The sequence below is a fragment of the Streptomyces sp. SD15 genome, assembly GCF_054462255.1.
Window position 1 is genome coordinate 170621 of the sequence record NZ_JBTLMO010000006.1, and the last position, 99055, is coordinate 269675.

87 protein-coding genes (1 of these 87 only partly in view) are annotated in these 99055 nt (G+C 70.5%); 59 read left to right on the forward strand and 28 right to left on the reverse strand.

From position 1 onward, the window contains the following. A protein-coding gene (locus tag ACX28W_RS08550) for a TetR/AcrR family transcriptional regulator (protein ID WP_458998141.1) crosses the window boundary here: on the reverse strand, window positions 1-99 show its 5' portion. 531 nt of this gene lie to the left of the window's left edge; only the first 99 of its 630 coding nucleotides appear in the window; its start codon is at window positions 97-99; the stop codon falls past the left edge of the window. Window positions 100-302: 203 nt separating this feature from the next. Between ACX28W_RS08550 and ACX28W_RS08555 the strand changes: the two genes are divergently transcribed. The 3 genes from ACX28W_RS08555 (at window position 303) to ACX28W_RS08565 (ending at window position 2576) form a co-directional block, all read left to right on the forward strand. Beyond that, window positions 303-863: an SAV_6107 family HEPN domain-containing protein gene (locus tag ACX28W_RS08555; RefSeq protein WP_458998142.1), complete on the forward strand. Its 561-nt coding sequence runs from the start codon at window positions 303-305 to the stop codon at window positions 861-863. Window positions 864-1129: 266 nt separating this feature from the next. Then, complete coding sequence (locus ACX28W_RS08560; protein ID WP_458998143.1) at window positions 1130-1900, forward strand: methyltransferase; 771 nt, start codon at window positions 1130-1132, stop codon at window positions 1898-1900. A gap of 277 nt (window positions 1901-2177) precedes the next feature. Next, a complete protein-coding gene (locus ACX28W_RS08565) occupies window positions 2178-2576 on the forward strand; it encodes a DUF3040 domain-containing protein (protein ID WP_458998144.1) in 399 nt (132 codons plus the stop codon). 288 nt (window positions 2577-2864) lie between these two features. On the opposite strand, the gene ACX28W_RS08570 is transcribed toward ACX28W_RS08565, so the two are convergent. From ACX28W_RS08570 to ACX28W_RS08585, 4 genes are all read right to left on the reverse strand, one after another. Then, a complete protein-coding gene (locus ACX28W_RS08570; RefSeq protein ID WP_458998145.1) occupies window positions 2865-5273 on the reverse strand; it encodes a transglutaminase TgpA family protein in 2409 nt (802 codons plus the stop codon). Continuing rightward, window positions 5270-6631 carry a DUF58 domain-containing protein gene (locus ACX28W_RS08575; RefSeq protein WP_458998146.1) on the reverse strand — a complete coding sequence of 454 codons (1362 nt, stop codon included), beginning with the start codon at window positions 6629-6631 and terminating at the stop codon, window positions 5270-5272. The genes ACX28W_RS08570 and ACX28W_RS08575 overlap by 4 nt, the downstream gene beginning before the upstream one ends. Next, window positions 6631-7668, reverse strand: a complete 1038-nt coding sequence (locus tag ACX28W_RS08580) for an AAA family ATPase (protein WP_458998147.1) — start codon at window positions 7666-7668, stop codon at window positions 6631-6633. The genes ACX28W_RS08575 and ACX28W_RS08580 overlap by 1 nt, the downstream gene beginning before the upstream one ends. Window positions 7669-7930: 262 nt before the next feature. Beyond that, the gene (locus tag ACX28W_RS08585) at window positions 7931-8494 is read right to left on the reverse strand and encodes a beta-class carbonic anhydrase (protein ID WP_458998148.1); all 564 of its coding nucleotides are present in this window, start codon (window positions 8492-8494) and stop codon (window positions 7931-7933) included. 436 nt (window positions 8495-8930) lie between these two features. On the opposite strand from ACX28W_RS08585, the gene rsmH reads away from it, so the two are divergent. The 16 genes from rsmH (at window position 8931) to ACX28W_RS08665 (ending at window position 27466) form a co-directional block, all read left to right on the forward strand. After that, on the forward strand, window positions 8931-9887 hold the full coding sequence (gene rsmH / locus ACX28W_RS08590; RefSeq protein ID WP_458998149.1) for a 16S rRNA (cytosine(1402)-N(4))-methyltransferase RsmH: 957 nt from the start codon (window positions 8931-8933) through the stop codon (window positions 9885-9887). A gap of 512 nt (window positions 9888-10399) precedes the next feature. Continuing rightward, window positions 10400-10987, forward strand: coding sequence for a hypothetical protein (locus tag ACX28W_RS08595; RefSeq protein WP_458998150.1), 588 nt, complete (start codon window positions 10400-10402; stop codon window positions 10985-10987). Between the two features lie 5 nt (window positions 10988-10992). Then, a complete protein-coding gene (locus tag ACX28W_RS08600; RefSeq protein WP_458998228.1) occupies window positions 10993-12948 on the forward strand; it encodes a peptidoglycan D,D-transpeptidase FtsI family protein in 1956 nt (651 codons plus the stop codon). A gap of 71 nt (window positions 12949-13019) precedes the next feature. Further along, window positions 13020-14675: a UDP-N-acetylmuramoyl-L-alanyl-D-glutamate--2,6-diaminopimelate ligase gene (locus ACX28W_RS08605; RefSeq protein WP_458998151.1), complete on the forward strand. Its 1656-nt coding sequence runs from the start codon at window positions 13020-13022 to the stop codon at window positions 14673-14675. 4 nt (window positions 14676-14679) lie between these two features. Continuing rightward, window positions 14680-16101 (forward strand): UDP-N-acetylmuramoyl-tripeptide--D-alanyl-D-alanine ligase, encoded by a 1422-nt coding sequence (locus ACX28W_RS08610; protein WP_458998152.1) that lies wholly within the window; start codon window positions 14680-14682, stop codon window positions 16099-16101. Further along, window positions 16098-17171, forward strand: coding sequence for a phospho-N-acetylmuramoyl-pentapeptide-transferase (mraY, locus tag ACX28W_RS08615; protein WP_362066862.1), 1074 nt, complete (start codon window positions 16098-16100; stop codon window positions 17169-17171). The genes ACX28W_RS08610 and mraY overlap by 4 nt, the downstream gene beginning before the upstream one ends. After that, window positions 17153-18580: a UDP-N-acetylmuramoyl-L-alanine--D-glutamate ligase gene (murD, locus tag ACX28W_RS08620; protein ID WP_458998153.1), complete on the forward strand. Its 1428-nt coding sequence runs from the start codon at window positions 17153-17155 to the stop codon at window positions 18578-18580. The genes mraY and murD overlap by 19 nt, the downstream gene beginning before the upstream one ends. Window positions 18581-18722: 142 nt before the next feature. Then, window positions 18723-20084 (forward strand): putative lipid II flippase FtsW, encoded by a 1362-nt coding sequence (gene ftsW / locus ACX28W_RS08625; RefSeq protein WP_458998154.1) that lies wholly within the window; start codon window positions 18723-18725, stop codon window positions 20082-20084. 6 nt (window positions 20085-20090) lie between these two features. Further along, entirely contained in the window at window positions 20091-21185 is a 1095-nt protein-coding gene (gene murG / locus ACX28W_RS08630; protein ID WP_458998155.1) for an undecaprenyldiphospho-muramoylpentapeptide beta-N-acetylglucosaminyltransferase, read from the forward strand. 142 nt (window positions 21186-21327) lie between these two features. Continuing rightward, window positions 21328-22125, forward strand: coding sequence for a cell division protein FtsQ/DivIB (locus tag ACX28W_RS08635; RefSeq protein ID WP_458998156.1), 798 nt, complete (start codon window positions 21328-21330; stop codon window positions 22123-22125). Between the two features lie 276 nt (window positions 22126-22401). Continuing rightward, entirely contained in the window at window positions 22402-23592 is a 1191-nt protein-coding gene (gene ftsZ, locus ACX28W_RS08640) for a cell division protein FtsZ (RefSeq protein ID WP_362066851.1), read from the forward strand. Next, window positions 23589-24326 carry a peptidoglycan editing factor PgeF gene (pgeF, locus tag ACX28W_RS08645; RefSeq protein ID WP_458998157.1) on the forward strand — a complete coding sequence of 246 codons (738 nt, stop codon included), beginning with the start codon at window positions 23589-23591 and terminating at the stop codon, window positions 24324-24326. The genes ftsZ and pgeF overlap by 4 nt, the downstream gene beginning before the upstream one ends. Before the next feature lie 6 nt (window positions 24327-24332). Further along, window positions 24333-25052 (forward strand): YggS family pyridoxal phosphate-dependent enzyme, encoded by a 720-nt coding sequence (locus tag ACX28W_RS08650; RefSeq protein ID WP_458998158.1) that lies wholly within the window; start codon window positions 24333-24335, stop codon window positions 25050-25052. A 129-nt stretch (window positions 25053-25181) separates the two neighbouring features. Beyond that, window positions 25182-25823 (forward strand): cell division protein SepF, encoded by a 642-nt coding sequence (locus ACX28W_RS08655; RefSeq protein ID WP_458998159.1) that lies wholly within the window; start codon window positions 25182-25184, stop codon window positions 25821-25823. Between the two features lie 52 nt (window positions 25824-25875). Beyond that, window positions 25876-26160, forward strand: a complete 285-nt coding sequence (locus ACX28W_RS08660; RefSeq protein ID WP_149513177.1) for a YggT family protein — start codon at window positions 25876-25878, stop codon at window positions 26158-26160. A 46-nt stretch (window positions 26161-26206) separates the two neighbouring features. Continuing rightward, entirely contained in the window at window positions 26207-27466 is a 1260-nt protein-coding gene (locus ACX28W_RS08665) for a DivIVA domain-containing protein (protein ID WP_458998160.1), read from the forward strand. Window positions 27467-27970: 504 nt separating this feature from the next. Here the strand turns inward: ACX28W_RS08665 and ileS are convergent. Continuing rightward, window positions 27971-31114, reverse strand: coding sequence for an isoleucine--tRNA ligase (gene ileS, locus ACX28W_RS08670; RefSeq protein ID WP_458998161.1), 3144 nt, complete (start codon window positions 31112-31114; stop codon window positions 27971-27973). Between the two features lie 587 nt (window positions 31115-31701). Here ileS and ACX28W_RS08675 point away from each other — a divergent pair. From ACX28W_RS08675 to ACX28W_RS08695, 5 genes are all read left to right on the forward strand, one after another. Continuing rightward, window positions 31702-32772 carry a TraR/DksA C4-type zinc finger protein gene (locus ACX28W_RS08675; RefSeq protein ID WP_458998162.1) on the forward strand — a complete coding sequence of 357 codons (1071 nt, stop codon included), beginning with the start codon at window positions 31702-31704 and terminating at the stop codon, window positions 32770-32772. 94 nt (window positions 32773-32866) lie between these two features. Then, on the forward strand, window positions 32867-33526 hold the full coding sequence (gene lspA, locus ACX28W_RS08680; RefSeq protein WP_458998163.1) for a signal peptidase II: 660 nt from the start codon (window positions 32867-32869) through the stop codon (window positions 33524-33526). Between the two features lie 71 nt (window positions 33527-33597). Then, window positions 33598-34542 carry an RluA family pseudouridine synthase gene (locus tag ACX28W_RS08685; RefSeq protein ID WP_458998164.1) on the forward strand — a complete coding sequence of 315 codons (945 nt, stop codon included), beginning with the start codon at window positions 33598-33600 and terminating at the stop codon, window positions 34540-34542. Next, a complete protein-coding gene (locus ACX28W_RS08690) occupies window positions 34539-35006 on the forward strand; it encodes a GNAT family N-acetyltransferase (RefSeq protein ID WP_458998165.1) in 468 nt (155 codons plus the stop codon). Before ACX28W_RS08685 ends, ACX28W_RS08690 begins: the two co-directional genes overlap by 4 nt. Window positions 35007-35112: 106 nt before the next feature. Beyond that, window positions 35113-36699, forward strand: coding sequence for a Na+/H+ antiporter (locus ACX28W_RS08695; protein WP_458998166.1), 1587 nt, complete (start codon window positions 35113-35115; stop codon window positions 36697-36699). Window positions 36700-37059: 360 nt separating this feature from the next. On the opposite strand, the gene ACX28W_RS08700 is transcribed toward ACX28W_RS08695, so the two are convergent. Both ACX28W_RS08700 and ACX28W_RS08705 read right to left on the reverse strand, forming a co-directional pair. Further along, on the reverse strand, window positions 37060-38286 hold the full coding sequence (locus ACX28W_RS08700) for an acyltransferase family protein (protein WP_458998167.1): 1227 nt from the start codon (window positions 38284-38286) through the stop codon (window positions 37060-37062). A 180-nt stretch (window positions 38287-38466) separates the two neighbouring features. Then, window positions 38467-39615 (reverse strand): mechanosensitive ion channel family protein, encoded by a 1149-nt coding sequence (locus ACX28W_RS08705; protein ID WP_458998229.1) that lies wholly within the window; start codon window positions 39613-39615, stop codon window positions 38467-38469. Window positions 39616-39698: 83 nt separating this feature from the next. Here ACX28W_RS08705 and ACX28W_RS08710 point away from each other — a divergent pair, with 83 nt between their 5' ends. After that, window positions 39699-40268: a dienelactone hydrolase family protein gene (locus tag ACX28W_RS08710; RefSeq protein ID WP_458998168.1), complete on the forward strand. Its 570-nt coding sequence runs from the start codon at window positions 39699-39701 to the stop codon at window positions 40266-40268. 14 nt (window positions 40269-40282) lie between these two features. On the opposite strand, the gene ACX28W_RS08715 is transcribed toward ACX28W_RS08710, so the two are convergent. The 4 genes from ACX28W_RS08715 to ACX28W_RS08730 form a co-directional block, all read right to left on the reverse strand. Continuing rightward, window positions 40283-41950: an alkaline phosphatase D family protein gene (locus tag ACX28W_RS08715; protein WP_458998169.1), complete on the reverse strand. Its 1668-nt coding sequence runs from the start codon at window positions 41948-41950 to the stop codon at window positions 40283-40285. Between the two features lie 263 nt (window positions 41951-42213). Beyond that, a complete protein-coding gene (locus tag ACX28W_RS08720) occupies window positions 42214-43026 on the reverse strand; it encodes a DsbA family protein (RefSeq protein WP_458998170.1) in 813 nt (270 codons plus the stop codon). A gap of 90 nt (window positions 43027-43116) precedes the next feature. Continuing rightward, on the reverse strand, window positions 43117-43809 hold the full coding sequence (locus tag ACX28W_RS08725; RefSeq protein WP_458998171.1) for a hypothetical protein: 693 nt from the start codon (window positions 43807-43809) through the stop codon (window positions 43117-43119). Window positions 43810-43876: 67 nt separating this feature from the next. Beyond that, a complete protein-coding gene (locus ACX28W_RS08730) occupies window positions 43877-45220 on the reverse strand; it encodes a DUF2252 domain-containing protein (RefSeq protein ID WP_458998172.1) in 1344 nt (447 codons plus the stop codon). Between the two features lie 234 nt (window positions 45221-45454). On the opposite strand from ACX28W_RS08730, the gene dnaE reads away from it, so the two are divergent. After that, complete coding sequence (dnaE, locus tag ACX28W_RS08735; protein WP_458998173.1) at window positions 45455-48997, forward strand: DNA polymerase III subunit alpha; 3543 nt, start codon at window positions 45455-45457, stop codon at window positions 48995-48997. 91 nt (window positions 48998-49088) lie between these two features. Here the strand turns inward: dnaE and ACX28W_RS08740 are convergent, their stop codons facing one another. Continuing rightward, entirely contained in the window at window positions 49089-49268 is a 180-nt protein-coding gene (locus ACX28W_RS08740) for a hypothetical protein (protein ID WP_458998174.1), read from the reverse strand. A 229-nt stretch (window positions 49269-49497) separates the two neighbouring features. Between ACX28W_RS08740 and ACX28W_RS08745 the strand changes: the two genes are divergently transcribed. The 4 genes from ACX28W_RS08745 (at window position 49498) to ACX28W_RS08760 (ending at window position 53492) form a co-directional block, all read left to right on the forward strand. Further along, window positions 49498-50715: an NYN domain-containing protein gene (locus tag ACX28W_RS08745; RefSeq protein ID WP_458998175.1), complete on the forward strand. Its 1218-nt coding sequence runs from the start codon at window positions 49498-49500 to the stop codon at window positions 50713-50715. A gap of 189 nt (window positions 50716-50904) precedes the next feature. After that, window positions 50905-51876: an ABC transporter ATP-binding protein gene (locus ACX28W_RS08750; RefSeq protein ID WP_458998230.1), complete on the forward strand. Its 972-nt coding sequence runs from the start codon at window positions 50905-50907 to the stop codon at window positions 51874-51876. A 103-nt stretch (window positions 51877-51979) separates the two neighbouring features. Further along, entirely contained in the window at window positions 51980-52801 is an 822-nt protein-coding gene (locus ACX28W_RS08755; RefSeq protein ID WP_458998176.1) for an ABC transporter permease, read from the forward strand. A 34-nt stretch (window positions 52802-52835) separates the two neighbouring features. Further along, the gene (locus tag ACX28W_RS08760; protein WP_458998177.1) at window positions 52836-53492 is read left to right on the forward strand and encodes an AAA family ATPase; all 657 of its coding nucleotides are present in this window, start codon (window positions 52836-52838) and stop codon (window positions 53490-53492) included. A gap of 325 nt (window positions 53493-53817) precedes the next feature. On the opposite strand, the gene ybaK is transcribed toward ACX28W_RS08760, so the two are convergent. The 4 genes from ybaK to ACX28W_RS08780 all read right to left on the reverse strand — a co-directional run bounded on the left by ybaK (window position 53818) and on the right by ACX28W_RS08780 (window position 57850). Beyond that, window positions 53818-54318, reverse strand: coding sequence for a Cys-tRNA(Pro) deacylase (gene ybaK / locus ACX28W_RS08765; protein WP_458998178.1), 501 nt, complete (start codon window positions 54316-54318; stop codon window positions 53818-53820). A gap of 17 nt (window positions 54319-54335) precedes the next feature. Further along, window positions 54336-55076, reverse strand: a complete 741-nt coding sequence (locus ACX28W_RS08770) for an LON peptidase substrate-binding domain-containing protein (protein WP_458998179.1) — start codon at window positions 55074-55076, stop codon at window positions 54336-54338. Window positions 55077-55087: 11 nt separating this feature from the next. Then, complete coding sequence (locus ACX28W_RS08775) at window positions 55088-56107, reverse strand: hypothetical protein (RefSeq protein WP_458998180.1); 1020 nt, start codon at window positions 56105-56107, stop codon at window positions 55088-55090. A gap of 162 nt (window positions 56108-56269) precedes the next feature. Further along, a complete protein-coding gene (locus ACX28W_RS08780; protein ID WP_458998181.1) occupies window positions 56270-57850 on the reverse strand; it encodes an oxidoreductase in 1581 nt (526 codons plus the stop codon). 173 nt (window positions 57851-58023) lie between these two features. Between ACX28W_RS08780 and hisD the strand changes: the two genes are divergently transcribed. From hisD to ACX28W_RS08830, 10 genes are all read left to right on the forward strand, one after another. Further along, window positions 58024-59346 (forward strand): histidinol dehydrogenase, encoded by a 1323-nt coding sequence (hisD, locus tag ACX28W_RS08785; protein ID WP_458998182.1) that lies wholly within the window; start codon window positions 58024-58026, stop codon window positions 59344-59346. Beyond that, window positions 59343-60461 carry a histidinol-phosphate transaminase gene (locus ACX28W_RS08790; protein ID WP_458998183.1) on the forward strand — a complete coding sequence of 373 codons (1119 nt, stop codon included), beginning with the start codon at window positions 59343-59345 and terminating at the stop codon, window positions 60459-60461. Before hisD ends, ACX28W_RS08790 begins: the two co-directional genes overlap by 4 nt. Continuing rightward, window positions 60458-61060, forward strand: coding sequence for an imidazoleglycerol-phosphate dehydratase HisB (hisB, locus tag ACX28W_RS08795; RefSeq protein ID WP_458998184.1), 603 nt, complete (start codon window positions 60458-60460; stop codon window positions 61058-61060). Before ACX28W_RS08790 ends, hisB begins: the two co-directional genes overlap by 4 nt. Next, entirely contained in the window at window positions 61057-61221 is a 165-nt protein-coding gene (locus tag ACX28W_RS08800) for a hypothetical protein (protein ID WP_362066789.1), read from the forward strand. Before hisB ends, ACX28W_RS08800 begins: the two co-directional genes overlap by 4 nt. Next, window positions 61212-61859: an imidazole glycerol phosphate synthase subunit HisH gene (gene hisH, locus ACX28W_RS08805; protein WP_458998185.1), complete on the forward strand. Its 648-nt coding sequence runs from the start codon at window positions 61212-61214 to the stop codon at window positions 61857-61859. Before ACX28W_RS08800 ends, hisH begins: the two co-directional genes overlap by 10 nt. Then, window positions 61856-62581 (forward strand): bifunctional 1-(5-phosphoribosyl)-5-((5-phosphoribosylamino)methylideneamino)imidazole-4-carboxamide isomerase/phosphoribosylanthranilate isomerase PriA, encoded by a 726-nt coding sequence (gene priA / locus ACX28W_RS08810; RefSeq protein ID WP_458998186.1) that lies wholly within the window; start codon window positions 61856-61858, stop codon window positions 62579-62581. The genes hisH and priA overlap by 4 nt, the downstream gene beginning before the upstream one ends. Next, window positions 62578-62976, forward strand: a complete 399-nt coding sequence (locus tag ACX28W_RS08815) for a RidA family protein (protein ID WP_458998187.1) — start codon at window positions 62578-62580, stop codon at window positions 62974-62976. Before priA ends, ACX28W_RS08815 begins: the two co-directional genes overlap by 4 nt. Beyond that, complete coding sequence (gene hisF / locus ACX28W_RS08820; protein ID WP_458998188.1) at window positions 62973-63728, forward strand: imidazole glycerol phosphate synthase subunit HisF; 756 nt, start codon at window positions 62973-62975, stop codon at window positions 63726-63728. The genes ACX28W_RS08815 and hisF overlap by 4 nt, the downstream gene beginning before the upstream one ends. Window positions 63729-63847: 119 nt before the next feature. After that, on the forward strand, window positions 63848-64435 hold the full coding sequence (locus ACX28W_RS08825) for a helix-turn-helix domain-containing protein (RefSeq protein ID WP_458998189.1): 588 nt from the start codon (window positions 63848-63850) through the stop codon (window positions 64433-64435). Between the two features lie 13 nt (window positions 64436-64448). Further along, window positions 64449-65726 carry an MFS transporter gene (locus ACX28W_RS08830; RefSeq protein WP_458998190.1) on the forward strand — a complete coding sequence of 426 codons (1278 nt, stop codon included), beginning with the start codon at window positions 64449-64451 and terminating at the stop codon, window positions 65724-65726. A 9-nt stretch (window positions 65727-65735) separates the two neighbouring features. On the opposite strand, the gene ACX28W_RS08835 is transcribed toward ACX28W_RS08830, so the two are convergent. Beyond that, window positions 65736-66371: a TIGR03085 family metal-binding protein gene (locus tag ACX28W_RS08835; RefSeq protein WP_458998191.1), complete on the reverse strand. Its 636-nt coding sequence runs from the start codon at window positions 66369-66371 to the stop codon at window positions 65736-65738. A gap of 118 nt (window positions 66372-66489) precedes the next feature. Here ACX28W_RS08835 and hisI point away from each other — a divergent pair, with 118 nt between their 5' ends. The 11 genes from hisI to lgt all read left to right on the forward strand — a co-directional run bounded on the left by hisI (window position 66490) and on the right by lgt (window position 76192). Then, on the forward strand, window positions 66490-66891 hold the full coding sequence (gene hisI / locus ACX28W_RS08840; RefSeq protein ID WP_362066772.1) for a phosphoribosyl-AMP cyclohydrolase: 402 nt from the start codon (window positions 66490-66492) through the stop codon (window positions 66889-66891). An 11-nt stretch (window positions 66892-66902) separates the two neighbouring features. Continuing rightward, window positions 66903-68381 (forward strand): anthranilate synthase component I, encoded by a 1479-nt coding sequence (locus ACX28W_RS08845; protein WP_458998192.1) that lies wholly within the window; start codon window positions 66903-66905, stop codon window positions 68379-68381. 244 nt (window positions 68382-68625) lie between these two features. Then, entirely contained in the window at window positions 68626-69279 is a 654-nt protein-coding gene (locus tag ACX28W_RS08850) for a TIGR02234 family membrane protein (protein ID WP_458998193.1), read from the forward strand. Between the two features lie 160 nt (window positions 69280-69439). Then, a complete protein-coding gene (locus ACX28W_RS08855; protein WP_458998194.1) occupies window positions 69440-69691 on the forward strand; it encodes an HGxxPAAW family protein in 252 nt (83 codons plus the stop codon). Between the two features lie 133 nt (window positions 69692-69824). Next, window positions 69825-70322 carry a DUF2752 domain-containing protein gene (locus ACX28W_RS08860; RefSeq protein ID WP_458998195.1) on the forward strand — a complete coding sequence of 166 codons (498 nt, stop codon included), beginning with the start codon at window positions 69825-69827 and terminating at the stop codon, window positions 70320-70322. A gap of 166 nt (window positions 70323-70488) precedes the next feature. Then, window positions 70489-71298 carry an indole-3-glycerol phosphate synthase TrpC gene (gene trpC, locus ACX28W_RS08865; protein WP_458998196.1) on the forward strand — a complete coding sequence of 270 codons (810 nt, stop codon included), beginning with the start codon at window positions 70489-70491 and terminating at the stop codon, window positions 71296-71298. 154 nt (window positions 71299-71452) lie between these two features. Then, the gene (trpM, locus tag ACX28W_RS08870; RefSeq protein ID WP_458998231.1) at window positions 71453-71683 is read left to right on the forward strand and encodes a tryptophan biosynthesis modulator TrpM; all 231 of its coding nucleotides are present in this window, start codon (window positions 71453-71455) and stop codon (window positions 71681-71683) included. A 313-nt stretch (window positions 71684-71996) separates the two neighbouring features. Then, window positions 71997-73289 carry a tryptophan synthase subunit beta gene (gene trpB / locus ACX28W_RS08875; protein WP_458998197.1) on the forward strand — a complete coding sequence of 431 codons (1293 nt, stop codon included), beginning with the start codon at window positions 71997-71999 and terminating at the stop codon, window positions 73287-73289. Beyond that, on the forward strand, window positions 73286-74101 hold the full coding sequence (trpA, locus tag ACX28W_RS08880) for a tryptophan synthase subunit alpha (protein ID WP_458998198.1): 816 nt from the start codon (window positions 73286-73288) through the stop codon (window positions 74099-74101). The genes trpB and trpA overlap by 4 nt, the downstream gene beginning before the upstream one ends. Before the next feature lie 118 nt (window positions 74102-74219). Continuing rightward, window positions 74220-74993, forward strand: a complete 774-nt coding sequence (locus ACX28W_RS08885; protein ID WP_458998199.1) for a DsbA family protein — start codon at window positions 74220-74222, stop codon at window positions 74991-74993. Window positions 74994-75187: 194 nt separating this feature from the next. Then, entirely contained in the window at window positions 75188-76192 is a 1005-nt protein-coding gene (gene lgt / locus ACX28W_RS08890) for a prolipoprotein diacylglyceryl transferase (RefSeq protein WP_458998200.1), read from the forward strand. A 98-nt stretch (window positions 76193-76290) separates the two neighbouring features. On the opposite strand, the gene ACX28W_RS08895 is transcribed toward lgt, so the two are convergent. The 7 genes from ACX28W_RS08895 to ACX28W_RS08925 are packed head-to-tail and all read right to left on the reverse strand — an operon-like array spanning window position 76291 to window position 84209. Beyond that, window positions 76291-77139: an HpcH/HpaI aldolase/citrate lyase family protein gene (locus ACX28W_RS08895; RefSeq protein WP_458998201.1), complete on the reverse strand. Its 849-nt coding sequence runs from the start codon at window positions 77137-77139 to the stop codon at window positions 76291-76293. Further along, window positions 77136-78359 carry a CaiB/BaiF CoA transferase family protein gene (locus ACX28W_RS08900; RefSeq protein WP_458998202.1) on the reverse strand — a complete coding sequence of 408 codons (1224 nt, stop codon included), beginning with the start codon at window positions 78357-78359 and terminating at the stop codon, window positions 77136-77138. Before ACX28W_RS08900 ends, ACX28W_RS08895 begins: the two co-directional genes overlap by 4 nt. Next, entirely contained in the window at window positions 78356-79267 is a 912-nt protein-coding gene (gene rbsK / locus ACX28W_RS08905) for a ribokinase (RefSeq protein WP_458998203.1), read from the reverse strand. The genes ACX28W_RS08900 and rbsK overlap by 4 nt, the downstream gene beginning before the upstream one ends. Then, on the reverse strand, window positions 79264-80634 hold the full coding sequence (locus ACX28W_RS08910) for an ADP-ribosylglycohydrolase family protein (protein WP_458998204.1): 1371 nt from the start codon (window positions 80632-80634) through the stop codon (window positions 79264-79266). Before ACX28W_RS08910 ends, rbsK begins: the two co-directional genes overlap by 4 nt. Continuing rightward, window positions 80622-81791, reverse strand: coding sequence for an ADP-ribosylglycohydrolase family protein (locus tag ACX28W_RS08915; RefSeq protein ID WP_458998205.1), 1170 nt, complete (start codon window positions 81789-81791; stop codon window positions 80622-80624). Before ACX28W_RS08915 ends, ACX28W_RS08910 begins: the two co-directional genes overlap by 13 nt. A 7-nt stretch (window positions 81792-81798) precedes the next feature. Then, on the reverse strand, window positions 81799-83046 hold the full coding sequence (locus tag ACX28W_RS08920; protein WP_458998206.1) for an ADP-ribosylglycohydrolase family protein: 1248 nt from the start codon (window positions 83044-83046) through the stop codon (window positions 81799-81801). Beyond that, on the reverse strand, window positions 83043-84209 hold the full coding sequence (locus tag ACX28W_RS08925; RefSeq protein ID WP_458998207.1) for an ADP-ribosylglycohydrolase family protein: 1167 nt from the start codon (window positions 84207-84209) through the stop codon (window positions 83043-83045). The genes ACX28W_RS08920 and ACX28W_RS08925 overlap by 4 nt, the downstream gene beginning before the upstream one ends. Window positions 84210-84457: 248 nt before the next feature. Here ACX28W_RS08925 and ACX28W_RS08930 point away from each other — a divergent pair, with 248 nt between their 5' ends. The 3 genes from ACX28W_RS08930 to ACX28W_RS08940 all read left to right on the forward strand — a co-directional run bounded on the left by ACX28W_RS08930 (window position 84458) and on the right by ACX28W_RS08940 (window position 91601). Beyond that, on the forward strand, window positions 84458-85189 hold the full coding sequence (locus ACX28W_RS08930) for a VIT1/CCC1 transporter family protein (protein WP_458998208.1): 732 nt from the start codon (window positions 84458-84460) through the stop codon (window positions 85187-85189). A 366-nt stretch (window positions 85190-85555) separates the two neighbouring features. Next, window positions 85556-90148 carry a glutamate synthase large subunit gene (gene gltB, locus ACX28W_RS08935; protein WP_458998209.1) on the forward strand — a complete coding sequence of 1531 codons (4593 nt, stop codon included), beginning with the start codon at window positions 85556-85558 and terminating at the stop codon, window positions 90146-90148. After that, window positions 90141-91601 (forward strand): glutamate synthase subunit beta, encoded by a 1461-nt coding sequence (locus ACX28W_RS08940; protein WP_458998210.1) that lies wholly within the window; start codon window positions 90141-90143, stop codon window positions 91599-91601. Before gltB ends, ACX28W_RS08940 begins: the two co-directional genes overlap by 8 nt. A 193-nt stretch (window positions 91602-91794) precedes the next feature. Here the strand turns inward: ACX28W_RS08940 and ACX28W_RS08945 are convergent, their stop codons facing one another. Next, the gene (locus tag ACX28W_RS08945; RefSeq protein ID WP_458998211.1) at window positions 91795-92646 is read right to left on the reverse strand and encodes a chitosanase; all 852 of its coding nucleotides are present in this window, start codon (window positions 92644-92646) and stop codon (window positions 91795-91797) included. Between the two features lie 209 nt (window positions 92647-92855). On the opposite strand from ACX28W_RS08945, the gene ACX28W_RS08950 reads away from it, so the two are divergent. Both ACX28W_RS08950 and ACX28W_RS08955 read left to right on the forward strand, forming a co-directional pair. After that, a complete protein-coding gene (locus ACX28W_RS08950) occupies window positions 92856-93575 on the forward strand; it encodes a vWA domain-containing protein (RefSeq protein WP_458998212.1) in 720 nt (239 codons plus the stop codon). Beyond that, window positions 93572-94141 (forward strand): HutD/Ves family protein, encoded by a 570-nt coding sequence (locus tag ACX28W_RS08955; RefSeq protein WP_458998213.1) that lies wholly within the window; start codon window positions 93572-93574, stop codon window positions 94139-94141. Before ACX28W_RS08950 ends, ACX28W_RS08955 begins: the two co-directional genes overlap by 4 nt. Here ACX28W_RS08955 and ACX28W_RS08960 read toward each other — a convergent pair. Both ACX28W_RS08960 and ACX28W_RS08965 read right to left on the reverse strand, forming a co-directional pair. Beyond that, window positions 94107-95096 (reverse strand): acyl-CoA dehydrogenase family protein, encoded by a 990-nt coding sequence (locus ACX28W_RS08960; protein ID WP_458998214.1) that lies wholly within the window; start codon window positions 95094-95096, stop codon window positions 94107-94109. The two genes, ACX28W_RS08955 and ACX28W_RS08960, sit on opposite strands and share 35 nt — an antisense overlap. Beyond that, window positions 95096-96241, reverse strand: a complete 1146-nt coding sequence (locus tag ACX28W_RS08965) for an acyl-CoA dehydrogenase family protein (RefSeq protein WP_458998215.1) — start codon at window positions 96239-96241, stop codon at window positions 95096-95098. The genes ACX28W_RS08960 and ACX28W_RS08965 overlap by 1 nt, the downstream gene beginning before the upstream one ends. A gap of 60 nt (window positions 96242-96301) precedes the next feature. Between ACX28W_RS08965 and ACX28W_RS08970 the strand changes: the two genes are divergently transcribed. The 3 genes from ACX28W_RS08970 to ACX28W_RS08980 are packed head-to-tail and all read left to right on the forward strand — an operon-like array spanning window position 96302 to window position 98920. Continuing rightward, a complete protein-coding gene (locus ACX28W_RS08970; protein ID WP_458998216.1) occupies window positions 96302-97093 on the forward strand; it encodes an SDR family oxidoreductase in 792 nt (263 codons plus the stop codon). Between the two features lie 25 nt (window positions 97094-97118). Next, on the forward strand, window positions 97119-97730 hold the full coding sequence (locus tag ACX28W_RS08975) for a TetR/AcrR family transcriptional regulator (RefSeq protein WP_458998217.1): 612 nt from the start codon (window positions 97119-97121) through the stop codon (window positions 97728-97730). A gap of 32 nt (window positions 97731-97762) precedes the next feature. Next, window positions 97763-98920 (forward strand): acetyl-CoA C-acetyltransferase, encoded by a 1158-nt coding sequence (locus ACX28W_RS08980; protein WP_458998218.1) that lies wholly within the window; start codon window positions 97763-97765, stop codon window positions 98918-98920. Window positions 98921-99055 lie beyond the last annotated feature (135 nt).

Here is a 99055-nt window from a genome sequence, read left to right on the forward strand (position 1 = left end):
ACCTTGCTCCGCGATGAGGGTGACCGCCGCCTCGTAGAGCTTCTGCCGGGTCGCTTCGCGGCGGCTGCCGCCGACTGCCGTGGTCTTGCTGCTTTCCATGGCCCCGATTGTCACAGGAACGCTCGCACCAGTGGTCACAGGCTCAGCTACGGGAAACCATTTTTGAGCTGACTGGTCAGTTCAAGGCCTACCCGAACCTGTGATCGAAGCAAAAGCCCAGGTCAGAACGGATTGTCAGTGGCATACCGCACGATGGGCACATACGGCCACAGTGCCGTCACACAGACGACAGGAGGTTCGTCATGGCCACCTCTTCCGCAGCCGCCGCCCAACGGCGTCGCGCCACCGGCCCTGCCCCCTCACTGAACGGCCCGGCGAGCGATGTGCACCCCGTGCTCCGCCGGGCCACGGCTCCGCCCGCCGCCCTCGACCTGCTCGCCCAGGCCCGCGCCGGACTCGACGAGGCGACCACCCTCGAAACCCCCAACGAGCGGTACGCGACGGCGCACTTGGCCGCCCTGCGCACCGCAGCCGCCGTCCTCGCCGCGCGGGGACGCCCGGAGCCCACGCCCCGACGCCGAGCCCGCATCCGCAGCGCCTGGGAAGTGCTACCCGAAATCGCGCCCGAACTCGCCGAGTGGAGCGCTTTGTTCGCCTCCGGAGCCACCCGCCGTGCCCGTGCCGAGGCGGGCATCCGGGGCGCCGCAGGCAGCCGCGACGCCGACGACCTGATACGCGACGTGGCGATGTTCCTGCGTCTCGTCGAGCGGATGCTGGTGCTGCAGCCCGTGCTGCCCCAGCCCCGCCCGGACACGGCCCCGGAAGTCCCGGACGCGGATCAGGAGATACCGGACGCGGGCTGAGCGGCACCGCGGCCGCGGACCGCCGTACCGCTGACCATGCGCCGACCATCTGCCCGTCATCCGTCATCCGTCATCCGCCGACCGCCTGCCCGCCGTCTGCTCATCACCTGCTCACCAGCCGCTCATCACCCGATCCGCCGCGTGAGACGGGGGATCGGGTACGACTGCGGAGGCAATAGGGTGGAGGCGCCTGAAGCCTCCCACCGGGAGGCCCCCCGATCGCTCCGCCGTGCAAGAGGCGGTGCCGCGCCGAGGAGTCAACTGCCGTGTCGGACCCGATGCGCCCCCGCGCTTCTCTCCGTACCGCCGTGGTCTGGGAGGTCCTCAAGGACGCCCTCGACCGCCGGGTCAAGGCCACGGGGCGGGAGTCCCTGGACGTCCTCGACACCGGGGGCGGCAGTGGAAACTTCGCGGTGCCCGTGGCCCGCCTCGGCCACCGGGTCACCGTCGTCGACCCCAGCCCGAACGCGTTGTTCGCGCTGGAGCGCCGGGCCGCCGAGGCCGGTGTCGCCGACCGCGTGAACGGCGTCCAGGGTGATGCGCACGGCCTCTTCGACGTCGTCGAGCGCGGCGGCTACGACGTGGTGCTGTGCCACGGAGTCCTCGAGTACGTGGACGACCCGGCCGACGGTGTGCGCAACGTGGTGGACGCGCTGCGCCCCGAGGGTGTCCTCAGCCTCCTCGCCGCCGGTCTGGGCGGAGCCGTGCTGGCCCGCGCCCTCGCCGGGCACTTCAAGGAAGCCAAGCACGCACTCGACGACCCGGACGGACGCTGGGGTGAGGGTGATCCCGTGCCCCGCCGCTTCACCGCGGAACAGCTCACGGCACTCGTCGAGGGCGCGGGCCTGCGGGTCGGCGCCGTGCACGGCGTACGGATCTTCGCGGACCTGGTCCCCGGCGTCCTCGTCGACACCGAGCCGGGGGCCCTGGAAGCCCTGCTGAAGCTGGAGGAGGCGGCCGCCGAACTGGCCACGTTCCACTCCGTGGCCACGCAGCTTCATGTGCTCGGTGAGACGCGGGGGGCCGACGGGAGCTGAGCCGTCTCCCGTGGTGCGCCCCCTGATCAGGGGCGGGACGGCAGATGGAGTACGCCACAGGCCCCCCGATCGGGCGCTCGGCGCCGTATGATCGAGGGAGACCGTCCGGCATGACGGACCGTCCTCTGGGGAATGCACGCCTCAGTGGATCGGGGCGGCCATGGCGGGTCCCGGTTGGCGAATTGGCGCAGAGGGGCGGGTTTCACGGGGGCGATTCCCTGCCTATCCTTAAGGGGACCCCCGGTCGCCCCGGCGACTGCACGATGAGGAGGACGCCGTGCCGCTCTCGGAGCACGAGCAGCGAATGCTCGAGCAGATGGAGCGAGCGCTGTACGCCGAAGATCCCAAGTTCGCGACAGCGCTTGAGGGAAGCGGGCTGCGTACGTACACCCGGCGACGGGTCTACCAGGCGGTCGCGGGTTTTCTGGTGGGTATCGCGCTCCTCATGGCCGGAATGGTCGCCCAGCAGATCTGGGTGAGCGTGGTGGGTTTTCTCGTCATGCTGGGCTGCGCGGTGCTAGCCGTCACCGGATGGCGCAAGGCTCCCAAGCCGGGTGAACAGCCGGCCACGCCCGGTGCATCCGGCGCACCTGCCGCGCGCCGACAGCGCCGCTCCATGATGGACCGCATCGAGGAACGCTGGCAGCGCCGCCGAGACGAACAGGGCGGGCACTAGCCTCCGGGCACCCATAGCCCAAAGACATCGCGTGAGGGGGTGTCCACCGACAGAGTGGACACCCCCTCACGCACGCCCTGAAGCAGTCGCGCCGAAGTGGTGAGCTTGCGTGCCGCCAACGGCGAAGAGGTACCTGCCCGATCGCGCCGAGCTCTTCGCTCAGCCGCAAGCTCGGGGAGGGCGCGCACAGCAGTCCCGGGCAGCAGCCCAGGGCAGCAGTGTCGGCGCATCCGTGTGGGCCTGCATCCCGGCCGACCGGGATACAGGCCCACACCACGGGCACCGACGTCAGCCGCTCTGCCCCGAAGGCCGCCCGGAAGGACGCCGCCGCAGCAGGGACTCCCTGCGGGCAGCCAGGCGAGCCGTCAGGGTCGCCCAGCGGTCCGACGCCGTCCAGGCCACTCTGACGGCTGAGCGGGGAGCGAGGAGCGCGCGGAGGCGGGCGGCGCGGCTCGCCGGCGCGCGGAGGGCGTCCGCGACACGGTGGGCGTCTTCCGTGAGACCTGCCGTCGGGCGGGGATGCGGAGCGTAGAGCACTTGCTCCACCGCCGCGGCCATCCGGTGCACCGCCCCCGACGCCTCCGCATCGAGGAGCCCGAGCCGCACGATCCGTGCGGCGGCTTTGCGCGGCGTCTGGGACTCGTCCGGCACGATCCCGTAGTCCCACGCCGTATCGGTCACTTCCAGCCAGGCCGCCAGTGTGTACGCCGCCGAGTCCGCCTCACTTCGGCCGTGCGCACCGAGCCGCACGGACCGGACCCGTATTCGCCACAGCATCGGCAGCAACGGCACCGCCAGCACCACGAGTCCCGCCAGAGCCAGCCCCAGGATCTGGAACCACGGTGTGCCGTCGTCCTTGGAGCCCACCGTGGCCAGCGCGGACTCGCTCGCGCACGCGTCTGGCTCCTGCCCTTGAGCCTTGCAGTCGTCGCCGGCCGACGGTGCGGTGGAGGGCACCGCGGACGTCGATGTCGACGGCCTCGGCACGGTCGGCGCGTCGAGGCCGGGGGTTTCCGTCTGGGTGTACTCGGGCACCGAGCCCCGGTTCGGGGTCGGCTCGAAGCGGGTCCAGCCCACCCCCTCGAAGTACAGCTCGGGCCAGGCGTGCGCGTCCCGCAGCATCACGGACATCGAACCGTCCGCCTGCGGAGAGCCGGGCGTGAATCCCACCGCGACCCGGGCCGGTATCCCCAGCGTGCGGGCCATCGCGGCCATGGCGAAGGAGAAGTGGACGCAGAAGCCCTCCCTGTCCTTCAGGAAGCGCGCGATCGCGGCCGAACCGCTGCCGACCTGCACTTGGGTGTCATAGGTGAATCCACCGGTCACGGCGAAGAAGTCCTGGAGTTTGACCGCCTGCTCGTAGCGATTGGCCGAGCCTTCGGTGACCTCCCGCGCGGTCTCCGCCACCAACGACGGCAGCGACTCGGGCACCTTCGTGAACTCGCGCTTCAGGTCTGCCGACGGCTCCGGCGCGTTCGCGAGCTGTTCCGCGGTCGGCTGGACGATCAGGCTCGTCACGCCGTACCGCACGCCGCGCGTGTTCTGGCCGTGGTCACCGACCAGCGTGCGCCCCACCGGCTCGTACCGCCAACTGCCCTCGATGCTCACCCGGCTCGCGGGATAGGGCATCGGCAGCCAGTCCTGCGCATACCAGTCCGCAGCCGAGATTCTGGTCTGGATCTCACTGCGCTGGACGTCGGCCCCGAGGCCGATCGGCGGCGGAAGTCTGTCCGGCACGTCCTCGATGTGCCGCTGGGCCGGCTTCCACGCCGTGCCGTCGAACTCGTCCAGCGACACGATCCGCAGATACATGTCCTGGGTGTCGTCGGTGTTGGTGCGGTAGGACATGACCTGGCGGTCCTCGTCCACGTTCAGACTGTCGCGGAGCGAGACCAGCGGGTTCACCGCGGAGATCGTGCCGCCGCCCCCGGAGCCCGAGCCGACGCCCGTGCCCGCGCCGTCCAGCAGGCCGCCGTCGAGTGCGGGCAGACCGAGCGGCACCACCAGGGCGACGCCCAGGGCGACCGCGCCGATGCGCCGTCCCGTGCGGACGGGCGCGACCGCCCCCGCCGCGGGATCCTGCTGCCCCTGCGCGTGGGGCGCGCCACCGAAGACGCGGCCCCATTGCGACAGCCGGTCGCGGCCCTCCGCCAGGAGGAGCGTCAGATAACCGGCCGCCGCGAGCAGGAAGCAGAGCCAAGCGGCGCCGCCGTCCGACAGTCCCGCGGCGACCGAGTACAGCGCGAGCAGCGGGAGTCCCGCGGGGGCCGCACTGCGGAACGTCACCGCGAGCGCGTCCACCGCTAGCCCGATCACCAGGACACCGCCGACCAGCATCAGCCGGATGCCGTCGGACAGCGGTGCCGGTATGGCGAACCGCCCGACGTCGTCCGTGCCGGCCTGCAGCAGCACCCCGAACTGGTTGAACACCTCGGGCCCCGGGATGATCCCGAGGACGGCCTGTTGCCTGGCGAAGACCAGCGTCAACAGCAGCAGCGTCACCAGTGCCTGCACCGCCACGGTCAGCGGTCGGGCCAGCGGAACCCGCCGGGTCAGCGCGCCCACACCGGACTGCACCGCCAGCAGGAAAGCCGCCTGGAAGACCCAGGTCACCGGGTCGACCAGCGGCAGCAGCGCGCACGCCGCCGTCAGCGTGGCCGCCGCCGAGCACAGCGTCAGTCGCGCGCGCCCGCTCATGAGCCTCCACCCCCTGCTGTACTCCCCGTCGACGCGACGTCCGTGCGCTGCCGGTCCGCCTGCCGCCACAGGTCGGCGAGCCCCGCCCCCCGTGGCACCATCACGGCGGTCCAGCCCGCCTCGCGCAGCATGCGCAGTCGATCCTCGCTCTTGTCCAACGGGCCGGGGACGTCGGTCGGTTCCCGCACCCATGTCTCGCTGTCCAGCAGGAAGGCGACGGCTCCGCCGCTGCGCTGACGCATCTTGGCGAGCACCGTCGCCTGCTCCTCGTCCAGGTCACCGAGAAAGGCGATCAGCAGCCCCTCGTTCCCACCGCGCAGCACGTCGTACGCGCGCGAGAGTCCGGTGCCGTCCGAGTGGTCGATGACCGCGAGCGTGTCCATCATCAGCCCGGCCGCGTCCGCCGACTGCTGGCTCGCGCCCGCGAATCCGTCGGCCCCCTCGCCGGGCACCGAACTGCCGTCGTCCGTCAACAGCCTTACTGAAAAGCCCCGCTCGAGCATGTGCACCAGCGCCGACGCCGTGCCCGAGACGGCCCACTCGAAGGCCGAGTCCGGGCCCGCGCCGGCGTAGGCGAGGCCCCGGGTGTCGAGCAGCACCGTGCAGCGGGAGCGCTGTGGCTGCTCCTCGCGACGGACCATCAGCTCGCCGTAGCGCGCGGTCAGGCGCCAGTGCACCCGGCGCAGATCGTCGCCGTAGCGATACCCGCGCGGGATGATGTCGTCCTCGCCGGCCAGCGCGAGCGAGCGCTGCCGCCCGTCGCCGTACCCCTTCGCCTCGCCGCTCAGCCGCACCGGCGGCAGCGGTTCCACGCGCGGGACGACCGTCAGGGTGTCGTACGTCGAGAAGGAACGGGTCAGCTCGCACATTCCGAAGGGGTCCGTGAGCCGCAGCTGCAGCGGCCCCAGCGGATACCGGCCGCGCAGGTCCGAGCGCACCCGGTAGGACACCTCTCGACGGCCGCCCGCCTCCACCCGGTCCAGGACGAACCGGGGTCGCGGGCCGAGCACGTACGGCACCCGGTCCTGGAGCATCAGCAGTCCGGTGGGCAGCCGTGAGACGTTGTCCATCCGGAGATGGACCCGGGCTTCGGAACCGGCGGGCACGCGCGCGGGAGAGAGCCTGCGGCTGCCCGCGACCCGGTAGCGGGTGCGGTACAGCACGGTTGTGCAGACCAGCGGCAGTACGGCGAGCAGCAGCCCGACCCGGAGCAGATCGCTCTGCCCCAGGACATACGCGCATATCGCCGCCGCGACTCCGGCGGCCAGGAAGGAGCGTCCGCGCGTGGTGAGACCGGCGAGCGCGGTGCGCAACCCGCCCTTGTCCTCCTCGGCGTCGCTCGTCCCCCCGGACGTCATCACAGCCTCCGGGGCGGCTGCTGGCCGTACGTGGGCGCCCCGCGGCCCATCGTGAAGCCGGCCTGCTGCTGGGGCGCCGCAGGCAGGGGGGTGCGCTGCAGGATCTCCTCGACGACCTGCTCGGCCGTACGACGGTTCAACTGCGCCTGGGCCGTGGGGAGCAGACGGTGGGCCAGGACCGCCACGGCGAGTGCCTGGATGTCGTCCGGCAGCGCGTACTCCCGGCCGCTGAGCGCCGCGGAGGCCTTGGCCGCGCGCAGCAGGTGCAGCGTGGCACGCGGCGAGGCGCCGAGTCTGAGGTCGGGGTGGGTGCGGGTGGCGGCGACCAGATCCACCGCGTACCGCCGAACCGTGTCCGCGACGTGGACCGTGCGGACGGCGTCGATCAGCTTCACGATCTCGTGCGCGTGCGCCACCGGCTGGAGGTCGTCCAGCGGGGAGACCCCGCCGTGGATGTCCAGCATCTGCAATTCGGCGTCCGCACTGGGGTAGCCGATGGAGACGCGGGCCATGAAGCGGTCGCGCTGGGCCTCCGGCAGCGGGTACGTGCCCTCCATCTCGACCGGGTTCTGCGTGGCCACCACCATGAAGGGGCTGGGCAGTTCGTAGGTCTGACCGTCGATGGTGACCTGGCGCTCCTCCATCGACTCCAGGAGCGCGGACTGCGTCTTGGGCGAGGCGCGGTTGATCTCGTCGCCGATCACGATCTGCGCGAAGATCGCACCCGGCTTGAACTCGAAGTCCCGGCGCTGCTGGTCCCAGATGGACACCCCGGTGATGTCCGAGGGCAGCAAGTCGGGCGTGAACTGAATACGCCGCACTGAGCAGTCGATGGACCGCGCCAGCGCCTTGGCGAGCATGGTCTTGCCGACGCCCGGCACATCCTCGATCAGAAGATGCCCCTCGGCCAGCAGCACGGTCAGCGAAAGCCGTACGACCTCAGGCTTGCCTTCGATCACTCCTTCCACCGAACTGCGGACACGCTCCACAGTGGCGGTCAGATCTGTAAGGCTCGCTCGATCGTCATAGGTCGTCACCCGGCCCTCCTCGGCCCTTTCTCGGGCCGACGCCCTGTGCGGACCGGCCCACCCCGAAACACGGACACCACTCGGGAAAAGTTCCCCGTGACGCCACACCCGCATTCTTGTTGCCGTTACCGGTTCGTGTCATCCGCCTGTGGATAACTGGCTGCGATATGTCAGGTCTTACGGCCTTTTGGGAGCCGGAAGGTCGGGGTTTTTCGTGAAGAGAGAGTGCCACGAGGGCCCCGGGGAGTCCCCGCGGGGGCCCGCGGAGCGGTCAGGCGGGGTCGATCTCGCGCAGCAGACCCGTCGTCACGTCGAAGACGAAGCCGCGCACGTCGTCCGTGTGCAGAAGGAACGGGGAGGTGCGCACGCGCTGCATCGACTGCCGTACGTCCTGTTCGACGTCCCGGAAGGCTTCGACCGCCCAGGCGGGACGCTGGCCGACCTCCATCTCCAGGTCGTGCCGGAAGTCCTCGGTGAGCGACTCCAGGCCGCACCCGGTGTGGTGGATGAGCACGACACTGCGGGTGCCGAGCGCGCGCTGGCTGATGGTGAGGGAGCGGATCACGTCGTCGGTGACGACGCCGCCCGCGTTGCGGATGGTGTGGCAGTCGCCCAGCTCCAGGCCGAGCGCGGCGTGCAGGTCGAGCCGGGCGTCCATGCACGCGACCACCGCCACGTGCAGCACGGGACGGGCATCCATCCCGGGGTCGGCGAACGCGGCGGCGTACTGATGGTTCGCGTCGACGAGGCGGTCGGTCACCGTGCCGCCGGGGGATCTGCCGTTGGTGGTTATGGCGCCTTCGGGCTCTGTGGGAACGGATGCAGAAGTCGTCATACCTATGACGGTACTGGTCACGCTCGAAGGAGTCCTGCTGTGAGAGTGGACAAAGAACATCATCGCGTCTTGTTGTGAGGTAACCCACACGGGCAGTGCGAGGGTATCCATATGGCTGATTTTTGCTGACCCAGGGCTTCGTCCAGGGGTTCGTCGAGGTGTGGTCCGCGACGCGCATGCCGATTGATTGACCCCGAGACACGGTGGACTAAAGTGACGCGAAGCGGGAGGTGAGACTCTCCCTGCTGGACAGTTTTCCCCCGGAGACCCGGCGATTTTCCGGCGTCTTCCCCGCGTGCGCGGCGCGTACGTACGGCTCGGCCTCCTCCCGCTCCCGGTCGGCTGACGCCACTCACCCGGCGCCAGCAGGCCTCCCCTTCTCGAGCGGGTGGGGACCCGGTGGTGCGTACGGCCGCGCCGGACCTGAGAGGGCCCCTTGAGCCAGAGTCGACACGTCCCGGTGATGCTCCAGCGGTGCCTGGACATGTTGGCCCCGGCCCTCACCGAGCCGGGAGCCGTCGTCGTCGACTGCACCCTCGGGCTCGGCGGCCACAGCGAGGCGCTCCTCGCCCGGTTCCCCGAAGCCCGTCTTGTGGCCCTCGACCGCGACAAGGAAGCGCTGCGCCTCTCCGGAGAACGGCTCGCTCCCTTCGGTGACCGCGCCACCCTTGTGCACGCCGTTTACGACGAACTGCCCGACGTACTCGACCGCTTGGGCCTCCCCCGCGTCCAAGGTGTCCTGTTCGACCTCGGCGTCTCCTCCATGCAACTCGACGAGGCGGACCGCGGGTTCGCGTACGCGCAGGACGCCCCGCTCGACATGCGCATGGACCAGACCACCGGCATCAGCGCGGCCGAGGTGCTGAACACCTACCCGCCGGGCGAACTGGTGCGGATCCTGCGGGCGTACGGCGAGGAGAAGCAGGCCAAGCGGATCGTCTCCGCCATCGTGCGCGAACGCGCGAAGGAGCCCTTCAGTAACAGCGCGCGGCTCGTCGAGTTGATCCGCGACTCTCTGCCGCAGGCCGCCAAGCGCACCGGCGGCAACCCCGCCAAGCGCACCTTCCAGGCGCTGCGCATCGAGGTCAACGGCGAGCTCACCGTCCTGGAGCGGGCGATTCCCGCGGCCGTGAAGGCGCTCGCCGTCGGGGGCCGGATCGCGGTCCTCTCGTACCACTCGCTCGAGGACCGGTTGGTCAAGCAGGTGTTCGCGGCCGGCGCCGCCACCACCGCTCCGCCCGGACTGCCGGTCGTGCCCGAGCGCTACCAGCCCCGGCTCAAGCTGCTCACCCGCGGTGCCGAACTTCCCACGGAGGAAGAGGTCGCCGAGAACCGGCGAGCGGCTCCCGCGCGGCTGCGCGGGGCGCAGCGCATCCGAGAGGACGCCGTGTGAGGCGCGGGGAGGGGGGCAGCGAGTGAGTCGGAAATCCCAACTCGCGCGGGCCGAGGGTCGAGGTTCCCCACCGCGGACGGGCCGCGGGTCGAGGTTCCAAACTGGTCGAGGTTCCAAACTCGGACGGGCCGAGGGTCGAGGTTCCAAACTCGATCGAGGTTGTGGGGTGAGGGTTCAAGCTTCCGCAATGTTGCGGGTTGGGGATCTGGACTCACGCGCGGGTCCACGTGGGGGATCCGGACTCGCGGAGGGGTCCGGACGGGGAACCCGGACTTTCCGGACATCGGCGGGTGGGGAATTCAAACCCTCCTGTCGTCGGTCAGTCGGGGAGGCAAACCTGCACAGTGTCGGCGAGTTGGAAAAACAAACCCGCACGGCGACGGTGAATCGGGAAGACAACCCCGCGCGGCAACCGCGAGTCGAGAAGGCAAACTCGCAGCGCGGCAGCGAGTCGGGAAGGCAGACTCACGGCGCGATCGTGAGTCGAGAAGGCAAACCCGCAGGGAGGGCCCGTGAGTAGGAAACCCGAACTCAGGGGCCGAGCCGCCCGGCTCGCCCGCCTCCTCCCCGCCGGCGGTGGCCAAGCCGCCCGCACCCCCTTCGTCCTGCTCGTCGTGCTCCTGCTCGGCGGCGGCCTCATCGGCCTCCTCGTGCTGAACTCCGCGCTCAGCGAGGGCTCCTTCCGCCTGGACGACCTGCAGAAGGACGCCACGAGCCTCACCGACGAGGAACAGGGGCTGCAGCGGGACGTGGACGCCTACTCCGCCCCCGACGCCCTCCAGCGCCGTGCCCGCGAGTTGGGCATGGTTCCGGGCGGCGACCCGGCGTTCCTCAACCCGGACGGCACGGTCAAGGGCGTCCCAGGAGAGGCCACGCAACAGTCCTCCGCGCATAAATCGGTGGTGCGCCCGCCCGAGGTCATCGCCCCCATGCAGGCGGTGAGCCCAGCTCCGACCTCGACGGGGGCGGCCACGAACACCCCCGCCGCGGTCACCCCCACGTCCGCCACGCAGCCCCCCGCCCTCACCCCCGCCCCCAATCGCACACCCCACCTCACCCCCACCCCGTCCGTACAGCCCTCCACAACCCTCGGCAGGTGACGGAAGTGTCCGACAGGGAACCGCCGCGCCGCCGTGTGCCCGGACCCGCCAGGCCCGTACGCCCCGGCAATCAGCGGCGTCCGGGCCCAGGCGCCCGCCCCGTACGCCGGCCGGGCACGCCGCCCCGGCCCGGCGGCCCGCAGGTCCTCAGGCTCGGCAGCCCCCGGCCCCGGCTCCGCATGGTCAGCCTCGCGCTGACGCTGGTGATGATCGCCTTCGTCGTACGGCTGCTCCAGGTGCAGGCCGTGGACGCGAGCACGTACACCGCGAAGGCCGACCAGAACCGGTACGTCGGCCGCACGCTGGCCGCCACCCGCGGTCAGATCACGGACCGTAACGGCGTTGAGCTGGCGTCGAGCGTGGACGCGTACGACATCACAGCCGACCCCACGATGTTCACGCGCACGGCGACGAAGGTGGGCGACGCGCCCGAGCAGGCCGCGGCGCTGCTCGGGCCGATCCTCGGTCAGAGCGTGGACGCGGTCGCCAAGAAGCTGCGGACGAAGAACACCCGCTACACCCTGCTCGCGCACCGCCAGACCCCCCAGGTCTGGAAGCAGATCAAGGACCTGAAGACCACGCTCGCGGCCAAGGCGGGGACCGAAGCGAGCACGGTCAACTTCCTCGCGGGCGTCCTCGCGGTCCCCGCGAGCAAGCGCGTGTATCCGAACGGTGATCTCGCCGCCGGGATACTCGGCTGGGTCAACGCCGAAGGCAAGGGCGGCGGCGGAGTCGAGCAGGAGCTGGACAAGGAGCTCGCAGGCAAGGACGGCAAGATCCGTTACGCCCAGTCCGGCGGCCTCCAGGTGCCGACCGCGGGCTCCACCGAGACGCCCGCCGTGGCCGGCTCGGACGTCGAGCTGACCATCGACCGCGACATCCAGTGGGCCGCCCAGAACGCCATCACCGAGCAGGTGAAGAAGTCCAAGGCGGACCGCGGGTACGTGATCGTGCAGGACTCCAGGACCGGCGAGATCCTCGCCATGGCCAACTCGCCGGGCTTCGACCCCAACGACCTCTCCCAGGCCGACTCGGCGGCCCTCGGCAACGCGGCCATCCAGGACGCGTACGAGCCCGGCTCCACCGCCAAGGTCATGTCGATGGCCGCCGTGCTGGAGGAGAACGCCGCCACGCCCGGGACGCACGTGGTCGTGCCCAACCGGCTGCACCGCGGCGACCGGCTCTTCCAGGACGACATCGACCACCCGACCTGGAACCTGACGCTCAACGGCGTGCTCGCCAAATCCAGCAACATCGGCACCATCCTGGCGGTCGGCCAGCTCGGCAAGACGCAGAAGGAGGCCAACCAGGTCCTCTACTCGTATCTGCGCAAGTTCGGCATCGGCAGCTACACCGGACTCGGCTTCCCCGGTGAGACGAAGGGCATCCTCGCGTCCCCCGACAAGTGGTCGACCTCGCAGCAGTACACGATTCCTTTCGGCCAGGGCGTGTCCATCAACGCGATGCAGGCCGCCTCCGTCTACTCGACGATCGCCAACGGCGGCGTGCGCGTCGAGCCGACACTGGTACGCGGGACGAGGGGACCCGACGGCCGCTTCGCTCCGGCCGCCCAGCCCAAGAAGACCAGGGTGGTGAGTGAGAAGACGGCCAAGACCCTCGCCCAGATGCTGGAGTCCGTCGTGGACGACGAGGAGGGCACCGGCACCAAGGCGCGCATCCCCGGCTACCGGGTCGCGGGCAAGACAGGTACGGCCAACCGCGTGGATCCGGCCACCGGCAAGTACCACGGCTACACATCGTCGTTCGCCGGATTCGCACCCGCGGACAACCCCCGGATCACCGTCTACTGCGCGATCCAGAACGCCACCCAGGGCGGCTATTTCGGCGGCCAGATCTGCGGGCCCATCTACAAGCAGGTCATGGAGTTCGCCCTCAAGACCCTCCAGGTCCCGCCCACGGGGGCCGGGGCCGCGAATCTGCCCGTCACCTTCACGCCCTGATCGGACAGGAAGCACAGCCCTACGCACAGCCGCACGCACCACGCACGCACCAATGGACCAGGAACCAGCTCGTGACAACGATCACCCCGGATTCCGGGAACCACGGCCCGCCACGCCCCTCGCTTCGCTCGGGCGGGGGTGCGCCCGGTACGCTCACCGCCGTGCCACACGCTGATCAGTCCCAAACCACCCAGAAGGGCGTTCCTGTGACATATCCAGGGCCGCCGCGGCCGGCTCAGAACTCCGCCACACCCCTCGCGGAGCTCGCCGATCAGCTGGGTGCCACCGCCCCGGCGTCGACTGCGGAGGTCACGGGCATCACCCACGACTCCCGCGCCGTGCGCCCCGGGGACCTCTACGCCGCGCTGCCCGGAGCCCGCCTGCACGGCGCCGACTTCGTGACCCAGGCGGCCGGTCTCGGCGCGGTCGCCGTGCTGACCGACCCGACCGGCGCCGAACGTGCCGTCGCCACCGGCCTGCCCGTCCTCGTCGTGGACGACCCGCGCGGACGGATGGGCGAGCTGGCGGCCACGATCTACGGTCACCCCGGGCGCGATCTGCTCCAGATCGGCATCACCGGCACGTCCGGCAAGACCACGACGGCCTACCTCGTCGAGGGCGGTCTGAAGACGGTCCGCAGCACCGGGCTGATCGGCACCGTGGAGATGCGCATCGGCGACGAGCGCATCAAGTCGGAGCGCACGACCCCCGAAGCCACCGATCTCCAGGCACTGTTCGCGGTCATGCGCGAGCGGGGTGTCGAGGCGGTCGCGATGGAGGTTTCCAGCCATGCGCTGATGCTCGGCCGGGTCGACGGCTGCGTCTTCGACATTGCTGTCTTCAACAACCTCAGCCCGGAGCACATGGAGTTCCACTCCGACATGGAGGACTACTTCCGGGCCAAGGCACGGCTGTTCACCCGTGAACGCAGCAAACTCGGCGTCATCAACCTCGACGACGAGTACGGACGCCGGCTGGCCAAGGAGGCCGCCGTCCCCGTCATCACCTTCTCCGCCGAGGGCCACCCGGACGCCGACTGGCGTGCCGAGGACGTCGAGGTCGGCCCGATGGACTCGGCCTTCGTCGTGGTCGGCCCCCAGAGCGAGCGGATCACCGCCAGGTCGCCGCTCGCCGGCCCCTTCAACGTGGCGAACACCCTCGCCGCGATCGTCGCCCTCGCCGCCGCCAGGATCGACCCGCAGACCGCCGCCGACGGCATCGCCGCGGTGCCGGGTGTCCCGGGCAGACTGGAGCGCGTGGACGCGGGCCAGCCCTACCTCGCGGTCGTCGACTACGCCCACAAGACGGACGCCGTCGAGTCGGTCCTGCGCGCACTGCGTAAGGTCACCGAGGGCAAGTTGCATGTCGTGCTCGGCTGCGGCGGCGACCGCGACAGGACCAAGCGGATGCCCATGGGCGCGGCGGTGGCCCGCCTCGCCGACACCGCCGTACTGACCTCCGACAACCCCCGCTCCGAAGACCCCCTCGCGATCCTCGCCACGATGCTCGCGGGAGCCGCCGAGGTGCCCGCGTACGAGCGCGGTGAGGTCCAGGTCTTCGAGGACCGGGCCGCCGCCATCGCCGCCGCCGTCGCCCGCGCACGGCCCGGCGACACCGTGCTGGTCGCGGGCAAGGGCCACGAGCAGGGCCAGGACATCGCCGGGGTGGTGCGTCCCTTCGACGACCGCCAAGTGCTTCGCGAAGCTATCCAGAAGACTCAGGGATGAACTTGTGATCGCCCTCTCCCTCGCCGAGATCGCAGCAGTCGTCGGCGGGCAGACGTACGACATACCGGATCCGGCGGTACAGGTCACCGGACCGGTCGTCAGAGACTCCCGCGAGGTGGAGTCCGGCAGCCTCTTCGTCGCCTTCGTCGGCGAACGCGTGGACGGCCACGACTTCGCCCGGGCGGTCGTCGACGCGGGCGCGGTCGCCGTACTGGCCTCCCGGCCCGTCGGCGCCCCCGCGATCGTCGTCGCGGACGTCCAGGCCGCCCTCGGCGCCCTCGCGCGCCACGTCGTCGAGCGGCTCGGCGCGACCCTCGTGGCCCTCACCGGCTCCGCGGGCAAGACCAGCACCAAGGACCTGATCGCTCAGGTGCTGCGGCGCAAGGCGCCGACCGTCTTCACGCCCGGCTCGCTCAACAACGAGATCGGACTGCCGCTCACCGCGCTCAGCGCCACCGAGGAGACCAAGTTCCTCGTGCTGGAGATGGGAGCCCGCGGTATCGGCCACATCAGGTACCTCACGGACCTCACCCCACCCAGAATCGGCCTCGTCCTCAACGTCGGCACCGCCCACATCGGCGAGTTCGGCGGCCGCGAGCAGATCGCGCAAGCGAAGGGCGAACTCGTCGAGGGCCTCCCGGCGGACGGTGCGGCGGTCCTCAACGCCGACGATCCCCTCGTACGCGCCATGGCGTCCCGGACGAAAGCGCGCGTGATCCTCTTCGGAGAGTCCGGCGAAGCGGACGTACGCGCAGAGAACGTGCGTCTCACGGCGGCCGGACAGCCCGCATTCAGGCTTCACACACCCTCCGGGTGCAGCGATGTGACCATGCGCCTGTACGGTGAGCACCACGTGTCGAACGCGCTCGCCGCGGCCGCCGTCGCCCATGAGCTGGGCATGTCCGCAGACGAGATCGCCCTCGCGCTCTCCGAGGCGGGCTCCCTCTCCCGCTGGCGCATGGAGGTCACCGAGCGCCCGGACGGCGTGACGGTCGTCAACGACGCCTACAACGCGAACCCCGAGTCCATGCGAGCCGCCCTGCGCGCGCTCGCGGCGATGGGCAAAGCCTCACAGGCACAGGGGGGAAGGACGTGGGCGGTGCTCGGTCAGATGGCCGAGCTCGGGGACGAGGCGCTCGCCGAGCACGACGCGGTCGGGCGGCTCGCCGTCCGACTCAACGTCAGCAAGCTCGTCGCGGTCGGGGGCAGGGAAGCGTCCTGGCTCCAACTGGGCGCATATAACGAGGGTTCGTGGGGTGAGGAGTCGGTGCACGTGTCCGACGCACAGGCGGCTGTCGACCTGTTGCGCAGCGAGCTGCGCCCGGGGGACGTCGTACTCGTGAAGGCGTCCCGGTCGGTCGGGCTCGAACGGGTGGCGCAGGCGCTGCTCGACGGTGGCGTCGAGGGTGAGGTTGTCGCCCGATGATGAAGCAGATCCTGTTCGCAGGAGTCATTGGTCTCTTCCTGACCCTGATCGGCACTCCGCTGCTGATCAAGCTGCTGGCCCGCAAGGGTTACGGGCAGTACATCCGTGACGACGGCCCGCGCGAGCACCACAGCAAGCGCGGTACGCCGACCATGGGCGGTATCGCCTTCATCCTGGCGACGATCATCGCGTACTTCACGTCCAAGATGATCACTGGTTACGCCCCGACCTTCTCGGGTCTGCTGGTGCTCGGCCTGATGGCGGGCATGGGCCTGGTCGGCTTCCTGGACGACTACATCAAGATCGTCAAGCGGCGCTCGCTCGGTCTGCGGGCCAAGGCGAAGATGGCCGGTCAGCTGATCGTCGGTATCGCCTTCGCGGTCCTCGCGCTGCAGTTCGCGGACAGCCGGGGCCAGACCCCGGCCTCCACCAAGCTCTCCTTCGTCCAGGACTTCGGCTGGACCATCGGCCCGGTGCTCTTCGTCATCTGGGCGCTGTTCATGATCCTCGCCATGTCCAACGGCGTGAACCTCACGGACGGTCTGGACGGTCTGGCCACCGGCGCGGCGACGATGGTCTTCGGCGCCTACACGTTCATCGGCGTCTGGCAGTTCCAGGAGTCCTGCGCCAACACGCAGACCCTGACCAACCCGGCCGCCTGTTACGAGGTGCGAGATCCGCTGGACCTCGCGATCGTCGCCTCCGCCCTGATGGGTTCCTGCTTCGGCTTCCTGTGGTGGAACACCTCGCCGGCCAAGATCTTCATGGGTGACACCGGTTCGCTGGCGCTCGGCGGCGCGCTCGCCGGTCTCGCGATCTGCTCCCGCACGGAGCTCCTGGTCGCGCTCCTCGGCGGTCTCTTCGTCCTGATCACCATGTCGGTCGTCATCCAGGTCGGCTCCTTCCGGCTCACCGGGAAGCGCGTCTTCCGAATGGCGCCACTCCAGCACCACTTCGAACTAAAGGGGTGGTCCGAAGTCCTTGTGGTGGTCCGCTTCTGGATCATCCAGGGCATGTGCGTGATCGTCGGACTGGGTCTCTTCTACGCGGGATGGGCAGCCCAGAAGTGAGCGACTGGCAGGGCAAACACGTCACCGTCGCCGGGCTCGGCGTCTCCGGCATCCCGGCGGCCAAGGTGCTGCACAGCCTCGGCGCGGTCGTCACGGTCGTCAACGACGGCGACGACGAGCGTGCCCGGGCCCAGGCCGCGGAGCTGGAGGCGCTCGGCATCACCGTGCGCCTCGGTGACGGCGCGACCCTGCCCGAGGGCAGCGAACTCATCGTCACCGCGCCCGGCTGGAAGCCGGACAAACCGCTGTTCGCCGCGGCCGCCGCGGCGGGCGTCCCGGTCTGGGGCGACGTCGAGCTGGCCTGGCGGCTGAGGGGACCCGACGCGGCTCCCTGGCTCGCCGTCACCGGCACCAACGGCAAGACCACGACCGTGCAGATGCTCGCCTCCATCCTGAAGGCGGCCGGACTGCGCACGGCAGCCGTCGGCAACATCGGCGTCTCGCTGCTGGACGCCGTGCTGGGCGAGGAGACGTACGACGTCCTGGCGGTGGAGCTGTCCAGCTACCAGCTGCACTGGGCGCCCTCACTGCGCGCCCACTCCGCGACGGTGCTGAACCTGGCGCCCGACCACCTCGACTGGCACGGCTCCATGGAGGCGTACGCCGCCGACAAGGGCCGTATCTACGAAGGGAATCGGGTCGCCTGCGTCTACAACGCGGCCGACAAGGCCACCGAGGACCTGGTGCGCGCGGCGGACGTCGAAGAGGGCTGCCGGGCGGTCGGCTTCACGCTGGGCACGCCCGGACCCTCCCAACTGGGCGTCGTGGAAGGCATCCTGGTCGACCGCGCCTTCGTCGAGAACCGGCAGCAGAGCGCCCAGGAACTGGCGGAGGTGTCGGACGTCAATCCGCCCGCCCCGCACAACATCGCCAACGCCCTTGCGGCGGCGGCCCTGGCGCGCGCCTTCGGGGTGCCCGCCAAGGCCGTACGGGACGGTCTGCGGGCCTTCACGCCGGACGCCCACCGCATCGCGCACGTCGCCGATGTGGACGGCGTCGCGTACGTCGACGACTCCAAGGCGACCAACACGCATGCGACGGAAGCGTCTTTGGCGGCGTACGAGTCGATCGTGTGGATCGCGGGCGGGCTCGCCAAGGGGGCCACCTTCGACGAGCTGGTCGCCAAGTCGGCAAAGCGACTTCGGGGGGCCGTGCTGATCGGCGCGGATCGTGAGCTGATCCGTGAAGCCCTGGCGCGACACGCGCCGGAAGTACCCGTCGTCGACCTCGACCGGACCGACACTGGGGCGATGCTCGCGGCGGTCCAGGAGGCCCAGCGGCTCGCGGAACCAGGGGACACCGTTCTACTGGCGCCGGCCTGCGCTTCCATGGACATGTTCGCCAACTACAACAAGCGCGGTGACGCTTTCGCGGAGGCGGTCCGCGAACTCGGCGCCGCGAGCGCCTGACGGCGGTCTGAGCCGGTCCAGGGCGCCCGGGACCCTTGGGAGGGACGCGTGACGCCATCGTGGTCGGGGCCAAGCCGTCGGCGATCCGCCGGTGGCACGACGCCGGTTGGGCCCTACGTGTGCGCGGACGGCGGAGTGGCTGATGACCAGTAGTCGTACCGGCCGTCCCCCCGTCCAGCGCGCCCCCCGGCGCCCCGTCGGACCACGACCCCCGGGCGACAACCCCGTACGCCGGCTCGGCACGCGTGCCCGCAAGGCCTGGGACCGGCCGCTGACCGCGTACTACCTGATCCTCGGCAGCAGCATGCTGATCGCCGTGCTGGGCCTGGTGATGGTCTACTCGGCCTCGATGATCACGGCGCTGCAGCTGTCGCTGCCGGGGTCGTTCTTCTTCCGCAAACAGTTCCTCGCGGCGATGATCGGGGCCGTGCTGCTCCTGATCGCCATGCGGGTGCCGGTGAAACTGCACCGGGCGCTGGCGTATCCGATCCTGGCCGGCGCGGTCTTCCTGATGATCCTCGTGCAGGTGCCGGGGATAGGGGTGGCGGTCAACGGCAACCAGAACTGGATCTCCCTCGGCGGCTCGTTCCAGATCCAGCCCAGCGAGTTCGGCAAGCTCGCGCTCGTCCTGTGGGGTGCCGACCTGCTCGCCCGCAAAGAGGACAAGGGGATGCTGGCGCAGTGGAAGCACATGCTGGTGCCCCTCGTCCCGGCGGCCTTCATGCTGCTCGGGCTGATCATGCTCGGCGGCGACATGGGCACGGCGATCATCCTCACCGCCATCCTCTTCGGGCTGCTGTGGCTGGCCGGAGCGCCCACGCGGCTGTTCGTGGGCGTGCTGTCCATCGCCGTGACGATCGGCTTCATCCTGATCAAGACCAGCCCCAACCGCATGTCCAGGCTGGCCTGCATCGGCGCCACCGAGCCCGGCCCGAACGACACGTGCTGGCAGGCCGTGCACGGCATCTACGCCCTCGCCTCCGGCGGCCTCTTCGGTTCCGGCCTCGGCGCCAGTGTGGAAAAATGGGGCCAACTACCCGAAGCGCACACCGACTTCATCTTCGCCATCACCGGGGAGGAACTCGGCCTCGCGGGGACGCTGTCGGTGCTCGCCCTCTTCGCGGCTCTAGGCTATGCGGGTATCCGCGTGGCCGGACGCACGGAGGACCCCTTCGTGAGGTATGCCGCGGGAGGCGTGACCACCTGGATCACGGCCCAGGCCGTGATCAACATCGGTGCGGTGCTCGGTCTGCTGCCGATCGCCGGAGTCCCGCTCCCGCTGTTCTCCTACGGGGGTTCCGCCCTGCTGCCGACCATGTTCGCCATCGGGCTCATGCTTGCCTTCGCACGCGATGAGCCCGCTGCGCGGGCGGCGCTGGCGATGCGGCAACCCCGCTTTGGCAGAAAGCGTGCTGCGGTGAGAGGCTCCGCAGGGGCCGCGGGGCCTCGGAGATGGAACACGATGCGACGGCGTGCCGCGGCGCGCTCGTCCGGAGAGCGGTGAATTTCGGTGCATGTCGTACTCGCCGGCGGGGGGACCGCCGGCCACATCGAGCCCGCGCTCGCCCTCGCGGACGCCCTGCGCAGGCAGGACCCGACCGTGGGAATCACGGCCCTGGGCACGGAACGCGGTCTTGAGACCCGACTCGTACCCGAGCGCGGCTACGAACTCGCGCTGATCCCCGCCGTCCCGCTGCCGCGCAAGCCCACACCCGAGCTGATCACCGTCCCGGGGCGGCTGCGCGGCACGATCAAGGCGGCCGAGCAGATCATGGAGCGCACCAAGGCGGACGCGGTCGTCGGCTTCGGCGGCTATGTCGCGCTGCCCGGCTATCTCGCGGCCAAGCGCCTCGGCGTGCCGATCATCATCCACGAGGCCAACGCCCGCCCCGGCCTCGCCAACAAGATCGGTTCGCGGTACGCCGCCCAGGTCGCCGTCTCCACCCCGGACAGCAAGCTGCGCGGCGCCCGCTACATCGGCATCCCGCTGCGCCGCTCCATCGCCACCCTGGACCGGGCCGCCGTACGCCCCGAGGCGCGCGCCGCGTTCGGGCTCGACCCCGCCCTGCCCACCCTGTTGGTGTCGGGCGGCTCGCAGGGTGCCCGGCGCCTCAACGAGGTGGTCCAGCAGGCGGCCCCGTACCTCCAGCGGGCGGGTATCCAGATCCTGCACGCGGTCGGCCCGAAGAACGAACTGCCGCAGGTCCACCAGATGCCGGGAATGCCCCCCTATATCCCGGTACCGTACGTGGACCGGATGGATCTCGCGTACGCGGCGGCCGACATGATGCTCTGCCGTGCGGGCGCGATGACCGTCGCCGAACTCTCCGCCGTCGGGCTCCCCGCCGCCTATGTCCCGCTGCCCATCGGCAACGGCGAACAGCGGCTGAACGCCCAGCCGGTGGTCAAGGCCGGCGGCGGACTGCTGGTCGACGACGCGGAACTGACGCCCGAGTGGGTCCATGGCAACGTCCTGCCCGTGCTCGCCGATCCGCACCGGCTGTACGAGATGTCCCGCGCTGCCAGCGAGTTCGGCCGCCGGGACGCCGACGACCTGCTCGTCGGCATGGTGTACGAGGCGATCGCCTCGCACCGCCGCCAGTAACGCACAGGCGAGTGAGCCGAAGGGGCGCGCCGGTGTCGAGGGGTCGAACGCGCGGAGGCCCGAAGGGCCGAGCACGATCGGCCCGTCGACACCGGCACAAGCGCCCCGGAGGCGAACCGAGCCGCAAAAAAGGGGAGTGCGCGTGGCCGGACCGACGACCGCCGAGCGCGGTACACGGCAGAAGCTGGAGTCCGGCCCGCCCCGGCCGCCCTTTACCGGGCGGCTGCCCCGGCCTCGTACGCTCATCATCCTTTTGATCACCCTGGTGTTGATCGTGACCGGCTCCCTCTGGGCCCTCTACGGCGCGCAGTGGCTGCGGTTGGAGAAGGTGTCGGTCTCCGGGGTGCGGGTCCTGACGGCGCAGCAGGTGCGCGAGGCGGCCGACGCACCGGTCGGATCGCCGCTGATTTCCGTCGACACCGACGCCATCGAGGCGCGATTGCGCCGGAAATTGCCCCGAATTGACGTGGTTGATGTCGTCCGTTCCTGGCCGCACGGAATTGGACTGAAAGTGACCGAGCGAACCCCGGTCCTGATTCTCAAAAACTCCGGAAACGGTGGCAAGTACGTCGAAGTGGACGCCAAGGGCGTGCGATTCGCGACGGTTTCGGTTGCCCCGAAGAACGTGCCCGCTCTGGAATTGACGGTGTCCCGGTCGGCCGGCTCCCTGCGGCGCTTCCCCGCGGACCGGCTGGTGCGCGAGGCGGTGCGGGTCGCCGGGGACATTCCGTCCGCAGTCGCCCGCGACACCCGTACCGTCAAGGTCCGTTCGTACGACTCGATCTCGCTGGAGTTGACGGGTGGCCGCACCGTCGAGTGGGGGAGCGGTGAGAAGGGCCGCGCGAAGGCCAGGACGCTGACCGCTCTCATGAAAGCAGCTCCGGGGGCCCGGCACTTCGACGTGAGCGTTCCCACCGCCCCTGCGTCATCGGGGAGTTGACGCACATCTGCGCAGGCCAGCACCCTGGTTGGGCACTGCTTCGCCTGATCACATAGGGTGAAAAGAAAAACGGGAGGTTCGGCGTGTTCGTTGAACGTGCGCCACTTGTCGACTTAGTGTCCTGTTCGGAAGAGTCCAAGGAACAGACACACTGGTAACCCTAAACTTCAGCGTTAGGGTTCGGGTCGGCGTTCGGACCGTCCCACTTCGGCATCAGTCGTCGGATCGCGAACACGCGAGGCGGCGACACGTAACTCGAGGCGAGAGGCCTTCGACGTGGCAGCACCGCAGAACTACCTCGCAGTCATCAAAGTCATCGGTGTCGGCGGCGGTGGTGTCAATGCCATCAACCGGATGATCGAGGTCGGTCTCAAGGGCGTCGAGTTCATCGCCATCAACACGGACGCGCAAGCTCTGTTGATGAGCGACGCCGACGTCAAGCTCGACGTCGGCCGCGAACTCACTCGCGGACTCGGCGCCGGAGCCAACCCGGCCGTCGGCCGCAAGGCCGCCGAGGACCACCGCGAGGAGATCGAGGAGGTCCTCAAGGGGGCCGACATGGTCTTCGTGACGGCCGGCGAAGGCGGCGGCACCGGCACCGGCGGCGCACCCGTCGTGGCCAACATCGCCCGCTCGCTCGGCGCCCTCACCATCGGCGTGGTCACGCGCCCGTTCACCTTCGAGGGACGGCGCCGCGCCAACCAGGCCGAGGACGGCATCGCGGAGCTCCGCGAAGAGGTCGACACCCTCATCGTCATCCCGAACGACCGGCTGCTGTCCATCTCGGACCGCCAGGTCTCCGTCCTCGACGCCTTCAAGTCGGCCGACCAGGTCCTGCTCTCCGGTGTGCAGGGCATCACCGATCTCATCACCACGCCCGGTCTGATCAACCTCGACTTCGCCGATGTGAAGTCCGTGATGTCCGAGGCGGGTTCGGCGCTCATGGGCATCGGCTCGGCCCGTGGCGACGACCGCGCGGTGGCGGCGGCCGAGATGGCGATCTCCTCGCCGCTCCTCGAAGCCTCCATCGACGGCGCCCGCGGCGTGCTGCTCTCCATCTCCGGCGGCTCCGACCTCGGCCTGTTCGAGATCAACGAGGCCGCCCAGCTGGTCAGTGAGGCCGCGCACCCCGAGGCCAACATCATCTTCGGCGCGGTCATCGACGACGCCCTCGGCGACGAAGTGCGGGTCACCGTCATCGCCGCCGGCTTCGACGGCGGCCAGCCGCCGGCCAAGCGGGACAACATCCTCGGCTCGACCTCGGCCAAGCGCGAGGAGCCCACCCCGGTACGGTCCACCGACAGCCGCCCGTCGTTCGGTTCGCTCGGCAGCGTCACGCCGAAGGAAGCGCCGGAGCCGACCCCGGAGCCGGTGAACGAACTGCCGGTCTCGCCGCCGGTTCCGCCGTCCCGCTCCTACTCGGACAGCGCGGCCGAGGAGCTGGACGTGCCGGACTTCCTGAAGTGATAGGACAGCGCTCCGAAACGAGCACCGCGAGCGGCGCGCACTTCGCCTTCACCGACCGGTGGGGCGGGGTGAGCGCCGTTCCGTACGAGGAGCTCAACCTCGGCGGGGCGGTCGGCGACGACCCCGACGCCGTACGGACCAATCGTGAACTGGCCGCCAAGTCGCTGGGACTCGACCCGGCGCAGGTCGTCTGGATGAAGCAGGTGCACGGGCCGGAGGTGGCGGTGGTCGACGGACCTTGGGGTTCTTCGGAGATTCCGGCCGTCGACGCGATCGTCACCGCGCGGCGGGGGCTCGCCCTCGCCGTCCTCACCGCCGACTGCACGCCGGTGCTGCTCGCCGATCCCGTCGCCGGGATCGCGGCCGCGGCCCACGCGGGACGGCCCGGCATGATCGCCGGGGTCGTCCCCGCCGCCGTGCGGGCCATGGTGGAACTCGGCGCCGTACCCGCCCGGATCGTCGCCCGCACCGGACCCGCGGTCTGCGGCCGGTGCTACGAAGTGCCGGACAGGATGCGCGCCGACGTCGCCGCCGTCGAGCCCGCGGCGTACGCCGAGACCAGTTGGGGCACTCCGGCGGTCGATGTGACCGCCGGTGTGCACGCGCAGTTGGAACGGCTCGGGGTGCGTGACCGGGAGCAGTCGCCGGTGTGCACGCTGGAGTCGGACGACCACTTCTCGTACCGACGGGACCGCACCACCGGGCGGCTCGCGGGCTATGTCTGGCTGGACTGATGGGGCATGACGGACCGTAAGGCTCAACTCGCCGGAAATCTGGCGAAAGTGGAAGAGCGTATCGCCGCGGCGTGCACAGCCGCCGGGCGCAAGCGCGAAGAGGTGACCCTCATCGTGGTCACCAAGACCTACCCGGCGAGTGATGTGCGGCTCCTGTCGGAACTCGGTGTGCGTCATGTCGCCGAGAACCGGGACCAGGACGCGGCACCCAAGGCCGCCGCCTGCTCGGATCTGCCCCTCTCATGGCATTTTGTCGGTCAGTTGCAGACCAACAAGGTGCGGTCTGTGGTCGGTTATGCCGATGTGGTGCAGTCCGTCGACCGTTCCCGGCTCGTCACGGCGCTGTCGAAGGAGGCGGAACGGGTGGAGCGCGAAGTGGGCTGCCTCATCCAGGTCGCGCTGGACGCGGAGGAGAGCGGCCGGGGTGAGCGGGGAGGCGTGGGAGTGGGCGGAATCGAAGAGTTGGCCGACCTGGTCGCACGGTCTCCGGGGCTCCGGCTCGACGGGCTGATGACCGTCGCGCCGCTCGCCGGACCGTTCGCGGGGCGCCAACAGGCGGCGTTCGAGCGGCTGATGGATTTGTCGACTGCTATGCGCCGCACGCATCCGGCTGCGAACATGGTGTCTGCAGGGATGAGTGCGGACCTCGAACAGGCCGTGGCGGCCGGAGCGACACATGTGCGCGTCGGTACGGCGGTGCTCGGAGTCCGACCCAGGCTCGGGTAACGTCGCCAAGAAGTCGGACCACAGCAGAAAATATGGTCATTACCGCCACTGGCGGACATAACGACCTCGTGGATCGCGGGCACTTGGCAAGTCGTCAGCCGATCCACCACAGAGCGGAGGACTCAGAGCATGGCCGGCGCGATGCGCAAGATGGCGGTCTACCTCGGCCTCGTGGAGGACGATGGGTACGACGGCAGGGGGTTCGACCCCGACGACGAGTTCGAGCCCGAGCTCGACCCGGAGCCTGAGCGCGACCGGCGACGGCATGAGCCGCCGCATCAGTCACATCAGGCACACCAGTCCCAACGGGACGAATCGGTACGAGTAGTACAGCCGCCGGCGCAGCGCGATCCGTTGTCGCATTCCGCTTCGCTACCCGCGGAATCCGGACGTCCGGCGCGCATTGCGCCCGTGGCATCCATCACACAAGAACGCGCAAGCCTGGAGAAGAACGCACCGGTGATCATGCCCAAGGTCGTGTCGGAACGAGAGCCGTACCGGATCACCACACTTCACCCCCGGACCTACAACGAGGCCCGTACCATCGGGGAACACTTCCGTGAAGGCACCCCGGTGATCATGAATCTCACGGAGATGGATGACACGGACGCGAAGCGACTTGTCGACTTTGCGGCCGGTTTGGTATTTGGTCTCCACGGCAGCATCGAGCGGGTGACGCAGAAGGTGTTCCTGTTGTCGCCTGCTAACGTCGATGTCACGGCGGAGGACAAGGCCCGCATCGCAGAGGGCGGGTTCTTCAACCAGAGCTGAGACGCAGGACCGGAATCAAGGTACGGAAACAGGGGAGAGGGAAGCACGGATCATGAGCGTGGTCGGGCAGGTTCTCTACGTCGCGCTGATGTGTTTCCTCATCGTGCTGATTTTCCGGTTGGTCATGGACTACGTCTTCCAGTTCGCCCGCTCATGGCAACCCGGCAAGGCGATGGTGGTCGTTCTGGAGGCCACCTACACTGTCACCGATCCACCGCTCAAGCTTCTGCGGCGGTTCATTCCGCCGCTGCGTCTCGGGGGCGTGGCGCTAGACCTGTCCTTCTTCGTACTGATGATCATCGTCTACATCCTGATCTCCGTCGTGAGCCGGCTGTGAACGATACGGTCTTGCCGAATGCCGACGACTACGTTGAGGTGAAGAGATGCCGTTGACCCCCGAGGACGTGCGGAACAAGCAGTTCACGACCGTCCGCCTCCGAGAAGGCTATGACGAGGACGAGGTCGATGCCTTCCTCGACGAGGTCGAAGCCGAACTGACGCGACTGCTCCGCGAGAACGAGGACCTGCGCGCCAAATTGGCGGCGGCCACGCGCGCGGCTGCGCAGAACCAGCAGCAGGGTATGCGCAAGCCCCCCGAGCCGCAGGACCAGCAGCAGCAGGGTCCGCCGCAGGGCATGCGCGGTCCGGGTGCCCCCGTACCCGCCGGCATATCGGGCCCGCCGCAGCAGCAGATGGGTGGCCCTATGGGTGGGCCGCCCCAGCTGCCGAGCGGTGCGCCGCAGCTGCCCGCAGGCCCCAGCGGGCAGGGTCAGGGCCAGGGTGGTCCGCAGGGGCAGGGTCCGATGGGCCAGGGCCCCATGGGCCAGGGGCCGATGGGTCAGGGTCCGATGGGCCAGGGCCCCATGGGTCAGGGTCCGATGGGCCAGGGCCCCGGCCAGCAGATGCAGCAGCAGATGCCGGGCCAGATGCAGCAGCAGATGCAGCAGCAGATGGGTGGCCCGATGGGTGGTCCCATGGGCGGACCCATGGGTGGCCCGATGGGCGGTCACGGCCCGCAGATGGGGCAGCCCGGTCAGGGCCCCGGTGGCGACAGCGCCGCCCGTGTGCTCTCGCTGGCTCAGCAGACCGCCGACCAGGCGATCGCGGAGGCCCGTTCCGAGGCCAACAAGATCGTCGGCGAGGCCCGCAGCCGTGCCGAGGGCCTGGAGCGCGACGCCCGCGCCAAGGCTGACGCGCTGGAGCGGGACGCGCAGGAGAAGCACCGTGTCGCGATGGGTTCCCTGGAGTCCGCGCGCGCCACGCTGGAGCGCAAGGTCGAGGATCTGCGCGGCTTCGAGCGCGAGTACCGTACGCGGCTGAAGTCCTACCTCGAGTCGCAGCTGCGTCAGCTGGAGACCCAGGCCGACGACTCGCTGGCTCCGCCGCGCACCCCGGCCACGGCTTCCCTGCCGTCGCCCTCCGCGCCCTCGATGGCTCCGGCCGGCGCGAGCGCGCCGTCGTACGGCAGCAGCCAGGGCATGGGTGGCGGTCCGGCACCGGCCGCGCCCTCCTACGGTGGGCAGCAGCAGATGTCGCCGGCCATGACTCAGCCGATGGCTCCGGTGCGGCCTCAGGGGCCGTCGCCGATGCAGCAGGCTCCCTCGCCGATGCGTGGGTTCCTCATCGACGAGGACGACAACTGACGGCCTCTAGTACGCCTTAGGCGTCGGCAGCGTTCAGGGCGGAGCCCCCGGAATTCCGGGGGCTCCGCCCTTTTGTGGGGTCTTGTGCGGGTGGGATGGGGGGTGTGTTGCGCCCCCGCCGCCCCTACCCTCCCCCAAGCTCTCGGCTTCGCTCGAGCAGAGGGGGGGACCCCCATCATCCGTTCCTGGGGGCTCCGCCCCCAGACCCCCGCCAGGGGCGCTGCGCCCCTGGACCCCCGCTCGCCCGAAGGGCTCGTCCTCAAACGCCGGACAGGCTGGGTATCCCGGGCCGGGCTGAAGGGTCCCCGCCGGGGCTGGGGACTCTCGGCGTTGGGTCGCGATCTTTCAGCCCGTCCGGCGTTTGAGGACGAGGGCGTTCAGGCCGAAGCGGGGGTCTGGGGGCAGCAGCCCCCAGGAACGCGATGGGACGGCGAAAACCCGGGGCAACGGTGAAGGCCTGGTGGACCGAGGGATCTTGGTGCCACCAGGCCTTCGGATGGGTGGTTACGCCTTGCGGAGGCGGAACGTCAGGGACAGACCCTCGTCCGTGAACGTGGCGCCGTAGGTGTCGTCCGCCTCGCCCTGGGCGAAGTCCGTGGCGAGGACCTCGTCGGCGATGAGGGGGGAGTGCTCGGTCAGGGCCGCGATGACGGCGGGGTCCGTGGACGTCCAGCGCAGGGCGATGCGGTCGGCAACGTCGAGGCCGCTGTTCTTGCGGGCCTCCTGGATCAGGCGGATCGCGTCACGGGCGAGGCCCGCCTGACGCAGTTCCTCCGTGATCTCCAGGTCGAGGGCAACCGTGGCACCGGAGTCGGACGCCACCGACCAGCCCTCGCGCGGGGTCTCCGTGATGATGACCTCGTCGGGGGCGAGGGTGACGGTGCCGCCGTCGACCTCGACGGAGGCCGTGCCCGCGCGCAGGGCGAGGGAGAGGGCCGCGGCGTCCGTCTCGGCGACGGCCTTGGCGACCGCTTGGACGCCCTTGCCGAAGCGCTTGCCGAGCGCGCGGAAGTTCGCCTTGGCCGTGGTGTCGACCAGCGAGCCGCCGACTTCGGAGAGGGAGGCCAGCGAGGAGACGTTCAGCTCTTCCGTGATCTGCGCGTGCAGCTCGCGGTCGAGGGACTCGAAGCCGGAGGCCGCGACCAGCGCGCGGGACAGCGGCTGGCGCGTCTTGACGCCCGACTCCGCGCGGGTGGCGCGGCCGAGCTCCACGAGACGGCGCACCAGCACCATCTGATTCGACAGCTCCGGGTCGATGACGGACAGGTCCGCCTCCGGCCAGGAGGAGAGGTGCACGGATTCGGGGGCTCCGGGCGTCACGGGTACCACCAGGTCCTGCCAGACCCGCTCGGTGATGAACGGGGTCAGCGGGGCCATCAGGCGCGTGACCGTCTCGACGACCTCGTGCAGCGTGCGCAGCGCGGCCTTGTCGCCCTGCCAGAAGCGGCGACGCGAGCGACGCACATACCAGTTGGACAGGTCGTCGACGAACGCCGACAGGAGCTTGCCGGCTCGCTGGGTGTCGTACGACTCCAGCGACTGCGTCACCTGGTCGGTGAGCGCGTGGAGTTCGGAGAGCAGCCAGCGGTCGAGGACCGGGCGGTCGGCCGGGGCCGGATCGGCCTCGCTCGGGGCCCAGTTGGAGGTGCGCGCGTACAGGGCCTGGAAGGCGACCGTGTTCCAGTAGGTGAGGAGGGTCTTGCGCACGACCTCCTGGATCGTGCCGTGGCCGACCCGGCGCGCCGCCCACGGGGAGCCGCCCGCCGCCATGAACCAGCGCACCGCGTCAGCGCCGTGCTGGTCCATCAGCGGGATCGGCTGCAGGATGTTGCCCAGGTGCTTGGACATCTTGCGGCCGTCCTCGGCCAGGATGTGGCCGAGGCAGACGACGTTCTCGTACGACGACTTGTCGAAGACGAGTGTGCCGACGGCCATGAGGGTGTAGAACCAGCCTCGCGTCTGGTCGATGGCCTCGCTGATGAACTGCGCCGGGTAGCGGCTCTCGAAGAGCTCCTTGTTCTTGTACGGGTAGCCCCACTGCGCGAACGGCATCGAACCCGAGTCGTACCAGGCGTCGATGACCTCCGGGACGCGGGTCGCTGTCTGCCCGCAGCCGTCCTGGGGGCACGCGAAGGTGACTTCGTCGATGAACGGGCGGTGCGGGTCCAGGTTCGACTGGTCGGTGCCCGTCAGCTCGGAGAGCTCCGCGCGGGAGCCGACGCAGGTGAGGTGGCCCTCCTCGCAGGTCCACAGCGGGAGCGGGGTGCCCCAGAAGCGGCTGCGGGACAGCGCCCAGTCGACGTTGTTGTTCAGCCAGTCACCGAAGCGGCCGTGCTTGACGGACTCCGGGAACCAGTTGGTCTTCTCGTTCTCCTGGAGGAGGCGGTCCTTGACGGCCGTGGTGCGGATGTACCAGGACGGCTGCGCGTAGTAGAGGAGCGCGGTGTGGCAGCGCCAGCAGTGCGGGTAGCTGTGCTCGTACGGGATGTGCTTGAAGAGCAGACCGCGGTTCTGGAGGTCCTCGGTGAGCTTTTCGTCCGCCTTCTTGAAGAAGACACCGCCCACGAGGGGAACGTCCTTCTCGAAGGTCCCGTTCGTGCGGACGGGGTTCACCACCGGCAGGCCGTATTCGCGGCAGACCTTGAGGTCGTCCTCACCGAAGGCGGGGGACTGGTGGACCAGACCCGTGCCGTCCTCGGTCGTCACGTACTCCGCGTTCACCACGTAGTGGGCTTCCGCGTCCGCTGGGAACTCCACCAGCTCGAACGGACGTTGATACGTCCAGCGCTCCATTTCGGCGCCGGTGAAGGTCTCGCCGGTGGTCTCCCAGCCCTCGCCGAGGGCCTTCTCGACGAGCGGCTCGGCGACGACGAGCTTCTCCTCGCCGTTCGTCGCGACGACGTAGGTGACCTCGGGGTGCGCGGCGACGGCGGTGTTGGACACCAGCGTCCACGGGGTCGTCGTCCACACCAGGAGCGCGGCCTGGCCGGCCAGCGGACCGGAGGTGAGTGGGAAACGGACGTACACGGAGGGGTCGACGATCGTCTCGTAGCCCTGTGCCAGCTCGTGGTCCGACAGGCCGGTCTCGTCCTGCGGGCACCACGGGGCGACGCGGTAGTCCTGGACCAGCAGCCCCTTGTTGAAGATCTCCTTGAGCGACCACCACACGGATTCCACGTACTCGGGGTCCATGGTGCGGTACGCGTCGTCCAGGTCGACCCAGTAGCCCATGCGGTTGGTGAGCTCGGTGAAGGCGTCGGTGTGGCGGGTCACGGACTCGCGGCACTTGGCGTTGAACTCGGCGATGCCGTACGCCTCGATGTCCTGCTTGCCGCTGAAGCCGAGCTCCTTCTCCACCGCCAGCTCCACCGGGAGGCCGTGGCAGTCCCAGCCGGCCTTGCGGGCCACGTGGTAGCCGCGCATGGTGCGGAAGCGGGGGAAGACGTCCTTGAAGACGCGGGCCTCGATGTGGTGGGCGCCCGGCATGCCGTTGGCGGTGGGCGGGCCTTCATAGAACACCCATTCGGGGCGGCCCTCGGACTGCTCGAGGCTCTTGGCAAAGATCTTCTGCTCGCGCCAGAAGTCGAGCACGGCGTGCTCGAGGGCGGGCAGGTCGACCTGGGCGGGCACCTGGCGGTACTGCGTCATCGATCTTCCTCCGGCGGACTTACTGCCTTCCGTCGGAGGGACGAGAGCTTTCTTGCTACGGACGCCGTGTGCGACGCGCTCCCGCGGTACCACCCTCCTTGGCTCCCCGGTGCCCGGTATGCACCCGTGAGCCCCCTCATTGGGGTCGCGATGCCGGTTCTACTGGCCTGGGCTGCTGGGCTCGGGCTTTCTTCCGGCGGCTCCGGGGTGATCTTCGCGTCGCGCTCGCCTCCGGGCTTCCACCGTCCCCGGATCGCTCTTGGCCGCTTACGCCGCTACTCGTCCCCATCCACGCTTCTCGCTGCGCCCAGTGTACGGCGCCGCGCGGACAGCGGCCGACCGGTTTTCCGGGGCGGCCCAGCGGCCCGGAAAGTGACCCGAATGGCGAGGCGCGGGCGTCCGGATCCTGGGACGCCGGGCCTGGCGGATTACCGGGCGGGGAGCTGGGCACAACGCATGCAGGCTTGTCGCGCGGGTCTCACGGGGCGGCGAATCGTTGGTGTGCCCCGTTGCCGTGGGCCAGAAGTCGATTTATCGTCCCAGCACGATTCGCGAGCGAAATCACAATATGTGAAGGGGCCGCGGCCATGGTGGCGAAGAAGACCGCCGTACAGCAGCCGGCGTCCGGCAGATCCACGGGTCCGGCGGCCAAGGATGTGGGCGGGAAGAAGAGCACACAGGGGGCAGCGGCGGCGCGTGGCACCAGGCCGGTCAAGACGACGGCCTTGGCGCCCACCGAAATCGTCACCGAAACGGCCAACGGAGCCGTAGCCAGGAAGGCGGCTGTCAGGAAGGCCGGGGTGAAGAAAACGGCTGCTACGAAGACGGTCATCAAGAAGGCGGCCACCAAAAAGCCGGTCACCAAGCCGGTCCCCAAGAAGACAGCGGCCAGGGAAACGGTCGCCGAGAAGATGGTGGCCGAGAAGGTGGTCGCCGAGAAGACCGTCGGTACGAGGACCGCCGAGGTGAAGCCGACCGCAGAGGAGGCGGGCCGGGCGGCGATCGGTGCGGCGAAGGGCGGCACCACGAAGAAGACCCGCGCGAAGAGCGCGACCAAGAAGGGCACCAGTACGGCCAAGAGGAGCACGGGTACGGCCAAGAAGAGCACGGTCAAGAAGACGGTCGCTTCCGCGGCCGAAGGCGCGGCGCAGGCCGCGAAGACGACGGGAGCCACGACGGTGGTTGCGAAGAAGACTCCTGGCACGGCCACCGCGGCGACGAAGCCCACCGCGGTCCCCAAGTCGCGGATCGCCGCCGCTGACCCCGGCGAGCTGGCGGTGCGCCCCGGTGAGGACCCCTGGACCTCTCAGGAGGTCGCGGAGGCGCGCGCGGAGCTGGAGTCCGAGGCGCTGCGGCTGGGCACCGAGATCTCGTCGTCCGAGCAGGCGATCGTGGGCCTGATGCGCGACTCCGGCGACGGCGCGGGCGACGACCAGGCGGACACCGGCACGAAGAACATCACGCGCGAGCACGAGATGGCTCTCGCCGCCAACGCGCGCGAGATGCTCGAGCAGACCGAGCGCGCGCTCGAGCGTCTCGACGCGGGGACGTACGGACTCTGCGAGAACTGCGGCAACCCCATCGGCAAGGCGCGGATGCAGGCCTTCTCACGCGCCACCCTGTGTGTCGAGTGCAAGCAGAAGCAGGAACGCCGCTGAGACGGGCGCGGGATGGCTCCTGAGCACATGTGTGCCGGGGGGTGTGACGTACCCTCGTCCTCAGTCAGGCACCTAGGTCGAGGGACTCACTTACGTGGCAGAGGCGGAGCGCATCATCGGTACGCCGGATATCCCAGGAGCGGCGGGCGCCGAGCCGGAGCAGTCCGACGGGAACGCGGCGTCGGGCGACCGGTCCGGCCCCGGCGAGTCGGCCCCGGCCGAGCAGTCCGGCGTGGACGGGACGAAGGCCCCGCAGGAGCGGCCGAAGGGGCGGCGCAGGATCGCCGTCCTGTTCTCGGTCGCCGCGCTGGCGTACGCCCTCGACCTCGTCAGCAAGATGATCGTGGTCGCGAAGCTGGAGCACCACGACTCGATCGAGATCATCGGGGACTGGCTGAAGTTCGAGGCGATCCGCAACGCGGGCGCGGCCTTCGGCTTCGGTGAGGCGTTCACGATCATCTTCACGGTGATCGCGGCGGCGGTGATCGTGGTGATCGCGCGGCTCGCCCGCAAGCTCTACAGCCTGCCCTGGGCGATCGCCCTCGGCCTGCTGCTGGGCGGCGCGCTGGGCAATCTGACCGACCGGGTCTTCCGTTCGCCCGGCGTCTTCAAGGGCGCTGTCGTCGACTTCATCGCGCCCAAGCACTTCGCGGTCTTCAACCTGGCCGACTCGGCGATCGTCTGCGGCGGCATCCTGATCGTGCTGCTGTCCTTCCGGGGGCTCGATCCCGACGGGACCGTCCACAAGGACTGAGGCTCGGGGCTGAGGCTCGGGGACCGAGGCTCTGGTAAGGGGCTGTCGGACGCGTCCGGCATACTCGACGAGTGAGCACGATTCCCGAGATCCGAAACCTGCCCGTGCCCGACGGCCTGGAGGGCGAGCGCGTCGACGCCGTCATCTCCCGCATGTTCGGCTTCTCCCGCACGAAGGCCGCCGAGCTTGCCGCGGCGGGGAAGGTCACGGTCGACGGATCGGTGGTCGGCAAGTCCGAGCGGGTGCACGGCGGTGCCTGGCTCGAAGTGGAGATGCCGCAGGCTCCCGCGCCCGTGCAGATCGTCGCCGAGCCCGTCGAGGGCATGGAGATCGTCTATGACGACGACGACTTCGTCGTGATCGTCAAGCCGGTCGGTGTGGCCGCCCACCCGAGCCCCGGCTGGAGCGGACCGACGGTGATCGGCGGGCTCGCTGCGGCCGGGTACCGGATCTCGACCTCGGGTGCCGCCGAGCGCCAGGGCATCGTGCACCGGCTGGACGTCGGCACCTCCGGGCTGATGGCCGTGGCCAAGTCTGAGCGGGCGTACACCTCGCTGAAGCGGCAGTTCAAGGAACGTACGGTCGACAAGCGGTACAACGCGCTGGTCCAGGGACACCCCGACCCGATGAGCGGCACCATCGACGCGCCCATCGGCCGGCATCCGAACCACGACTACAAGTGGGCGGTCACGGCCGAGGGCAAGCCGTCCGTCACGCACTACGACCTGATCGAGGCGTTCCGCGCGGCCTCCCTCCTCGACATCAAGCTGGAGACCGGGCGCACCCACCAGATCCGCGTCCACATGGCGGCTCACCGGCACCCCTGCGTGGGCGACCTGACCTACGGCGCGGACCCGACGATCGCCAAGCGGCTCGGCCTCACCCGGCAGTGGCTGCACGCGGTGCGACTCGGCTTCGAGCACCCCGGGGACGGGCAGTGGGTGGAGTTCGGGAGCGACTACCCCGAGGATCTGCAGCAGGCGCTCGACAAGGTGCGTGAGGAGAGCTACGCGTGAGCGCCACGTACGTGGTGCGGGTGGCCGAGGACGCGGCCGACCGTGAGGCGTGCTTCGCGGTACGCAAGGAGGTCTTCGTCGGCGAACAGGGCGTACCCGAGGACATCGAGTACGACGCGTACGACGACGGGGCCGTACACGTGCTGGCGGTCCGCGCGGACGGGGTGCCGCTCGGCACCGGGCGGCTCCTGGACGGTGAGGAGGCCGCCGCGAAGACCGGCGGTGACCTGACCGTCGGTTCGCTCGGGCGGCTCGCCGTGATGAAGGCGGCGCGCGGGCTCGGTGTCGGTGTCGCCCTCGTGGGCGCCATCGAGGACGCGGCACGCGCGCGTGGGCTGGCGGCGGTGGACCTGCATGCGCAGACGCAGGCGCTGGGGTTCTACGAGCGGCTCGGGTACGTGGCGTACGGCGAGGAATTCCTCGACGCGGGTATCGAGCACCGGGCGATGCGCAAGGCCCTGTAAGAGGGTTTGCCGCGAGGGGCTTGCCGAGGGGGCATTGTCGTAGGCGCGTGGCACGCTGAGGGTCTGGCACTTTCTTGATCGCCTAGACCTCGCCGGAGCGCTGACCGTGGATCAGTTGGCCCTGTTGTTCATGCTGTTGCTCGGGGCCGTGGTGAGTGTCCCGGTGGGGGACCGGCTCGGGCTGCCGGCGCCGGTGCTGATGACGCTCCTCGGGATCGTGCTGGCCATGCTGGCGTTCGTGCCCGACGTGGACATCCCGCCCGAGCTGATCCTGCCCTTGCTGCTGCCGCCGCTGCTGTACGTCTCGGTGCGGCGGACGTCGTGGAGACAGTTCGCCGCCAACAAACGGCCGATCTTCCTGCTGGCCGTGGCGCTGGTGTTCGTCACCACTGTGGCCGTGGCGGTCGTCGCGAACGCGATCGTGCCGGGGCTGCCGATCGCCGCCGCCGTGGCGCTCGGGGCGCTCGTGGCGCCGCCCGACCCGGTCGCCGCGACCGCCGTGGCGGGACAGCTCGGACTGCCGCGCCGGCTGGTTTCGGTTCTCGAGGGCGAGGGGCTGTTCAACGATGTGACGGCCATCGTGCTCTATCACGTCGCGATCGCCGCTGTCGTGAGCGGCACCTTCTCGCCGTGGCGGGCCGGGCTGGACTTCGTGCTGTCCGCCGTCGTCGCGGTCGCCGTCGGGCTGGCGCTCGGCTGGGCCGCGAACAAGCTGATGGACCTGCTCGGTGACGCCACGCTGCAGATCGGGCTGACGCTGCTCGTGCCGTACGCCTCGTACGTCCTGGCCGAAGAACTGCACGGGTCCGGGGTGCTCGCCGTGCTCACCACCGCGCTGTTCCTGGCGGAGTACGCCACCGATGCCGACGACGTTGTGACCCGGCTGGCCGGTGCGAGCGTCTGGGATGTGGTGGACACGCTCGTCACCGGGGTCGCGTTCGGGCTGATCGGGCTCGAGCTGCACCACGCCGTCAGGACGGCGTCGGGGCGGTGGGGCGAGATGCTCGGGTGGGCCGCCGCGATCGTCGCCGTCGTCGTGCTCGTACGGCTGGTGTGGCTGCTGCCGGCGACCTGGCTGGCCCAACGGCTGCACGCCAAGCGGGACTACGACGAGGAGATTCCGGCCTCCTGGCGGGAGACCGTGGTGATGTGGTGGTCGGGGATGCGGGGGGTGGCCTCCGTGGCGTTGGCGCTGGCGATTCCGCTGAAGACGGAGGAAGGGTCGCCGTTTCCGGACCGGGACGAGATCGTCTTCATCGCGTTCGGGGTGATCATGGCGACGCTCGTGCTGCAGGGGCTCACATTGCCGTGGCTGGTCAGGAAGCTCGGGGTGCGGGCCGACATGGATGTCGAGAAGGCGTTCGAGAAGGAGCTGGCGATTCGGGCCGCGAAGGCCGCGAAGCGGAGGCTCAGGGAGATCGAGGAGGTGGAGGAGCTGCCGGAGGAGGTGTCCGAGCAGTTGCTGCGGCGGGCCTTCGACATCGGGGTGCGGATCAGTCCGGATATGGGGGACGAGGAGCGGAGGGAGGCGCATGAGAAGCGGGCTCGGCGGATCAAGCGGATGCGGCGGATTCAGGGGGAGATGATGAGTGCGGCTCGGCATGAGGTGCTGGCGGCGCGGAGTGAGCCGGGGGCGGATCCGGAGATTGTGGATCGGGTGTTGCGGCATTTGGATGTGCGCAGCTTGAGGTGACGTGGTGTTCTCCCGCCCACGCACCGCCCGCTTCTGGCCCGATGACAGGTGCGGGTTGCCTGTGGGGGGAATCGCCGTGGGCGGCTGCAGGGAGAAGGGGGAACTGCAGGGAGTGGGGGCCTGCGGGGAGTGGGGGAACTGTGGGGAGTGGGGGCCTGCGGGGAGTGAGGGGCCTGCGGGGAGCAGGGGGGCAGGGGAGTAGAGGGGCCGTGGGGAGTAGGGGGACTGCGGGGGTGGGGGCGGGCTGTGGTTGGTGGGTGGTGAGCTTGGTGTTTGTGCCGCGGCTTTGCAGCTGTGTCCCGCTGGGGTGTGGCTGCGGGCTTGTGGCGGTGGGGAAGCCGTCCCCTCGGATCATTCCTGTCAGGCCGTGTTTCCCGCGTTGCGCAGGCGGGCGAAGGACGTGTCCAGGCCCTTCTTCAGCATCCGGGCCAGGGGCCGCTCCACGAAGCGGTGGACCAGCCAGCTCAGGACCAGGAAGCCGGCGATCACGGCCACGACCAGCAGTCGGGCGTCCATGGTGTCCCGCAGGCGGTTGATCAGCGTCGTACCGGCCACGTAGTGCATCAGATAGAACGGGTACGTCAGGGCGCCGGCGGTCACGAGCCACTTCCAGCGGATCCGGTCGGTCAGACCGACCGCGATCGCGACCATGACCAGCAGGAACACGGTGAAGATCAGCACGCTGCCCCGCCAGCCGGAGACGTGCTCGACCGTGTCGATGCGGTGCCCCAGCTCCAGCTGGCCCATCAGCCACGCCATGCCGAGGATGCCCCACAGCAGCAGGTCCTGGCCGAACCGGTGCATGAGGTAGAGCGCCAGCCCCGCGATGAAGTACCAGGCGCCGTCCGGGTTGGCGACCAGCACCAGCAGATGGAAGTCGGACACCGGCGCGAGCATCGCGGCGGCGCCCCACGCGCAGCAGAACAAGACGACCTTGCGGTACGTCAGCCCCGTGGCGACGACGAGCAGGAAGAGCAGGTAGAAGCGCAGCTCGGACCAGAGGGTCCAGTACACGCCGTCGACGTTCGACACGCGTGAACCGGACTGCAGCATCGTGAAGTTGAACAGGACCTCGCGCAGCCGAAGCCGCTCCCACACGCCGGGCACGGCCACCAGGACGCCCGTGGTGAGGACGATGGCGAACCAGTACGCCGGGTAGAGCCGGATCACCCGCGAGACGAAGAACTGCCGCGGGGTACGGCCCCAGCACGACATGCAGATCACGAAGCCGCTGATCACGAAGAAGATCTCGACGCCGATCCAGCCGTAGGCGGCGAACCGGAACACCGAAGGCATGATGTCGGACGTCGGCCGGTCCCAGATCGCGTTGTTCGGCTGGTTGACCCGGTAGGTGCCGGCGTAGTGGTGTACGGCCACCATCAGGGCGGCGAGCAGGCGGATGCCGTCGATGGCGTACAGCCGGCGGCCCTCCCGCCCGCGGACGGTGGCCTGCCTCGCATCCGTCCCGGCGGGCCGCGGCGGCTGCTCGCCCGCGGTGAGTGGGGGGAGCGGCTTGCGCAACCCGCCCACGACCTGCATCGGTATCGACGATATGCCGTCCGTGCCCTGCATCGGAACCTGTCCCATCCCCACGAGAGAACTCCGCCCCCCGAGGGCGGCAACAGAACGGCTCACGCTACGGCAGGCACAATCACCCCACAGGGAAAGAACAGGAACAAACCTCACGTCTACGATGCGCAGTTGCCCGAACCATTGCCGAGACGCACAACAGCGTTCGCCAAGACTTCACTTGACTGCGGCTTCGGCTCAGACCCGTCCGGGGCCCGTGTGGGGTGACTCGGGGACGCGACCGTGGTCCGGGCGGGCCGCCGCACCGTCCGACTCGCCGCGGCCCGGCCGAGGAACCCGCCCGTCGGCCCGGCCCGGCGCCAGCACCGCGTCCGCGGTGTTGACGCGGGGGAGCGCGTAGGGGTGCTCCTCGGTCAGCCAGCGGATCATCTGCTCGCGCACCGTGACCCGTACCGTCCAGATGTCGTCCGCGTCCTTCGCCGTGACCAGGGCGCGTACCTGCATGGTGTTGGGCGTCGAGTCGGTGACGGCCAGGTTGTGTTCGCGGCCGTCCCAGGCCGGGCAGTCGCGCAGGATGTCCCGCAGCTTCTCGCGCATCGCCTCCACCGGCGCACTGTGGTCGACGTGGAAGAAGACGATGCCGGTCATCATGGCGCTGCCGCGCGACCAGTTCTCGAAGGGCTTCGAGGTGAAGTACGAGACCGGCATCGTGATCCGGCGCTCGTCCCACGTCCGCACCGTCAGGAACGTCAGCGTGATCTCCTCGACCGTGCCCCACTCGCCGTCCACCACGACCGTGTCACCGAGGCGGACCATGTCACCGAAGGCGATCTGCAGCCCGGCGAAGAGGTTCGCCAGCGTGGACTGGGCGGCGACACCGGCGACGATGCCGAGGACACCGGCCGAGGCGAGGAGCGAGGCGCCGGCCGCCCGCATCGCCGGGAACGTGAGCAGCATCGAGGCGATCGCCACCACGGCGACGATCGCCGACAGTACGCGTTGGATCAGTGTCACCTGCGTGCGCACCCGGCGGACCCGCGCCGGGTCGCGGTGGGAGGCCGCGTAGCGGGTGTACGAGGTCTCGACGATCGCCGTCGCGATGCGCACCACCAGCCACGCGGCCGACCCGATGAGGATCAGGGTCAGGGCCCGGCCGATGCCGACCCGGTGGTCCACCAGCAGCTTCACCTGGTCGTACGAGCCTCGCAGCAGGGCCGCGAACAGCATGAACCGGAAGGGGACGCGGCCGCGGCGGAGCAGGCCCCACAGTGGGGTCTCGCGCCGGGCGTCGGCGTGTCGCAGCAGGTGGTCGACGGCCCACCCGATGAGCAGAGCGAGCACGACCGATCCACCGACGACGATCAGCGGACGCAGTACGTTCTCCATGCCGATGTCCATGTCCTTGACCGTAACCGGCCCGGGGGCGCCCTGAACATGCGATGTCAGTGCCGGCTGGCACGATGGGGTTCATGAACATCATGCTCTTTCACTCGACCTACGGGCTGCGGCCGGCGGTGCGCGCCGCGGCGGACCGGCTGCGTGCCGCGGGGCACGAGGTGTGGACGCCCGACCTCTTCGAGGGGCGCACCTTCGAGACCGTGGAGGAGGGCATGGCGTTCAACGACGCGATCGGCAAGGACGAGTTGCTCAAGCGCGCGGTCCTCGCTGCCGCGCCCTATTCCGAACGCGGCTTGGTGTACGCGGGATTCTCGCTCGGCGCCTCCATCGCGCAGACCCTGGCGCTCGGTGACGAGAAGGCCCGCGGGCTGCTCCTTCTGCACGGCACGTCGGACATCGCGGAGAGCGCGTCGGCGGACGAGCTGCCGGTCCAGCTGCATGTCGCGGAGCCCGACGCGTTCGAGACGGACGACTGGCTGAGTGCCTGGTATCTGCAGATGCAGAGAGCGGGAGCGGACGTGGAGATCTATCGGTACGCCGGGGCCGGACATGTCTACACCGACCCCGACCTACCCGACTACGACGCCGAGGCGGCCGAGGCCACCTGGAAGGTGGCGCTCGGCTTCCTCGACAACCTGTAGGGCCTCATACCGGGTTACACCGGGTCGTAGGTCCGCTCCACCTGCTGCGTGCCGCTGCGCGTGCGGTACGAACGCCACCACGACGAGGTCGCGTTGGCCTTCGTGCGGTCGGAGAGGACGTAGTAGTCCATCTGCGCGCGGTCGGTGGTGATGTCCAGGACGCCGTAGCCGTGGCGGTCGGTGTCGACCCAGTGGACGTGCCGGTTGGCGGCGCGGATGATCGGCCCGGCGATCGCGGTGAGGGTTCCTTCGGGGACCTTGACGATGTCGTCGAGGTTGTCGGAGGTGACCGAGGTGACGACGAACTCGGTGGCGGCGGAGGGGGACAGCGGGTACGTACCGGCGTCCACCGGCACGTCGTTGGCCCACGCCATGTGGATGTCGCCGGTCAGGAAGACCGTGTTGCGGATGGCGTGGGAGCGCAGGTGCGCGAGGAGTTCGCGGCGGTCGTCCGTGTAGCCGTCCCACTGGTCGGTGTTGAGGGCGAGGCCATCCTGCGGCAGGCCCAGCAGCTTGGCGAGCGGCTTCAGCAGGTCCGCGGAGAGCGAGCCCACCGCGAACGGCGAGATCATCACCGAGTTGCCGACCAGTCGCCAGCTGGTGTCGGACGCCTTCAGCCCCGCCTTCAGCCAGTCGAGCTGGGCACGACCGGTGAGCGTACGGTCCGGGTCGTCGACCTCGCCGTTGCCGACGGCGACCTGCTGGGAGCGGAAGGAGCGCAGGTCGAGCAGGGAGAGATCGGCGAGCTTGCCGAAGCGCAGGCGGCGGTAGGTGGTGCCGGCGATCGCCGGACGGACCGGCATCCACTCGAAGTACGCCTGCTTGGCGGCGGCCTGACGCGCGGCCCAGGTGCCCTCGGATCCTTCGGTGTGGTTCTCGGCACCGCCCGACCAGGTGTCGTTGGCGAACTCGTGGTCGTCCCAGATCGCGACGACCGGAGCCGCCGCGTGCAGCGCCTGGAGGTCGGGGTCGGTCTTGTAACGCCCGTGCCGGGTGCGGTAGTCGGCGAGCGTCAGGATCTCGTGGGTGGGCGCGTGCGGTCGTACGACGGTGTCGCGCGTCCCGTACTCGCCGGTTCCGTACTCGTAGATGTAGTCGCCGAGGTGCAGCCAGGCGTCCAGGTCGCCACGGGCCGCGAGATGGCGGTACGAGGAGAAGTACCCGGCTTCCCAGTTGGCGCAGGAGACCACGCCGAAGCGCAGGCCCGGGACGGCGGCGTCGGCGGCGGGCGCGGTGCGGGTGCGGGCGGCGGGGGAGTCGGTGCCCCCGGCGGAGAAGCGGAACCAGTAGTCGGTGGCGGGCTGAAGGCCGCGGATGTCCGCCTTGACGGTGTGGTCGGAGGCGGCGGTCGCGGTGAGGGAGCCCTTGGCGACGACGTTGGTGAACGCCTTGTCCTTGGCGACGGTCCAACTGACCTCGGTGTCCGGGCCGAGTCCGGAGCCCGGTATCGCCGCGGCGGTGGGAGTCACCCGGGTCCACAGCAGGATGCCGTCGGGCAGCGGGTCACCGGAGGCGACACCGTGCAGGAAGGTGGGGGCCTCGGCGGCGCGGGCCGGCAGGGTGGCCGCGAGCGGGGCTGCGAAGGCGGTGACGCCGGCGGTGGCGGCCGCGGCCTTGACGACCGAACGGCGGCGCGGCGTACGCCAGTTGGCGCTGTCGGTTGATCTGTTTCGACTGGTCACGAGCGATCAGGTTACTGACCGGTATGACCAAGAGCGGGCGAACTCGCAAAAGTTCGCCCGCTCTTCGGCTGGAGGTCGGCTGAGGCCCCGGAGGGTTCAGACCGACCGGCAACGGGAGGGCGGCGTCGCGGGGTCCGGCACGCACATCTGCCGCGTTGTCGTCGGTCGCGATGGCTCCGCCATCACTCCCTCCTCCGCCTTGCAGCTGCACGCACCAGACCCCGCTCCTTCTCCCACCCTCCCATTGCCGGTCGGTCTCAGTCTCAGGCCTTGAGCGCGGCCTCGATCGCGGTGTTGAAGTCGGCCACCGTCATCGGCGCGTTCTCGCCGTCGGAACCGGTGAGCGTCTTGCCGTCCATCTTCAGCGTCGGGGTGCCCTGCACGCCGCTGTCGTCGAACGTCGAGGACATCTCCAGGGCCCACTTGTCGTAGGTGCCGTTGTTCACGGCGTTCTGGAACTTCTTGTTGTCCTTCAGGGCGTCGACCGTGTCGGCCACCTCGATCAGGTAGGAGTCGTCCTTGAACTTGTCGTCCGACTCCTCCGGGTGCCACTTCGTCGAGTACAGCGCGGTCTTGTACTCGAGGAACGCCTCGGGGCTGACGTTCAGCGCGGCACCCAGGGCGCTGAGCGCGTTCTTGGAGCCCTCGCCGGTCAGGCTGTTGTCGAGGAACGTGGCACCGACGTACTGGACCTTGTACTTGCCGTCCTCGATGCCCTTGTCGACGGTCGCGCCGACGGTCTGCTCGAACTGGGCGCAGATCGGGCAGCGCGGGTCCTCGTACATGACCAGGGTCTTCTTGGCGCTGCTCTCGCCGATGACGACGGTGGTGCCGTTCTCGCCGGTGGTGTTGGCCGGCTTGACGAGCTTGTCGTCCTTCGCGGCCTCCCAGTAGCCGGGCTTGTTGCCCTGCACGACCGCGTAGCTGATGCCGCCGGCTATCGCGAGGACGCCGACGATCGAACAGGCCACGATGACCTGGCGCTTGACCTTGTCGCGCTTGGCCTGCCGCTCGCGCTCCTGGCGCAGCCGCTCACGGGCGGCGTTCTTCGAGGCCTGGCTGTTCCGCTTGCTCATGGTGGTGATCTCCAGTGGGGACGCGCACACGGTGTGCGCGGAATACGTACGGGGGACTGCTGGTGCTCAGTGGCTGTTCGCGGTGGCTGGTCACGCGAAAGCGGCCGAGCGCGGCGGTCCACGCCGTCCCAGGGAGTGCACGAGGATCCGGTCGCGGGCGGTGGTCGTACGGCGGCCGGAGCGCTGCGGCAGGCTTACCGCCGGAGCCGGGCTCACCGCCACCGCGGCGACCGCGAGGAGCAGCGGGCGGAACGTGGTCGCCGTCACCGCCCGCAGTACCTGGGCCAGCGCCTGCTCGCCGCGGCGCAGCCAGGCGGCCGCGAGGAGGCCGACGCCGATGTGCGCGCCGAGCAGCAGCCAGGCGGTGGCCGGGTCGGCGTGGGCGAGCAGTGCCGGGATCCGGTCGGGACCGGTGCCGGTCACCCGGGCCAGCGGGGTGCCGATGTCGGTGCCGCCGCCGCACAGCACGTCGAAGCCGACGGAGCGCAGGGGGCCGGCGACCGGGCCGCCCGCCGCGCCGTAGCAGACGTGCTGGCCGGTGGTGAACACCGTGTCGGCGGCCAGTTCCAGCGGGATGAGGAGGGCGGCGATCCGACCGAAGCCGCGTTCGCGGCCTGCCAGGGCGTAGGCGGCGACGAACACGGCGGCGGCGACCACGGCCACCGTGTTCAACGGCAGCGGGACCCGGGACAGCAGCACGTGCGACGCGGTGCTGAGTGTCACGACGAGTGCCGTGAACAGCGCCGCGCGCACGGCTCTGAGCTGGGTCCCGGATATGTCCATAGCGGGGAGAGTGTGTCACGGACTCCTGTAGGGGACCCCTAAAGGGTTCCTATGAGTGGGCGGACGGTTACAGACCCGGAATCCGGCCGTTGCGGAACAGGTCGACGAAGATCTGGTGGTCGGCACGCGCGCGTGCGCCGTAGCTGTGCGCGAATTCCACCAGGAGCTCGGCGAAGCCGTCCTCCTCGGCCGCGATCGCCGCGTCGATGGCTCGCTCCGTGGAGAACGGGACCAGCTCCGAGTGACCGCTCTCGTCGTCGGCGGCCGCGTGCATGGTGGCCGTGGCCCGGCCCAGGTCGGCGACGACCGAGGCGATCTCCTCCGGGTCGTCGATGTCGCCCCAGTCCAGGTCCACCGCGTACGGCGAGACCTCGGCGACGAGCTGGCCCGCGCCGTCCAGCTCGGTCCAGCCCAGCCACGGGTCGGCGTGTGCCTGGAGGGCGCGCTGGGAGATCACCGTGCGGTGGCCCTCGTGCTGGAAGTACTCGCGGATCGAGGCGTCCGTGACGTGCCGGGAGACGGCCGGGGTCTGGGCCTGCTTGATGTAGATCACGACATCGTTCTCCAGGGCGTCGCTGTTGCCCTCCAGAAGGATGTTGTACGAGGGCAGGCCGGCCGAACCGATGCCGATGCCGCGGCGGCCCACGACGTCCTTCACGCGGTACGAGTCGGGGCGGGCGAGCGAGGACTCCGGGAGCGTCTCCAGGTAGCCGTCGAAGGCCGCGAGGACCTTGTAGCGGGTGGCGGCGTCGAGCTCGATGGAGCCGCCGCCGGGCGCGAAGCGGCGCTCGAAGTCGCGGATCTCGGTCATCGAGTCGAGCAGTCCGAAGCGGGTCAGCGAGCGCGCGTCGCGCAGGGCGTCCAGGAGCGGGCCCTCGGCCGTGTCCAGGGTGAAGGGCGGCACCTCGTCGTTCTTGGCGCCGGTGGCGAGGGCGTGGACCCGCTCGCGATAGGCGGTCGCGTACACCGTGACCAGCTCGGTGATCTGCTCGTCGCTGAGCGCCTTCGCGTACCCGATGAGCGCCACGGAGGCGGCGAAGCGCTTGAGGTCCCAGGTGAAGGGGCCGACGTACGCCTCGTCGAAGTCGTTCACGTTGAAGATCAGGCGGCCCTGGGAGTCCATGTACGTGCCGAAGTTCTCCGCGTGCAGGTCGCCGTGGATCCAGACCCGGGAGGTCCGCTCGTCCAGGTACGGTCCGCCCCGCTTCGAGCCGAAGCCGATGTCCGCGGTGAGGTCGTGGTAGAAGAGGCCCGCCGTGCCCCGGTAGAACGCGAAGGCGGAGGCCGCCATCTTGCGGAACTTCACGCGGAACGCGGCCGGGTCGGCGGCCAGGAGCTCGCCGAAGGCGGTGTCGAAGACGGCGAGGATCTGCTCGCCGCGTTGCTCGGCGCTGAGCTGCGGGACCGACATCGCTGGGTGCCTCCTGGTGCAGGTGGTGCGTGACATGTGGGAAGGGGTGCCGTCCGCCGGGACGGATGCTTCCGTCCGACTCCAACGGACGAAGGTACGTGGGAGTGCCCGAGTACCCGGATGAAGGTACGGGTGATCTTCCGCCGAGTGTCAGTGGCCCGGCATAGACTTCGACGCTGTCCCCCCAGACTGTCCGCAGCCTGTCGACGATTGTTCTTCTTGGAGGCCGAAGCCGTGTCAAAGCCGCCGTTCACGCACCTGCACGTCCATACCCAGTACTCGCTGCTGGACGGTGCCGCGCGGCTCAAGGACATGTTCAATGCCTGCAATGAGATGGGCATGACACACATCGCCATGAGCGACCACGGCAACCTCCACGGGGCGTACGACTTCTTCCACACGGCTCAGAAGGCGGGCGTCACGCCGATCATCGGCATCGAGGCGTACGTCGCTCCGGAGTCCCGGCGCAACAAGCGCAAGATCCAGTGGGGTCAGCCGCACCAGAAGCGCGACGACGTGTCCGGTTCGGGCGGTTACACGCACAAAACGATCTGGGCGGCCAACAAGACGGGCCTGCACAACCTCTTCAAGCTCTCCTCGGACGCGTACGCCGAGGGCTGGCTGCAGAAGTGGCCCCGCATGGACAAGGAGACCATCTCCCAGTGGTCCGAGGGGCTCATCGCCTCCACCGGCTGCCCCTCCGGTGAGCTGCAGACCCGGCTGCGCCTGGGCCAGTACGACGAGGCCCTGAAGGCGGCCGCCGAGTACCAGGACATCTTCGGCAAGGACCGGTACTTCCTGGAGCTGATGGACCACGGCATCGAGATCGAGCGCCGGGTCCGCGACGGGCTCCTGGAGATCGGCAAGAAGCTCGGCATCCCGCCGCTGGTCACCAATGACTCGCACTACACCTACGCCCACGAGGCGACCGCGCACGACGCCCTGCTCTGCATCCAGACCGGCAAGAACCTCTCGGACCCCGACCGCTTCCGCTTCGACGGCACCGGCTACTACCTGAAGTCCACGGACGAGATGTACGCCGTGGACTCGTCGGACGCCTGGCAGGAGGGGTGCCGCAACACCCTCCTGGTCGCCGAGCAGATCGACACCACCGGGATGTTCGAGAAGCGCGACCTCATGCCGAAGTTCGACATTCCGGAGGAGGGTTACACCAACACCACCTGGTTCAAGGAGGAAGTGCGGCGCGGCATGATCCGCCGCTACCCGGGCGGTGTCCCCGAGGACCGGCAGAAGCAGGCCGAGTACGAGATGGACATCATCATCCAGATGGGGTTCCCGGGGTACTTCCTCGTCGTCGCCGACTTCATCATGTGGGCCAAGAACAACGGCATCGCGGTGGGCCCGGGCCGTGGCTCCGCGGCCGGCTCGATCGTCGCGTACGCCATGGGCATCACCGACCTCGACCCGATCGAGCACGGGCTGATCTTCGAGCGGTTCCTCAACCCCGAGCGCGTCTCCATGCCCGATGTCGACATCGACTTCGACGAGCGCAGGCGCGTCGAAGTGATCAGGTATGTGACCGAGAAGTACGGCGAGGACAAGGTCGCCATGATCGGTACGTACGGAAAGATCAAGGCCAAGAACGCGATCAAGGACTCCGCGCGCGTGCTGGGCTACCCGTACGCGATGGGCGACCGCCTCACCAAGGCCATGCCCGCCGACGTCCTCGGCAAGGGCATCGACCTGAACGGCATCACCGACCCCTCGCACCCCCGCTACGGCGAGGCGGGCGAGATCCGCGGGATGTACGAGAACGAGCCGGACGTCAAGAAGGTCATCGACACCGCCAAGGGCGTGGAGGGCCTGGTCCGGCAGATGGGTGTGCACGCGGCCGGCGTGATCATGTCCAGCGAGCCGATCGTCGACCACGCCCCGATCTGGGTGCGGCACACCGACGGCGTCACCATCACGCAGTGGGACTACCCGCAGTGCGAGTCGCTCGGCCTGATCAAGATGGACTTCCTGGGCCTGCGCAACCTCACCATCATGGACGACGCCGTGAAGATGGTGGAGGCCAACAAGGGCGTCAAGCTGGAGATGCTCGAGATCCCGCTCGACGACCCCAAGACGTACGAACTGCTCTGCCGCGGTGACACGCTCGGTGTGTTCCAGTTCGACGGCGGCCCGATGCGCTCGCTGCTGCGCCAGATGCAGCCCGACAACTTCGAGGACATTTCAGCCGTTTCGGCCCTGTATCGGCCGGGTCCGATGGGCATGAACTCGCACACGAACTACGCCGAGCGCAAGAACGGCCGGCAGGAGATCACGCCGATCCACCCGGAGCTCGAGGAGCCCCTGAAGGAGACGCTCGGTCTGACCTACGGCCTCATCGTGTACCAGGAGCAGGTGCAGAAGGCCGCCCAGATCGTCGCCGGTTACTCGCTCGGCGAGGCCGACATCCTGCGCCGCGTGATGGGCAAGAAGAAGCCCGAGGAGCTGGCGAAGAACTTCACCATCTTCCAGGCCGGCGCCAAGAAGAACGGCTTCTCGGACGCGGCGATCCAGGCCCTCTGGGACGTCCTGGTCCCGTTCGCCGGCTATGCGTTCAACAAGGCGCACTCCTCCGCGTACGGCCTGGTCACCTACTGGACCGCCTACCTCAAGGCGAACTACCCGGCCGAGTACATGGCCGCGCTGCTGACCTCGGTGAAGGACGACAAGGACAAGTCGGCGGTCTACCTCAACGAGTGCCGCCGCATGCGCATCAAGGTGCTGCCGCCGAACGTCAACGAGTCGGTGCACAACTTCGCCGCCCAGGGCGACGACGTGATCCTCTTCGGCCTGGAGGCCGTGCGCAACGTCGGTACGAGCGTGGTCGATTCGATCATCCGGTCCCGCAAGGCCAAGGGGAAGTACGCCTCCTTCCCCGACTACCTGGACAAGGTCGAGGCCGCCGCCTGCAACAAGCGCACCACGGAATCGCTCATCAAGGCCGGCGCCTTCGACACCATGGGGCACACCCGCAAGGGCCTCACCGCGCACTTCGAGCCTATGATCGACAACGTGGTGGCGGTCAAGCGCAAGGAGGCCGAGGGCCAGTTCGACCTCTTCGGCGGCATGGGCGAGGAGGAGACCAGCGAGCCCGGCTTCGGACTCGACGTGGAGTTCACGACCGACGAGTGGGACAAGGCCTATCTGCTCGCCCAGGAGCGGGAGATGCTCGGTCTCTACGTCTCCGACCACCCGCTCTTCGGGCTGGAGCACGTCCTGTCCGACAAGGCCGACGCGGGCATTGCCCAGCTCACCGGAGGTGAGCACGCGGACGGCGCGGTGGTGACCATCGGCGGCATCATCTCCGGCCTGCAGCGCAAGATGACGAAGCAGGGCAACGCCTGGGCGATCGCCACCGTCGAGGACCTCGCGGGCTCCATCGAGTGCATGTTCTTCCCGGCGACGTACCAACTGGTGTCGACCCAACTCGTCGAGGACGCGGTCGTCTTCGTCAAGGGACGCCTCGACAAGCGCGAGGACGTGCCGCGCCTCGTCGCGATGGAACTTCAGGTCCCGGACCTGTCGAACGCCGGCACCAACGCGCCGGTGATCCTCACCATCCCCGCGGTGAAGGTCACCCCGCCGATGGTGAGCCGCCTCGGCGAGATCCTCAGCCACCACAAGGGCGACAGCGAGGTGCGCATCAAGCTCCAGGGCCCGCTCAAGACCACGGTGCTGCGGCTCGACCGACACCGGGTGAAGCCGGATCCGGCGCTCTTCGGTGACCTGAAGGTGCTACTGGGGCCGGCCTGCCTGGCGGGCTGAGAGACGTGAATTGATGTACGCGAGGGGCGCATCCACAACCGGATGCGCCCCTCTGTATGTGCCTGGGCTTCAACAGCCCTTACACCTGGCCTCAGTTGTGGCCGAAGCGCTTCTGGTGCTTACGGGCCACATCCGCGGGGCTGCCCTGGACCTGCGGCATCGGCGACTGCTGCGCCTCTGTCGAGGACCGCTGCGCCTGCTCCTGCGCACGCTCGGCCTGCGAGGAGCGGTCCTGCTGGCCGCCCTGCTTGCGGTTCTTGTTCTTGGCCATGGTGATTGCCTCCTGTGGGGCTCTAGGGGCCAGGGCCGGGACCAGATTCACATAGCCTGACAAGCAGCGCATTTCGTGGAATTACCGTGCGTAATAAGCCCTGTCGGAGAGTGCTTCACCGATCCGCCACGCCGAAGATCGAGTTCGGGCCGTTAACCTCCGCGCCGTCGGGCAGACTCGAAGGAAGCCCGAAGCAAACCTCCCGGAAACCGGAAAGAGGGTGGACCGCGTGGACCGCTGCATCGTCCTGGTGGACGCCGGGTACCTGCTCGGGGCTGCCGCCAGTCTCCTCGCCGGGGAGCCTTCGCGATCCCGGATCACCGTCGACCACGCCGCCCTCATCCAGGGTTTGCGCGAGCGCGCCGAGTCCGACACGGAGCGACCCCTGCTGCGCATCTACTGGTTCGACGGCGCCCCCGACCGCGTACCGCAACCGGAGCACCGCAGGCTGCGCGTGATGCCGCGGGTGACGGTGCGCCTGGGCGCGCTGACCCGTAGCGACGGACGATGGGCGCAGAAGGGCGTCGACGCCGCGATGCACGCCGAGCTCACCGAGCTGGCCCGCAATCGCGCCTGCTCCGACGTGGTCCTGGTGACCGGCGACGGGGATCTGCTGCCGGGCATGATGGCCGCCAAGGAGCACGGGGTCGCCGTACACCTGTGGGCCGTGCAGGCCGCCGACGGCGACTACAACCAGTCCGAGGACCTGGTCGCCGAGGCCGACGAACGCCGTGTGCTCGACCGGACCTGGATCACCAAGGCCGTGCGTGCCAAGGAATTCGGCGGGATCTGCGCGCCGTCGCCCGCGCCGCGCCCCGAGATCGCCGCTATCCTCTCCGCGCCGTTGCCCGACTCGGCGCTCGGTGCCGCCACCGAGCGGACCGCCCCGGAGGCGGAGCACGGCCCGGCGGCCGAATCGCAGAACGGCAGCGAGGAGCGGGTGCCCGCGTCCAAGGGTGTGCCCACGCCGAAGGACCTGGCCGCACTGCGCGCGCCCGGCACGCACACCGCCCAGCAGCCCGCGAGCGCGACCCTGCGGTGGTCGTCGGACAAGGGATGGATCGACCGGCCCGGCGGTGCCACCGAGCCCGCGGACGCCGCCGCGCTGCCGACGCTCGCCCAGCTCACCTCCGCCGAGCAGCGGTGGGCGGACCGCGAGGAGGACATCACCACGGTCGGCGGCGATCCCTACGAGGTGGGGCAGGTCTTCGCCCGCCGCTGGATGGGGCGGCTGACCGACCAGAGTCATCTGCAGAAGCTGTCCACGATGTATCCGCGGGTGCCGCACCGCGTGGACGGGGAGCTGCTGCGCTACGCGGCACGCTTCGGGCTGCTCGCGCACAAGGACGATCAGATCGACGAGCACGATCGGTACGCGATCCGGGCGGGCTTCTGGCGCGAGATCGACGTACGGACGGCGGCGGAACACGCCCCTGCCGGGGAATGAGCCGGAGTCCTGGGCTTGCGTGTGCGTCCGGGTTCGCTGGTGGTGGGGGGTGGGGCGCGGTCCCGGATGGCCCGCGGCGGGGGCGGGACGAGGCCCCGGGCGTATAACGGGGCATCGGACCCCGTAGGCTCGTCCTTCGTGAGTACGCGCACGGCACAGGCAGCCCACAACAGGCACGGGGGCGATGTCGTGTGCGCGGTGCGCTCTCTGACCAAGACCTATCCGGCCGTGCGCGGACGCCGCGGCGCCCCCGGCACGCCTGAGGTACGGGCCACCGACGGGGTACGTCTGGACATCCGGCGCGGTGAGATCTTCGGGCTGCTCGGGCCCAACGGCGCCGGGAAGTCGACCCTCGTACGGCAGCTGACCGGGCTCATGCGCCCCGACAGCGGCAGCGTCGAGATCCTCGGGCACGACATCGTGCGCCATCCCGAGCGGGCGGCGCGGATCCTCGCGTACCTCGGGCAGGAGTCCACCGCCCTCGACGAGCTGACCGTGTCGCTCGCCGCGGAGACGACCGGGCGGCTGCGCGGCCTCGAGGTCCGCGAGGCGCGGGCCGAGCGGGACGCGGTCCTCGACGAACTCGGCCTCACCCCGCTCGCCGCCCGCCCCCTGAAGAAGCTGTCCGGCGGGCAGCGGCGGCTCGCCTGCCTCGCCGCCGCACTGGTCGGAAAGCGGCCGCTGCTCGTCCTCGACGAGCCCACCACCGGCATGGACCCGGTGGCCCGGCGCGCCGTCTGGGCGGCGATCGACCGGCGCCGGTCCGAGCACGGCGCGACCGTACTGCTGGTCACCCACAACGTCATCGAGGCGGAGACGGTCCTCGACCGGGTCGCCGTCCTCGACCAGGGCCGCGTCATCGCCTGCGACACCCCGGCCGGGCTGAAGGAACAGGTCGCCGGCGAGGTGCGGGTCGACCTGGTCTGGCGCGAGAGGGCTCCGCTCGACGTGCCCGAGGTCGCCGCGCTGCGCCCCCGAGCCGTGGAGTCGGGCCGCCGCTGGACCCTGCGGCTCGCCCCGGAGGAGGCCCGCGCGGTCGTCGCCACGGTCACCGGAGGCGCCGCCTTCGTCGCCCTGGACGACTTCACGCTGGCCACGCCGAGCCTCGAGGACGTCTATCTGGCGCTCGGGGGCAATACGCAGGGGCTGGTGAAGGCGTGAGTGCGCGGCGCGTGGAATCCGTACGGGTGTGTGTGCGGAGGGGGAGGGGCGTCGTGGGCGCTGGGAACTGGACGGCTGCCGGAGCGAAGAGGAGCAGCTCGACGTGAGTGTCGTACCCGCTGAGGTGCTGCCGGGCAGTGCGCTGTCCCTGGCGGAGGGTGTCGGCGACGCGGTGGAACTCGCGCCGCGGGCGCGGCTGTGGCCCTCGCTCGCCGCCGTGTACCGGGCGCAGCTCTCCCGGGCGCGCGTCGCGCGGATCCCGCTGCTGTTCGTGGCCACCTTCCAGTCCGTCGGCATCATGATCATGATGCGGGGCGTGGTGGACGGCGGGGCGGAGGCGCGGGCCGTGGTGGCCGGGGCGTCGGTCCTGGTGGTCGCCTTCGTCGCGCTCAACCTCCTCGCGCAGTACTTCGGACAGCTCCGGGCCAGCGGTGGGCTCGACCACTACGCGACGCTGCCGGTGCCGCCGGCCGCGGTCGTGCTGGGCGCCGCGGGCGCGTACGCGTCCTTCACCGTGCCCGGGACCATCGCCACCGCCGTCTTCGGCTGTGTGCTCTTCGGGCTGCCGATGGCCCACCTGTGGGTGCTCGCCGCGGTGATCCCGCTCGCGGGGGCCGCGCTCGCCGGGCTGGGGGCGGCGTTCGGGCTGCTCGCGCCGCGACCCGAGCTCGCCACGCTGCTGGGGCAGCTGGGGATGTCGGCGGCGCTGCTGCTGGGGGTGCTGCCGGCGGACCGGATGCCGACGGTCGTGCAGTACGGGCGTGATCTGCTGCCCTCGACGTATGGCGTCGAGGCCTTCGCGCGGACCTTCGGCGACCATCCCGACTGGGCCCTCGTCCTCGGTGACCTTGCCGTCTGCGCGGGCGTCGGGGCGGCCTCGCTGGCCGTGGCGACCTGGGCGTACCGCCGGGCGGCCGTCCGGTGACGCGGCTGACAGCCGGGCCTGGCACGATGTCAGAGTGACCGCACCGCTGACTCCGCCTCCGCCGCCGCATGAACAGCCCTCCGACAGCGCCGACGCCTGGCAGGCTCCGCCCGCCGGTGGTGTCGGCGTCGCGGGGATCGCCGGGTACGAACAGGACGGTCCCGGGATGAAGACCGAAGTGCGTGAGGCCGCCGTGATCACGGTGGCGGTGGCGGTCGCGGGGGTGCTGCTGGGTGTGCTGTGGTGGTGGCTGGCGCCGCATGTGCCGTTGGTCGCGGACGACAGCGCGGTGTATCTGAAGGACACCGAGGGCGAGCAGGCCATCGGGGTCGACGGAACGTTCACGCTGCTCGCGCTCGCGTTCGGGGCGGTCAGCGCGGTGGTGGTGTTTCTGGTGCGGCGGCGTGGGGGTGTGCCGTTGGTCGTTGCGCTGGCCGTGGGGGGTGTGCTCGGGTCGGTGCTCGCCTGGCGGGTCGGGATATGGCTCGGGCCCACGCAGGACGTGGTCGCCCATGCCAAGGCGGTGGGGGAAGGGGTTACCTTCTCGGCGCCGTTGAAGCTGGGGGCGAAGGGGGCGTTGTTGGCGTGGTCCCTGGCGGGGCTGGTGGTTCATCTCGGGTTGACCGCGTTGTTCGGGCCGCGGGATCCGGATCCTTACGCGAGTCCGTACGCGGCGCCTCCGGCGGGGTAGGCGGGGTCCAGGGGAGCCCTGGGGATTTCTTCGCCCCCGCCGCCCCTACCCGACCCATCCCCTGGGGGCTCCGCCCCCAGACCCCCGCCAGGGGCGCTGCGCCCCTGGACCCCCGCTGGGGTGGGACCCCGCCCTCGGCCCCGCTCTCGCCCGAAGGGCTCGTCCTCAAACGCCGGACGGGCTGACGGGAGGAGCGAAGGAACGCGGTGTCAGGCCGGTCGGTGGCCGTGGTTCGAGCGGCCCTTCTTGATGCGCCACTTGCGTTTGCGTGTTTTCTTCGACATGCCCTTCGTGCTTAACCGAAGGCAGGGCATCCGTCGAGGGGTCACGCACGGGCGACGGGGGCGCAGACCGCTTCCGTGAGGTTGGCGAGGTCGTCCGGGGCGAGTTCCACCTCGAGGCCGCGGCGGCCCGCCGAGACGCAGATCGTGGCGTGGGCCGCGGCCGACGCGTCCAGCACGGTGGGGAGCTTCTTGCGCTGGCCCAGGGGGGAGATGCCGCCGCGGACGTAGCCCGTGGTGCGTTCGGCGGCCGCCGGGTCCGCCATCGCTGCGCGCTTGCCGCCCACCGCCGTGGCCAGGGCCTTCAGGTCGAGCGAGCCCGCGACGGGGACCACGGCGACCACGAGGGAGCCGTCCACGTCCGCCACCAGGGTCTTGAAGACCCGGTCGGGGGACACGCCCATCGCCTCGGCGGCCTCGTCGCCGTAGGAGGGGTGCGCGGGGTCGTGCTCGTAGGCGTGGACGGTGTACGTGACGCCCGCGGCGGTCAGGGCCACCGTCGCCGGCGTGCCCCCGGGCTGCTGCTTCTTCGACTTCTTCGCCATCTGCCTTCTCGAATGCGTCAGTTGAGACTCGTCGGGCCGCGTGTCAGCTCCGATGCCGGAAGCGACGGCAGATTGCGGATGATCGCCGTCTCCGTGCGCAGCAGTTTCAGTTCCTCGCGGAGGCGGGAGGCCGTGTCGGGAGCCTGGAGCAGCTGTTGCTTCGCCGGGATGTCGAGCATCACGGCGGCGGCGACGAGGTAGGAGACGACGGCCGGGTCGTCCGGCAGGTCGGCGCCGGTGGACAGCGAGCGCTCACGGGCGCCCGCGAGCCGCTTCTGGTACTGGCGGAAGGCCCGCAGCACCCCTTCGGCGAGCGCACCGGCCTCCTCGCCCGGCTCCTCGGGCAGCTCCTCCAGCTCGGCGGTGAGGAATGCGCCCGAGGTGTCCACGGACAGCAGCCGTACGCGTGTGGTGCCCGTCGCCAGTATTTCGAAGCTGCCGTCGGCGCGCTCCCGGATGGTCGCCGCGTCCGCGACGCAGCCCACCTCGTGGAAGGCGGCGAGCGGGTCGTCGCCGAAACCGGCCGCGGGCCCGCGCTGCGGCACGGCCGTCTGGTCCGGCAGGCCGGGTGCGCTGGGTGCGACCTCGTGGCCGTCGCGGATGGCGACGACGGCGAACCGGCGCGGTTCGTCCTCTGGGATCTTCAGCAGATCGCGCATCATGGCGCGATAGCGCTCCTCGAAGATGTTCAGAGGAAGCACGAGCCCCGGGAACAGAACCGTGTTCAGGGGGAAGAGCGGGAGCCGGACGGTGGTCACGACGCGAAAGCCTAATGGTCGCCGGAGCGGGCGCGTCCGCCGTGCTCACTCCGTGGATGCAGGGGGGTGTTCGCAGCGACCTCCAGGCGGACGCCGTCGCGCAGCTCGAGGAACTGGCTCAGCGGGTCGTCGGAGACCCGGTCCCAGGGGAACGAGGTCGCGTAGGGACCGATGAGGCGGAGCTGTTCCAGGGCGTCCGTCCAGCGCTCCAGCCTGATCAGGACGTAGGTGAGGAGGTTGCGGACCTCCGCGGGCCAGGGGTCGGCGGCCGGATACGTCGCGGAGACCGCGATCGCGAGGTCGGCCGCCGCGTCGAGTCGCTCGCGCAGGACCACCGCACCGCCGCCCTCGGTGAGATACGCGAAGGCCGCGCGTACCGGCAGCGCCTGCACCAGGGAGCCCGGCAGCGCGTCCTGGGCGGCCCGCTCGGCGAAGTCGAAGCACTCGCGGTGGGAGCCGTACCAGGCGGCCGACAGGTACTTCAGGGCGGCCACGTGGCAGCCGTAGTGGTGCGGGGAGCGGCGTACCGCCTCGCCCCACAGTTTCTCGAACTCGGTGTGCCCGGCGTTGGTGCCGCGGGCGTGGTCGAGCGCGATCCGCCAGGGCACCGGGTCGCGCGGGTCGCCCTCGGCGGCGGCGCCGATCAGCGGGCCGACCTGGCCCAGCAGCTCGGCGCGGGCGGGCGACCGCCACCAGCGGCGTACCGCCAGCTCGGCCTTGACCAGCAGGGCGTCCGGGTCGTGCGGGGACTCCTCCTGCCACAGCTGGAGCCACTCGTCGCGGGTGCGCGCGAAGGCCGCGAGGCGCATCACGTACCGGTCGCGGTTCTCCCACTCGGCGGCCTCGCGCGTGGTGGCGAGCAGCTTGGCCGCGGCGCCGTAGTCGCCTCGGCCCGCCGCGACGAGGGCCGGCCCGAGCCGCTCGTCGGGGGCGTCCAGCAGTACCTCGTCGTCGGTGGGCAGTCCGGCGGCGAGGCGCGAGGAGTTCCTGGCCATCCGGGCCGTACGGATGAGCGCGCTCAGCAGTGCCATGGTGTCGCCATTGAAAACCGCAGGTCGGAGCTGTGCCAGGGGGTGCGTGGTGAAGCTTTTGTAACCCTCATTTGGTTGTACGTTAAACAGTCAAGGGCAAGTAAAAAAGTGAGCGTTGTTCTGCTCTTGGGGGCTGTAAGTGAAACAGACCGGCCCCTGTGCTCAGCTTCGGCGCAGCATCCGTGTCGCCCCCGCCGCCACCGTCGTCGCCAGGATCCAGCCCAGCAGGATCACCACCGCGGACAGCCACTGCCAGCCGCCGTGCAGCTGCCAGAAGCCCACCTGGCCGAGGTCGATCACCGGCAGCAGCAGGTCGAGGGCGAACAGTGAGGCGCTCCACGGCGGATGCTCGCCGTCCTTGATCGGCGGATGGCTGGAGTGCGCGAACGCGACCGACGTCGCCGCCCAGAGCACCGCCATCCACAGTGCGGCCCGCCCCGGCCGGTATCCGTAGGCGACCGTCCAGTCCTGTGCGTACCCCCACAGCTTGGCCGCGAGCGGCAGGGTCTCGCGGCGGCGGCGCTGCTTGGCGAGCAGCACCTCGCGCGCGTCCTCGTCCTCGCCGGAGTTGCGCAGCACCGTGGCCAGGCGTTCGTAGGGTTCCGGGTTGTACTCGGCGGTCGCCGCCGCCACCCACTCCAGGCGCCGGGTCAGCGGGAACGCGCCCTGCGGCACGAGGTTCTCGTAGCCGAAGCCGCCCATGTGGAGGCGGCCCGGGCCCGGCCAGCTGTCCGCCCGGTCGACCAGATTGACGATCCGCGCGCCGGACAGCACGACCTTGCCGCGCTCGGGATGCTCCCCGAGGAAGCGCAGCTCCGGCGTCTGGACCCGCAGCAGCGACAGCTCGTGGTCGTCGTCGAAGGTGAAGCGGGCCCGCTCGAAGTCGACCGCGTCCCCGAACCGGCCGTCGTCGAGCCGGATCCCGCCCTGGCACTCGAACCGCTGCACCAGCGTGCCGCGAGCCGGAGTCGTGCCGTTGGTCAGCAGCGGATTACCGACGCCTGCGGGGGTCATGTACATCGTGCGGTTGACGGTCAACTGGGGCGCGTTCAGAGCGAGGCGGGTGTACGGATTGCTCAGCTTGCTGCCGCGCAGGCTGAGTGAGACGCCGATGGTGGCACCGCGCAGGCTCAGCTCGCCGTGCGACTCCAGCATCTCGGCCTGCAGATCCTGGCCGACGGTCATGCCGTCGCCGGTGATCGAACGCCCGCGTCGGTCCCGGTAGACCACGGCCTGGTTGAGCAGCAGATCCGTGCCGATGTGCGCGTCGGTCAGCCGTACGCCGTTGTGGAAGCGGCAGCGCGGCAGATGCAGATCGCCCTCGGTGTGCACGCGGGCCGCCTCCAGGCGCGGCACCGAGCAGTTGACCAGGCGTGCGGTCGTGAAGCGGGCCTCCGGAAGCAGGATCTCCTTCTCGAACCGGCAGCCCTTCATCTCGATGTACGGCACCACGGTGCCGCCCGCGAGGTCGAGGACGTCGGTGATCTGTACGCCGGTCAGCTTCAGGGAGGCGACCCGGCCCTGGAGGGCGGGCGGCCCGTCGAGCAGCAGCCAGGCCACGATCCGTGCCCGGACGCTGCGCTCGGGCCCCCATGGATGGCCGCCGTGCGGATCGTCGACGGTCATGTCGCCGCTGCGCAGGTCGTACACGCTGCCGTCGCGGAAGGCCTGCCACATCCCGGCCTCGGTGGCGGTCAATTCGTCCGGCAGGTCCCCGCCGTGGATGCCGGCACCGTCGGTCACGGCACTTCCCTTCCTCCCCAGCTACTCACGGGTTTCATACAACCGTTCATGCCCGCTGTGTGACGGGTCGAACGCTACTGGTGACGGGGATCTTCCGTGGAATCGAAGGTGGCTTGTATCAGTCATTGATACAGGCGTCCGGCGCCTTATCGCGGTCTGAGAGAATTGGGTCTGTGATCTCCCGAATCGACCTGCGCGGCGACGCCCTCCCCGAGGGCTACGCCCTGCGCGACCTGCTGCCCCGAGCCGACTTCGACGTGTCTGCCGCCCTGGAGAAGGTGCGTCCGATCTGCGAGGCCGTGCATCATCGCGGGGACGCGGCACTGATCGACTACGCGGAGAAGTTCGACGGCGTACGGCTGGAGTCCGTACGGGTCCCGGCGCAGGCCGTCAAGGACGCCCTGGAGCAGCTCGACCCGGCCGTGCGCGCGGCCCTGGAGGAATCCATCCGCCGCGCCCGCCTGGTCCACCGTGCCCAGCGCCGCACCACGCACACCACCCAGGTCGTGCCGGGTGGCTCGGTCACCGAGAAGTGGGTGCCGGTCGAGCGCGTGGGCCTGTACGCGCCGGGCGGACGCTCCGTGTACCCGTCGTCCGTGATCATGAACGCGGTCCCGGCGCAGGAGGCCGGAGTCGCCTCCATGGCCCTGGCCTCCCCGCCGCAGAAGGAGTTCGACGGCCTTCCGCACCCGACGATCCTCGCCGCCTGCGCCCTCCTCGGCATCGACGAGGTGTACGCGGTCGGCGGCGCCCAGGCCGTCGCGATGTTCGCGCACGGCACCGAGTCCTGCGCCCCGGCCAACATGGTCACGGGCCCCGGCAACATCTGGGTCGCCGCCGCCAAGCGCTACTTCACCGGCAAGATCGGCATCGACACGGAGGCCGGTCCCACCGAGATCGCGATCCTCGCCGACGAGACCGCCGACCCGGTGCACGTCGCCGCCGACCTGATCAGCCAGGCCGAGCACGACCCACTCGCCGCCGCCGTCCTCGTCACGGACTCCCCTCAGCTCGCGGATGCCGTCGAGAAGGAGCTGGAGCCGCAGGTCGCGGCCACCAAGCACATCGAGGACCGGATCGTCCCGGCGCTGAACGGCAGGCAGTCCGCGATCGTGCTGGTCGAAGGCGTGGACGACGGGTTGCGCGTGGTCGACGCGTACGGCGCCGAGCACCTGGAGATCCAGACGGCGGACGCGGCCGCGGTGGCCGACCGGGTGAAGAACGCGGGCGCGATCTTCGTCGGCCCCTGGGCGCCCGTGTCGCTGGGCGACTACGCGGCGGGCTCCAACCACGTCCTGCCCACCGGCGGCTGCGCCTGCCACTCCTCGGGCCTGTCCGTCCAGTCCTTCCTGCGCGGCATCCACATCGTCGACTACACGAAGGACGCGCTGGCCGACGTGGCACATCACGTGGTGACGCTGGCGGAGGCGGAGGACCTGCCGGCCCACGGCGCGGCGATCAAGGCAAGGTTCGGTTGGAAGGTGCCCACCAAGTGACCATCGAAATCGATGATCTTCCCGTACGGGACGAGCTGCGCGGCAAGTCCCCCTACGGCGCGCCCCAACTCGACGTCCCCGTACGCCTGAACACCAACGAGAACCCGTACCCGCTGCCCGAACCCCTCGTCGAGCGGATCGCCGAGCGTGTGCGCGATGCCGCCCGCAACCTCAACCGCTACCCCGACCGGGACGCGGTCGAGCTGCGTACGGAGCTGGCCAAGTACCTGACGAGGACCGGCAAGCACCGGGTCGGCCTCGAGAACGTCTGGGCGGCGAACGGCTCGAACGAGGTCATCCAGCAGCTGCTGCAGACCTTCGGTGGCCCCGGCCGTACGGCGATCGGCTTCGAGCCGTCGTACTCCATGCACGCGCTCATCGCGCGCGGCACCGGGACCGGCTGGATCTCGGGCCCCCGCGACGAGGACTTCACCATCGACCTCGTCGCCGCCGAGCAGGCCATCGCAGAGAACCGGCCGGACGTCGTCTTCATCACCACCCCCAACAACCCCACGGGCAACGCGGTGCCGCCCGAGACGGTCCTCGCGCTGTACGAGGCCGCGCAGGCCGCCAAGCCCTCCATGGTGATCGTCGACGAGGCCTACATCGAGTTCAGCCATGGCGACTCGCTGCTGCCGCTGCTCGAAGGTCGGCCGAATCTCGTCGTTTCGCGGACCATGTCCAAGGCCTTCGGGGCGGCGGGACTGCGCCTCGGCTATCTCGCCGCGCACCCGGCGGTCGTGGACGCCGTCCAGCTCGTACGGCTGCCGTACCACTTGTCGGCCGTCACCCAGGCGACCGCGCTGGCCGCCCTGGAGCACACCGACACGCTGCTCGGGTACGTGGAGGAGCTGAAGGCCGAGCGGGACCGGCTCGTCACCGAACTGCGTGCGATCGGCTACGAGGTCACCGAGTCCGACGCGAACTTCGTCCAGTTCGGGCGATTCGACGGCAGCAAGGGCTCGCACGAGGCCTGGCAGAAGATCCTCGACCAGGGTGTCCTGGTCCGGGACAACGGCGTACCGGGGTGGCTGCGGGTCAGCGCCGGAACCCCCGCCGAAAACGACGCGTTCCTCGACGCGGTACGTGAACTGAAGAAGGAGCAGAGCGCATGACTCGCGATGGGCGTGTCGGAAGAGTCGAGCGGAGAACCAAGGAGACCTCGGTCCTCGTCGAGATCGATCTCGACGGGTCCGGCAAGGTCGATGTGGCGACGGGCGTCGGCTTCTACGACCACATGCTCGACCAGCTCGGCCGGCACGGTCTGTTCGACCTGACCGTGAAGACCGAGGGCGACCTGCACATCGACTCGCACCACACCATCGAGGACACCGCCCTCGCGCTGGGCGCCGCCTTCAAGCAGGCGCTCGGCGACAAGGTGGGGATCTACCGCTTCGGGAACTGCACGGTCCCGCTGGACGAGTCGCTCGCCCAGGTGACGGTGGACCTGAGCGGCCGCCCGTACCTCGTGCACACCGAGCCCGAGAACATGGCGCCGATGATCGGCGAGTACGACACGACGATGACCCGGCACATCCTGGAGTCCTTCGTCGCCCAGGCCCAGATCGCGCTGCACGTGCACGTGCCCTACGGGCGCAACGCACACCACATCGTGGAGTGCCAGTTCAAGGCCCTGGCCCGGGCGCTGCGGTACGCCTCCGAGCACGACCCGCGCGCCGCCGGGATCCTCCCCTCCACGAAGGGCGCGCTGTGACCGGCCTGTCGAGCATCCTGATCATCGTCGGACTCTTCCTCCTCGGCGGCATCTACTCCTTCGTCAAGCAGAAGATGCCCATGAGCCTCATCGTGCTGCTCTCGTTCGGCGCGACGATGTGTCTCGTCGCGGGCGTCATGAGGCTGGAGGTGTGGAATTGAGCACCCCTAAAAAGGTGGTTGTCTTCGACTACGGCTTCGGGAACGTGCGTTCCGCCGAGCGCGCCCTCGCGCGCGCGGGCGCCGAGGTCGAGATCACGCGCGACTTCGACACGGCGATGAACGCGGACGGGCTGCTGGTCCCGGGCGTCGGTGCCTTCGCCGCCTGCATGCAGGGGCTCAAGGACGCCCGCGGTGACTGGATCATCGGTCGCCGGCTCTCGGGCGGCCGTCCCGTCATGGGCATCTGCGTCGGCATGCAGATCCTGTTCGCGCGCGGCATCGAGCACGGCGTGGAGAGCGAGGGCATGGACGAGTGGCCCGGCAGCGTCGAGCCGCTCCAGGCCGACATCGTGCCCCACATGGGCTGGAACACGGTCGAGGCCCCGGCCGGCTCGCAGCTCTTCGCGGGGCTCGACGCCGACGCGCGCTTCTACTTCGTCCACTCCTACGCCGTCCACGACTGGTCCCTGGAAGTCGCGAACCCGGCGCTGCGCGCACCCCTGGTGACCTGGTCGACGCACGGCAAGCCCTTCGTGGCGGCCGTCGAGAACGGCGCACTGTGGGCCACGCAGTTCCACCCCGAGAAGTCCGGCGACGCCGGAGCCCAGCTCCTCACCAACTGGATCGGAACCCTGTGAGCAAGCTCGAACTCCTTCCCGCCGTCGACGTCCGCGACGGCCAGGCCGTCCGCCTCGTGCACGGCGAGTCCGGGACGGAAACTTCTTACGGCTCCCCCCTCGAGGCCGCCCTCGCCTGGCAGGGCGCGGGCGCCGAGTGGCTGCACCTCGTCGACCTGGACGCCGCGTTCGGCACCGGCGACAACCGCGCGCTGATCGCCGAGGTCGCAGGGGCGATGGACATCAAGGTCGAGCTGTCCGGCGGCATCCGCGACGACGAGACCCTGGCCGCCGCGCTCGCCACCGGCTGCACCCGGGTGAACCTGGGCACCGCCGCTCTGGAGACCCCGGAGTGGGTCGCCAAGGTCATCGCCGAGCACGGCGACAAGATCGCGGTCGGTCTCGACGTACGCGGCACGACACTGCGCGGTCGCGGCTGGACCCGCGACGGCGGCGACCTCTACGAGACGCTGGAGCGCCTCAACTCCGAGGGCTGCGCGCGGTATGTGGTGACGGACATCGCGAAGGACGGCACGCTGCAGGGCCCGAACCTGGAGCTGCTGCGCACTGTGTGCGCCGCGACGGACCGCCCGGTGGTGGCCTCCGGCGGTGTGTCCTCCCTGGACGACCTGCGTGCCATCGCCGAGCTGGTGCCCCTCGGCGTCGAGGGCTCCATCGTCGGAAAGGCCCTGTACGCGAAGGCGTTCACGCTGGAAGAGGCCCTGGAGGCGGTAGCCAAGTGAGCGATGTGCGACGCGTCTCGACCGGCGCTCCCTGGGAGGATGCCTTCGGCTACTCCCGCGCGGTGGAGCTGCCCAACGGCCTGGTGCTGGTGGCCGGCTGCACCTCCGTGATCGACGGAGCGATCGTCGGCGGTGACCCGTACGAGCAGGCGGTGAACTCCTTCAACGTCGCGTTCGCGGCCCTGAAGGAGCTCGGCCTCGGCCGCGACGACGTGGTCCGTACGCGCATGTACATCACCCACGCCCGGGATGTGGAGGAGGTCGGCCGCGCCCACAAGGAGCTGTTCGACACCGTCCGCCCCGCCGCATCCATGATCATCGTCTCCGGCTTCGTGGACCCGCGTCTGGTCGTCGAGGTCGAGGTGGAGGCGTACCGAGAGGCACCGCAGTCATGACCCTCGCCGTCCGAGTCATCCCCTGCCTGGACGTGGACAACGGCCGGGTCGTCAAGGGCGTCAACTTCCAGAACCTGCGCGACGCGGGCGACCCCGTCGAGATGGCCAAGGTGTACGACGCCGAGGGCGCCGACGAGTTGACGTTCCTGGACATCACCGCGTCCTCCGGCAACCGCGAGACCACGTACGACGTGGTGCGGCGCACCGCCGAGCAGGTCTTCATCCCGCTGACCGTGGGCGGCGGCGTGCGCACCGCCGAGGACGTCGACAAGCTGCTGCGGGCCGGCGCCGACAAGGTCGGCGTCAACACGGCGGCCATCGCCCGGCCCGAGCTGATTCGCGAGATCGCCGAGCGGTTCGGGCGGCAGGTGCTGGTGCTGTCCGTGGACGCGCGCCGGACCGAGAGCGGGTCCTTCGAGGTCACCACCCACGGCGGGCGCAAGGGCACCGGTATCGACGCCGTCGAGTGGGCCCATCGGGCCGCCGAGCTGGGCGCGGGCGAGATCCTGCTCAACTCCATGGACGCGGACGGCACGAAGGACGGCTACGACATCGAGATGATCGAGGCCGTACGCAAGCACGTGACCGTGCCGCTGATCGCCAGCGGCGGCGCGGGGCGGCTCGCCGACTTCCCGCCCGCCGTCGCCGCGGGCGCGGACGCCGTGCTCGCCGCGTCCGTCTTCCACTTCGGGGATCTGCGGATCGGCGAGGTGAAGGAGACGCTGCGGGGCGCGGGGCATCCCGTGCGCTGACGCCACACGGCTGTGAGCCCCGGTCACCTGGTGGCCGGGGCTCGGCTTTGACGGGACAGGAAAGAAAAGTTGCGCAACTTATATTGTGCAATTTTTCTTTCCTATCTAGCCTGGAGCGCATGACGGCCAAGGGGAACCACCCCATCACGGACATCGGCACGCTCAAGGCGCTCGCCCACCCGCTGCGGATGAAGCTGTACCGAGCGCTGTGCGTGGCGCGCGTGGCCACCGCCTCGCAGCTCGCCGACCAGGTCGACGAGGCCGTCTCCCTGGTCAGCTACCACCTGCGCAAGCTCGCCGAGCACGGGCTGATCGAGGAGGCGCAGCCGCAGAGCGGGGACGGCCGGGAGCGCTGGTGGCAGCCGTCATCGGAGGGCGTCAGCATCAAGGACAAGGACTTCCGGGACGCGCCCGAGAGGGCGGCGGCGCACCTGGCGGCCACCCGCCTCTTCCACGAGCAGCGCAGCGACATGTACCGGCGCTACCTCGACGAGCGTCCCTTCTGGGGCCCTGAGTGGAACTCCGCTGCCCCCGACAACGAGTCCCTGCTGCGCCTGACCCCCGCCGAACTGACCGAGCTCGGCAAGGAGCTGCTCGCCCTTGCCAAGAAGTACGACGAGATGGGCCGCGCCGCCGAGGCCACCGGCGACACCGAAGGGCGCGAGAACGTCGCGCTGCACGTGTACGGCTTCCCCTTCCGCCCCTGAGAGGACGCGCCCCGTGACCGCGACCGTCATTCCCCCGGCCCCGCAGCCCGTTGCGGACAGACCCGCCCACCGCGACGGCAACGTCCTGCGCTGGCTCGGCGCCTACACCTCGTCGATGATCGGCGACAACGTCTACTACATCGCGTTGTCCTGGGCCGCGGTCCAGGCCGGAACACCCTCGCAGGCCGGAATGGTCATGGCCGTGAGCGCCGTGCCGCGGGCCCTGCTGATGCTGGGCGGGGGCGTGGTCGCCGACCGCTTCGGGCCGCGCAAGGTCGTCATCGGCAGCGACGCCGTGCGCTGCGCGGCCGTCCTCGCGGCGGCCGCGCTGCTGTTCGCGGCCAGTCCGGGGCTGTGGCTGCTGGCCTTGCTCGCCGTCGTCTTCGGCACCGTCGACGCCGTCTTCATGCCCGCCGTGGGCGCCCTCCCGGCCCGCGTCACCGGCCGCAGCCAGCTCGCCCGGGTCCAGGGCATGCGGGGCCTCGCGATCCGCTTCGCCAACGTGGTGGGCGCCCCGCTCGGCGGCCTCGGCGTGGCGCTCGGCGGCGCGGCGGCGGCCTTCGGCCTCGCGGGGATGCTGATCGCCGTGTCGGTGCCGTTGCTGATCTCCGTACGGATGAAGGAACTGCCCGCCGACGACGCCGACGACGCCCACGACTCCCGCGGCGAGGTCGCTGAGCGCACTCCTTGGCGGGACCTCCGGGACGGGCTGCGCTACATCCGCCGTCACCCCGTCCTAGCCCCGCTCATCGCCGCCATCGCCCTCGGCGACCTCGGGTTCGTCGGACCGCTCAACGTGGGCCTGACCCTGCTGGCCGACCGGCGCGGCTGGGGCGCCTCCGGCATGGGCTGGGTGCTCGCCGGGTTCGGGATCGGCGCGGGGGCCGCCGCGCTGCTGCTGACCGTGCGCGGCCGGCTGCCGCACGCCGGACGCGTGGCAGCCGTCGCGATCCTGACGAGCTCGGTCGCGATCGGCGCCCTCGCCTACGTACCGAGTGTCGCCGCGGCCGTCGGTGTCGCCCTCCTCGTCGGGCTGCTCGCCGGACTCAGCGGAGCCCTGTGCGGCGCCCTGCTGCAGACCCAGGCGGACCCCGCCTACCTGGGCCGGGTCAGCGCCGTCGCCGGCCTCGTCAGCCTCGGCCTCGCCCCGCTGAGCATGCCGCTGACCGCCGCCGCGATCGGCTGGTGGGGCACCGGCCCGGTCTTCGTCACCAGCGCCGCGGTCTGCGGCCTCGGCGGGATCCTCGTGCTGTGCTTCCGGGACCTGCGCCGCGCCGAGCTGCCCCGTTGAGAAGGCCGCTCAGAGCCCGAGCTGCTTCGTCTCGTGCAGCTTCGCGATCGCGTCCTTGTCGCCCACCAGCTCGACATCGGCCACCTGCTGCCGTCCATAGGCGAACATCAGCAGCTCCGAGGGCTCGCCGGTCACCGTCACGACCGGTGTGCCCTTGTGCGCGACCACCGTCTGGCCGTCCGGGCGGCGCAGCACCAGGCCGGTCGGGGCGCCACGACCGGTCAGGCGGGCCGAGCGCTCCAACAGGGACCACAGGGCGTTCTGGAAGACCGGGTCCAGCTCGCGCGGCGTCCAGTCCGGCTGCGCGCGCCGTACGTCCTCGGTGTGGACATAGAACTCGATCGTGTTCGACGCCTCGTCGATCTGCTTCACCGAGAACGGCGAGAAGCGCGGCGGCCCCGTACGGATCAGCAGGATCAGCTCCTCGTACGGCTTCTCGGCGAACTCCGTCTGCACCCGCTCCAGACGCGGCGCGAGCTGCTTGATCAGAATCCCGCCCGCGGCGTCCGCGCGGCGCTCGCGCACCACCACGTGCGCGGCGAGGTCACGGGTGTTCCAGCCCTCGCAGAGGGTGGGGGCCTCAGGGCCCAGCGCCTCCAACAGGTCGGCGAGGAGAAGTCGTTCACGCTTCGCATGGGTCGACATGTCAGCAAGCCTACGACCGGTCCCGGACGCAGCCCAGTGGACATCGGCGGGCAGGGGGCGCGGTCCGGCCTGTGGACAACCGCCGGGCGCGTCCTTGCGGCGCGGCACAATGGTCCGCATGACCAGCACGCCCCCGCCCAGCAGGCCCACCGGCCTTGACCCCGAGATCGCCGCACGCCTCAAGCGCAGCGCCGACGGGCTCGTCCCCGCCATCGCCCAGCAGTACGACACCGGTGAAGTGCTGATGCTCGGCTGGATGGATGACGAGGCGCTGCATCGCACCCTCACCACGGGCCGCTGCACCTACTGGTCCCGCAGCCGCCAGGAGTACTGGGTGAAGGGCGACACCTCCGGCCACTTCCAGCACGTGAAGTCCGTCGCCCTCGACTGCGACGCCGACACCGTCCTCGTCAAGGTCGACCAGGTCGGCGCCGCCTGCCACACCGGTGCCCGCACCTGTTTCGACGCCGACGTCCTGCTCAAGGACGCCGATTCGGGCGTACCGCCGCTGGGTCAGTAAGGTCAGCCGCCATGGACCTCGAGACGTTCCGCAAGCTGGCCACCGACCGCCGCGTGATCCCCGTCAGCCGCAAGCTCCTCGCGGACGGCGACACGCCGGTCGCGCTGTACCGCAAGCTGGCCGCCGAGCGCCCCGGCACCTTCCTCCTGGAATCCGCCGAGAACGGCCGCTCCTGGTCTCGTTACTCCTTCGTGGGTGTCCGCTCGTCCGCCACTCTCACCGAACGCGACGGACAGGCCCACTGGCTCGGCACACCGCCCGTCGGCGTCCCCGTCGACGGCGACCCGCTCGCCGCCCTGCGCGCCACCATCGAGGCGCTGCACACGCCCCACGGAGAGGGCCTGCCGCCGTTCACCGGCGGCATGGTCGGCTATCTCGGCTACGACATCGTGCGCCGCCTGGAGAAGATCGGCCCCGGCGAGCGGGACGACCTGAAGCTGCCCGAGCTGACCATGCTGCTCACCAGCGACCTGGCCGTCATGGACCACTGGGACGGCTCGGTCCAGCTGATCGCCAACGCGATCAACCACAACGACCTCGACACGGGCGTCGACGAGGCGTACGCCGACGCCGTCGCGCGCCTCGACGCCATGGAGGCCGACCTCTCGCGCGCCGTCTCGCAGCCGCCCGCTGCGCTCCCCCCGTCCGCGCTCCCCGAGTACACGGCCCTGTGGGGCGGACCGGACTTCCGGGACGCCGTCGAGGACGTCAAGGAGCGCATCCGGGCCGGCGAGGCCTTCCAGGTCGTCCCCTCCCAGCGCTTCGAGACGCCGTGCACGGCAAGCGCGCTGGACGTCTACCGGGTCCTCAGGGCGACCAACCCCTCCCCGTACATGTACCTCTTCCGCTTCGAGGGCTTCGACGTCGTCGGCTCGTCCCCGGAGGCCCTGGTCAAGGTCGAGGACGGGCAGGCGATGGTGCACCCCATCGCGGGCACCCGGCCGCGCGGCGCCACCGTCCAGGAGGACCAGGCCCTCGCCGACGAACTCATCGCCGACCCCAAGGAGCGGGCCGAGCACCTGATGCTCGTCGACCTGGGACGCAATGACCTCGGACGGGTCTGCGAGCCGGGCTCCGTCGAGGTCGTCGACTTCATGTCCATCGAGCGGTACTCGCACGTGATGCACATCGTGTCGACCGTGACCGGACGGGTCGCGGCGGGCCGTACGGCCTTCGACGTGCTGACGGCCTGCTTCCCGGCCGGCACCCTCTCCGGAGCTCCCAAGCCGCGCGCGATGCAGATCATCGACGAGCTCGAGCCGTCCAGGCGCGGGCTGTACGGCGGCTGCGTGGGCTATCTGGACTTCGCGGGCGACTCCGACACCGCCATCGCCATCCGTACGGCCCTGCTGCGCGACGGCACCGCGTACGTCCAGGCCGGCGCCGGAATCGTCGCCGACTCCGACCCCGTCGCGGAGGACCACGAGTGCCGCAACAAGGCGGCTGCGGTGCTGCGCGCGGTGCACACGGCGAACCGGCTGGCTGGATGACCTGCGGGACTTGTCGGTAACCGGATGATTACGCTACGTTCGTTGTCCCACGTGGGAGTCCTTGAAGGCACAACTCCGGCATGCCGGTGGACCCGGTTTCGTACGGGACGTCGAACACGTAGGCGCGGGGTGCAGTCAATCACCCCTGTTCCACGACTGTGGAGCTGGACGCAAGCGTCTCGTCACGCCCAGTGGCGCCCGTTGTGCAAGCCCGGTGTCTCGACGCCGAGCGGTTGACGCGATAGTGGAGTACATGACTGCTGTACCGCACCCTCGCTCGAAAGCGGCCGGACCCGACCGGTCCGGCCGCCGCAGCCTCGCCGTCGCCCTGCTCGGCGGCGCCCTCGGCGCGGCCGTGGCGCTGCTGTCCACCCGGCAGAGCTGGTCGGAGGGCACCGCGACGGTGGCCGGCGGCGACTTCCCGCTGACCGCCAGCGGCAGCGACGTCACGGGCGTACCCGCGGCGCTCGCCATAGTGGGCCTCGCCGCGCTCGTCGCCGTGTTCGCCGTCCGCCGCTCCGGGCGCTTCCTGGTCTCCGCGCTGCTCGCGCTCTCCGGCGCCGGCACGGTCGTCGCGGCGGTGCTCGGCGCCGGTGACAGCTCCGCCCTCGACGAGAAGGCCGCGGCGGCCTCCGGCGACACCGCCTCCACCGCGGACGCCCTCAGCCACACCGCCTGGCCGTACGTCGCCGCGGTGGGCGGGGCGCTCATCCTCCTCGCCGGGCTCCTCGCGCTGCGCTACGGACGGCTGTGGCCCACCTTGTCCGGCCGCTACGAGCGCGACGGGACGCCCCGGCCGCGCAAGGCCAAGCCCGTCGACCCCGACCGGCCCGAGGACATCTGGAAGGCGCTCGACCGCGGCGAGGACCCGACGGGCCCCGACCCGGCCGGGACTTAGGTCCCGGTGGCCGCGGGGACTTGAGCCCCGGGCCTTTCGTCGTGACTTGGCCGAACCGACGTGCGAGGGGAGACCCCGCGCTCACGGCAGGGGCGCGGGTACGGGACAATGGACGCTGAGCGTCCGACTCACACACGCAAACAGCAACGAGGAGCAAGTCATGGCGGGCAGCAGCCACGGCCACACCCCGGCCGCCTGGACCGGTGTCATCATCGCCTTCATCGGTTTCTGCGTATCGGGTGCCTTCATGGTGATGGCCGACCCGCTGGGCTTCTGGGCCGGCATGGTCATCGTCGGCCTCGGCGGTGTCGTCGGCATGGCCATGCGGGCGGCGGGCCTGGGCCAGCCGAAGGCCGCGACGGCGACCGCGCACCCGGTCCCCGAGGCCGTGGCCGTGGGCGCCGAGAGCTGACCCGTACGACCCGCAAGGCTTCTCGAGAGGCGGTCCCGGCTTCTGCCGGGGCCGCCTCTCGCACGTCCGCGGCGAAGCGCCGTACACGGCGAAGCGCCGTACAGGCGAGCGTCACGCGCGCGTGCGGGGCAGAATGCGTCAGGTGAACGCCGAAACCCAGAGGGTGACGCCCCGCGGCCCGGAGGCGGGACCTGCCGTCGGGCTTCCCGAGAGGGCCGGGGCCGTCGGGCGCGGTGCTGTGCTGCGGCGGCTCGTCGTCCCCGCAGGGGTCCTCGCGGCCGTCGTCGGCGCCTTCGCCTATGTCGGGGCCGTGGACCCCAACGAGCCCGGGCACTACCCCGTCTGCCCCCTCCTGCGCTACACGGGCCTGTACTGCCCCGGCTGCGGCGGCCTGCGCGGGGCGCACGCCCTCCTGCACGGAGACCTCGCGACGGCGCTCACGAACAACGCGCTCGCCGTCCTGGGATATCTGGTCTTCGCGGCGGTGTGGACCGTCTGGGCGGTCCGGTCGATGCGCGGGCGCCCGGTACGGATCGAACTGGGGCCCGTGCACCTGTGGACCGCCGGCGCGTTGCTGCTGGCCTTCACGGTTGTCCGGAACCTGCCGTTCGGTGGCTGGCTGCGCCCTTGATCAAATGGCAAATGTCCAGGTAGTGGGACCGGCGTCAACCGGATGCGCGGGCTACGCCGTCCTGCGGATACCATCAGAGTGACCCATCAGAACCGCCGGGACGGCGCTTAGGGTCGAACAGCTCAACCGCTTCAACAGTCCACCGTCAGGGAAGGGGGCCGCTCGCGTGAGTGTGCTCGACGAGATCATCGACGGAGTCCGTGCCGACCTCGCGGAACGGCAGGCGCGCGTCAGCCTCGACGAGCTCAAGGAGCGCGCGGCGAAGGCTCCTGCTGCCAAGGACGGACTGGCCGCCCTGCGCGGTGACGGCGTCAAGGTCATCTGCGAGGTCAAGCGGTCCAGCCCGTCCAAGGGCGCGCTCGCCGCGATCGCCGACCCTGCCGCGCTCGCCGCGGACTACGAAGCCGGTGGCGCGGCCGTCATCTCGGTCCTCACCGAGGAGCGGCGCTTCGGCGGCTCGCTGGCCGACCTGGAGGCCGTTCGCGCCCGCGTGGACATCCCGGTGCTGCGCAAGGACTTCATCGTCACGTCGTACCAGCTGTGGGAGGCCCGTGCGTACGGCGCCGACCTCGCGCTGCTGATCGTGGCCGCCCTCGAGCAGCCCGCCCTGGAGTCCCTCATCGAGCGCGCCGAGTCCATCGGGCTCACGCCGCTCGTCGAGGTGCACGACGAGGACGAGGCCGAGCGGGCGGTGGACGCCGGCGCCAAGGTGATCGGTATCAACGCGCGCAACCTGAAGGACCTCAAGGTGGACCGCTCCACCTTCGACCGGGTCGCCCCCGAGATCCCGGCCGGCCTCATCAAGGTCGCCGAATCGGGTGTCCGCGGGCCGCACGACCTCATCGCGTACGCCAACGCCGGCGCCGACGCGGTCCTGGTGGGCGAGTCCCTCGTCACCGGCCGCGACCCGAAGACGGCGGTCGCCGACCTCGTCGCGGCCGGGGCCCACCCCGCGCTGCGGCACGGACGGGGCTGACACCCCGGTGACCGCGCCGACCCACGCTCCCGCCGTTTCCCGCACGGGCCCGCGCCCGGACGGCGACGCGGCGTGCGTGCGGTCGGCCGCGCCGGACTCGGACGGTGCGGACTCGTCCGCGGGCCAGGAAGGCTTGTGCGCCGGGCGCCCCTGCGTGCGATTCGCCGCTCCGCTCCCGGCCGCTTCGGCAGCCCGGAATCCCTACGCCCGCCTCGCTCGCGGCTGTCGTCCGCGCGGCTGCCGGGCGCCCGCACGACGGGTGCACGGGCGCCGGGTCCGCTACGTCATCGGCGATGAGCCGGGTCAGGTCAACGGCATGCGATGGCGCGGTGGCGTACGCGCGCTCGCGCCGTCCCCGGCCGACGCCACCCTGCGGGTGGGCTGACCGGGGTCCGGCACCGCCGGGCCTTCGGCGGGACTGTCGCCGGTCGTCATGACCGGATGATCCCGGCTCCTGGCTCCATGCTCCCGGCCGTTGCGCTCGGGCTTCGTCCGGTTCCCGATAATGGGTGGGTCCGGGGCAGGTTCGGCACCGTCGTCGGGGGCTGGCTGCTCGCCGCCTCCTGCTGAACCCTCCGCCGCTCATGGCCGAGGGCGATCGGCCGGCCGCCGGAGGCGCGACGCGTGTGTACGTACGTGGCTCATGTGACCCCATGTCCGATCTGTAACCGGGGCTGTCGCCCCTGCGAGGTAACCGCATGCCCAGCGAGTTCTTCATTCCCGACCCGGAGGGTCAAGTTCCCAGCGCCGAGGGGTACTTCGGCGCGTTCGGCGGCAAGTTCATCCCGGAGGCACTGGTCGCCGCCGTGGACGAGGTCGCCGTCGAGTACGACAAGGCGAAGGCGGACCCCGAGTTCGCGCGTGAACTCGACGACCTGCTCGTCCACTACACGGGGCGCCCGAGCGCACTGACCGAGGTGCCGCGGTTCGCCGAACACGCCGGTGGCGCCCGCGTGTTCCTCAAGCGCGAGGACCTCAACCACACCGGGTCCCACAAGATCAACAACGTGCTCGGGCAGGCCCTCCTCACCAGGCGGATGGGCAAGACGCGTGTCATCGCCGAGACCGGCGCCGGGCAGCACGGCGTCGCGACCGCCACCGCCTGCGCGCTGTTCGGCCTCGAATGCACCATCTACATGGGCGAGATCGACACCCAGCGGCAGGCCCTGAACGTCGCCCGCATGCGCATGCTCGGCGCCGAGGTCATCGCCGTGAAGTCCGGTTCCCGGACGCTGAAGGACGCCATCAACGAGGCCTTCCGCGACTGGGTCGCCAACGTCGATCACACCCACTACCTCTTCGGGACCGTCGCCGGGCCCCACCCCTTCCCCGCCATGGTGCGCGACTTCCACCGCGTCATCGGGGTCGAGGCGCGGCGGCAGATCCTGGAGCGCGCCGGACGGCTTCCCGACGCCGCCATCGCCTGTGTCGGCGGCGGCTCCAACGCCATCGGGCTCTTCCATGCCTTCATCCCGGACGCGGACGTGCGCCTCATCGGCTGCGAGCCGGCCGGGCACGGCGTCGAGACCGGGGAACACGCGGCCACGCTGACGGCGGGTGAGCCGGGCATTCTGCACGGGTCGCGGTCGTACGTCCTGCAGGACGAGGAGGGGCAGATCACCGAGCCCTACTCGATCTCGGCCGGACTCGACTACCCGGGCATCGGGCCCGAGCACTCCTACCTCAAGGACAGCGGCCGCGGCGAGTACCGCGCGGTCACCGACGACGCGGCCATGCAGGCTCTGCGCCTGCTCTCCCGCACCGAGGGCATCATCCCGGCGATCGAGAGTGCCCACGCGCTCGCAGGGGCCCTGGAGGTCGGCAAGGAGCTGGGCAAGGACGGGCTGATCGTCATCAACCTGTCCGGCCGCGGCGACAAGGACATGGACACGGCCGCCCGCTACTTCGGCCTGTACGACACCGGTGCCGACGCCGTCGTCGCCGCGGACGCCGCCGGCGAGAACGCAGAGATCGAGGGGGACGCGAAGTGAGTGGCAACATCCGGCTGTTGAGCGACACCCTCGCCGCGGCGAAGGCGGAAGGGCGGTCCGCTCTCATCGCGTACCTCCCGGCCGGCTTCCCGACCGTCGACGGCGGCATCGCGGCCATCAAGGCCGTCTTCGACGGCGGCGCGGACATCGTCGAGGTGGGGCTGCCGCACAGCGACCCCGTCCTCGACGGCCCCGTCATCCAGACCGCGGACGACATCGCCCTGCGGGGCGGCGTCAAGATCGCCGACGTCATGCGTACGGTCCGTGAGGCCCACCAGGCAACCGGCAAGCCCGTACTCGTGATGACGTACTGGAATCCGATCGACCGCTACGGCGTCGAGCGCTTCACCGCGGAGCTCGCGGAAGCGGGCGGGGCCGGGTGCATCCTGCCCGACCTGCCCGTGCAGGAGTCGGCGCTGTGGAGGGAGCACGCCGAGAAGCACGGTCTCGCGACCGTCTTCGTCGTCGCGCCCAGCAGCAAGGACGCCCGGCTCGCCGACATCACCGCGGCGGGCTCCGGCTTCGTCTACGCGGCCTCGCTGATGGGCGTCACCGGCACGAGGGAGTCGGTCGGCGCGCAGGCGCAGGACCTGGTGCGGCGCACCAAGGCCACCACCGAGCTGCCCGTCTGTGTCGGCCTCGGCGTCTCCAACGCGACGCAGGCCGCCGAGGTGGCCGGCTTCGCCGACGGCGTGATCGTCGGCTCGGCCTTCGTGAAGCGGATGCTGGACGCGCCGGACGAGGCGGCGGGCCTGGACGCCGTACGGGTGCTCGCGGGCGACCTCGCGAAGGGCGTGCGCGGAACGGCGTAGCGCGGAGGCTGCGTAGCCGCGTAACGGAGTGGGTGCGTAACGGACAATCCGCTCACTCGTACGGGTGGACCTGGGACCGGGGAGGCGCGCTGCGCCTCCCCGGTTCGTTCTGCCGGGTGTGAGCGAGAAGAACCGTGAGGGAAAGCGCACCGCCCGCGAGCGGCTGGCGGTCGAGCGAGAGAAGCACAAGGCCTCGGAGAAGCGTCGCCGGGCGTTGATCGTGGGCGCGTCGGTGGTCTGCGTCCTGGGTCTCGCCGCGGTGGTGGGGGTGATGGCCGCCAACGCAGGCAAGGAGAAGAGTGACGCCTCGGGCCCGGTCGCGGCGCCCTCGGGGGCGACCGGGAAGGACGGCCTCGCGATCCCCGTGGGCAAGGACAGCGCCAAGTCGACCCTCACGGTCTGGGAGGACTTCCGCTGCCCGGCGTGCCAGATCTTCGAGACCAGATACCGCTCGACGATCCAGGAGCTGGTCGACGCCGGTCAGCTGAAGGTCGAATACCACCTCGTCACGCTGATCGACGGGAGAATGAGCGGCAGCGGCTCCCGCAACGCTGCCAACGCGGCGGCCTGCGCCCAGGACGCCGGGAAGTTCACCGCGTACCACGACGTCCTGTTCGAGAACCAGCCCGAGGAATCGGACGACGCCTTCGCGGACAACAGCAAGCTCATCGAGCTGGCGGGCAAGGTCGACGGCCTGGACACCCCGGCCTTCCGGAAGTGCGTCAACGACGGTACGCACAACAGCTGGGTCGTGAAGTCGAACGAGGCTTTCCAGACCGGCGGTTTCACGGGCACACCGACCGTGCTGCTGGGCGGCAAGAACATCAACGAGGACCAGACGATGACCCCGGCCAAGCTGAAGCAGATGGTGGAGGCGGAGAACAAGGGCTGAGCCCTTCGTCGGCCCCTGTGCCCCCGGCCGGCCCCGCGCGGGCCGGGGGCACACGTCCGTCATGGGCCTGAGTGACGCCCTGTCGGGGGCCCGGGAGGACCGCCTGACGTGGCCTCGGGGTGATCGCCTGTTATGGACCCGTTGCCGGGCTGCTTGCCGTGGGTCCCGTCCGGCACGGTAGCGTCGACCCTGCCATGGAACTTGCCTACATTCCCAGCCCGTCGCGCGGTGTGCTGAACCTCGGCCCCATTCCGCTCCGCGGCTACGCGTTCTGCATCATCATCGGCGTCTTCGTAGCCGTCTGGCTCGGCAACAGGCGCTGGATCGCCCGAGGAGGGCGGGCCGGCACCGTGGCCGACATCGCGGTGTGGGCCGTGCCGTTCGGCCTCGTCGGCGGGCGGCTCTACCACGTGATCACGGACTACGAGCTGTACTTCAGCGAGGGCCGTGACTGGGTGGACGCCTTCAAGGTGTGGGAGGGCGGCCTCGGCATCTGGGGCGCGATCGCGCTGGGTGCGGTGGGCGCGTGGATCGGCTGTCGCCGGCGCGGCATCCCGCTCCCCGCCTGGGCCGACGCCCTCGCGCCCGGCATCGTCTTCGCGCAGGCCATCGGGCGCTGGGGCAACTGGTTCAACCAGGAGCTGTACGGCAAGGCGACGGACCTGCCCTGGGCGTTGCACATCACGTCCGCGACGGACGGGCGGGTGCCGGGTTACTACCACCCGACGTTCCTGTACGAGTCCCTGTGGTGCATCGGCGTCGGCTTCCTCGTCATCTGGGCGGACCGCCGCTTCACGCTGGGTCACGGGCGGGCGTTCGCGCTGTACGTCGCGGCGTACTGCGTGGGGCGCTTCTGGATCGAGTACCTGCGCGTCGATGACGCCCACCACATCCTGGGCCTGCGTCTCAACAACTGGACCGCGATGGTGGTGTTCCTCCTCGCGGTGATCTACATCGTGATGTCGGCGCGGCTGCGGCCCGGGCGCGAGGAGGTCGTCGAGCCCGGGGCGGACGCCTCCGGCGAGGGTGACGCCGAGTCCGAAGGTGACGCCGTCGAGCTGGACAAGAAGCTCGACAAGAAGCTCGACAAGAAGCTCGACGAGAAGACGGACGAGAAGGACGAGAAGGCGGGCGAGAAAACGGACGCCGTGCCCGACGAGGCCACGAAGGACGAGGCCGAGTCGGCGAAGAAGGGCTGAGTTCTTCCGTACTGAGTTCTTTCGGTTCTGAGTTCTTCCGGTGCCTCGAAGGGGGCGCCGCGTCCGAGGATGCGGCGCCCCCTTCGACGCACCCGTGCCTACCGCGTCAGGACGTTGCGGCGTGCCAGCGTCAGTGTGCGGTGGGCGCCGGCCACGATCGCCGCGTCCACGAAGCGGCCGTCGGGGAGGGCCTGGGCGCCCGGTTCGGCGGTGGCCGCGTTGACGACCGCCTGGGCGGCCTCGACTTCGGCCGGGGTCGGGAGATAGGCACGTTCGATCACCGGAAGCTGACGGGGGTGGATGGCCGCGCGGCCGAGGAAGCCCAGGGCGCGGCCATGGGCGCAGGAGGCGGTCAGGCCTTCGAGGTCGCGGATGTCCGGGTAGACCGACTGAGCGGGCGGCGCCAGCTGGGCGGCCCGGGCGGCGACCACGACGCGGGCGCGCGCCCAGTCCAGGCCCGCGTCCTCCCGTACGCCCAGGTCGGCGCGGAGATCCGATTCCCCCAGCGCGATGCCGCGCACCGCCGGGTGGGCGGAGGCGATGGCGAAGGCCCGCTCCACGCCCAGGGCCGTTTCCAGGAGGGCGTACAGGGGGGTCGCGCCGCCCTCGGCGGGGGCGGCGCGTTCCGCGACGCGCACGACGTCGGCGGGCGAGGTCACCTTGGGCAGCCGGAGGCCGGAAAGGCCGGGGCGAGAGGACAGCGCCTTGAGGTCGGCCGCGGCCAGCGGGCTGTCCAGGGCGTTCACGCGCACGTGGACCGGGAGCGGGAGCGGGTCCGAGAGCAGCTCCGCGGTGGCGTCGCGGGCGTACTCCTTGCGGTGCGGGGCGACGGCGTCCTCGAGGTCGATCAGGATCACGTCCGCCCCGGAGGCGAGAGCCTTGGCCACGACCGCGGGCCGGTCTCCGGGGACGTACAGCCAGGTGAGCGGGAAGCCCGGGACTGTCACAGGGCGCCTTCCGATCTGAGGGTCGTGATCTCGGCGCCGGACAGGCCGAGTTCGGCGAGGACCGCGTCCGTGTCGGCGCCGTGCGGGCGGCCCGCCCAACGGATCGCGCCGGGGGTGGCGGAGAGCCGGAAGAGGACGTTCTGCATGCGTAGGGGGCCCAGTTCGGGGTCGTCGACGGTGGTGATCGTGTCCAGGGCCGCGTACTGCGGGTCCGCCATCACGTCCCGTACGTCCTGGATGGGGGCCACCGCCGCCTCCGCCTTCTCGAAGGCGTCCACGACCTCGGTGCGGGAGCGGCGGGCGATCCAAGCCCCCACCGCCTCGTCCAGGACGTCCGTGTGCCGGGCCCGGCCCGCGCCCGTCGCGAACCACGGCTCCTCGATCAGGTCCGGACGTCCGACCAGCCGCATCACCCGCTCGGCGATCGACTGCGCCGAGGTCGAGACGGCGACCCACGAACCGTCCGCCGTGCGGTAGGTGTTGCGCGGCGCGTTGTTCGCGGAGCGGTTGCCGGTGCGGGGCTGGACGTGGCCCAGCTGGTCGTACCAGAGCGGCTGGGGGCCGATGACGGTGAGGATCGGCTCGATGATCGCCATGTCGATCACCTGGCCGTGGCCCGACAGGTCACGGGCCCGGAGCGCGGTCATCACGGCGTACGCCGTCGCCAGGCCCGCGATCGAGTCGGCCAGGCCGAAGGGCGGCAGGGTCGGCGGCGCGTCCGGTTCGCCGGTGATCGCCGCGAAGCCGCTCATCGCCTCCGCGAGCGTGCCGAAGCCGGGCCGGTGCGCGTACGGGCCGAACTGGCCGAAGCCGGTGACGCGGGCGAGCACGAGGCGGGGGTTCGCGGCCGACAGTTCCTCCCAGCCCAGGTGCCACTTCTCCAGGGTGCCGGGGCGGAAGTTCTCGATGATCACGTCGGCGGTGGCGGCGAGGCGCAGCAGGGTCTCGCGGCCCCCACGCTTCGACAGGTCGAGGGTGATCGTGCGTTTGTTGCGGCCGAGGAGTTTCCACCACAGGCCGATGCCGTCCTTCGACGGCCCGTGACCCCGGGACGGGTCGGGCTTGGTCGGATGCTCGACCTTGACGACCTCCGCGCCGAAGTCGCCGAGCATGGTGGCGGCGAGCGGCCCGGCGAAGAGGGTGGCGAGGTCGAGGACGCGCAGGCCGGTGAGGGGACCCTGTCGCGTACCGGCGCGGTCCGCTTCCGTGTGGGCGCTCATGACGTGTGCTGCGGGTGCCGTGACGCCTGGGCGTCGATCTCCGAGCGGTACGGCATCGAGGACGACGCCCCGGGCCGCTGCACCGCCAGCGAGGCGGCGGCCGACGCCCACGCCAGGGCCGCCGGCATGGGCCGGCCCTCGGCGAGCGCGACCGCGAGCGTGCCGACGAAGGTGTCGCCCGCGCCCGTCGAGTCCACGGCGGTGACGTGCGGCGCGGGCACGGTGAGGGGTTCGGCGCCCCTGGCCGCGTACAGGCTGCCGGCCGCGCCCAACGTGATGACGACCTCCGGTACCTGGTCGAGCAGGGTGGCGGCGGCCTCGCGGGGATCGGTGAGGCCGGTGAGGGCGGCTGCCTCGTGTTCGTTCGGCACCATCAGGTCGATGGCGGCGAGGAGCTGGGGCGGCAGGGGCTGCGCGGGGGACGGGGTCAGGATCGTCCGGACACCGTGGCGGCGAGCGGCCTCGGCGCCCGCGAGGACGGCGGCCTGCGGGATCTCGAGCTGGAGCAGGAGGGTGTCCGCGGTGGTGATGAGGGCCTCGTCGCCGGGGGCGAGGTGGGTGACGGTGCCGTTGGCGCCCGGGATGACGACGATCGCGTTGCCGCCCTCGTCGTCCACGACGATGTGCGCGGTGCCGGACGGGCCCTCGGTGGTGCGCAGATGGTCGGTGTCGACGCCCGAGTGCTCCAGGGCCGTACGGAGGTGGGAGCCGAAGGCGTCGGCGCCCACCGCGCCGATCATCGAGACGTCGGCGCCCGCGTGCGCCGCGGCCACCGCCTGGTTGGCGCCCTTGCCGCCGGGGACCGTACGGAACTCCCGTCCCGTGACGGTCTCGCCGCCCTGCGGGGCCTTGGCGACGTACGCCACGAGGTCCATGTTCGTGCTGCCGAGTACGGCGATGTGGGTCATGGGTGGCGGATCTCCCGGAGTGTGAGCTGGGCGAGGGTGTCGAAGCCGATGCCGTTGAAGTCGGCGACGGAGGTGGCCAGTCGGTTCTTGAGGGGGGTGGTCCAGTGGTCGGGAAGGGCGGCGGGGGAGCCCGCGAGGAGGCCGGCGACGCTGCCCGCCGTGGCGCCGTTGGAGTCGGTGTCCCAGCCGCCGGACACCGCGCGGCAGATCGAGCCGCCGAAGTCGCCGTCCGCGTGGGTGAGGGCGGCGGCGATCAGGGCGGTGTTGGGGATGGCGTGGACCCAGTGGTGGCCGCGGTGGGTCGTGTGCAGTGCGTCGACGACGGTGTCGAAGTCCTCGGTCGTACGGGCGAGTCGGACCGCTTGCCGGACCGCCTTCGCCAGGCGGGAGGCGGGGGGTACGACGGTGAGTCCCGTGCGCAGGCAGGCGTGGACGTCGCTGCGGCCGCCGGCCGCCTCGGCGATCGTCGCGGCGGCGAACATGGCGGCGTACACGCCGTTCGCCGTGTGGGTGAGGACGGCGTCGCGGTGGGCTTGTGCCGCGGCGCAGGCGGGGTCGCCCGGGTTCGTCCAGCCGTGCACGTCCGCGCGGATCAGGGCGCCGATCCATTCGCGGAACGGGTTGCGGTGGCGGGCGGTGCGTGGGGGTTCGACGCCGGCGAGGAGGTTGCGGTACGCGATGCGTTCCGCGGTGAAGGTGCGGCCCGCGGGGAGTTCGTCCAGCCAGAGGCGGGCCACGTCCGTGGTGGTGAAGTCGCTGCCGTGGCGTTGGAGCAGCAGGAGGTTCAGGAGGGGGTAGTTGAGGTCGTCGTCCTCCGGCATGCCGTCGATGTTCTCGGCGAGGGAGGTGGGGGCGGAGCGCTTGTTCCAGGGGTAGGTGTGGAGGAGATCGGCCGGGACGCCTTGTGCGGTGAACCAGGTGTGCAGGGGCCAGTTGCCGGTGGCTCGGGCGAGTTCCCTGATCCCTTCGAGGGGGAGCTTTTCCACGGGTTTGCCGAGGAGACAGCCCGCCGCTCTGCCGAGCCAGGCGGCTTCCAGGCGGGCCTGGGTGAGGGCTGGGGGCGGGGTGTCCGCAGTCGTTGGCGACGGCCAGTTCGGGCAGTGGGCCCTGATGTGGGTGAGGTCTGTCGGCTCCGTGTCCCTCAACCTGCTCGGCAGGTCCGTGAGTTCGTCCAGGAGGTCTTCCGCCAGTACGCGCAGGTACGAGGACGCCGGAGTCGGGGACGCGCCCGCGCGCAGCGGGGACTCGGGGCCGCCCGCCGCTCGCCAGCGGGCGGCGATGGGCCCGGGCTCGCGGCCGTCCTGGTATGCCTGGTGGAGTTCGTGGCCGAGGAGGTCCTCCGGCTGGACCCAGGTCAGTCGGAGCACGGGGTCCCCGCCAGCTCGGCGTACGCCGACTCGTGCGCGCGGCGACGTCGTACGTCCCGTGCGAAGATCTCGCGGGTCACCTCCGCAAGGTCCTCCGCCGGGGCGCGCAGGTCGAGGCGGCTGGACTCCGCGACCGTCTTGGCCCAGTCGTGCGGGACCTCGCGGCCGAGGGCGCCCGCGAGGGCGCCGGACATCGTGGCGATGGAGTCGCAGTCGCGGCCGTAGTTCACCGAACCGAGGACCGCGTGCCGGTAGTCGCCGCCGGAAACCACCAACATGCCCAGGGCGATGGGGAGTTCCTCGATGGAGTGAAGCCGGGAGGGGCGGCGGGCGCCGAGGGACGGGGCGCGGTAGTCCGGGCCGACCGTGTCGTAGGGGGCCACCGCCTCGCGCAGCGGGACCAGCGCCGACTCGAAGTCCGTGTGCCGGGCGGCCACTTCGCAGACCGCCTCGATGGCGGTGCGCGTCCCGTCCTTCGCCAGGGCCAGACAGGAGTCGACCACGGAGGCCGGGGTGGCCCCGGGTGTGCACGCCGCCGCCACCGCCGCCGCGAAGACGGCCGCCGCCTCCCGCCCGTACGACGACTGGTGCGCGCCCGCGACGTCCAGGGCCTCGGCGTATGCGCCGGCCGGGTGGGCCGCGTTGACCAGGCCGACCGGAGCCATGTACATCGCGGCGCCGCAGTTGACGATGTTGCCCGCGCCGGCCTCCCGGGGGTCCACATGGCCGTAGTGGAGCCGGGCCACCAGCCACTTCTCGGCGAGGAAGATCCGCTGGAGGGGGAGCGCCTCGGCCTGGAGTTCCGGGATCCAGCGGGGGTTCGTCATCAGGTCGGGGACCAGGTGCTCGGCGACGGCGTACGCGTCGAGATGGTCGCGGACCGTGGCGTACACGCGGATCAGCGCGTGGGTCATCAGGGTGTCGTCGGTGACGTGTCCATCGCCCTTGTGGTACGGGGCGATGGGGCGGGCGGTGCGCCAGGCGTCGCCGTTCCAGGGGCCGACGATGCCGTGGACGCGGCCGCCGTGCCGTTCGGTGATCTGCGCGGGGGAGTACCCCTCGACGGGGCCGCCGAGGGCGTCGCCGACGGCGGCTCCGACGAGGGCTCCGGTGATGCGTTCGTCGAGGGTTCCCGTTCCTTCTCCTTTGGGCGTCATGCCCGAATCATCCCTCCGGGGTGGCCAGTTCCGTGGCTTCCAGAAGGTCGGCGAGTCCGATGAGGTCGGTGCCGGTGAGACGGGGCAGGGCGCAGCCGGAGAGGGTGCGGCAGGCGTCGCGCCAGGTGGCGGGGATCGCGGCGCCGCCGCCGAGCGCGCCGGTGAGCGCGCCCGCGAGGGCCGGGGCCGAGTCGGCGACGCGGGACAGGCAGGCGGCGGCGGGCACCGCCTCCGCGATCCGGCCGCGCGCGGCGGTGGCGAGGGCCAGGGCGACCGGGACGGTTTCGGCTGCCGCGATGCCGTAGCTGTAGACGTGGTCGACGATCTGGTGTTCGAGGAGGGGGATGAGGGCGAATGTTCCTCCGCTGCCGTTACCGCAGCTGTTACCGCTGTCGCTGAGGCTCTCGCGGGCGAGCCGGAGTGCGTGCCGGGCGTTGCGGCCGATCTCGGTCGACTCGGGCAGTTCGGCGAGGGCCGCGTCCGCGCAGGCCTCGACGTCGGCCCCGGCGAGGGCGAGCGCGAGGGCGGCGGCCATGGCGCGGGCGCCGTGCACACCGTCGCCGTCCTGGGTGTAGCGGGCGTCGAACTCGGCGAGTTCCGCGGCGAGTCGGGGGTCGCCCGGGTGGGCCACGGCGAGCACACAGGCCCGTACGCAGGCCGCGTCGTCGAAGTAGTGGGGGTTGTCGTGGCCGGTGGCGGGCGGGCGCAGACCGGTGGCGAGGTTGCCCAGGCCGGCCCGTACGGAGATCCGGGCGCGCAGGGGCAGCAGCGCGGACTCGACCTCGGGGGCGCGTTCCGCTGCCGCGGCGACCTCGCTGGCGACGGCGTTCCAGGACAGGTCGATGGATGCCCTCATCCGGCGTTCCCGGCTCAGGTCGCCGAGTGCGCTGCCGTCCCCGGCCCGCAGTACGGCCTCCGCCGCGAACGCCGCCCACTCCGCGTCGTCCGAGGGGCCCAGCCGCAGCGGCTCCGGCGGCTGGTTCAGCGCGATGGGTACGGGCAGGGTCGTCGTCGCGTTCTGCTCCGCGAAGGTGTCCAGTTCCCGGGTCAGCCGCCGCGTCCACTCGGGCATGCGGGCGGCACGGTGCCGGGCGGCGGGCCAGCCTGCGGCGTCGCCCGCGGCCAGACCCAGCAGGAGGCCTTCGATACGGCGGGGACGCGGGTCGGGTGGTGCGGCGTCGGTGACGTCCGTATGGGGCTCCGCCGCGGAGACCGATCCCTCGCCGGGCTCGTCACCGACCAGACCGGGGCTCATGGCTGCACCTCGTCGTCTTCGGGGGCCAGGATGCAATCGGTGGCGAGGACGTACGGACTCGGGGCCGTTGCCCGCACAGGCAGCGCTGTGCCCCGGGCAAGCTCGGCTCCGCCTCGTACGCGTCTCCCCTTCTCTCGTGCGTACCCCTTCGTTCCCCACTTTCCGTCGTCACCCGGCGTCAGTAGTTCCGCCACGTCCAGTACGTGGTGGCCGGCCATCGAGGGGAGGCAGCTGCCGCGGGCCGGGCCGATGACCGTCGCCCAGGCGGCCGGGATCGATGAGGCGCCCCGCGTCGCCCCGGCCAGTGCGCCCGCCACCGCCGCCGTCGTGTCGGCGTCGCGGCCCATGTTGACGGCGGTGAGGACGGATTCGGTGAAGTCGCCGTCGGCGGCGGCGTACGCGCCGAAGGCGAGGGCGACGGCTTCGGGGGCGAGGTCCGTCCACGGGTAGCCGCCGATGACGACCGCGGAGCGCACCGCGCGTTCGCCGCGGTGGGCGACGGCGACCCCGCGGCGCAGGGAGCGGGCCGTCCAGGAGTCGTCCGGGATCACGGCCAGCGCGGAGGCGACCACCGCGATGGTGGGGGCGCCGGCCATCGCGGCCGCGACGCCCGCCGCGACTGCCTGGCCGCCGTAGATGCCCTCCCCGTCATGGCTCACCGAGCCGTCGATGGCCACCAGCCGGGCCGCCTCGGCCGGGCGGCCCGCCGCGAACACCCCGAAGGGCGCCGCGCGCATCGCGAGCCCGTCGCTCCACGCGTGCCGGTGCTGGGCGGAGATGGGCGCCGCGAGGCCCCGGCGCAGGTTCTCCAGCGTGCCGCGCTCACTGAAGCCCGCGCCCCGGAACGGCCCTTCGTCCCGGTCCGCGATCCACTCGTGCCAAGCCGCCTCGACGTGGGTCACGGTGAGCGCCGAGCCGTGCCGGGCCAGCAACAGCCCCGAGAAGATCGCGTACTCCGTGTCGTCCGTCCCGGCCGGCTGCTCGGCGACGTACCCCGTGATCCGGCCCCACTTCGCACGGATCTCCGACGGCTTCATGTTCTCGGCGGGCGCGCCCAGCGCGTCCCCGACGGCGAGCCCGAGCAGCGCGCCGCGTGCCCGTTCGCGGAGATCGGCGGCGTCCCCCGGCACCGGGGCGGAGGGAATGCAGGCGATGGAAGCCATACGGTGCCTCTCCTCTCAGGGCGCAGAGCCCTTTGGGGATGTGTCCCACCGGAGGGGAGGAGGAGAGCCTCACGTACCCCCGTATTCACCCGGTCGACACCTGTGCATCACCTTCTACGGATGAGCGAGAAGAGACAAAACCGCAGGTTAGACCAGCCTTTCCTTGCTGGCGGGCCAGGAATTCCAGGCGTAGTTTCAGAGTTGTCAAAAAATAGAAGTAGTCCAATCAGTCATTCTGGGGGACCGGTATGTCCATCATCGAGACCGAAGCGTCACTGCACGAGGCGCACCGGGACAACCACACCCACCGGGATGTGAACGGCGGCTGGCTGCGCCCGGCCGTGTTCGGTGCGATGGACGGGCTCGTGTCCAATCTCGCCCTGATGACGGGTGTCGCCGGCGGGTCCGTCTCCCATCGGACGATCGTCATCACCGGGCTTGCCGGCCTCGCTGCCGGTGCCTTCTCCATGGCCGCCGGCGAGTACACCTCCGTCGCCTCGCAGCGTGAACTCGTCGAAGCCGAACTCGATGTCGAGCGCCGGGAGCTGAGAAAGCACCCGAAGGACGAGGAGCGCGAGCTCGCCGCGCTGTACGAGACACGCGGCGTCGAGCCCGAGCTGGCGCGGCAGGTCGCCCGGCAACTCTCGCGCGACCCCGAGCAGGCCCTCGAAATCCACGCGCGCGAGGAGCTGGGCATAGACCCCGGCGACCTGCCCTCCCCGGGCGTCGCCGCCGTGTCGAGCTTCGGCTCCTTCGCCCTGGGCGCGCTGCTCCCCGTACTCCCGTATCTGCTGGGTGCGACCGCCCTGTGGCCCGCGCTGCTGCTCGCGCTGATCGGGCTCTTCACCTGCGGCGCGATCGTGGCCCGTGTGACGGCGCGAACCTGGTGGTACAGCGGAATTCGGCAGCTCGCCCTCGGAGCCGCCGCGGCGGGTGTGACGTACGCCCTGGGCAGTCTGCTGGGTACCGCCGTAGGATGATGTGACGAGCGACTATGCAAGGGACTGCATAAGTAGTCGTTACTCGACGGTTTCGATCCCTTAACCACCGGGCATGAGCCGTAAGCGCTGTGGGCAATGAGGCCTGCACCGCATCGGTGTGGCCGGCGACGTTGCCTGTCGCGCTCCGGGTCTACGGGCATTGATCTGTCCGCTTAGGTCCCCTTAACTCCACCGCTGAGCGCGGTACCCCCGCCGTGACCCCGCGGTGTCCGCATGTTGGAACGACGTATTCAGTTTCCGAGAATCGCTCCATCATGTAACCTGCACGAAATTTTGCACCCCCAGCAGAGGGCCAACGTCGTCCCTCGGCACATTGCATATGCCACGACGACGACGGGAGAGCCGATGCGTACGCCGCGCCAGCCGTCCCAGCACTCCACGAATGGCCAGAACTGGTCCTTCATGGATGCTCGCCCTGCTGCGCAGGGTATGTACGACCCCCGCAACGAGCACGACGCCTGTGGCGTCGGCTTCGTGGCCACCCTCACCGGCGAGGCGAGCCACGCGCTGGTCGAGCAGGCGCTCACGGTTCTGCGCAATCTGGAGCACCGCGGTGCGACCGGTGCCGAGCCCGACTCGGGCGACGGCGCGGGCATCCTGTCCCAGGTCCCGGACGCCTTCCTCCGTGAGGTGGCCGACTTCGAGCTGCCCGCGGCCGGCGCGTACGCGGTCGGTATCGCCTTCCTGCCCGGGGACGGCACCGAGGACCGCGTCTCGCAGATCGAGACGATCGCCGCCGACGAGGGCCTCACCGTCCTCGGCTGGCGCGAGGTCCCGGTCGCTCCCGATCTCCTCGGCGCCACCGCCCGCTCGACGATGCCCGTCTTCCGTCAGATCTTCGTGACCGACGGCGTCAGCGAGGGCATCGACCTCGACCGCAAGGCGTTCGTGCTGCGCAAGCGCGCCGAGCGCGAGGCGGACGTGTACTTCCCGTCCCTCTCCGCCCGCACCATCGTCTACAAGGGCATGCTGACCACCGGCCAGCTCGAGCCCTTCTTCCCGGACCTGTCCGACCGCCGCTTCGCCTCCGCGATCGCGCTCGTGCACTCCCGGTTCTCCACCAACACCTTCCCGAGCTGGCCGCTCGCCCACCCGTACCGCTTCGTCGCGCACAACGGCGAGATCAACACGGTCAAGGGCAACCGGAACTGGATGCGGGCGCGCGAGTCGCAGCTCGTCTCGGACCTGTTCGGGAGCGACAAGCTGGACCGGGTCTTCCCGGTCTGCACGCCCGACGCCTCCGACTCCGCCTCCTTCGACGAGGTCCTGGAGCTGCTCCACCTCGGCGGCCGCTCCCTCCCGCACTCCGTGCTGATGATGATCCCGGAGGCGTGGGAGAACCACGACTCCATGGACCCGGCCCGCCGCGCCTTCTACCAGTTCCACGCCACGATGATGGAGCCCTGGGACGGCCCGGCCTGTGTCACCTTCACCGACGGCACCCAGGTCGGCGCGGTCCTCGACCGCAACGGTCTGCGCCCCGGCCGCTACTGGGTCACCGACGAGGGCCTCGTCGTCCTCGGCTCCGAGGTCGGCGTCCTCGACATCGACCCCGCGAAGGTCGTCCGCAAGGGCCGCCTGCAGCCCGGCAAGATGTTCCTCGTCGACACCGTCGAGCACCGCATCATCGAGGACGACGAGATCAAGGCGGGCCTCGCCGCCGAGAAGCCGTACGCCGAGTGGCTGGAAGCCGGCGAGATCGAGCTCTCCGACCTCCCCGAGCGCGAGCACATCGTGCACACCCACGCCTCGGTCACCCGCCGCCAGCAGACCTTCGGCTACACCGAGGAAGAGCTGCGCATCATCCTCGCGCCGATGGCCAAGAGCGGCGGCGAGCCCCTCGGCTCCATGGGCACGGACTCGCCGATCGCGGCCCTCTCGCAACGTCCCCGGCTGCTCTTCGACTACTTCACCCAGCTGTTCGCGCAGGTCACCAACCCGCCGCTGGACGCCATCCGCGAGGAGCTCGTCACCTCGCTGCGCTCCTCGCTGGGCCCGCAGGGCAACCTCCTCGAGCCGACCGCCGCGTCGTGTCGTAGCGTCACGCTGCCCTTCCCGGTGATCGACAACGACGAGCTGGCCAAGCTCATCCACATCAACGCCGACGGCGACATGCCTGGCATGAAGGCCGCCACGCTGTCCGGCCTGTACCGGGTCTCCGGTGGAGGCGACTCCCTCGCCGCGCGGATCGAGGAGATCTGCACCGAGGCCGACGCCGCCATCGACAACGGCGCCCGTCTGATCGTCCTGTCGGACCGCCACTCCGACGCCGAGCACGCGCCGATCCCGTCGCTGCTGCTCACCGCGGCCGTCCACCACCACCTCATCCGCACCAAGCAGCGCACCCAGGTGGGCCTGCTGGTCGAGGCGGGCGACGTCCGCGAGGTCCACCACGTGGCCCTCCTCATCGGCTTCGGCGCTGCCGCGGTCAACCCGTACCTGGCGATGGAGTCGGTCGAGGACCTGGTCCGCGCCGGCACCTTCCTGCAGGGCATCGAGTCCGAGCAGGCCATCCGCAACCTGATCTACGCGCTCGGCAAGGGCGTCCTCAAGGTCATGTCCAAGATGGGCATCTCGACCGTCGCCTCCTACCGTGGCGCGCAGGTCTTCGAGGCCGTCGGTCTCGACACGGCCTTCGTCGAGAAGTACTTCAACGGCACGGCGACGAAGATCGGCGGCGCCGACCTCGACATCATCGCCAAGGAGGTCGCGGCCCGGCACGCGAAGGCGTACCCGGCCTCCGGCATCGCGCCCGCGCACCGCGCCCTGGACATAGGCGGCGAGTACCAGTGGCGCCGTGAGGGCGAACCGCACCTGTTCGACCCGGAGACGGTCTTCCGCCTCCAGCACTCGACGCGCACCGCCCGCTACGACATCTTCAAGAAGTACACGGACCGGGTGAACGAGCAGTCCGAGCGGCTCATGACGCTCCGTGGGCTCTTCGGCTTCAAGTCGGACCGTCCCTCGATCTCCATCGACGAGGTCGAGCCCGCTTCCGAGATCGTCAAGCGCTTCTCCACCGGCGCCATGTCGTACGGCTCCATCTCCAAGGAGGCGCACGAGACCCTCGCCATCGCCATGAACCAGCTGGGCGGCAAGTCCAACACCGGTGAGGGCGGCGAGGACGCGGACCGGCTCTACGACCCCGCGCGCCGTTCGTCCATCAAGCAGGTCGCCTCCGGCCGCTTCGGTGTGACGTCCGAGTACCTGGTCAACGCCGACGACATCCAGATCAAGATGGCGCAGGGTGCCAAGCCCGGCGAGGGCGGCCAGCTGCCCGGCCACAAGGTGTACCCCTGGGTCGCCAAGACCCGGCACAGCACCCCGGGCGTGGGCCTCATCTCCCCGCCCCCGCACCACGACATCTACTCCATCGAGGACCTGGCTCAGCTGATCCACGACCTCAAGAACGCCAACCCGCAGGCCCGCATCCACGTGAAGCTGGTCTCCGAGGTCGGCGTCGGCACGGTCGCCGCGGGTGTCTCCAAGGCCCACGCGGACGTCGTACTGATCTCCGGTCACGACGGTGGTACGGGTGCCTCCCCGCTCACTTCGCTGAAGCACGCGGGCGGTCCCTGGGAGCTCGGCCTCGCCGAGACCCAGCAGACCCTGCTGCTCAACGGCCTGCGCGACCGCATCGTCGTGCAGACCGACGGCCAGCTGAAGACCGGCCGTGACGTCGTCATCGCCGCGCTGCTCGGCGCCGAGGAGTTCGGTTTCGCGACCGCGCCGCTCGTCGTCTCCGGCTGCGTCATGATGCGCGTCTGCCACCTGGACACCTGCCCGGTCGGCATCGCCACGCAGAACCCGGTGCTGCGCGAACGGTTCGCCGGCAAGTCCGAGTACGTCGTGAACTTCTTCAAGTTCATCGCCGAAGAGGTCCGCGAGATCCTCGCCGAGCTGGGCTTCCGCACCATCGAGGAGGCCGTCGGCCACGCCGAGCACCTCGACGTGGAGCGGGCCGTCGGCCACTGGAAGGCGCAGGGCCTGGACCTGTCCCCGCTCTTCCACGTGCCCGAGCTGCCCGAGGGCGCCGCCCTCCACCAGGTCATCGAGCAGGACCACGGCCTGGAGAAGGCGCTCGACAACGAGCTGATCAAGCTCGCCGCCGACGCGCTGTCCGCCGACTCCCAGGCCGACGCCCAGCCGGTCCGCGCCCAGGTCGCGATCCGCAACATCAACCGCACGGTCGGCACCATGCTCGGCCACGAGGTGACGAAGAAGTTCGGTGGCGCGGGCCTGCCCGACGACACCATCGACATCACCTTCACCGGCTCCGCGGGCCAGTCCTTCGGCGCCTTCCTGCCGCGCGGTGTCACGCTGCGCCTGGAGGGCGACGCCAACGACTACGTCGGCAAGGGCCTCTCCGGCGGCCGGGTGATCGTCCGTCCCGACCGGGGCGCCGACCACCTCGCCGAGTTCTCGACGATCGCGGGCAACACCATCGCGTACGGCGCGACGGGCGGCGAGCTCTTCCTGCGCGGCCGCACCGGCGAGCGCTTCTGCGTCCGCAACTCCGGCGCGACGGTCGTGTCCGAGGGCGTCGGCGACCACGGCTGCGAGTACATGACCGGCGGCCACGCGGTCGTGCTCGGCGAGACGGGCCGCAACTTCGCGGCCGGTATGTCGGGCGGTATCGCCTACGTGATCGACCTGAACCGCGACAACATCAACGTCGCGAGCGCCGGTGCCGTCGAGGAGCTCGACAGCACCGACAAGCAGTGGCTGCACGACGTGGTGCGCCGCCACCAGGAGGAGACCGGCTCCACCGTCGCCGAGAAGCTGCTGGCCGAGTGGGACACCGCGGTGGACCGCTTCAGCAAGATCATCCCCAGCACGTACAAGGCAGTGCTCGCCGCCAAGGACGCCGCCGAGCGAGCCGGACTCACCGAGTCCGAGATCACCGAGAAGATGATGGAGGCGGCGACCAATGGCTGATCCCAAGGGCTTTTTGAACCATGGCCGCGAGGTCGCCAGGACCCGTCCGGTGGGTGAGCGCGTCAGGGACTGGAACGAGGTCTACGTTCCCGGCTCGCTGCTCCCGATCATCTCCAAGCAGGCCTCGCGCTGCATGGACTGCGGTATCCCGTTCTGTCACAACGGCTGTCCGCTGGGGAACCTGATCCCCGAGTGGAACGACTACGCGTACCGCGAGGACTGGACCGCCGCGTCCGAGCGCCTGCACGCCACGAACAACTTCCCGGAGTTCACGGGCCGACTGTGCCCCGCCCCGTGCGAGTCCGCGTGTGTGCTCGGCATCAACCAGCCCGCCGTGACCATCAAGAACGTCGAGGTCTCGATCATCGACAAGGCGTGGGACAACGGTGACGTCGCCGCGCAGATCCCCGAGCGCCTGAGCGGCAAGACGGTCGCGGTCATCGGCTCGGGCCCGGCGGGCCTCGCCGCCGCCCAGCAGCTGACCCGGGCGGGCCACACGGTCGCCGTGTACGAGCGCGCCGACCGCATCGGCGGCCTGCTGCGCTACGGCATCCCCGAGTTCAAGATGGAGAAGCGGCACATCAACCGGCGCATCGAGCAGATGCGCGCGGAGGGCACCCGCTTCCGTACGGGCATCGAGATCGGCCGCGACCTCAAGGCGACGGACCTGCGCAAGCGGTACGACGCCGTGGTCATCGCCGCCGGTGCGACGACCGCGCGTGACCTCCCGGCCCCCGGCCGCGAGCTCAAGGGCATCCACCAGGCCATGGAGTACCTGCCGCTGGCCAACAAGGTGCAGGAGGGCGACTTCGTGGCGCCCCCGCTCACGGCCGAGGGCAAGCACGTCGTGGTGATCGGCGGCGGCGACACGGGCGCGGACTGCGTGGGCACGGCCCACCGTCAGGGCGCGGCCTCGGTCACGCAGCTGGAGATCATGCCGCAGCCCGGCGAGGAGCGGAACCCGGGCCAGCCCTGGCCGACGTTCCCGATGCTCTACAAGGTCACCTCCGCGCACGAGGAGGGCGGCGAGCGGGTCTACTCCGTCTCGACCACTCACTTCGAGGGCGACGAGGACGGCAACGTCCAGTGGCTGCACCTCGTCGAGGTCGAGTTCGTCGACGGCAAGCTGAACCAGAAGCCGGGCACGGAGCGCAAGATCCCCGCCCAGCTGGTGACGCTGGCGATGGGCTTCACGGGCACCGACGTCGAGAACGGACTGGTCTCCCAGTTCGGCCTGGAGCTCGACGCGCGCGGCAACATCGCCCGCGACGCCGACTTCGCGACCAATGTCCCCGGTGTGTATGTCGCCGGTGACGCGGGCCGCGGCCAGTCCCTCATCGTCTGGGCCATCGCGGAGGGCCGCTCGGCCGCCCGCGGGGTCGACCGCTTCCTCACCGGTGAGAGCGACCTGCCGGCCCCCATCCGCCCCACGGACCGTTCCCTGATGGTCTGACCCTCGTTAATAGACGTCCCGTACAACGGCGTACGGAAACGAACGCGGCGCCTGCCTTGTCCCCGACCGGACGGTGGTGGGCGCCGTGGTGCGTCTGCCTCCGGCGGTTGCGCGGGGGGATCGCCTGAAGGGCTCGTCCTCGAACGCCGGACGGGCTGGAGCGGCCGGCCGGGCTGAGAAGTGGGCTGGTGGGTTACGGGAGTTTGTATGTGTCGCCGTAGACCTTCCATTCCAGGGGGGTGTCCAGGTTGAAGTTGCCTTCGCGGAGGAACTTGCGCTGGGCTGTGTCGATGCGGGTTGTGTCGCGGTGGGCGTTCTTGGACTTCATGGCGTGGCGGCGGATGTCGAGGAAGAGGTCGAGGTAGGACCTCTCAGAGCCGCCCTCGGCGGGGGTGTCGGCCCCGGCCAGGGCGCGTTCGCGCAGGTCGTGGAAGCTGCCCGGGCTGTTGCCGGGGCCATGCATGATCATCGCGTCGTAGTAGACGAACTGGCCCAGCGTGCCGAGGCCGTCATGTTCGGCGAGGCGGACCGCGGGGTCGAAGTAGACGCGGTCGCGTTCGGCGTCCTGGGTCTTACGGAAGGCGGCGACGGAGGCCTCCTCGCGCCAGGCTGTCGTCAAACCGTCGAGGCCCTGGTGGGAGTCCGTGCCGTCGACCTCGCGCAGCGCGGGGAGATAGCGGGCGAGGCCGTTGTCCGGGTGGTCGGCGGTGTAGCGCTCGACCAGGACGAGCAGATCGTGGGTGCCGGTGCAGAAGCCGATGAGCCCCGCCGTGTAGCCCTGACCGTCGCCGATGTCCTCGATATAGGCGTACGCGCTGCGCCACTCCAGCGTGGAGTTCTCGGCGCTCGACACGATCCGCTGGGCCAACTCCTTCTTGGCCGGGGCGGCGAGGCCGGGCGGCGGGGCCTGCTGCGACACGGTCTCCTCGGCCTTGGCGTCGGCCTGGGCGTCTGCCGTGTCCGCGGGCTCGGGCAGGGCGAAGTAGGCCGCCGCCGCGGCGAGGAGAGGGACGGTGGCCAACAGCAGACGACCGGCTCGCTTCATGGCGCACAGAGTAGGCGCGGTGGCCGTAACGGCGTCCCGTTCTTCGGTTCGGCCGCCGTCCCCCTCACCGAAAGCACCGAAAGCACCAACAGCGCCAACACCGACAACGGCACCAAACAGTGCCGCGCAGGCCACCGCCTGCACCGGCGTCCGGTGGTGACGTAATCTCGGCATTCCCGTCACAGCTCACCGCACCGAAGGGAGCCCGTATGCCCGGGATCAGCCTCAGCAAGGTGGAGGAGACCGCGCCCGCGCTGGTCAGTCTGTACAAGAGCGCCGGTGTATCCCTCACCAAGCACGGGCTGAGCGGGCAGCGGGCCGCGGTGTATCTGGTGGTCGACCACTCCGGGTCGATGAAGCCGTATTACAAGGACGGCAGCGTGCAGGCGCTCGCCGACCGGGTGCTCGGACTGTCGGCGCACCTCGACGACGACGGCACCGTCCCGGTCGTCTTCTTCTCCACGGACATCGACGCGGTCACCGACATCGCGCTCGACAACCACCGAGGCCGTATCGAGCGGATCTTCGCCGGTCTCGGCCACATGGGCAAGACCAGCTACCACCTGGCCATGGACGCCGTCATCGACCACTACCTCGACAGCGACTCCAAGGACCCCGCCCTCGTCGTCTTCCAGACCGACGGTGGACCGATCAACAAGCTCGCCGCCGAACGGTACTTGTGCAAGGCGGCGAAACTGCCCCTGTTCTGGCAGTTCATAGGGTTCGGCGACCCGGACAGCCGGCAGTTCGAATTCCTCCGCAGACTCGACGAGTTGCCGGTGCCGCAGAAGCGGGTCGTCGACAACGCCGGGTTCTTCCACGCCGGTTCGGATCCGCTGAAGGTGTCCGACGACGAGCTGTACGACCGGATCGTGGGCGAGTTCCCACAGTGGCTGGCGGCGGCGCGAGCGAAGGGGATCGTGCAGTGACCGTACGTTTTCTGCCCGCTGCCGAGCGCGTCGCCGTGCCCTGGAAGAACGGCGGCGGTGTCACACGGGAGATCGTCGGCTCGCCCGAGGGCGCGGGCATGGACGACTTCGCGTGGCGGGTGAGCCTGGCCGACGTCGGCGCGGACGGACCGTTCTCCGCGTTCGACGGGGTGGAGCGGATCCTGACCCTCGTCGAGGGCGCGGGGATGGACCTGACGGTGGGCGGGGAGCGGCGGATCGTCGACACCCGGTACGTCCCCCAGAACTTCCCCGGCGATCTGCCGACCGACTGCCGACTGCTCGCCGGGCCGGTGGTGAACCTCAACGTCATGTGGCGCAGGGGCGGCGACACGGCCCCGACCGTCACCCTCGCACCTCCCGGCCGGCCCCTCGCCGTCCCGGCGGGCCCGGCCGTGTTGGTCGTGGCGCTGGACGGGACCGCAGAGGTGGCCGACCTGGCCCTCGAACCGTACGACGCCGCGTTGCTGACCGCAGAGGACGCCGTGCTGCACACGGTGGGCCGTGCCGCCGTCATCGATCTCGCGCCGCGGGGCCGGCACCGCTGAGGACCTCCGCCCTGCACGCGGACGGGCTGCCCCACGCGGTGCGCAGGGCACGGGCCTTGGTCAGCCACAGGGACAGGTCGTACTCCGCGGTGTAGCCGATCGCGCCGTGCAGCTGGAGTGCGGTGCGCGCGGTTGCGTACGCCGCCTCGCAGGCCGTGACCTTGGCGGCGGCCACGTCGGCGGGCGCCATGGTCAGCGCCGCCCCGAAGAGCAGCGGGCGCGCGAACTCCAGCGCGATCTTCGCGTCGGCGAGCTGGTGCTTGACGGCCTGGAACGAACCGACGGGGACACCGAACTGCGTGCGCCGCTTCACATGGGCGACGGTCCGGTCGAGGAGGGCGAGGCCGACCCCGAGGGCCTGGGCGGCGGTGGCGAGGCGGGCCCAGGTGAGGGCGTGGGCGGCCGCGACGGCCAGGTGCGGGCCGCAGGCCAGGAGTTCGCCGCCGGATTCCGGTCGGGCCAGCCGCCGGGCCCGGTCCAGGGACGCGCGCACCGGGCCGTGGCCGGGGGCCAGGTGCAGGGCGTCGCCGTCCACGGTGAGGAGCACCGCCGCCGCGTCCGCGTCCAGCGCGTACGAGCCCGCCCGGGCGAGCGTGGCGACACTCCCGCCCGAGGCCAACGGCGGGAGCAGGCGCTCGGCCGGACCCGACTTGCCCAGCTCGGTCAGCAGGGCCGCCGCCGTCACCGTCTCCACCAGGGGCCCCGGGACCGCGTGCCGACCCAACTCGACGAAGGCCACGGCCAGTTCCACGGGAAGCGGGCCGACCCCCTCGTACGCCTCCGGTATCGCCAGCGCGAAGACGCCCGCGTCGGCGAGGCGGGACCACAGGGCGAGGCCGGGGCTGTGGTCGCCGGTGCCCCACGCGCGGACGACCGCGGGCGGGTCGGCCGCGGTCAGCATCGCGTCCAGTGAGCGGGCGAAGGCGTGCTGTTCGGCGTCGAGGAGGAAGCGCATCAGCGGCGGCCCTTCGGGAGACCGAGCAGACGCTCGGCGATGATGTCGCGCTGGATCTCGTTGGTGCCGGCGTAGATCGGGCCGGCGAGGGAGAAGACGTACCCCTCGCACCAGTCGGTGTCCGCCGACTCGCCCTCCGGGCCGAGGAGGTCGAGTGCCGTCTCGTGCAGCGCGATGTCGTACTCGGACCAGAAGACCTTGTTCACGCTGGCCTCCGCGCCGATGCTCTCGCCGTCGAGGAAGCGGGAGGCATGGGCGTACGCGAAGAGCTGGTAGGCGCGGGCGCCGATCACCGCGTCGGCCACCTGGTCGCGCAGTGCCGTGTCCGAGGGGTCCGGGTGGGAGTGCCAGAGGGCCACCAGCCGGTCGGCGGCGGCGAGGAAGCGGCCCGGTGTGCGGAGCGTCAGACCGCGTTCGTCGGCGGCCGTCGACATGGCGATCCGCCAGCCCTCGCCGGGCTCGCCGATCACGTCCTCGTCGGGGACGAAGACCTCGTCCAGGAAGAGTTCGGCGAACGCCGGCTTTCCGTCGAGGCGCCCGATGGGGCGGACGGTGACGCCGGGCGCGCGCAGGTCGAACATCAGGTAGGTCAGGCCCTGATGGGGTTGGGGGGTGTGCGGCTCGCTGCGGAACAGGCCGAACGCCCGATCCGCGAACGCGGCCCGTGACGACCACGTCTTCTGCCCGCTCAAGCGCCAGCCCCCGTCCGTGCGCACCGCACGGGAAGTGAGCGAGGCGAGGTCGGAACCGGCCTCCGGTTCGGACCACGCCTGCGCCCAGACGACCTCGCCGGTGGCCATGGAGGGGAGGATTCGGGCGCGCTGCTCCGGTGTGCCGTGGTCGAAGAGTGTGGGGGCGAGGAGGCTGATGCCGTTCTGGCCGACCCGGCCCGGGGCGTGCGCCGCGTAGTACTCCTCCTCGAAGACCAGCCGGCGCACGATGTCCGCGTCCCGGCCGCCGTACTTGGTCGGCCAGGACACCACCGACCAGCGGTCCGCGGCCAGTTCGGCCTCCCACGCGCGGTGCGCCGCGAAGCCCTCCTCGGTCTCCAGGGAGGGGAGCGGCTCCGGCGGCACATGCGCGGTGAGCCAGGCCCGGGCCTCGGCGCGGAACGCCTCGTCGGCGGGGGAGTGCGTGAGGTCCATCGGCGGCACCCTTCGGCGACAACCTTCCCTAACAAGTGTTTGGTAGGTTAGCGTGGAGGCATGAGCGACGTCGAGAGTCCGGCGTACGTCCCCGGGCACGGGCTGCTGAAGGGGCGTACCGCCGTGATCACCGCCGCGGCCGGCGCCGGAATCGGCGGAGCCACAGCGCGCAGGTTCCTCGAAGAGGGCGCCCGCGTGCTGATCAGCGACGCGCACGCGCGGCGGCTGAAGGAAAGCGCCGAGGCCCTGGCGGGCGAGTTCGGCGCCGCGCGTATCGCCTCACTGCCTTGCGATGTCACCGACGAGGAGCAGGTCCAAGCCCTCTTCGACACGGCTCTGGAGCTGCACGGAGGCCTGGACGTCGTCGTCAACAACGCGGGCCTCGGCGGCACTTCGGCCCTCGTCGACATGACCGACGAGCAATGGTCGAAAGTGCTCGACGTGACGCTGAACGGCACGTTCCGGTGCACCCGGGCCGCCCTGCGGCGACTCAAGGAGCGGGGCGGCGGCGGGGTCGTGGTGAACAACGCCTCCGTCGTCGGCTGGCGCGCCCAGGCCGGACAGGCCCACTACGCCGCCGCGAAGGCCGGGGTGATGGCACTCACCCGCTGCGCCGCCGTCGAGGCAGCCGCGTACGGGGTGCGGGTCAACGCCGTCTCGCCGAGCCTCGCCATGCACCCGCACCTCGTGAAGGTGACCACGCCCGAACTGCTCGAGGAGCTGACGGCACGCGAGGCCTTCGGGCGGTACGCCGAGCCCTGGGAGGTGGCCAACGTGATCGTGTTCCTGGCGTCCGGCTACTCCTCGTACATGACGGGCGAAGTCGTCTCCGTCAGCAGCCGGCACCCCTGAGGCCGGTGCAGACCACAATGGAACCGTGCCTACCAAGAAGAAGCCCCAGGTGACCGCCACCCCGGAGCGGCGCCGTGAACTCCTCGGCACCGCCGCCGAGGTCTTCGCCGAGCAGGGCTACAACGCCACCACCGTACGGAAGATCGCCGACCGAGCGGGCATGCTCGCGGGCAGCCTCTACTACCACTTCGACTCCAAGGAATCGATGCTGGAGGAGATCCTGCGGACCTTCCTCGACGAGCTCTGGGACGGCTACGACACCGTCCTGGACGCCGAACTCGGCCCCCGCGAAACCCTGGAGGCCCTGGTCACCGAGTCCTTCCGGGAGATCGACCGGCACCGCGACGCCGTCGCCATCTACCAGAAGGAGTCCCGGCACCTCGCCGCACAGCAGCGCTTCGCGTTCCTCGCCGAGTCGCAGCGCAACTTCGAGAAGGCGTGGCTGAGCACGCTGGAGCGCGGCGTGGCCGCGCAGGTCTTCCGGGCCGACCTCGACATCCGCCTCACCTACCGGTTCGTGCGCGACACCGTGTGGGTCGCCGCGTCCTGGTACCGGCCCGGCGGACAGCACAGCCCGGAGGAGATCGCCCGGCAGTACCTGACGATGGTGCTGGACGGGATCTCCGTACGCGAATAACCCCATGTCCGCGTGTCCCTGAGGGAGTTGTCATGGCCGAGGCCTACATCGTCGAAGCGGTCCGTACGCCCGTCGGGCGGCGCGGGGGAGGCCTGAGCGGTGTCCACCCGGCCGACCTCGGCGCGCATGTCCTGGGCGCCCTGGTCGAGCGGTCCGGCGTGGACCCGGCCGCCGTCGAGGACGTCGTCTTCGGCTGCCTGGACACCGTGGGGCCGCAGGCCGGGGACATCGCCCGCACCTGCTGGCTGGCGGCCGGGCTCCCCGAGGAGGTGCCGGGTGTCACCGTCGACCGGCAGTGCGGGTCCTCCCAGCAGGCCGTGCACTTCGCGGCCCAGGGCGTCCTGTCCGGCACCCAGGACCTGGTCGTCGCGGGCGGCGTCCAGAACATGAGCCTGATACCCATCGCCTTCGCCTCCCGCCGGGCCGCCGAACCCCTCGGCCTCACCGAGGGCCCCTTCGCCGGCAGCGAGGGCTGGCGGGCCCGCTACGGCGACCGGCCCGTCAACCAGTTCCACGGCGCGGAACTGATCGCCGCCAAGTGGGGCATCAGCCGCCAGGACCAGGAGGAGTTCGCCCTCCGCTCCCACCAGCGGGCGATCCGCGCCATCGACGAGGGCCGCTTCACCCGCGAGACGGTCGCGTACGGGCAGGTCACGGTCGACGAGGGCCCGCGCCGGGACACCTCAGTCGAAAAGATGGCGGGCCTGAAGCCGGTCGTCGAGGGCGGCACCATCACCGCCGCCTGCTCCTCCCAGGTCTCCGACGGCGCCGCCGCGATGCTGCTGGCCTCCGAGCGGGCGGTACGGGAACACCGGCTGACCCCGCGTGCCCGCGTCCACCACCTCTCCGTACGCGGCGAGGACCCCATCCGCATGCTCTCGGCGCCCATCCCGGCCACCGCGTACGCCCTGAAGAAGACCGGCATGTCCCTCGCCGACATCGACCTCGTCGAGATCAACGAAGCCTTCGCCCCGGTCGTCCTCGCCTGGCTCAAGGAGACCGGCGCCGACCCCGACAAGGTCAACGTCAACGGCGGCGCGATCGCCCTCGGCCACCCGCTCGGCGCCACCGGTGTGAAGCTGATGACGACACTCCTCCACGAACTGGAGCGCACGGGCGGCCGGTTCGGCCTCCAGACCATGTGCGAGGGCGGCGGTCAGGCGAATGTGACGATCATCGAGCGGCTCTGACGGCTCTCCCACCGCGCCCTGCTCGCAGCATCGCCCTGCTGGGAACCGGTGCTCTAGGTGTTCTGTCTCGGGAGGTTGTGGACGGGTGAGCCAGGTCTCGGCTGAGGGATCTTGAACAGGTGAGGGCCTTCCGGT

What these genes read in the sequence shown, in the direction of transcription:
- ACX28W_RS08860 (WP_458998195.1), top strand. Translation starts at nt 69,825, where the DNA reads ATGCGTCAGGTGAACGCCGAAACCCAGAGGGTGACGCCCCGCGGCCCG.
- ACX28W_RS08575 (WP_458998146.1), bottom strand. Translation starts at nt 6,631, where the DNA reads ATGACGTCCGGGGGGACGAGCGACGCCGAGGAGGACAAGGGCGGGTTG.
- ACX28W_RS08835 (WP_458998191.1), bottom strand. Translation starts at nt 66,371, where the DNA reads ATGTCGACCCATGCGAAGCGTGAACGACTTCTCCTCGCCGACCTGTTG.
- rbsK (WP_458998203.1), bottom strand. Translation starts at nt 79,267, where the DNA reads ATGACCCACATCGCCGTACTCGGCAGCACGAACATGGACCTCGTGGCG.
- ACX28W_RS08825 (WP_458998189.1), top strand. Translation starts at nt 63,848, where the DNA reads ATGACGGCCAAGGGGAACCACCCCATCACGGACATCGGCACGCTCAAG.
- ACX28W_RS08730 (WP_458998172.1), bottom strand. Translation starts at nt 45,220, where the DNA reads ATGTCGGTCCCGCAGCTCAGCGCCGAGCAACGCGGCGAGCAGATCCTC.
- ACX28W_RS08740 (WP_458998174.1), bottom strand. Translation starts at nt 49,268, where the DNA reads ATGGCCAAGAACAAGAACCGCAAGCAGGGCGGCCAGCAGGACCGCTCC.
- ileS (WP_458998161.1), bottom strand. Translation starts at nt 31,114, where the DNA reads ATGACGCAGTACCGCCAGGTGCCCGCCCAGGTCGACCTGCCCGCCCTC.
- ybaK (WP_458998178.1), bottom strand. Translation starts at nt 54,318, where the DNA reads ATGGCGAAGAAGTCGAAGAAGCAGCAGCCCGGGGGCACGCCGGCGACG.
- mraY (WP_362066862.1), top strand. Translation starts at nt 16,098, where the DNA reads ATGATGAAGCAGATCCTGTTCGCAGGAGTCATTGGTCTCTTCCTGACC.
- ACX28W_RS08845 (WP_458998192.1), top strand. Translation starts at nt 66,903, where the DNA reads ATGGACCTCGAGACGTTCCGCAAGCTGGCCACCGACCGCCGCGTGATC.
- ACX28W_RS08920 (WP_458998206.1), bottom strand. Translation starts at nt 83,046, where the DNA reads ATGAGCCCCGGTCTGGTCGGTGACGAGCCCGGCGAGGGATCGGTCTCC.
- trpB (WP_458998197.1), top strand. Translation starts at nt 71,997, where the DNA reads ATGCCCAGCGAGTTCTTCATTCCCGACCCGGAGGGTCAAGTTCCCAGC.
- ACX28W_RS08965 (WP_458998215.1), bottom strand. Translation starts at nt 96,241, where the DNA reads ATGGACCTCACGCACTCCCCCGCCGACGAGGCGTTCCGCGCCGAGGCC.
- ACX28W_RS08925 (WP_458998207.1), bottom strand. Translation starts at nt 84,209, where the DNA reads ATGGCTTCCATCGCCTGCATTCCCTCCGCCCCGGTGCCGGGGGACGCC.
- ACX28W_RS08940 (WP_458998210.1), top strand. Translation starts at nt 90,141, where the DNA reads ATGGCTGATCCCAAGGGCTTTTTGAACCATGGCCGCGAGGTCGCCAGG.
- ACX28W_RS08725 (WP_458998171.1), bottom strand. Translation starts at nt 43,809, where the DNA reads ATGGACATATCCGGGACCCAGCTCAGAGCCGTGCGCGCGGCGCTGTTC.
- ftsW (WP_458998154.1), top strand. Translation starts at nt 18,723, where the DNA reads ATGACCAGTAGTCGTACCGGCCGTCCCCCCGTCCAGCGCGCCCCCCGG.
- gltB (WP_458998209.1), top strand. Translation starts at nt 85,556, where the DNA reads ATGCGTACGCCGCGCCAGCCGTCCCAGCACTCCACGAATGGCCAGAAC.
- ACX28W_RS08775 (WP_458998180.1), bottom strand. Translation starts at nt 56,107, where the DNA reads ATGGCACTGCTGAGCGCGCTCATCCGTACGGCCCGGATGGCCAGGAAC.
- ACX28W_RS08655 (WP_458998159.1), top strand. Translation starts at nt 25,182, where the DNA reads ATGGCCGGCGCGATGCGCAAGATGGCGGTCTACCTCGGCCTCGTGGAG.
- murD (WP_458998153.1), top strand. Translation starts at nt 17,153, where the DNA reads ATGGGCAGCCCAGAAGTGAGCGACTGGCAGGGCAAACACGTCACCGTC.
- ACX28W_RS08675 (WP_458998162.1), top strand. Translation starts at nt 31,702, where the DNA reads ATGGTGGCGAAGAAGACCGCCGTACAGCAGCCGGCGTCCGGCAGATCC.
- ACX28W_RS08970 (WP_458998216.1), top strand. Translation starts at nt 96,302, where the DNA reads ATGAGCGACGTCGAGAGTCCGGCGTACGTCCCCGGGCACGGGCTGCTG.
- ACX28W_RS08855 (WP_458998194.1), top strand. Translation starts at nt 69,440, where the DNA reads ATGGCGGGCAGCAGCCACGGCCACACCCCGGCCGCCTGGACCGGTGTC.
- ACX28W_RS08570 (WP_458998145.1), bottom strand. Translation starts at nt 5,273, where the DNA reads ATGAGCGGGCGCGCGCGACTGACGCTGTGCTCGGCGGCGGCCACGCTG.
- ACX28W_RS08555 (WP_458998142.1), top strand. Translation starts at nt 303, where the DNA reads ATGGCCACCTCTTCCGCAGCCGCCGCCCAACGGCGTCGCGCCACCGGC.
- ACX28W_RS08700 (WP_458998167.1), bottom strand. Translation starts at nt 38,286, where the DNA reads ATGGGACAGGTTCCGATGCAGGGCACGGACGGCATATCGTCGATACCG.
- ACX28W_RS08585 (WP_458998148.1), bottom strand. Translation starts at nt 8,494, where the DNA reads ATGACGACTTCTGCATCCGTTCCCACAGAGCCCGAAGGCGCCATAACC.
- lgt (WP_458998200.1), top strand. Translation starts at nt 75,188, where the DNA reads ATGGAACTTGCCTACATTCCCAGCCCGTCGCGCGGTGTGCTGAACCTC.
- ACX28W_RS08710 (WP_458998168.1), top strand. Translation starts at nt 39,699, where the DNA reads ATGAACATCATGCTCTTTCACTCGACCTACGGGCTGCGGCCGGCGGTG.
- ACX28W_RS08660 (WP_149513177.1), top strand. Translation starts at nt 25,876, where the DNA reads ATGAGCGTGGTCGGGCAGGTTCTCTACGTCGCGCTGATGTGTTTCCTC.
- ACX28W_RS08960 (WP_458998214.1), bottom strand. Translation starts at nt 95,096, where the DNA reads ATGCGCTTCCTCCTCGACGCCGAACAGCACGCCTTCGCCCGCTCACTG.
- ACX28W_RS08900 (WP_458998202.1), bottom strand. Translation starts at nt 78,359, where the DNA reads ATGAGCGCCCACACGGAAGCGGACCGCGCCGGTACGCGACAGGGTCCC.
- ACX28W_RS08720 (WP_458998170.1), bottom strand. Translation starts at nt 43,026, where the DNA reads ATGAGCAAGCGGAACAGCCAGGCCTCGAAGAACGCCGCCCGTGAGCGG.
- ACX28W_RS08945 (WP_458998211.1), bottom strand. Translation starts at nt 92,646, where the DNA reads ATGAAGCGAGCCGGTCGTCTGCTGTTGGCCACCGTCCCTCTCCTCGCC.
- ACX28W_RS08665 (WP_458998160.1), top strand. Translation starts at nt 26,207, where the DNA reads ATGCCGTTGACCCCCGAGGACGTGCGGAACAAGCAGTTCACGACCGTC.
- ACX28W_RS08930 (WP_458998208.1), top strand. Translation starts at nt 84,458, where the DNA reads ATGTCCATCATCGAGACCGAAGCGTCACTGCACGAGGCGCACCGGGAC.
- ACX28W_RS08980 (WP_458998218.1), top strand. Translation starts at nt 97,763, where the DNA reads ATGGCCGAGGCCTACATCGTCGAAGCGGTCCGTACGCCCGTCGGGCGG.
- hisF (WP_458998188.1), top strand. Translation starts at nt 62,973, where the DNA reads ATGACCCTCGCCGTCCGAGTCATCCCCTGCCTGGACGTGGACAACGGC.
- ACX28W_RS08650 (WP_458998158.1), top strand. Translation starts at nt 24,333, where the DNA reads ATGACGGACCGTAAGGCTCAACTCGCCGGAAATCTGGCGAAAGTGGAA.
- ACX28W_RS08915 (WP_458998205.1), bottom strand. Translation starts at nt 81,791, where the DNA reads ATGACGCCCAAAGGAGAAGGAACGGGAACCCTCGACGAACGCATCACC.
- ACX28W_RS08950 (WP_458998212.1), top strand. Translation starts at nt 92,856, where the DNA reads ATGCCCGGGATCAGCCTCAGCAAGGTGGAGGAGACCGCGCCCGCGCTG.
- hisB (WP_458998184.1), top strand. Translation starts at nt 60,458, where the DNA reads ATGACTCGCGATGGGCGTGTCGGAAGAGTCGAGCGGAGAACCAAGGAG.
- hisI (WP_362066772.1), top strand. Translation starts at nt 66,490, where the DNA reads ATGACCAGCACGCCCCCGCCCAGCAGGCCCACCGGCCTTGACCCCGAG.
- ACX28W_RS08705 (WP_458998229.1), bottom strand. Translation starts at nt 39,615, where the DNA reads ATGGAGAACGTACTGCGTCCGCTGATCGTCGTCGGTGGATCGGTCGTG.